General features: G+C 63.7%; 113 protein-coding genes (1 of these 113 cut by a window edge). 63 read left to right on the top strand and 50 right to left on the bottom strand.

Translation table 11 applies throughout. The features are described from left to right. On the bottom strand, positions 1-346 hold the 5' end (the start) of the coding sequence (locus AC51GT_RS07855) for a class I SAM-dependent methyltransferase (protein WP_496328380.1). Its footprint begins 410 nt before the window's first position; the window shows 346 of its 756 coding nt (coding positions 1-346); its start codon is at positions 344-346; the stop codon falls past the left edge of the window. A 152-nt stretch (positions 347-498) separates the two neighbouring features. Further along, positions 499-1,017, bottom strand: coding sequence for a VOC family protein (locus AC51GT_RS07850; protein ID WP_496325713.1), 519 nt, complete (start codon positions 1,015-1,017; stop codon positions 499-501). A 26-nt stretch (positions 1,018-1,043) separates the two neighbouring features. Here AC51GT_RS07850 and AC51GT_RS07845 point away from each other — a divergent pair, with 26 nt between their 5' ends. After that, positions 1,044-1,874 carry a helix-turn-helix domain-containing protein gene (locus AC51GT_RS07845; protein WP_496328379.1) on the top strand — a complete coding sequence of 277 codons (831 nt, stop codon included), beginning with the start codon at positions 1,044-1,046 and terminating at the stop codon, positions 1,872-1,874. Between the two features lie 210 nt (positions 1,875-2,084). Next, the gene (locus AC51GT_RS07840; protein WP_496328378.1) at positions 2,085-3,746 is read left to right on the top strand and encodes an FAD-binding dehydrogenase; all 1,662 of its coding nucleotides are present in this window, start codon (positions 2,085-2,087) and stop codon (positions 3,744-3,746) included. On the opposite strand, the gene AC51GT_RS07835 is transcribed toward AC51GT_RS07840, so the two are convergent. Both AC51GT_RS07835 and AC51GT_RS07830 read right to left on the bottom strand, forming a co-directional pair. Further along, positions 3,659-5,326, bottom strand: a complete 1,668-nt coding sequence (locus tag AC51GT_RS07835) for an HNH endonuclease signature motif containing protein (protein WP_496328377.1) — start codon at positions 5,324-5,326, stop codon at positions 3,659-3,661. The two genes, AC51GT_RS07840 and AC51GT_RS07835, sit on opposite strands and share 88 nt — an antisense overlap. Positions 5,327-5,500: 174 nt before the next feature. Continuing rightward, positions 5,501-6,559: a hypothetical protein gene (locus AC51GT_RS07830; protein ID WP_496328490.1), complete on the bottom strand. Its 1,059-nt coding sequence runs from the start codon at positions 6,557-6,559 to the stop codon at positions 5,501-5,503. A 240-nt stretch (positions 6,560-6,799) separates the two neighbouring features. Here AC51GT_RS07830 and AC51GT_RS07825 point away from each other — a divergent pair, with 240 nt between their 5' ends. The 4 genes from AC51GT_RS07825 to AC51GT_RS07810 all read left to right on the top strand — a co-directional run bounded on the left by AC51GT_RS07825 (position 6,800) and on the right by AC51GT_RS07810 (position 10,577). Further along, entirely contained in the window at positions 6,800-7,261 is a 462-nt protein-coding gene (locus AC51GT_RS07825) for a cupin domain-containing protein (RefSeq protein WP_496328376.1), read from the top strand. Positions 7,262-7,465: 204 nt separating this feature from the next. Beyond that, positions 7,466-8,287, top strand: a complete 822-nt coding sequence (locus AC51GT_RS07820; RefSeq protein ID WP_496328375.1) for an SDR family oxidoreductase — start codon at positions 7,466-7,468, stop codon at positions 8,285-8,287. Positions 8,288-8,325: 38 nt separating this feature from the next. Continuing rightward, the gene (locus AC51GT_RS07815; protein WP_496325707.1) at positions 8,326-9,549 is read left to right on the top strand and encodes an acyl-CoA dehydrogenase family protein; all 1,224 of its coding nucleotides are present in this window, start codon (positions 8,326-8,328) and stop codon (positions 9,547-9,549) included. Continuing rightward, a complete protein-coding gene (locus AC51GT_RS07810) occupies positions 9,546-10,577 on the top strand; it encodes a phosphotransferase family protein (RefSeq protein ID WP_496328374.1) in 1,032 nt (343 codons plus the stop codon). The genes AC51GT_RS07815 and AC51GT_RS07810 overlap by 4 nt, the downstream gene beginning before the upstream one ends. Before the next feature lie 27 nt (positions 10,578-10,604). Here AC51GT_RS07810 and AC51GT_RS07805 read toward each other — a convergent pair whose 3' ends face one another. After that, positions 10,605-11,279 carry a winged helix-turn-helix transcriptional regulator gene (locus AC51GT_RS07805; RefSeq protein ID WP_496325705.1) on the bottom strand — a complete coding sequence of 225 codons (675 nt, stop codon included), beginning with the start codon at positions 11,277-11,279 and terminating at the stop codon, positions 10,605-10,607. 172 nt (positions 11,280-11,451) lie between these two features. Between AC51GT_RS07805 and AC51GT_RS07800 the strand changes: the two genes are divergently transcribed. Continuing rightward, positions 11,452-12,273, top strand: a complete 822-nt coding sequence (locus tag AC51GT_RS07800; RefSeq protein ID WP_496325704.1) for a class I SAM-dependent methyltransferase — start codon at positions 11,452-11,454, stop codon at positions 12,271-12,273. Here the strand turns inward: AC51GT_RS07800 and AC51GT_RS07795 are convergent. Beyond that, on the bottom strand, positions 12,254-12,856 hold the full coding sequence (locus tag AC51GT_RS07795; RefSeq protein ID WP_496325703.1) for a QsdR family transcriptional regulator: 603 nt from the start codon (positions 12,854-12,856) through the stop codon (positions 12,254-12,256). The genes AC51GT_RS07800 and AC51GT_RS07795 overlap by 20 nt on opposite strands. 63 nt (positions 12,857-12,919) lie before the next feature. Here AC51GT_RS07795 and AC51GT_RS07790 point away from each other — a divergent pair, with 63 nt between their 5' ends. Together AC51GT_RS07790 and AC51GT_RS07785 are read left to right on the top strand one after the other, a co-directional pair. Beyond that, on the top strand, positions 12,920-14,152 hold the full coding sequence (locus AC51GT_RS07790) for an acyl-CoA dehydrogenase family protein (RefSeq protein ID WP_496325702.1): 1,233 nt from the start codon (positions 12,920-12,922) through the stop codon (positions 14,150-14,152). Next, positions 14,152-15,300 carry an acyl-CoA dehydrogenase family protein gene (locus AC51GT_RS07785; RefSeq protein ID WP_496325701.1) on the top strand — a complete coding sequence of 383 codons (1,149 nt, stop codon included), beginning with the start codon at positions 14,152-14,154 and terminating at the stop codon, positions 15,298-15,300. The genes AC51GT_RS07790 and AC51GT_RS07785 overlap by 1 nt, the downstream gene beginning before the upstream one ends. Positions 15,301-15,318: 18 nt before the next feature. Here AC51GT_RS07785 and AC51GT_RS07780 read toward each other — a convergent pair whose 3' ends face one another. Then, the gene (locus AC51GT_RS07780; RefSeq protein WP_496325700.1) at positions 15,319-15,603 is read right to left on the bottom strand and encodes a 4a-hydroxytetrahydrobiopterin dehydratase; all 285 of its coding nucleotides are present in this window, start codon (positions 15,601-15,603) and stop codon (positions 15,319-15,321) included. 6 nt (positions 15,604-15,609) lie between these two features. On the opposite strand from AC51GT_RS07780, the gene AC51GT_RS07775 reads away from it, so the two are divergent. From AC51GT_RS07775 to AC51GT_RS07725, 11 genes are all read left to right on the top strand, one after another. Next, the gene (locus AC51GT_RS07775; protein WP_496328373.1) at positions 15,610-15,768 is read left to right on the top strand and encodes a hypothetical protein; all 159 of its coding nucleotides are present in this window, start codon (positions 15,610-15,612) and stop codon (positions 15,766-15,768) included. A 31-nt stretch (positions 15,769-15,799) separates the two neighbouring features. After that, complete coding sequence (locus AC51GT_RS07770) at positions 15,800-16,309, top strand: SRPBCC family protein (RefSeq protein WP_496328372.1); 510 nt, start codon at positions 15,800-15,802, stop codon at positions 16,307-16,309. 274 nt (positions 16,310-16,583) lie between these two features. Next, the gene (locus AC51GT_RS07765) at positions 16,584-18,239 is read left to right on the top strand and encodes an ABC transporter substrate-binding protein (RefSeq protein ID WP_496328371.1); all 1,656 of its coding nucleotides are present in this window, start codon (positions 16,584-16,586) and stop codon (positions 18,237-18,239) included. A gap of 5 nt (positions 18,240-18,244) precedes the next feature. Next, entirely contained in the window at positions 18,245-19,237 is a 993-nt protein-coding gene (locus AC51GT_RS07760; protein WP_496328370.1) for an ABC transporter permease, read from the top strand. Next, entirely contained in the window at positions 19,234-20,964 is a 1,731-nt protein-coding gene (locus AC51GT_RS07755) for a dipeptide/oligopeptide/nickel ABC transporter permease/ATP-binding protein (RefSeq protein ID WP_496328369.1), read from the top strand. The genes AC51GT_RS07760 and AC51GT_RS07755 overlap by 4 nt, the downstream gene beginning before the upstream one ends. Then, on the top strand, positions 20,961-21,740 hold the full coding sequence (locus tag AC51GT_RS07750) for an ABC transporter ATP-binding protein (RefSeq protein ID WP_496328368.1): 780 nt from the start codon (positions 20,961-20,963) through the stop codon (positions 21,738-21,740). The genes AC51GT_RS07755 and AC51GT_RS07750 overlap by 4 nt, the downstream gene beginning before the upstream one ends. Beyond that, positions 21,737-23,080 carry a hypothetical protein gene (locus AC51GT_RS07745; RefSeq protein ID WP_496325693.1) on the top strand — a complete coding sequence of 448 codons (1,344 nt, stop codon included), beginning with the start codon at positions 21,737-21,739 and terminating at the stop codon, positions 23,078-23,080. Before AC51GT_RS07750 ends, AC51GT_RS07745 begins: the two co-directional genes overlap by 4 nt. Beyond that, positions 23,077-23,598: a hypothetical protein gene (locus AC51GT_RS07740; RefSeq protein ID WP_496328367.1), complete on the top strand. Its 522-nt coding sequence runs from the start codon at positions 23,077-23,079 to the stop codon at positions 23,596-23,598. The genes AC51GT_RS07745 and AC51GT_RS07740 overlap by 4 nt, the downstream gene beginning before the upstream one ends. 180 nt (positions 23,599-23,778) lie before the next feature. Beyond that, the gene (locus tag AC51GT_RS07735; protein ID WP_496325691.1) at positions 23,779-24,279 is read left to right on the top strand and encodes a MarR family winged helix-turn-helix transcriptional regulator; all 501 of its coding nucleotides are present in this window, start codon (positions 23,779-23,781) and stop codon (positions 24,277-24,279) included. Positions 24,280-24,316: 37 nt separating this feature from the next. Further along, positions 24,317-25,870, top strand: coding sequence for an MDR family MFS transporter (locus AC51GT_RS07730; RefSeq protein WP_496325887.1), 1,554 nt, complete (start codon positions 24,317-24,319; stop codon positions 25,868-25,870). A gap of 232 nt (positions 25,871-26,102) precedes the next feature. Beyond that, positions 26,103-26,963: an alpha/beta fold hydrolase gene (locus tag AC51GT_RS07725; RefSeq protein ID WP_496325690.1), complete on the top strand. Its 861-nt coding sequence runs from the start codon at positions 26,103-26,105 to the stop codon at positions 26,961-26,963. 2 nt (positions 26,964-26,965) lie between these two features. Here the strand turns inward: AC51GT_RS07725 and AC51GT_RS07720 are convergent, their stop codons facing one another. Further along, positions 26,966-27,409 (bottom strand): MarR family winged helix-turn-helix transcriptional regulator, encoded by a 444-nt coding sequence (locus AC51GT_RS07720; protein WP_496325689.1) that lies wholly within the window; start codon positions 27,407-27,409, stop codon positions 26,966-26,968. Between the two features lie 80 nt (positions 27,410-27,489). Here AC51GT_RS07720 and AC51GT_RS07715 point away from each other — a divergent pair, with 80 nt between their 5' ends. The 3 genes from AC51GT_RS07715 (at position 27,490) to AC51GT_RS07705 (ending at position 31,660) form a co-directional block, all read left to right on the top strand. Further along, the gene (locus tag AC51GT_RS07715) at positions 27,490-27,861 is read left to right on the top strand and encodes a cupin domain-containing protein (protein ID WP_496325688.1); all 372 of its coding nucleotides are present in this window, start codon (positions 27,490-27,492) and stop codon (positions 27,859-27,861) included. A gap of 95 nt (positions 27,862-27,956) precedes the next feature. Next, positions 27,957-29,690 carry an ABC transporter ATP-binding protein gene (locus AC51GT_RS07710; protein ID WP_496328366.1) on the top strand — a complete coding sequence of 578 codons (1,734 nt, stop codon included), beginning with the start codon at positions 27,957-27,959 and terminating at the stop codon, positions 29,688-29,690. After that, positions 29,687-31,660, top strand: a complete 1,974-nt coding sequence (locus AC51GT_RS07705) for an ABC transporter ATP-binding protein (protein WP_496328365.1) — start codon at positions 29,687-29,689, stop codon at positions 31,658-31,660. The genes AC51GT_RS07710 and AC51GT_RS07705 overlap by 4 nt, the downstream gene beginning before the upstream one ends. 37 nt (positions 31,661-31,697) lie before the next feature. Here AC51GT_RS07705 and AC51GT_RS07700 read toward each other — a convergent pair whose 3' ends face one another. From AC51GT_RS07700 to AC51GT_RS07690, 3 genes are all read right to left on the bottom strand, one after another. Next, positions 31,698-32,132, bottom strand: coding sequence for a VOC family protein (locus AC51GT_RS07700; RefSeq protein ID WP_496325685.1), 435 nt, complete (start codon positions 32,130-32,132; stop codon positions 31,698-31,700). A 27-nt stretch (positions 32,133-32,159) separates the two neighbouring features. Further along, positions 32,160-32,594 carry a YybH family protein gene (locus tag AC51GT_RS07695; RefSeq protein ID WP_496328364.1) on the bottom strand — a complete coding sequence of 145 codons (435 nt, stop codon included), beginning with the start codon at positions 32,592-32,594 and terminating at the stop codon, positions 32,160-32,162. A gap of 116 nt (positions 32,595-32,710) precedes the next feature. Further along, the gene (locus tag AC51GT_RS07690; RefSeq protein ID WP_496328363.1) at positions 32,711-33,736 is read right to left on the bottom strand and encodes an LLM class flavin-dependent oxidoreductase; all 1,026 of its coding nucleotides are present in this window, start codon (positions 33,734-33,736) and stop codon (positions 32,711-32,713) included. Positions 33,737-33,921: 185 nt separating this feature from the next. On the opposite strand from AC51GT_RS07690, the gene AC51GT_RS07685 reads away from it, so the two are divergent. Continuing rightward, positions 33,922-35,040 carry a phosphotransferase family protein gene (locus AC51GT_RS07685; protein ID WP_496325886.1) on the top strand — a complete coding sequence of 373 codons (1,119 nt, stop codon included), beginning with the start codon at positions 33,922-33,924 and terminating at the stop codon, positions 35,038-35,040. Beyond that, on the top strand, positions 35,037-36,152 hold the full coding sequence (locus AC51GT_RS07680) for an Rv3169 family protein (RefSeq protein ID WP_496328362.1): 1,116 nt from the start codon (positions 35,037-35,039) through the stop codon (positions 36,150-36,152). The genes AC51GT_RS07685 and AC51GT_RS07680 overlap by 4 nt, the downstream gene beginning before the upstream one ends. A gap of 12 nt (positions 36,153-36,164) precedes the next feature. Here AC51GT_RS07680 and AC51GT_RS07675 read toward each other — a convergent pair whose 3' ends face one another. Beyond that, complete coding sequence (locus AC51GT_RS07675; RefSeq protein ID WP_496325681.1) at positions 36,165-36,635, bottom strand: MarR family winged helix-turn-helix transcriptional regulator; 471 nt, start codon at positions 36,633-36,635, stop codon at positions 36,165-36,167. A 117-nt stretch (positions 36,636-36,752) separates the two neighbouring features. Between AC51GT_RS07675 and AC51GT_RS07670 the strand changes: the two genes are divergently transcribed. The 3 genes from AC51GT_RS07670 to AC51GT_RS07660 are packed head-to-tail and all read left to right on the top strand — an operon-like array spanning position 36,753 to position 38,629. Then, complete coding sequence (locus AC51GT_RS07670; RefSeq protein ID WP_496328361.1) at positions 36,753-37,217, top strand: DoxX family protein; 465 nt, start codon at positions 36,753-36,755, stop codon at positions 37,215-37,217. A 54-nt stretch (positions 37,218-37,271) separates the two neighbouring features. Continuing rightward, entirely contained in the window at positions 37,272-37,751 is a 480-nt protein-coding gene (locus AC51GT_RS07665; RefSeq protein WP_496325679.1) for a nitroreductase/quinone reductase family protein, read from the top strand. 23 nt (positions 37,752-37,774) lie between these two features. Next, complete coding sequence (locus tag AC51GT_RS07660; protein ID WP_496325678.1) at positions 37,775-38,629, top strand: hypothetical protein; 855 nt, start codon at positions 37,775-37,777, stop codon at positions 38,627-38,629. A 34-nt stretch (positions 38,630-38,663) separates the two neighbouring features. Here the strand turns inward: AC51GT_RS07660 and AC51GT_RS07655 are convergent, their stop codons facing one another. The 3 genes from AC51GT_RS07655 to AC51GT_RS07645 all read right to left on the bottom strand — a co-directional run bounded on the left by AC51GT_RS07655 (position 38,664) and on the right by AC51GT_RS07645 (position 41,858). After that, positions 38,664-39,881, bottom strand: coding sequence for a cation:proton antiporter domain-containing protein (locus AC51GT_RS07655; protein WP_496325677.1), 1,218 nt, complete (start codon positions 39,879-39,881; stop codon positions 38,664-38,666). A 142-nt stretch (positions 39,882-40,023) separates the two neighbouring features. Beyond that, positions 40,024-40,413, bottom strand: a complete 390-nt coding sequence (locus tag AC51GT_RS07650) for a DUF732 domain-containing protein (protein ID WP_496325676.1) — start codon at positions 40,411-40,413, stop codon at positions 40,024-40,026. Next, positions 40,410-41,858: a hypothetical protein gene (locus AC51GT_RS07645; protein ID WP_496328489.1), complete on the bottom strand. Its 1,449-nt coding sequence runs from the start codon at positions 41,856-41,858 to the stop codon at positions 40,410-40,412. Before AC51GT_RS07645 ends, AC51GT_RS07650 begins: the two co-directional genes overlap by 4 nt. 161 nt (positions 41,859-42,019) lie before the next feature. Between AC51GT_RS07645 and AC51GT_RS07640 the strand changes: the two genes are divergently transcribed. Then, entirely contained in the window at positions 42,020-42,451 is a 432-nt protein-coding gene (locus AC51GT_RS07640) for a DUF309 domain-containing protein (protein ID WP_496328360.1), read from the top strand. Here the strand turns inward: AC51GT_RS07640 and AC51GT_RS07635 are convergent. Then, positions 42,414-43,952, bottom strand: a complete 1,539-nt coding sequence (locus AC51GT_RS07635; RefSeq protein ID WP_496328359.1) for a flavin-containing monooxygenase — start codon at positions 43,950-43,952, stop codon at positions 42,414-42,416. The two genes, AC51GT_RS07640 and AC51GT_RS07635, sit on opposite strands and share 38 nt — an antisense overlap. Positions 43,953-44,005: 53 nt before the next feature. Then, entirely contained in the window at positions 44,006-44,806 is an 801-nt protein-coding gene (locus AC51GT_RS07630) for a HugZ family pyridoxamine 5'-phosphate oxidase (RefSeq protein WP_496328358.1), read from the bottom strand. A gap of 67 nt (positions 44,807-44,873) precedes the next feature. Between AC51GT_RS07630 and AC51GT_RS07625 the strand changes: the two genes are divergently transcribed. Further along, positions 44,874-45,584: a VOC family protein gene (locus AC51GT_RS07625; protein ID WP_496328357.1), complete on the top strand. Its 711-nt coding sequence runs from the start codon at positions 44,874-44,876 to the stop codon at positions 45,582-45,584. A gap of 89 nt (positions 45,585-45,673) precedes the next feature. On the opposite strand, the gene AC51GT_RS07620 is transcribed toward AC51GT_RS07625, so the two are convergent. The 4 genes from AC51GT_RS07620 to AC51GT_RS07605 all read right to left on the bottom strand — a co-directional run bounded on the left by AC51GT_RS07620 (position 45,674) and on the right by AC51GT_RS07605 (position 50,541). After that, positions 45,674-46,819, bottom strand: coding sequence for a thiolase family protein (locus AC51GT_RS07620; RefSeq protein WP_496325671.1), 1,146 nt, complete (start codon positions 46,817-46,819; stop codon positions 45,674-45,676). Between the two features lie 15 nt (positions 46,820-46,834). Next, positions 46,835-47,266 (bottom strand): Zn-ribbon domain-containing OB-fold protein, encoded by a 432-nt coding sequence (locus AC51GT_RS07615; protein ID WP_496328356.1) that lies wholly within the window; start codon positions 47,264-47,266, stop codon positions 46,835-46,837. Between the two features lie 163 nt (positions 47,267-47,429). Continuing rightward, on the bottom strand, positions 47,430-49,433 hold the full coding sequence (locus tag AC51GT_RS07610; protein ID WP_496328355.1) for an SDR family oxidoreductase: 2,004 nt from the start codon (positions 49,431-49,433) through the stop codon (positions 47,430-47,432). An 85-nt stretch (positions 49,434-49,518) separates the two neighbouring features. After that, the gene (locus AC51GT_RS07605; RefSeq protein WP_496325667.1) at positions 49,519-50,541 is read right to left on the bottom strand and encodes an ABC transporter substrate-binding protein; all 1,023 of its coding nucleotides are present in this window, start codon (positions 50,539-50,541) and stop codon (positions 49,519-49,521) included. Positions 50,542-51,261: 720 nt separating this feature from the next. On the opposite strand from AC51GT_RS07605, the gene AC51GT_RS07600 reads away from it, so the two are divergent. Next, entirely contained in the window at positions 51,262-51,924 is a 663-nt protein-coding gene (locus AC51GT_RS07600; RefSeq protein ID WP_496325666.1) for a nitroreductase family protein, read from the top strand. 37 nt (positions 51,925-51,961) lie between these two features. On the opposite strand, the gene AC51GT_RS07595 is transcribed toward AC51GT_RS07600, so the two are convergent. From AC51GT_RS07595 to AC51GT_RS07580, 4 genes are all read right to left on the bottom strand, one after another. Continuing rightward, on the bottom strand, positions 51,962-53,158 hold the full coding sequence (locus AC51GT_RS07595) for a metallophosphoesterase (protein WP_496328354.1): 1,197 nt from the start codon (positions 53,156-53,158) through the stop codon (positions 51,962-51,964). A 168-nt stretch (positions 53,159-53,326) separates the two neighbouring features. Next, positions 53,327-54,592, bottom strand: a complete 1,266-nt coding sequence (locus AC51GT_RS07590) for an amidohydrolase family protein (protein WP_496328353.1) — start codon at positions 54,590-54,592, stop codon at positions 53,327-53,329. A 114-nt stretch (positions 54,593-54,706) separates the two neighbouring features. Next, entirely contained in the window at positions 54,707-55,525 is an 819-nt protein-coding gene (locus AC51GT_RS07585) for a mycofactocin-coupled SDR family oxidoreductase (protein WP_496325663.1), read from the bottom strand. Positions 55,526-55,628: 103 nt separating this feature from the next. After that, on the bottom strand, positions 55,629-56,309 hold the full coding sequence (locus AC51GT_RS07580; RefSeq protein ID WP_496328352.1) for a TetR/AcrR family transcriptional regulator: 681 nt from the start codon (positions 56,307-56,309) through the stop codon (positions 55,629-55,631). 146 nt (positions 56,310-56,455) lie between these two features. Here AC51GT_RS07580 and AC51GT_RS07575 point away from each other — a divergent pair, with 146 nt between their 5' ends. The 3 genes from AC51GT_RS07575 (at position 56,456) to AC51GT_RS07565 (ending at position 59,773) form a co-directional block, all read left to right on the top strand. Next, complete coding sequence (locus AC51GT_RS07575) at positions 56,456-57,679, top strand: oxygenase MpaB family protein (RefSeq protein WP_496325661.1); 1,224 nt, start codon at positions 56,456-56,458, stop codon at positions 57,677-57,679. 127 nt (positions 57,680-57,806) lie between these two features. After that, a complete protein-coding gene (locus AC51GT_RS07570; RefSeq protein ID WP_496328351.1) occupies positions 57,807-58,244 on the top strand; it encodes a VOC family protein in 438 nt (145 codons plus the stop codon). A 74-nt stretch (positions 58,245-58,318) separates the two neighbouring features. Beyond that, positions 58,319-59,773: a carotenoid oxygenase family protein gene (locus AC51GT_RS07565; RefSeq protein WP_496328350.1), complete on the top strand. Its 1,455-nt coding sequence runs from the start codon at positions 58,319-58,321 to the stop codon at positions 59,771-59,773. A gap of 53 nt (positions 59,774-59,826) precedes the next feature. Here the strand turns inward: AC51GT_RS07565 and AC51GT_RS07560 are convergent, their stop codons facing one another. From AC51GT_RS07560 to AC51GT_RS07545, 4 genes are all read right to left on the bottom strand, one after another. Beyond that, positions 59,827-60,543, bottom strand: coding sequence for a (2Fe-2S)-binding protein (locus AC51GT_RS07560; protein ID WP_496328349.1), 717 nt, complete (start codon positions 60,541-60,543; stop codon positions 59,827-59,829). A gap of 167 nt (positions 60,544-60,710) precedes the next feature. Then, positions 60,711-62,942: a catalase/peroxidase HPI gene (gene katG, locus AC51GT_RS07555; RefSeq protein WP_496328348.1), complete on the bottom strand. Its 2,232-nt coding sequence runs from the start codon at positions 62,940-62,942 to the stop codon at positions 60,711-60,713. Positions 62,943-62,978: 36 nt separating this feature from the next. After that, positions 62,979-63,422: a Fur family transcriptional regulator gene (locus AC51GT_RS07550; protein WP_496325656.1), complete on the bottom strand. Its 444-nt coding sequence runs from the start codon at positions 63,420-63,422 to the stop codon at positions 62,979-62,981. A gap of 77 nt (positions 63,423-63,499) precedes the next feature. Further along, the gene (locus AC51GT_RS07545) at positions 63,500-63,805 is read right to left on the bottom strand and encodes a hypothetical protein (protein WP_496328347.1); all 306 of its coding nucleotides are present in this window, start codon (positions 63,803-63,805) and stop codon (positions 63,500-63,502) included. A 317-nt stretch (positions 63,806-64,122) separates the two neighbouring features. Between AC51GT_RS07545 and AC51GT_RS07540 the strand changes: the two genes are divergently transcribed. From AC51GT_RS07540 to AC51GT_RS07525, 4 genes are all read left to right on the top strand, one after another. Further along, entirely contained in the window at positions 64,123-64,557 is a 435-nt protein-coding gene (locus AC51GT_RS07540) for an ArsI/CadI family heavy metal resistance metalloenzyme (protein ID WP_496325654.1), read from the top strand. 104 nt (positions 64,558-64,661) lie between these two features. Continuing rightward, positions 64,662-65,069 carry an Rv0313 family protein gene (locus AC51GT_RS07535; protein WP_496325653.1) on the top strand — a complete coding sequence of 136 codons (408 nt, stop codon included), beginning with the start codon at positions 64,662-64,664 and terminating at the stop codon, positions 65,067-65,069. A gap of 154 nt (positions 65,070-65,223) precedes the next feature. After that, positions 65,224-66,429 (top strand): lipase family protein, encoded by a 1,206-nt coding sequence (locus tag AC51GT_RS07530; protein WP_496328346.1) that lies wholly within the window; start codon positions 65,224-65,226, stop codon positions 66,427-66,429. 93 nt (positions 66,430-66,522) lie between these two features. Next, positions 66,523-67,497 (top strand): PfkB family carbohydrate kinase, encoded by a 975-nt coding sequence (locus tag AC51GT_RS07525; RefSeq protein WP_496325651.1) that lies wholly within the window; start codon positions 66,523-66,525, stop codon positions 67,495-67,497. Between the two features lie 94 nt (positions 67,498-67,591). On the opposite strand, the gene AC51GT_RS07520 is transcribed toward AC51GT_RS07525, so the two are convergent. From AC51GT_RS07520 to AC51GT_RS07495, 6 genes are all read right to left on the bottom strand, one after another. After that, entirely contained in the window at positions 67,592-69,016 is a 1,425-nt protein-coding gene (locus AC51GT_RS07520; protein ID WP_496325650.1) for an MmgE/PrpD family protein, read from the bottom strand. Continuing rightward, positions 69,013-69,840 carry a cyclase family protein gene (locus AC51GT_RS07515; RefSeq protein WP_496325649.1) on the bottom strand — a complete coding sequence of 276 codons (828 nt, stop codon included), beginning with the start codon at positions 69,838-69,840 and terminating at the stop codon, positions 69,013-69,015. The genes AC51GT_RS07520 and AC51GT_RS07515 overlap by 4 nt, the downstream gene beginning before the upstream one ends. 71 nt (positions 69,841-69,911) lie before the next feature. Then, positions 69,912-70,781, bottom strand: a complete 870-nt coding sequence (locus tag AC51GT_RS07510) for an HpcH/HpaI aldolase/citrate lyase family protein (protein ID WP_496325648.1) — start codon at positions 70,779-70,781, stop codon at positions 69,912-69,914. After that, positions 70,765-71,610 carry an IclR family transcriptional regulator gene (locus tag AC51GT_RS07505; protein ID WP_496325647.1) on the bottom strand — a complete coding sequence of 282 codons (846 nt, stop codon included), beginning with the start codon at positions 71,608-71,610 and terminating at the stop codon, positions 70,765-70,767. The genes AC51GT_RS07510 and AC51GT_RS07505 overlap by 17 nt, the downstream gene beginning before the upstream one ends. A gap of 101 nt (positions 71,611-71,711) precedes the next feature. Beyond that, positions 71,712-71,969 carry a hypothetical protein gene (locus tag AC51GT_RS07500; RefSeq protein ID WP_496325646.1) on the bottom strand — a complete coding sequence of 86 codons (258 nt, stop codon included), beginning with the start codon at positions 71,967-71,969 and terminating at the stop codon, positions 71,712-71,714. Positions 71,970-72,033: 64 nt separating this feature from the next. Next, positions 72,034-73,101, bottom strand: coding sequence for a class I SAM-dependent methyltransferase (locus tag AC51GT_RS07495; RefSeq protein ID WP_496325645.1), 1,068 nt, complete (start codon positions 73,099-73,101; stop codon positions 72,034-72,036). 511 nt (positions 73,102-73,612) lie between these two features. On the opposite strand from AC51GT_RS07495, the gene AC51GT_RS07490 reads away from it, so the two are divergent. From AC51GT_RS07490 to AC51GT_RS07470, 5 genes are all read left to right on the top strand, one after another. Next, complete coding sequence (locus AC51GT_RS07490) at positions 73,613-74,980, top strand: FAD-dependent oxidoreductase (protein WP_496328345.1); 1,368 nt, start codon at positions 73,613-73,615, stop codon at positions 74,978-74,980. 59 nt (positions 74,981-75,039) lie between these two features. Continuing rightward, a complete protein-coding gene (locus AC51GT_RS07485; RefSeq protein ID WP_496325643.1) occupies positions 75,040-76,512 on the top strand; it encodes a dihydroorotase in 1,473 nt (490 codons plus the stop codon). After that, entirely contained in the window at positions 76,509-77,747 is a 1,239-nt protein-coding gene (locus tag AC51GT_RS07480) for a CaiB/BaiF CoA transferase family protein (RefSeq protein WP_496325642.1), read from the top strand. The genes AC51GT_RS07485 and AC51GT_RS07480 overlap by 4 nt, the downstream gene beginning before the upstream one ends. Before the next feature lie 140 nt (positions 77,748-77,887). Next, positions 77,888-78,946, top strand: coding sequence for an alpha/beta hydrolase (locus tag AC51GT_RS07475; RefSeq protein WP_496325641.1), 1,059 nt, complete (start codon positions 77,888-77,890; stop codon positions 78,944-78,946). Positions 78,947-79,334: 388 nt separating this feature from the next. Next, complete coding sequence (locus AC51GT_RS07470; RefSeq protein WP_496328344.1) at positions 79,335-80,639, top strand: GAF domain-containing sensor histidine kinase; 1,305 nt, start codon at positions 79,335-79,337, stop codon at positions 80,637-80,639. Positions 80,640-80,668: 29 nt separating this feature from the next. Here AC51GT_RS07470 and AC51GT_RS07465 read toward each other — a convergent pair whose 3' ends face one another. From AC51GT_RS07465 to AC51GT_RS07455, 3 genes are all read right to left on the bottom strand, one after another. Further along, a complete protein-coding gene (locus tag AC51GT_RS07465) occupies positions 80,669-81,091 on the bottom strand; it encodes an Hsp20/alpha crystallin family protein (RefSeq protein WP_496325639.1) in 423 nt (140 codons plus the stop codon). A gap of 109 nt (positions 81,092-81,200) precedes the next feature. Further along, positions 81,201-81,863 (bottom strand): response regulator, encoded by a 663-nt coding sequence (locus tag AC51GT_RS07460; protein ID WP_496325638.1) that lies wholly within the window; start codon positions 81,861-81,863, stop codon positions 81,201-81,203. A gap of 96 nt (positions 81,864-81,959) precedes the next feature. Continuing rightward, positions 81,960-82,850, bottom strand: a complete 891-nt coding sequence (locus tag AC51GT_RS07455) for a universal stress protein (RefSeq protein WP_496325637.1) — start codon at positions 82,848-82,850, stop codon at positions 81,960-81,962. 552 nt (positions 82,851-83,402) lie between these two features. Between AC51GT_RS07455 and adhP the strand changes: the two genes are divergently transcribed. The 4 genes from adhP to acpM all read left to right on the top strand — a co-directional run bounded on the left by adhP (position 83,403) and on the right by acpM (position 88,227). Further along, positions 83,403-84,431: an alcohol dehydrogenase AdhP gene (gene adhP / locus AC51GT_RS07450; protein WP_496325636.1), complete on the top strand. Its 1,029-nt coding sequence runs from the start codon at positions 83,403-83,405 to the stop codon at positions 84,429-84,431. A gap of 67 nt (positions 84,432-84,498) precedes the next feature. Continuing rightward, entirely contained in the window at positions 84,499-86,988 is a 2,490-nt protein-coding gene (locus tag AC51GT_RS07445; protein WP_496328343.1) for an ATP-dependent Clp protease ATP-binding subunit, read from the top strand. 90 nt (positions 86,989-87,078) lie between these two features. Further along, positions 87,079-87,888, top strand: a complete 810-nt coding sequence (locus tag AC51GT_RS07440; RefSeq protein ID WP_496328342.1) for a hypothetical protein — start codon at positions 87,079-87,081, stop codon at positions 87,886-87,888. 42 nt (positions 87,889-87,930) lie between these two features. Next, positions 87,931-88,227: a meromycolate extension acyl carrier protein AcpM gene (gene acpM / locus AC51GT_RS07435; protein WP_496325633.1), complete on the top strand. Its 297-nt coding sequence runs from the start codon at positions 87,931-87,933 to the stop codon at positions 88,225-88,227. 34 nt (positions 88,228-88,261) lie between these two features. Here acpM and AC51GT_RS07430 read toward each other — a convergent pair whose 3' ends face one another. Next, positions 88,262-88,774 carry a PNPOx family protein gene (locus tag AC51GT_RS07430; protein WP_496328341.1) on the bottom strand — a complete coding sequence of 171 codons (513 nt, stop codon included), beginning with the start codon at positions 88,772-88,774 and terminating at the stop codon, positions 88,262-88,264. 289 nt (positions 88,775-89,063) lie between these two features. Between AC51GT_RS07430 and AC51GT_RS07425 the strand changes: the two genes are divergently transcribed. Continuing rightward, the gene (locus AC51GT_RS07425; RefSeq protein ID WP_496328340.1) at positions 89,064-91,775 is read left to right on the top strand and encodes a cation-translocating P-type ATPase; all 2,712 of its coding nucleotides are present in this window, start codon (positions 89,064-89,066) and stop codon (positions 91,773-91,775) included. A gap of 7 nt (positions 91,776-91,782) precedes the next feature. Here the strand turns inward: AC51GT_RS07425 and AC51GT_RS07420 are convergent, their stop codons facing one another. Next, complete coding sequence (locus tag AC51GT_RS07420) at positions 91,783-92,052, bottom strand: helix-turn-helix domain-containing protein (RefSeq protein WP_496325630.1); 270 nt, start codon at positions 92,050-92,052, stop codon at positions 91,783-91,785. Between the two features lie 97 nt (positions 92,053-92,149). On the opposite strand from AC51GT_RS07420, the gene map reads away from it, so the two are divergent. The 6 genes from map (at position 92,150) to AC51GT_RS07390 (ending at position 96,310) form a co-directional block, all read left to right on the top strand. After that, complete coding sequence (gene map / locus AC51GT_RS07415; RefSeq protein ID WP_496328339.1) at positions 92,150-92,917, top strand: type I methionyl aminopeptidase; 768 nt, start codon at positions 92,150-92,152, stop codon at positions 92,915-92,917. Positions 92,918-93,127: 210 nt separating this feature from the next. After that, positions 93,128-93,622, top strand: a complete 495-nt coding sequence (locus AC51GT_RS07410; protein ID WP_496328338.1) for a carboxymuconolactone decarboxylase family protein — start codon at positions 93,128-93,130, stop codon at positions 93,620-93,622. Next, the gene (locus AC51GT_RS07405) at positions 93,603-93,974 is read left to right on the top strand and encodes a DUF2255 family protein (protein WP_496325627.1); all 372 of its coding nucleotides are present in this window, start codon (positions 93,603-93,605) and stop codon (positions 93,972-93,974) included. Before AC51GT_RS07410 ends, AC51GT_RS07405 begins: the two co-directional genes overlap by 20 nt. A gap of 144 nt (positions 93,975-94,118) precedes the next feature. After that, on the top strand, positions 94,119-94,643 hold the full coding sequence (locus AC51GT_RS07400) for a YceI family protein (RefSeq protein ID WP_496328337.1): 525 nt from the start codon (positions 94,119-94,121) through the stop codon (positions 94,641-94,643). 149 nt (positions 94,644-94,792) lie between these two features. Continuing rightward, on the top strand, positions 94,793-96,031 hold the full coding sequence (locus AC51GT_RS07395) for a low temperature requirement protein A (protein ID WP_496328336.1): 1,239 nt from the start codon (positions 94,793-94,795) through the stop codon (positions 96,029-96,031). 84 nt (positions 96,032-96,115) lie between these two features. Further along, entirely contained in the window at positions 96,116-96,310 is a 195-nt protein-coding gene (locus AC51GT_RS07390) for a hypothetical protein (RefSeq protein WP_496325624.1), read from the top strand. A gap of 108 nt (positions 96,311-96,418) precedes the next feature. Here AC51GT_RS07390 and AC51GT_RS07385 read toward each other — a convergent pair whose 3' ends face one another. Together AC51GT_RS07385 and AC51GT_RS07380 are read right to left on the bottom strand one after the other, a co-directional pair. Next, positions 96,419-98,176, bottom strand: a complete 1,758-nt coding sequence (locus tag AC51GT_RS07385) for a flavin-containing monooxygenase (RefSeq protein WP_496328335.1) — start codon at positions 98,174-98,176, stop codon at positions 96,419-96,421. Positions 98,177-98,383: 207 nt separating this feature from the next. Beyond that, positions 98,384-99,076, bottom strand: coding sequence for an SDR family NAD(P)-dependent oxidoreductase (locus tag AC51GT_RS07380; RefSeq protein WP_496328334.1), 693 nt, complete (start codon positions 99,074-99,076; stop codon positions 98,384-98,386). Positions 99,077-99,214: 138 nt separating this feature from the next. On the opposite strand from AC51GT_RS07380, the gene AC51GT_RS07375 reads away from it, so the two are divergent. After that, entirely contained in the window at positions 99,215-100,072 is an 858-nt protein-coding gene (locus AC51GT_RS07375) for a helix-turn-helix domain-containing protein (RefSeq protein ID WP_496328333.1), read from the top strand. 82 nt (positions 100,073-100,154) lie between these two features. Here AC51GT_RS07375 and AC51GT_RS07370 read toward each other — a convergent pair whose 3' ends face one another. Then, positions 100,155-101,591, bottom strand: coding sequence for a hypothetical protein (locus AC51GT_RS07370; protein WP_496328332.1), 1,437 nt, complete (start codon positions 101,589-101,591; stop codon positions 100,155-100,157). Positions 101,592-102,112: 521 nt separating this feature from the next. On the opposite strand from AC51GT_RS07370, the gene AC51GT_RS07365 reads away from it, so the two are divergent. Beyond that, entirely contained in the window at positions 102,113-102,910 is a 798-nt protein-coding gene (locus AC51GT_RS07365; RefSeq protein ID WP_496325619.1) for an alpha/beta fold hydrolase, read from the top strand. An 18-nt stretch (positions 102,911-102,928) separates the two neighbouring features. On the opposite strand, the gene AC51GT_RS07360 is transcribed toward AC51GT_RS07365, so the two are convergent. Further along, a complete protein-coding gene (locus AC51GT_RS07360; protein WP_496328331.1) occupies positions 102,929-103,723 on the bottom strand; it encodes an alpha/beta fold hydrolase in 795 nt (264 codons plus the stop codon). 43 nt (positions 103,724-103,766) lie between these two features. Next, on the bottom strand, positions 103,767-104,150 hold the full coding sequence (locus tag AC51GT_RS07355; RefSeq protein ID WP_496325617.1) for a VOC family protein: 384 nt from the start codon (positions 104,148-104,150) through the stop codon (positions 103,767-103,769). 59 nt (positions 104,151-104,209) lie between these two features. On the opposite strand from AC51GT_RS07355, the gene AC51GT_RS07350 reads away from it, so the two are divergent. Together AC51GT_RS07350 and AC51GT_RS07345 are read left to right on the top strand one after the other, a co-directional pair. Then, positions 104,210-104,860 carry a TetR/AcrR family transcriptional regulator gene (locus AC51GT_RS07350; protein ID WP_496328330.1) on the top strand — a complete coding sequence of 217 codons (651 nt, stop codon included), beginning with the start codon at positions 104,210-104,212 and terminating at the stop codon, positions 104,858-104,860. A 79-nt stretch (positions 104,861-104,939) separates the two neighbouring features. After that, positions 104,940-105,566 carry a dihydrofolate reductase family protein gene (locus AC51GT_RS07345; protein ID WP_496328329.1) on the top strand — a complete coding sequence of 209 codons (627 nt, stop codon included), beginning with the start codon at positions 104,940-104,942 and terminating at the stop codon, positions 105,564-105,566. 20 nt (positions 105,567-105,586) lie between these two features. Here AC51GT_RS07345 and AC51GT_RS07340 read toward each other — a convergent pair whose 3' ends face one another. Continuing rightward, positions 105,587-106,435, bottom strand: a complete 849-nt coding sequence (locus AC51GT_RS07340; protein ID WP_496328328.1) for an NmrA family NAD(P)-binding protein — start codon at positions 106,433-106,435, stop codon at positions 105,587-105,589. Next, positions 106,432-106,875 carry a nuclear transport factor 2 family protein gene (locus AC51GT_RS07335; protein WP_496328327.1) on the bottom strand — a complete coding sequence of 148 codons (444 nt, stop codon included), beginning with the start codon at positions 106,873-106,875 and terminating at the stop codon, positions 106,432-106,434. Before AC51GT_RS07335 ends, AC51GT_RS07340 begins: the two co-directional genes overlap by 4 nt. A gap of 92 nt (positions 106,876-106,967) precedes the next feature. On the opposite strand from AC51GT_RS07335, the gene AC51GT_RS07330 reads away from it, so the two are divergent. Then, positions 106,968-107,540 carry a TetR/AcrR family transcriptional regulator gene (locus AC51GT_RS07330; protein ID WP_496328326.1) on the top strand — a complete coding sequence of 191 codons (573 nt, stop codon included), beginning with the start codon at positions 106,968-106,970 and terminating at the stop codon, positions 107,538-107,540. Between the two features lie 67 nt (positions 107,541-107,607). Here AC51GT_RS07330 and AC51GT_RS07325 read toward each other — a convergent pair whose 3' ends face one another. Next, positions 107,608-108,333 carry an SDR family NAD(P)-dependent oxidoreductase gene (locus tag AC51GT_RS07325; RefSeq protein WP_496328325.1) on the bottom strand — a complete coding sequence of 242 codons (726 nt, stop codon included), beginning with the start codon at positions 108,331-108,333 and terminating at the stop codon, positions 107,608-107,610. Between AC51GT_RS07325 and AC51GT_RS07320 the strand changes: the two genes are divergently transcribed. Next, positions 108,324-108,782, top strand: coding sequence for a winged helix-turn-helix transcriptional regulator (locus AC51GT_RS07320; RefSeq protein WP_496328324.1), 459 nt, complete (start codon positions 108,324-108,326; stop codon positions 108,780-108,782). The genes AC51GT_RS07325 and AC51GT_RS07320 overlap by 10 nt on opposite strands. 53 nt (positions 108,783-108,835) lie before the next feature. Here the strand turns inward: AC51GT_RS07320 and AC51GT_RS07315 are convergent, their stop codons facing one another. After that, positions 108,836-109,243, bottom strand: coding sequence for a hypothetical protein (locus AC51GT_RS07315; RefSeq protein ID WP_496328323.1), 408 nt, complete (start codon positions 109,241-109,243; stop codon positions 108,836-108,838). A 195-nt stretch (positions 109,244-109,438) separates the two neighbouring features. Between AC51GT_RS07315 and AC51GT_RS07310 the strand changes: the two genes are divergently transcribed. Together AC51GT_RS07310 and AC51GT_RS07305 are read left to right on the top strand one after the other, a co-directional pair. Beyond that, positions 109,439-110,077: an MBL fold metallo-hydrolase gene (locus AC51GT_RS07310; protein ID WP_496328322.1), complete on the top strand. Its 639-nt coding sequence runs from the start codon at positions 109,439-109,441 to the stop codon at positions 110,075-110,077. Between the two features lie 191 nt (positions 110,078-110,268). Continuing rightward, positions 110,269-110,622 (top strand): SRPBCC domain-containing protein, encoded by a 354-nt coding sequence (locus AC51GT_RS07305; protein WP_496328488.1) that lies wholly within the window; start codon positions 110,269-110,271, stop codon positions 110,620-110,622. A gap of 11 nt (positions 110,623-110,633) precedes the next feature. On the opposite strand, the gene AC51GT_RS07300 is transcribed toward AC51GT_RS07305, so the two are convergent. Further along, positions 110,634-111,485, bottom strand: coding sequence for an SDR family NAD(P)-dependent oxidoreductase (locus tag AC51GT_RS07300; protein WP_496328321.1), 852 nt, complete (start codon positions 111,483-111,485; stop codon positions 110,634-110,636). Positions 111,486-111,661: 176 nt separating this feature from the next. Between AC51GT_RS07300 and AC51GT_RS07295 the strand changes: the two genes are divergently transcribed. After that, positions 111,662-112,528, top strand: a complete 867-nt coding sequence (locus AC51GT_RS07295; protein WP_496328320.1) for a helix-turn-helix transcriptional regulator — start codon at positions 111,662-111,664, stop codon at positions 112,526-112,528. The last annotated feature ends 97 nt before the right edge of the window (positions 112,529-112,625 follow it).

Here is a 112,625-nt window from a genome sequence, read left to right as displayed (position 1 = left end):
CTTCCGCCCACACCAGGTCGAAGGAATGATCGGGATAGTCGAGATCTTCCATGGAGACGTTCGCGATCGTCACCTGGCTGCGTAGCCCGGCGGCCTTGGTCTTCGACACCAGCACGTCGAGAAAAGGCTGATGGGTGTCGATGGCGGTGACCTGCGCGCCGAGGCCTGCCAAGACCATCGTGGCGGGCCCGGTGCCGGCGCCGATGTCGAGGATTCGTGGCGGGAGATCCCCACGGGAACCGGTGTGGAGTCCGGCGAGGCGAAACAACAGTTCCGTCGTCGTCTCGGAGCCGGGGGCTTCGCGGGGCAAGCCCTCGTGTGCGGCGAAGAAAAGATCTTCGATCATGAGGCGGATGCTGCCACCTTGCCCGGACCCGGGCAACGCTTTTACGCAGCCACGATCAGCGCTCGACGCGGCCAGGAAACCAATGACCGCGAGGCCGCCGGCGGGCGAGTGCCTCGAGTCGCGCGTAGCCGGGGTCTGATGTCGGGGTTGGTTCAGCCCTGTTCGGCCGCCCATCGGGCCACCCGCGCGGCACTTTCTTCGTCGGAGAGGTCTTCGATCCGCGTCATCACCGACCACCTGATCCCGAATGGATCACGCAGTGATGCGAAGCGGTCGCCGGAGACGAACGTCTGTGCCTGCTCGCGCACGGTCGCGCCCAAGTCGACCGCCCGGGCCACCACTGCGTCGACGTCGGGAACGTAGAGCGAGAGGGAGTAACAGTCGGAATCACCGGACTGTCGGGGGATCAGTCCATACTGGGGATCGGGATCGCCGAGTTGCAGCCGCCCGTTGGCGAAGTCGAGTTCGGCGTGGGCGACGATACGTCCGCCGTCCGGTCCGGGCAACTCGGTGCTCTGGGTGAGTGTGGCAGAGAAGACGTCCTGATAGAACGCGATGGCGTCTTGGGCAGGTGTCACGACGATGAACGGTGTCAGGGAGGTGAACCCATGGGGTACACCGTGTTCGGTGTATTTTCCGTGTGCTGCGGTTGTGGTTGTCATGCGTTTCATGCTGACCGAGGGTGCAGGGGGCGGGCTTGAACAAACGCGACAAGATGGGCCACGTCGGTACCCCACCCCGGGGTCAGCTGGATCCCGGGCGCGACGGCGTGCGACTGCATCGACTGGCGTTGCCGCCCAGCGAGCTGTTACGGCACGTGTGGATCGCGGTCTGGGACCTCGACCTGCCGGTGTTGCAGCCGGTGCTGGAACATCCGGGCGGCAATGTGGTCATCGAACCTGATCGGGCTGCGCTGTATTGCGTGAGCCAGGGGACCAGCGAACAGAAGTTGCAGGGCAGTGGGTGGGCTGCGGGGGTGCTGCTGCGGCCGGCCGCGATCACGGTGATGACCGGTCGGTCGATGGCCCCCGGATCACGATCGGGGCCGGCGTTGCCGATCGGATCGCCCCTGCCCGTCCCCGGTGACAGCAAGCTCACCGGTCGGGTCCGGGCGGCGATGACTGCGTCGGACCGCAGCCCAGAGGATCGATACCAGCAGGTGGCGCAGTTGTACGAGAGGTGGGCACAACAGTGGTCGGTGGATGAGGAGGGAATCCTGATCAATCGGGTGGTCGACCTTGTCGAAGACGACGACGGACCACGCCGGGTGGCCGACCTGGCCACCGCGGTGTCGATGTCGACCCGGGCCCTGCAACGCCTCACGATTCACCGCACCGGACTGAGTCCGAAGTGGCTGATCCAGCGGCGTCGACTCCAGGACGCGGCGATGGCCCTGCGCGGCGGTGCCACGACGATTGCCGACGTCGCGGCGGAACTGGGGTACGCAGATCAGGCCCATCTGGCGCGCGAGTTCAAGGCTGTCATCGGTCGCACGCCCAGCGACTATCTGCGCTCCGCGAGGTCCTGATCTGGTTCAGGCCCGACGGCCCGGGCCCAGCAGACCGCGTGCCATGGATTGGCGGACGAAACCGGTCGCCGCCCGGGCGGCGATCTGGTGCGGCCTGGATTGGACAAAGGATCCGGGTTCGGCGACACACCGCAACTCCTTCCCTATGCTCACAGGAGCGTGGAAGAACTCGAAGCGCGATCAGTGGTGAAGCCAGGCAGGGGTGTGCGGGTGTCCGAGCAATTTGATGTGATCGTGGTCGGTGCGGGTCTGGCAGGGCTGGTCGCGGCTCACGAGTTGGTGAAGGCCGGCAAGAGGGTGGCCATCCTCGACCAGGAGAACGAGCAGAACCTAGGCGGACAGGCGTTCTGGTCGCTCGGCGGCCTGTTCATGGTGAACACGCCGGAGCAGCGTCGACTGGGGATCAAGGACTCGTTGGAACTCGCCCGCGCCGATTGGCTCGGGTCGGCCGGGTTCGATCGCGACCGGGAAGACCACTGGCCTCGTCAGTGGGCCGAGGCGTACGTCGATTTTGCTGCCGGCGAGAAGCGTTCCTACCTGCACGAACTGGGATTGAAGGTGATGCCCACGGTCGGATGGGCCGAACGCGGATCCGGATCGGCGAACGGACATGGCAACTCGGTCCCGCGCTTCCACATCACCTGGGGGACCGGTCCCGAGGTGGTACGGGTGTTCCGGGAGCCCGTCCTGGCCGGCGAGGCCAGGGGTCTGGTCACCTTCAGGTACCGGCACCAGGTCGACGCGATCATCGTCGAGGACGGACGGGCGGTGGGTGTCCGGGGAACGGTGCTGGTTCCGTCGACCGAACCACGAGGGGTGTCGTCGAGTCGGGAACGGGACTCCGACTTCGAGTTGCGCGCCCAGGCGGTGGTTGTCACCTCCGGGGGCATCGGCGGCAACTTCGAACTGGTGAAGAAGAACTGGCCCGTCGATCGATTGGGGCCGGCACCGGAACACATGATCACCGGTGTGCCTGCCCACGTGGATGGCCGGATGTTGCAGATCACCGAAGACGCGGGCGGCAGCGTGGTCAACCGCGATCGAATGTGGCACTACACCGAAGGGATCCAGAACTGGGACCCGATCTGGCCGGATCACGCAATTCGGATCATTCCCGGTCCGTCCTCACTATGGCTCGACGCGACCGGAAAACGATTGCCGGTACCCAACTTTCCCGGGTTCGACTCACTGGGCACGCTCGGCACGATCACGCGGGGTGGCCACGATTTCACGTGGTTCATCCTCACCCAGGCGATCATCGAGAAGGAGTTCGCGCTCTCCGGGTCGGAGCAGAACCCAGACTTCACCGACAAGGACTTCAAGCTACTTCTACAGCGGGTGAAGAAGGGTGCCACCGGTCCGGTCGAAGCGTTCAAGGAGCGCGGTGCCGACTTCGTCGTTCGCGACAATCTGCGCGATCTGGTGGCAGGCATGAACGAGATCACCCCCGGACCGCGGTTGGACTACGACCAGGTGGCTGCCGAGGTGCGTGCCCGCGACAGCCAGATCGACAACAGCTATACCAAAGACATGCAGATCATGGCGATCCGCAATGCGCGTAACTACCTCAGTGACAAGCTGATTCGAGTCGCAGCGCCCCACCGCCTCGAAGACCCGAAATACGGTCCGATGATCGCTGTTCGCCTGCACTTGGTGACGCGCAAGACCCTGGGCGGTCTGGAGACAAACCTCGACTCGCAGGTGATCCGCTCCGATGGCAGTGCCTTCGACGGTTTGTACGCTGCCGGTGAGGTCGCGGGATTCGGTGGCGGCGGGGTGCATGGCTACAACGCTCTGGAGGGAACCTTCCTGGGCGGATGCATCTTCTCCGGTCGCGCGGCCGGACGTGCACTGGCGCGTGACCTCGGGTAGTCGCTAGTCGGTCTGGTCAGGATCATCGACCTCCGGTTCGGCTTCGGGTTCTGGCGCGGATTCGCCGTTGTCGTGATCGCGGGAGAGTTTTTGTCGGTGTTGTGCGAGTGAGTCCTGGCGGTCGGCGAGCACTTTTTGCCAGGCTGCTGCGAGGGTTTCGTTGACATGCTGGGCCCGGTTGACCCGCGTTTTCTTTCCGGATCCACCGACGCCGGCGGTATCCAGCCGACCCGACCCGTGTCGGGGCCTTCGGTGATCATGATTGTTTGCCACTGATGCGGTCCATCACCGATGAGTTTGTGGTGCGGCGGGCAGGCTGATCCCATCATGTCGATGTCGGTCAAACCACCATTGATCCAGGCAAGTAAGTGATGGGCCTCGACCCAGGTCGCCGGATTGGTACAACCAGGATGCGAACAACCGCGATCCCGGACGAACAACGCCAACCGTTGCCCCTTCTGCGCGGTCCGTTTGGTCCGGCCGAGATACAACACCTCAGCGGAGTGGTCAGCAAACACGGCCAGATATTTGTCCGACCGGGCCGCCAAATTCAGGGCCTCGTTGACCGGAATGTCCACTCCCGACGCCGTTCTGGCGATCCCCGCGCACTCGTCAAGCTGCTCTTTGGTCATCGTGATGACCAACTGCGCCGGCAAACCCCGATGCGACTTCCCAAGCAGGTTGCACTCCAAAATCGTCTTCAGGATCGCCTTGAGCGCGTCGTGGAATTGTTCGCCCTTCGAGCGGGTATCCCGCTCAGCGGCAGCCTTGATCAACTCTTGGTCCTGTTTCGGATCATCGGACGCCCCGGTCGGCGAGTTGGGGTCGGCTGGATTGTTCATCCCCGGCGCCGCCCACACATCCATCACCGTCCTCAACAAGGCCAGCGTTTCCGGATCCAGGGTGCCGGTGATCTTGGCCATCAGATCTACCCCCTGATCCCCGATACCCATCGACCGTTTACGGGCCCGATCCGAATCATCAGTCAACCGACCATCGGGGTCGACCCGGGCCAACACCGCGCGACCGGCGGCGGTCAGCTGGGTGGGATCTTGGCCGACGGCCTCTTCGGTCATCCAGTGATCGACCACGTCATAGACAGCCGGATCCGAGGCCGACGGGATCTGCTTGCGCACATCCAACATCACATCCATATGCGCCACCCCGATCAAACCGCGTGACCACGCCTGCTCGGCCGCAGGGCATTTCGGCGCCAACACCTCACCCTGCAACGTATGGAATCGGCCGACCGCCTCCAGGCCCCGGATCCGGGACATGGTTTGCCCTTTGGTCAACCGCAACTCGCTACGGGTGAAACCGAACAACGACGAATACCCGGCTTCGGTAAACGATGACCGATCCGAGACCCGCAACAGGTGACGCAACCCGGTGAACTCAACCTTACGAGCGATCCGTTCATGCACCCGCACAAGCTCATTGACTTCCGCGCCAGACATATCGGAATCAGCGCAGTCCGCGATATCGGCAACGAGCAACTCCAACTCGAGGTACATGCGCACCAGTACCGGAACCGGCGAGGAATCAACCGAAGAGTCAACAGGTGGATCGTCAGACATCATGCCCCCCAGCACATCTGATCAAAACGCTTACGATCAGGATACACCGGAAATCGACTATGTGTCGAATGTTTGTTCGACTAATTTGGGTCCTGGCCGGACCAACCTGGGCGCGAGACAAAGCGTTTGCGTGGGCCAGATGTGATCGGCGCCAGGCGGTTTGCTGTTGCTCGATGATTACGGCCGGCCGACGGGTTCGGGCGATACGGACTTGACCTCGGCGGCATCGTCGGTCGCAGCGACGGCCTCGTCGTGTGCCCGCGGTCTGGCTTGGCGGGCCCGGAGCTCGAGGTGGTAGGAGATGATCGCCAAAGTGAAAAGACCGACGCCCAGGTTGGCCAAAGCGCCGAAACCGTCGGTTGCGAAGTCAACCAGTGCGTTGAGCATCGTGAACGTGAGTGCGGCATAGCGCAGGAGTTGCAGTGGCCATGGTTTGTCCGTCCGCTTCCGGGCCATCATCGCCGGCACCGAAAAGGCCAGCGTGACAACGGCGCTGACCATCAGGATGACCGTGGCGATGTTCCGTCCGCCGAAGTCCAGTTCGACGTGGTTGCTTTCGTAATACGTGTTTCCCAGCGTCACGCCGACGGTGGAGAATGCAAAGGCGACCGTCGCCGAAAAGATCATCAGCCAGGACACGATCGGGAGCCACCGCGGATGCCGGAAGAAGTTCGGCACCAGGCGAGGTGCCCACTGCTGTAACGCATACAGGCGGGCAGACGCGATGGGTGCGCCGATCAAGAGTTCCCGAATACTTCGCGCGGACGCCGGGTCGGCCCCGAGTTCTTCGGCCTGCTCGACCATTCGTAACGCGAGTTCCCTGCGGTGCGCCTGGAGTCCCCGGGCGACTCCGTCGGCCGCGATGGCGGCCGCGGACGCGAGATTTTCGTTGGCGGTGAGCGGCCTGATCTCCCTCATCATTCGACCGATGATGATGACGACCACCACCAAGACATACATGATTTCGGCGGAGGGCCCGTAGAAGTAGTCGTTGTCCTTCGTGACGAACTTGCCCACCTCGTCCAGGAAGAGCCCGAATCCGATCCCGCCGAACAGGACCGTGAGTACGCGCGAACCATAGCCGAGAAACCACCAATTCACCAGTAGTGCAAGCATCATCAGCGCGCCACCGTAAAGCGCGTGGGCGATGTGCAGGGTGCCGCCGCCGACCTGCGGGTAGTCGGTCAACCAGAGATATGCCCGGGTGACCAGGATCGTGGCGATGGCGATGATCATGAACGCTTCGGCGGAGGACGTTCCCACCGCGTTGCGGGTGAACAATCCGAGTCGAGGTGCCTGGCGAGTAGAAGGTGGCACTGCATTCCTCGGCTCTGTGAAAAGTGAACGCGGACAATGTACGTCGGATTATACGGCGCCGCTGGTCTGATATGGCCTATTGGTCGGGACGCGAGAGGGCTTTTGTTCGATTTCCTTCTAGGCCGGGTGAGCTGGGGTGATAGCGCCTATTCTTTGCAGATGATGAAAACTGTCCGTTCGGTGACAACGGTTGCGGCGCTCGCGTGTGCAGCGCTGATGGTTCCGGCCACTGCGGCGAATGCAACTCCTGGCGAGGGTATTTCTGCGGTGACCCTCGCCGATATCGAAATTCCTGCCGATCTCTTGCCCTTCATTCCGGATGGTTTGCATGCGGTGGCCAAGCAGATCACCATCGCCCCTGGCGGAACCACCGGGTGGCACTACCACGACGGCCCTGTTGTGGGAATCGTGCAGGCCGGCACACTGACTCACCCCGGGCCGGACTGTAAACCGGTTATCTACAAAACCGGGCAATTCATCAACGAGCCCGCCGGAGACGACAACGTCCATCAAGGACAAAATCTTGGCAAGGTGCCGGTCATTCTCGATGTCGTCTACCTCGAACCGCTGGGCGCTCCACTGTTTGAAGATGCTCCTGCACCGCCTTGTGCCGCCAAATAGTCCCTGCCAATTCCGCCGACCGTGCCAATAACACCGCCGAGCGTGCCCAACTCACCATCGAACGGGCCGAAATAACAATTAAGCGGAAACAAGCTTTCGGCGCTTGGGACGCCTGACTGCATTATCGGCACGCTCGGCGGTGTTTAGGGCCCGCTCGGCGGCGTTTTGCGCCCGTTCGACGGCGGGGGCTCTAGCATCGGTTGGGTGGAGATCGCAGGGAAAGTTGCCGTTGTCACCGGAGGTGGCGCCGGGATCGGTGCGGCCCTGGCCAAAGCGCTGGCCGCAGCCGGGGTGAGTGTGCTGGTCGCCGACCTCAACGCGCCGGCCGCCGACGCCGTGGCGGAGCAGATCATCGCGACACACCCCGGCCGGGCGATGGCGATGGGTGGTGATGTCTCCGATCCCGAGGTTCTCGAAGCGATGATCGACCACGCCGCTGCTGAGCTCGGACCGGTGGAGATCTTTTTCGCCAACGCCGGGACCACCGCCGGGATGGGCCTGGACACCTCCGATGCCCTGTGGGAGGTGGCAGTGGACGTGAATGTCATGGCGCACGTGCGGGCCGCCCGGATCCTGGTGCCGCGGTGGCTCGAGAGCGGTGGCGGGTACTTCGTGTCCACGGCGTCGGCGGCAGGATTGCTGACCCAGATCGGGTCGGCGACATACTCGGTGACCAAGCATGCGGCGGTCGGGTTCGCCGAATGGTTATCGGTGACTTACGGCGACCGGGGGATCGCGGTGAGTTGTCTGTGCCCGATGGGAGTGGAGACCGCTCTGTTGCGAGAGGGCTTCGAGACAGATGCGCCGGGTGCTTCGGTTGCGGCGCGAGCCGTGACCGAATCGGGGGCGGTGCTGCGCCCGGCGGACGTGGCCGATCAGGTGCTGGCGGCGATGGAAGATGAGAGATTCTTGATTCTGCCGCATCCCGAGGTTCTGGACTTCTACCGTAACAAGGGTTCCGACTACGACCGGTGGATTGCAGGCATGCGGCGCTTCCAACGGCACCTGGCCTCCGACGGGGACTGACCGAATCGCCCGACGACAACGAATGTAGGTATGTGGCAATGGATTTTGGCTACACCGACCGCTGCGCCGACTATCGTGGGCGCCTGCTGGCCTTCATGGACGAACACATTTACCCGGCAGAGGAGATCTATGCCCGGCAGATGCGTGAATCCGGTGACCCGCATTTCGATCCACCGATCATCGAAGAACTCAAAACCGAGGCCAAAACGCGTGGACTGTGGAACCTCTTTCACCCCGACCCACGCTACGGACCGGGTCTGAGCAACGCCGAGTACGCACCACTGGCCGAGATCATGGGCCGTAGCGCAGTGCTGGCGCCCGAGGCCTGTAATTGCTCGGCGCCCGATACCGGCAACATGGAAGTGCTCAGCCTGTTCGGTTCCGACGAGCACAAAGAGAAATGGCTCGCCCCGTTGCTGGACGGGACGATTCGCTCCGCGTTTGCGATGACCGAACCCGGTGTCGCCAGTTCCGATGCCACCAACATCCAGATGAGCATGCAGCAAGACGGCGACCACTGGATCCTCAACGGCCGCAAATGGTGGACGTCGAACGCCTTGCACCCCAATTGCAAGGTTTTGATCGTGATGGGCAAGACCGATCCCTACGCCGCCGTCCATGCGCAGCAGTCGATGATGGTGGTGCCGATCGACGCGCCGGGGGTCACGGTCCTGCGCAATCTCCCGGTTTTCGGCTATCAGGACCGAGAAGGTCATGCCGAGGTGCTCTTCGAGAATGTCCGGGTCCCCGACAAAGACGTGCTGGCGGGGGCCGGGGCCGGGTTCATGATCGGGCAGGCGCGGCTCGGACCAGGCCGTATCCATCACTGCATGCGCGCCATCGGGATGGCCGAACGCGCTCTGGAGCTCATGTGCGCCCGGGCGTCGCTGCGCATTGCGTTCGGGAAACCGCTTGCTGCGCAATCGAATATCCAGGATTGGATTGCCGAGGCCAGGATCGAGATCGAGATGGCGCGTCTGCTCACACTGAAGGCGGCGTGGCTGATGGACACCGTCGGCAACAAGGCGGCGCGCACCGAGATTGCCGCGATCAAGGTGGCCGCACCGAACATGGCTCTCAAGATTGTCGACCGCGCGATCCAGGTGCACGGGGGTGGCGGGGTCTCCGACGACTTCCCGCTGGCCAGCATGTACGCCCACCTGCGGGCGCTGCGCTTGGCGGACGGCCCCGACGAGGTGCACAAGCGGACGATCGCGCGTCAGGAACTCGCCCAGTACCGAAAAATCGGAGCGGAGTCATGAGTGATGTGGTCGGAATCGACGCCGATGCGGTGTCGAAGTGGATCGACGGCCTCGATATCGGCGCCGTCGGGGCGATCACATTCGACCGAGTCGGCAACGGCCAGTCGAATCTGACCTTTCGGGTGCAGGACTCCGCTGGTTCGCGGTGGATCCTGCGTCGGCCGCCGCTGGGCACGCTGCTCGCCTCGGCCCACGACGTACTGCGTGAGCACCGGATCATATCGGCGCTGCACGACACCGCCGTTCCGGTGCCGGAGATGATCGCCTCGACCGCCGACCCCGCGATCACCGAGGCGCCGTTGGTGCTGATGAGTTTCATCGACGGGGCCGTCATCGACAATCCGGCTGTGGCAGAAGAACTGTCCCCGGACCACCGTCGGCAGATCGGTCTCGACCTGCCCCGTGCACTGGGCACGATCCACGCGGTGGACCTCGACGCCACCGGACTGTCCGATCTGGCCAGTCACAAGCCCTACGCGGGCCGTTTGCTGAAGCGCTGGAGCGCACAGTGGGACCACTCGAAGACCAGGGAGGTCGCCGAGATAGCCGACGTGGCCAAAGCTCTGGCGGATCACGCGCCCGAACAGGGGGAGTTGACGCTGGTCCACGGCGATTACCATCTGAGCAACGTCATCACGTCACCGGCAGCCGGCCGCGTGGTCGGGATCGTCGACTGGGAATTGTGCACACTCGGTGAACCGCTGGCCGACCTCGGCAACTTGCTCGCCTTCTGGCCCGAATCCGGTGACCGCGTGACCGGGCCGTCCAGGGTGTCGACCACCCCCGGCTTTCCCACCCGCGCCGAACTGGTCAGTGCGTATGCCGAAGCAACAGGGCGGGATGTCGCCGAGATCGGGTACTGGCACACGATGGCGCTCTGGCGGCTGACGATCATTGCAGAAGGCATCCTGCGGCGGCTGTTGAACGATCCCCGCAACGCCTCCCGTGACGGCGGGCCGACACAGCAGCTGGTCGACGATCTTGTCGAGCTCACCGTGCAGGTGGGCGAAGAGGCGTCGATCCTCTGAATGACACCGGCCGCACCACGGAGAGCCTCACACCGGACGCGGGATCCGGGACATCTGTCCCTGGCCGATCCAGTCCGGTACCTCGTTGCGGATGTTCCGGGCGGCGGTGATCTCGACATCGCCGGATCTCAGGGCGGAGTTCCACGAACGATCACCACGCCAGATCGCGGTGAGATCCCGCAGGGTTGCCTCGACGGTGGCGTCGATGTCGAATCCGGGGTCGTAATCGCAGACATCGACGCCGCCCCCGGAGACCACCAACCACCATCGTGAGGCCTTGGCCGGGACGTCTGCCAGGCGAAACGCGACGACGGTACGGGAGCGCGGCCACTGGTCGACTGGGACGGTACGGCGCATGTCCCACAGCAGCAGGTGGGGATCGAGGTCGGCCTCACCGAGTTCCCCAATCCAGCGCATACCCCACGAATTGAGTGCCTCGACCACCGTGGACAATTCTTTGCCGCTCGGGGTGAGCGTGTATTCGGTTCTGCCGCTGTCGATCTCGCGGTTGATGACCCCCGCGCGCTCGAGTGTTCGCAGTCGCTTGGACAGCAGGGCGGGGGACATCTTGGGGACACCACGACGCAACTCGTTGAAATGATTGCTGCCGGCGAGTAGTTCACGCACCACCAGCAGGGTCCATCGCTCGTCGAGAACCTCCATGGCCTTGGCGACGGGGCAGAACTGACCGTATCCAGACATCGGGACTCCTTGCGTTGTCCCTGCCAGTACACACCCAGTCCGTTCGGCGCACCAGTACAGATTCAGAAGCTGCTGCGGTACAGATCTGGAACTGGAACCCGCCGGGGCCACGTCGCAGGATCGAAGGCGTCAGGAACATCCGCGTTCATTGCGCATACGAAGGAGTTTGGCGATGGCCACACCAACAACAACCCCCGACCCGATCAAGATCAAGCACCGAGCATTGTGGGCGTCCGGTGACTATCCCGCCGTCGCCACGCAGGTGATCGCGAATCTCGGTCCGACGTTGGTCGACGCGGTGGGGATCGGCGAAAATGATCGGGTTCTGGACGTCGCCGCGGGTTCGGGTAACGCCGCCATCCCGGCCGCCGAAATCGGAGCGGTGGTCATCGCGAGTGATCTGACCCCTGAATTGTTCACGGCCGGAAAGCAACTGGCCGCCGAAAGGCAGGTCGAACTCACCTGGCGGGAAGCTGACGCCGAAGCACTTCCATTCGACGACAACACATTCGACGCGGTCATTTCCTGTGTGGGTGCGATGTTCGCGCCACACCACCGGGAGACCGCCGACGAGATCATCCGCGTCTGCCGCCCATTCGGCCGGATCGGATTGATCAACTGGACGCCACGGGGGTTCGTCGGTCAGATGTTCGCGACGATGAAGCCCTACGCGCCGCCACCGCCGCCCGGCGCGCAGCCGCCACCGTTGTGGGGCGACGAGGACCATGTGCGAACACTCTTCGGGGACCGCGTCACCGAGCTCGCGGTGGTCAAGCAGACGCTGAAGGTGGACCGGTTCGAGACACCGGAAGAGTTCCGGGAGTTCTTCAAGGCGACCTACGGTCCGACGATTGCGGTGTACCGGGCCAACGCCGACAATCCGGACGCCATCGCGGCGCTGGACACCGGCCTGGCCGACCTCGCCCGCAAGGCGCTCGCCGACGACGGGGTGATGGAATGGGAGTATCTGCTCGTCACCGCGGTCGTGAGGTGACCGCACCGGCCAACAGTAATTCGACCATTGCGGTTGCCTGTTTTGGTGCGGGTGGTTCACCCGTGATCATGTCGCTCCAGATGAAGGATTCTCCGACGCGCACGATCGCATAGGCAAGAGCCGTGATGTCGACGTGGGATCCGATATCGGGAATCGTTCCAAGCCGCACCGCATTCCATTCGATGAGCCGGCCCTGGACAACGCTGTACCGGGTGCTGAGCACCCGGAGCGCATATTCGGGATCATCGGAGACAAACCGCGAGAGTGGGCGGTAACCGCGCACGGCCGTGGCCATCTCGCCGAAATTGTGCACAAATCGTTCGACTGTCGAGGGGTAACCCTCACGGTCCTCCACGCGACGTAATGCCTCGCCAACGATGCGCCACACGACCTCGCCGATGATGACCTCACGGCCCGAATACCAGCGATAAATTGTCGCGCGGCCGATACCGAGTTCGCGAGACAGCTGTTGGACATCCACTCGGCGTCCATCGCGAAACCAGCTGTGGGCGAGATCGATGACGTCGTCGCGGGTCGCGCGTTGCGATGTTGCACCATGACCGTTGACGGCTCCCTGAGACATAAGTAGATTTTGTCTCCAGCGGCGTCGGTGGTCAATCGAGTCGTGGATACGCGGGGAGCGCAGATGGATTTGGATTGGTCAGAGGCCGACGCAGCCTTCCGGGATGAGGTTGTCGCCTTTCTCGATGAGAAGCTCACGCCCGACCTGCGTGAGGCAGGCCGCCTCATGACGAGCGTCTACTCCGAGCACGAGGCGAGCATGGAGTGGCAACGCATCCTGTACGAGCGTGGCTGGGCGGCGCCGGCCTGGGCGGTCGAACACGGGGGTTGCGACTGGAGTCTGACCCAGCACTACATCTTCAGCCGCGAATCCGTGCTGGCGGGTGCGCCGTCGTTGTCGCCCATGGGTATTCGGATGGTGTCCCATGCCATCGCCGCGTTCGGCACGCAGGAACAGAAAGACTTTTTCCTGCCGGGCATCCTGACGGGCGAGGTGTTCTTCTGCCAAGGGTATTCCGAACCGGAGGCGGGTTCGGATCTGGCGTCGCTGACGATGGCTGCCGTCGACGAGGGTGACGACCTGGTCTGTACGGGAAGCAAGATCTGGACAACCCATGCAGCCGAGGCGAATTGGATGTTCTGCCTGGTCCGGACCTCCAAGCATGAGAAGAAACAGCAGGGCATCACCTTTCTTCTGATCGACATGACATCGCCGGGCATCGAGATCAGGCCGTTGGTGATGACCTCGGGTGAACAGGTGCAGAACCAGGTCTTCTTCGACGGCGTGCGGGTGCCGAAGTCGAATGTCATCGGCAAGATCGACGACGGCTGGACCGTCGCGAAATACCTGCTCGTCTTCGAGCGCGGTGGCGCCGCAGCAGCTCCCGCGCTGCAGGTCATGGCGGAATCAGCAGCCAAGGCGGCAGCGGATGTGCCCGGTCCGGATGGTCGTCCGCTCATCGAGGATCCGGCGTTCTCCGCCAAGCTCGCCGAGGCCGAGATACGGACGAAGGTCCTCGAAATACTGGAGTACCGGACGTTGTCGGCGATGGCGTCGGGTGAGGATCCGGGGCCGGCATCGTCGATGCTGAAGGTTCTCGCGACCGAACTCAGCCAGAAGCTCACCGAGATCACCCTCGAGGCCGCCGGCCCGCGCGGGCGGGTGTATCAGCCGCACGCTGCCCGACCGGGCGGCCCGATCGCGGAGTTCTCCGAACCTGTGGGCGGATATGTCAGCGGTGAGCAGTGGCAGGCGGTGGCGCCTCTGCGGTACTTCAACGACCGAGCCGGTTCGATCTACGCCGGTAGCAACGAAATTCAGCGGAACATTCTCGCCAAAGCAGCATTGGGGCTCTGATGGACTTCAGCCTGACAAAAGAGCAAGAACTCCTTCGTGACGGACTCACCAAGTTCCTGAGCACGCGATACGACCTTCAGAGCAGTCGGGCCGCGGCCAAGATCGGCGCGGGCCGGCAACCGTCGATCTGGGCCGGTTTCGCCGACGAGCTCGGCATCCTCGGCGCCACCTTGCCCGAGGAAGACGGTGGACTCGGCGGCGGTCCCGTAGAGCTCATGATCGTCACCGAGGCTCTCGGATACGCGTTGGTCGTCGAACCGTTTGTCGACACGGTGGTGATCGGGTCCGGGCTGCTCCGGCGGGCCGGCGGTGATCGAGCAGCGAAGATCGTCCAGGACATTGTTGCCGGCACGGCGATCACGGCGTTTGCCGCCACCGAGCCGACGTCGGGCCACACCTACCGCGATGTGACCACCACGGCACGTCGCGACGGTGATGGCTGGGTGATCAACGGGGCCAAGACGGTGGTCACCAGCGCCCCGCTGGCGAACCATCTCCTGGTCACTGCGCGCACCTCCGGATCGCAGCGTGACACCGACGGCATCTCGCTGTTCGTGGTCGACATCGATCCGCACGAGTTGCCCGCCGGCGTCGAGAGCCACGCCTACCGCACGATCGACGACCGCCAGGCCGCCGACCTGACGTTCACCGACCTGCGACTACCCGCCGATGCACTGTTGGGCCCCGAAGGCGGTGCCTGGCCATCGATCGACAAGGCAGTCGACGAGGCCACCGCTGCGGTTGCGTCCGAGGCCGTGGGCCTGATGCGAAAGGTATTGGCGGACACCGTCGAATACGCGAAGCAACGTCGGCAGTTCGGGCAGCCGATCGGCGGTTTCCAGGCGCTGCAGCACCGGATGGTCGACATGTACATGGAGGTCGAGCAGTCCATCGCCGCGGTCTATCTCGCCGTGCTCAATCTCGAGGCCGACCCGGTGGAGCGGTCGCTGGCGGTTTCGGCAGCCAAGGCGACCATCGGACGGTCGGCGCGGTTCATCGGCCAGAATGCGGTGCAGTTGCACGGCGGAATGGGGATGACCGAGGAACTGGCGATCGGGCACTACTTCAAGCGTCTCACCGCGATCGAGTACGAGTTCGGTCCGGCCGACCAGCACATCGCCCGATACGCGGCGCTCTCCGCCCGTTGAGCAGGACGTCCGCGTAGGTCAGGGGGCGAGATCGTCGATCTGGTGGGCGAGCAGGGTGTCCTTGCCGGTGATCCCGCCCTCTGAATGCGTGCTCAGGGTGAATGTGACGTTGCGCCAACGGATATCGATGTCCGGATGGTGGTCGGCTGCTTCAGCCGCCTCGGCAACGTGGTTGACGAACGAGATCGCTGCCGGAAAACTCGGGCATTCGACAGTGCGGGTCAATGAATCGCCGGTACGCGACCAGAACGTCAGGTCGGCGAGGGCCTTGGTGATGTCGGATTCGCTCAGTAGACCAGCCATGACCTGATGCTGCCAGGCCACACGGTACGGGGCAACACCAATGTCGACGTCCTCGATATCACGACTACGGTGCCGACGCGGTACCGCTACCGGGTGATTCGCTTCGACACCGGATCGGGCGAACCGGTCTTCGATCTGGTGGAAGAGTTGAACACGATCGGCTGAGTTTCATGCGCGGGCGTGGCTAGTGTGTTGTATGACTGTTGAACAGACGCAAACCGAACGTATCGAAGCCGAGCGCCTGATCCGCGCGTCCGCAGCCGACATCTTTGCCGTCCTCACCGATCCGCAGGGACATGTGGCGATCGACGCGTCGGGGATGTTGATGGACGCAACCGGTGACCGCGTGAAAGCTGCCGGCGACAAGTTTGTGGTCCACATGGATCGGGAGGCGCTGGGTGACTTCCCGTTGGGGGAGTACGACGTAACGGTCACCATCAAGACCCTGGAACCCGATGTCGAGGTCTCCTGGACGATTCTCGGTCGGCTGCGACCGCAGATCGGGCACGTCTATGGCTATCGTCTGGAGCCGGCCGCTGATGGGGCGACGAAGGTGACCTCGTTCTATGACTGGTCCGACATCCATCCGGAGTGGCGTGAGAAGAACATCTTCCCGGTCATCCACACCAGCTCATTGGCGAGCACGCTCGGCATTCTCGACCGGACGGTACGTCGGGGCTACCCGCATCAGACGGCTCTCACATAGGACTTCCTCTGAACCGAGGGCTATTGAACGGGGGTCTATAGGGATGGTGTGCCGGGGATCCGGTCCCATTGATTGAGGCGGCCGCTTGCTCGACCACTTCGCATTCGCGGCGGAATTCGATCCCCGTTCCTCGTCGATCAGTCGGGCCATGTTGTTGCCCCATGGCCTGGCTACGAGGTTGTCGGCCGGACCGTGGGGGACTCCTGCCATCTCGAATCCGCAGTAAGCTAGGCTAACCTTACAAAGGTTATGCAAGCCTTACCAAAGGATTCAGATGTATTCCCCGACTTCTTCGATGCGGCGCCGCGGCGCCTTGTCGGCGCTTCTCGCTTCCGCGCTTGTTGTGGCGGCCTGTGGTTCAGACGACGACTCCGCGGGCGGCGGCACCCTGACGGGTCCGGCGACGGCAGAGAGTTTGACAATCGCGGTCGACAAAGACTCCGGTCCGGCCAATATTTTTGCCGGACAAACAGATCAGATGACCGAGCTGATCTATGACAAGTTGCTCTCGCCGTCCCCGTACGTGGACGATCCCCAGCCATGGCTGGCCACCTCGGTCGATCAGGTGGACGCGACCACCTGGGAAGTCGCGCTGCGTGACGATGTCAACTGGCACGACGGTGTGCCGTTCACGGCATCGGACGTGGTCTTCAGCTTCCACTACATGCATCAGGCGCCCACCGGTCGCTTCACCCACCACGTCAACGACACCCCCTCGATCTCGACGGTGGAGACCACCGAGGACGGGGGAGTCCGATTCGTCTGCGACTACGCATGTCCCGAACTGGGTACGGTGACGCTCGCCGATCTGCCGGTCCTCCCGGAACACGTGTGGTCTTCGGTCGATCCGGCAAAGGCCAAGGAGTACACCGGACTTCCGGTGGGCACCGGTCCGTACAAGTTGGTCGACCACAGTCCGACCTCCGGATACCGGTTCGAGGCCAACGCCGACTACTTCGCCGGCACTCCAACTGTCGATGAGCTGATCATGCCGGTCATCACCGATTCATCGGCGACGTTCACCGCACTGCGGTCGGGACAGATCGATGCCACCACGAGGTCGCTGACACCCGAGCTCATCGACGAGTTCGGCAATTCGTCGGAGATCTCGGTCATCAAGACCTCCCCGCTGCGATACCCCGAACTCAAGCTCAACTTCCTCGAAAAGCCTTTCAGTGAGCCAAAATTCCGCACCGCGCTGAACATGGCCACCGATCGCGATCAGCTGCTCGAGATCGTGGGACTGGGGCAGGGCCGCCCCGCCACGCAGGGCTACGTCCACCCGGACGCACCGTATTCCAATCCCACCGAGGCGAAATACGACGTCGCGGGTGCGAACGCGATCCTCGACGAACTCGGATACGCGGACAAGAACGGTGACGGAATCCGGGAGAACGAGACCGGGGAGAACCTGACGTACACGATTCACGTCGACGGCGGTCTGGCGCCTGATGTGCGGGCGGCAGAACTGCTGACCGAGGACTTCGGCAAGGTCGGTCTCGACGTCTCGGTGGCCGCGGTCGACACCGGGTCGCTCTCGGACATCTCATCGGACAAGAGCTACGACATGTACATCACGACGAACTCGCCGCACGCGGTCGGCGACTCGACGCAGTTCATCATGTCCCATCGCTCGGGCAACCTCTGGAAGGCGCCGTCGATCCCGTATCCCGAGTTCGATGCGCTGTACGAGAAGTGGAAGGTGACCGAGACCAACGAGGCACGTCTGGCGGTCCTCGACGAAATCCAGGATCTCTACAACGCACAGCCCACCACCATCGGGCTGTACTACCCGGACGAGAACTTCGGCGTCCGTTCGGACAGCTTCGGGGGGTGGGTCGAGACCCCCGGCTACGGCATCGTGCACAAGTGGTCATTCCTGCCTCGAGAGGTCAGTGAGACCGCCAACGCCATCGCGCCGGTTCGCTGACCCCGATGACTCTGCTTCGTCGTATCGGGCAGTACCTGCTGGTCCTCTGGGCAGCGGTCACGCTCAATTTCGCGCTGCCGTATCTGGCGCCGGGAGATCCGGTTCAGTATCTGTACGGCGGCGAGGAGGGGAACCTCGCGCCCGAATACGTCGAGCAGATCCGGCAGAGCTACGGGCTCGACAGGTCTGTCCCCGAGCAGTACCTCTCCTTCTGGGGAGGACTGCTGCGGGGCGACCTGGGAATGTCTGTCGGACACAACCGTCCGGTGTGGGACGTGCTGATGGAGAAGCTGCCCTGGACGCTGGCGCTGGTGGGTACCGCGATGCTCATCGCCGCAGTGCTGGGGACCCTCCTCGGCACCTGGGCCGCGTGGCGTCGCGGTACCAAGCGTGAGACGGCGACCGTGACGGGTGTTCTCGCGATCGACTCGATGCCGGGCTTCTGGGTCGGGATGATCCTGATCGCGATCTTCTCGGTCCAGTTGGGATGGTTCCCGTCGTATGGGGCAGCACCGATCGATGCCACCGGATGGGAATGGTTCACCGCGGTTGCCGTCCGGATGGTGCTGCCGGTGCTAACGCTTGTGATCGCCGGCATCGGTGGGTTCTTCCTGCTGGCGCGGGCGTCCACGGTAGGTGTCCTCGATGAGCCCTACATCCGGCTCGCCCGCGCCAAGGGATTGACCGAGCGCAGGGTCGCACTCGGGCATGCACTTCGCAACGCGTTGCTGCCGGTCTTCACCAGCCTGACACTCGCCGTGGGCACCTTGCTCTCCGGTGCGGTGGTGGTGGAGAGCGTCTTCGCCTATCCCGGTCTGGGACAACTCACTTACGACGCGGTCACGGCTCGCGACTATCCACTGCTTCAGGGTGCATTCCTGCTCGCGACGATCGGCATCGTCGCCGCCAACATCGTCGCCGACCTCACCTATCCGCTCATCGATCCGCGGGTGCGGCGTGAACGCATCTCTCATGAACGGAAAGAGGTCTTTGCATGAGGGGTTCCGACGCGGGCGTCACGACGGCGCTGGGCCGGACGGTCTCGGCCCGATCCAGACGCATGGCGGTGGGCGGGGGATCGATCCTCGCGGTCCTGGTCCTGTGTGCCGTCGCCGCGCCGGTTCTGGCTCCCCATGATCCGGCCGAGCGGGTCACCCGACCGTTCGCCCGGCCGTCCGCCGAGCACTGGCTCGGTGCCGACGATGTGGGGCACGACCTGCTCAGTCAGCTGATCCACGGCGCCCGGATCTCGTTGTTGGTCGGAATCGTCGCTGCCCTGGCCGCGACGGTGATCGGTGCGCTGGTCGGCGTGGTGGCGGGCTACTCCCGGGGCTGGGTCGATGCGGTGTTGATGCGCATCGTCGACGTGATCCTGACCCTTCCGGTCCTGCCGCTGACCATCGTCATCGGTGTCTTCGTCGGACCCGGGATCGGTACCCAGATCCTGGTCATCTCGGCGGTGCTGTGGGCCGGACTGGCCAGGGAACTGCGGTCGCAGGTTCTGTCGCTGCGCGAACGGGACCACATCCAGTCCCTGAAATCCATGGGGGCCGGTTCCGGTTACATTCTGCGCCGGCATGTTTCGCGCGCCGTATTCCCGCTGGTCATCCCGCAGTTCATCCTTGCGGCCAAGACTGCGATCCTGCTCGAGGCCTCCTTGGCATTTCTCGGTCTCGGTGACATATCCTCTGCCAGTTGGGGTTCCATGCTCGCGATGGCAAATGCGCGAAGTGCGTTCCTCACTGATGCCTGGCTCTGGTGGATCATGCCGCCGGGCATCGCAATCGCGTTGACCGTCATGGCGTTTGCCCTCATCGGAAACGCGCTCGAGGAGCGTTCACGGCCGGTACTGGGCAGGCGTGAGAAGCGCGAACGCCGTCGTCCTGTCGATACGAGAGAATCGGCAGCCCGGTGTGAGGATGACGGCCTCGCTCCGCTCCGGATCGAAGACCTGACCGTCTCGTACGGCCCCGGCTGCGCTGGGGTACACACGGTGTCGTTGTCCGTCGCCGCCGGCGAGATCGTGGCGTTGGTGGGCGAGTCGGGGAGTGGCAAGTCGACGGTGGCATCATCGGCTGTCGGACTGCTTCCCCCGGCTGCCGAAATCCTGAACGGCTCGGTCGAGGTCGAGGGGCGCGAGATTACGACGATGTCGGCGGCCGACCTACGGGCCATGCGCGGCAATCGGATTGCTCTCGTCCCGCAGGAAGCGATGAGTGCACTGAACCCGGTGCGTACCGTGGGCGCACAGTTGATCGAAGCGATGATGGCGCACGGGACGTACACGCGACGAGCAGCACGCGTTCGCGCCGCGGAACTGCTGGTCCTCGTCGGGATCGACGCCGCCCGGATCGATGCCTACCCACACCAGCTTTCCGGTGGCATGCGGCAGCGAGTGGTCATCGCCATGGCATTGGTCAACGATCCTGCGGTCCTGATCGCGGACGAGCCGACCAGCGGCCTCGACGTGCTGATGGAGGTCGAGATCTTGTCGTTGCTGACGGACCTGCGAGAGAAACTGAACGTGGGCATGTTGATCGTCTCGCACAACCTGCCCGCGATGGAATCGATCGCGGACCGGATCGCGGTGATGAAGGACGGCGAGATCGTCGAGACCGGTTCGACCGCAAAGATCATCGGGGACGCGGAGCATCCGTACACCCGGAGTCTGATCGACTCCGTCGTCAGGTTGGAGCCGGCGCCGGAACTGGAGGCCGCGCGATGAGTCTGCTCGAGATCACCGGCCTCGGCGTCTCGTTCCACGGACGACCCGCCGTGGCAGATGTGAACCTGAGGGTCGACGCGGGCGAATCCGTAGCCCTCGTCGGTGGTTCCGGCGCCGGAAAGTCGACCGTGGCCCGCGTGGTGGCAGGACTCGAGGTGCCCTGTACCGGTGCGGTGCGGTTCGACGGCACTGACATCGTCGGCACGCGCCGCGCCGTCGCCCGCCGCGTCCGCCGGGACATGCATCTGGTCTTCCAGGACCCGTATGCGTCTTTGCCGCCGACCCTGACCGTTGCCGACATCGTCGCCGAACCCATGGTGATCCACCGGATCGGCAGCCCGGCCGGCCGCAGAGATGCCGTGCTGCGAGCACTGGAGTCGGTCAATCTCGCTCCGGCCGTTCGCTATTCGGGCCGATATGTGCACGAGCTGTCCGGTGGTGAGCGCCAGCGGGTGGCATTCGCCCGCGCGATCGTGACCGGACCCAAGCTCGTCATGGCCGACGAACCGACGAGTGGGCTCGACGCCTCGCTGCGGGTCGAAATCGTCGACTTGATGGAGCGACTGTGCCGCGAGGAGGCAATCGCGATCATCCACATCACCCATGACCTGGCCCTGGCTCAGCGGGGCTCACACCGAATCGCAGTGATGCAGAACGGGCAGGTGGTCGAGAGCGGTTCGGTCGAATCGGTTCTCGGGAGGCCCCGGCATCCGTATACCGCAGCGCTGGTGGCGGCAGCCGGCCATCGGCACGTATCGACAAAGGAGGAAATATGACGCAATTCGCGTTGGTGACAATGCACCCGACCGGGGAACTCTCACCTTTTGCCAGGGGTGAACTCGGCTATGAGGTGACCTCGATCGACTGCTACGACCTCTCCGACGAGTCGCTGGCGCCTCATCGGATTCTGGTGATCGGATCCAACGTCGACCAGGAGCATCTGGCCCGCCATCGCGGCGTGATCCGCCGCTTCCTCGATGCGGGCAAAGTCCTGATCTTCTGCGGACATCTGAACCAGGACTGGCTCCCGGGGGCGCGACACTTCGAGCCGACGCTGCCACGCCGGCGCGCGTCGTATGTGGTGACCGAGGTGGCCGACCATCCGGTGTTCGCCGGAGTCGAACTCGCACACATGACCGAAAGGCGCGGCGTCGCCGGCTTTTTCGCCCGTGGGCACCATCCCGTCCCGGACGGCGCGGAGCCGCTGGTGCATCTGATCGGTGGCCAGCCGGTGACCTATGTCGACCGAGTGTCCACGGCGGGCACGATCTTCGTACATGCAACCGGTGACCTTTTCGGATATGCCGTCGGCATCGAGGACAACACGGCGGCGAGGATCCCCGGACAACTTGCCCGGTGGGCTGCAGACGAGGCGCAATCTTTGCAGGAGCAACCGCTGCGCAGCGGGCGTCCTGTCGACGAGTGGGAACCGGTGCCTGCGAGCCCGTCCACCGCAACCGGCCAGGGCCTCGCGGCGGTCTACGGCGGAAACTCGCATCACCACCGCGCGCTGACCACCGGCAAGTACGCCGAGCACCTCACCGGCGGGCTGCTGTACCTGCCGGAACTGGCCGAGACCGACCTGACCGGATACGACGGCATCATCATCCCCGAACGAATCCACCGCGGATTGCTCGATGCCGCCGCACCTCGCATCATGGAGTTGCTCGATGCCGGTGGAACGGTCGTGTCGTTCAGTGGCGGAGAACCGCTGCCGGGCTTCCTGCCCGGGGTCCGGTGGCAACACCGGCCGACCAATTACTGGTGGTGGCTCGAACCCGGGGCCGACCTCGGGATGAGCACCCCGAATCCGGAGCATTCCTTCTTCACCCATCTCGGCGTGGGGGATTGCACCTGGCACTATCACGGTGCGGTCCAGCCGCCGCCCGGAGCCGACGTCCTGCTCACGCTTCCCGACGGTGACGTGCTCGCCTACGTGGACCAGGTCAGCACCGCCGGAACGATGGTCATCGCGACACTCGATCCGATGTCCCACTACGGCGCCTACTTCATGCCGGCAACCGAACGGTTCCTCGACGGCTTCATGCCATGGATTGCCGAGTTCGCCGGATCTCCCGAGTTCACCCAAAAGAAGAATGTGAGAACTGCACCATGACGAACTCCCTCGAAGTGATCGATCAGGGCACGGCGCTCACGTTCGGATTCGATGACGCGCTGCGCTATCACGGACCGTTGGCGCCGGGAGGTGTCGCACACGCCTACAAGGTTCTCGAACGCGCCTTGCCGGTGCTGGCGCAGGATGGACCCGTCGAACGGCGGGACATCGTGATCACGACCTCTCACGGTGGCCCCGGGGTGCGGGACACCTTCGAACTCGTGACCAGGGCCGTCACCGAGGGGCGGTACACAGTTGACAGCACGTTGAGGCGACCGGAACGCGGAATGACGATGGAGATCTATGTCTTCCAACTCGACTATCGCGGGCAGAGCGTCACGCTGGTGATCCGGGAAGGGTTTGTCGTCGACGAATACATCACCCTCTCGCGCAAGGCCGATCGCAGCGCAGACGAGGGCGCGCGTCTGGTCGTGGTGAAACAGGAGATGGCCGATCGCGTGATGGCTGCCCGGGCCGACGAGGTCTACGACATCGTTCCGAGTGTGCGATCGGTGTGACGATGTCCGGACGAAACTGAATACTGCGTGGTGAGCGGGACCGCGGACCGGGAGGATCGGGCCGCGGTCCCGTGTTCTGTTGAGAGGCGGAATACCTGCGGACCCCACTTAGTTGATGTCTACATGCAACTAACCTATAGTTGCATAACGCAATCAATTATTTGAAGGGGGGAGTCACCCATGGCATTGACCACAGAGGCGGCCCACGCCCTGATCGTGGATCTGCACCTGCTCGGCCGGATGATGCGGCGAGCGCTCGCGACCGACGACAACGCCGAGATCCACCAGGGTGGCCTCGGCGTACTGGCGGCGCTGGCTGCCGGTGAGCCGTGTCGGCAGATGGACCTCGCCACAGACCTGTGTCTGAGTCAGTCCGCACTCAGTCGCCACATCACCGAGCTGGTCAACAGCGGTTATGTCGCCCGGCAATCCGATCCGGAAGACGGCCGCGCGACCCGCGTATCGCTGACCCCGGCGGGGCGGGAGCTGCTGTACCGCAACCGCGATATCCGCGCCCGTGAACTCCAGAAAGTGCTCGCCGACTGGCCTGAAGCCGAGGCCGAAGCCGCACGGGTCACGGTCCAGAAACTCAAACAATCTCTGAACGACCATATGCACCGGACCGGACGACTGGAGACCGCAGCGGATGGCGAAGTAGAAAGCGAGGAAGTCTGTGTCTAGTTCGACGATGGCGGTGGAGAATCACGATCCGCTGGCGATGACCCATCAACAAGTTCTCAAGACGATGATCGGACTCCTCGCGGGCCTGTTCACCGCGCTGCTCAGCACAACGATCGTCGCGACGGCGCTCCCGACGATCATCGGTGATCTGAAGGGCTCACAGACCGCATATGCCTGGGTCATCACCACAGCTCTGCTGGCCAACGCCGCCTCGACCCCGATCTGGGGCAAACTCGCGGACATCTTCAACAAGAAGGTGCTCGTCCAGAGCGCGCTGGTGATCTTCGTTGCCGGCTCGATCATTGCCGGGTTCTCGCACAACGTGCCGATTCTGTTGGCAGCGCGGGTGATCCAGGGTGTCGGTATGGGCGGTTTGACGGCTCTGGTCGTCGCCATCATCGGCAGCATCGTCTCGCCGCGTGAACGTGGACGCTATTCGGGGTACATGGGTGCGGTCATGGCGGTGTCGATGTCCGGTGGCCCGATCCTCGGTGGTGTCATCGTCGACAGCCCACTGGGATGGCGCTGGTGCTTCTTCGTGTGTGTGCCGCTTGCGGTGATCGCGCTGTTCCTGCTGCAGAAGACGCTGCACATCAAGACCGAACGCAGGGAAGACGTCTCGATCGACTGGCTCGGCGCCACGTTGCTGACCGCCGGGATCTCGGTCCTGCTGATCTGGGTCTCCTTCGCGGGCAAGGCCGGCTATTACGATTGGTTCTCCAAGGAATCCGCGCTGTATGTCGGCGCCGGTGTACTGCTCCTGCTGGCAACCGTCATGGTCGAAGCCAAGGTGAAGTCGCCGATCATCCCGCTCAAGATCGTCGTCGAGCGGACCACCGGACTGGCAATCATCGCCTCGATCGCCGTCGGGCTGGGAATGTTCGGCGCCACCACGTTCCTCGGCCAGTACTTCCAGACCGCCCGCGGCTTCTCTCCGACACTGGCGGGCGTCCTGTCCATCCCGATGGTTGCGGGCATGCTGCTCGGATCAGTCGGTTCGGGCCAGCTGATCAGCCGCTTCGGTAAGTGGAAGCCGTACATGCTCGTCGGTTCGACGTTGCTGATCGTCGGATTCGGCCTGCTGGGGACGATCGATCACGCAACCAACCTGTGGCTGGTCGGAGCATTCACGATGGTCGTCGGACTCGGCACCGGCATGCTGATGCAGAACCTGGTCCTCGTCGTTCAGAACACCGTCAGTGTTCGCAACATCGGTGCGGCCTCGAGCAACGTCGCGTTCTTCCGAACATTCGGTGGCGCTGTCGGTGTCTCGGTCCTCGGTTCGGTACTGGCCACCAGGGTTGCCGATCTGTCGGCTTCCGGATTGTCCGAACTGGGCATCTCCGGCGCTTCCGGCGGGGGCAACCTCGACATCGGTGCATTGCCTGATCCGGTTCAGACGGTTGTGCGAGCGGCCTATGGCGATGCCACCAGCGCGATCTTCCTGATCGCGGCGGTCGCAGCGGTGGTCGCGTTGATCGCAGTGGCGTTTCTCCCGAATCGGCCTCTACGCACGACCATCGACATCTCTGCAGATGAGGATCCGATGCGCGAAGGCGGCACGCCGCCGCGGGACCTGGTCGACGCCTGACCTACCGCCCGCGCCGCGAACGATCCGGATATACGAAGACGAGCCAGAATTATGTGGCTCGTCTTCGTGTATCCGCTCGTTTGCAGCTGGGAGACGCGCTGATGACGTGTATTGCGCCCATACTGTTTGGTGACGGTCACGCCCGGGAAAGCTGGAACCGAATCCGGCTCACTCACACGCCGCTGTCGATATGCCCGGTTTCGGGTCACGCGGTAACCCAATGGGAGACGACATGAACGAACTCCACCACATAGACCTGCACGGCGAGCGTGTCGCATATCGAGACGAGGGGAGCGGTGAGGTCCTCCTGCTGATCCACGGGATGGCAGGCAGTTCGACGACCTGGCGCGCGGTGGCGCCGCTGCTGGCCCGCACCCATCGGGTGATCGCACCCGATCTGCCCGGCCACGGCGAGTCCGGGAAGCCACGTGGCGACTACTCACTCGGTTCCTTCGCCGCGACCCTGCGGGATCTGCTGCGCGCACTCGGGATCGACAAGGCCACCGTCATCGGTCAGTCGCTCGGCGGCGGCGTCGCCATGCAATTCACGTACCAGCACCCCGAATACTGCGAGCGCCTTGTCTTGATCGGTAGCGGCGGACTCGGTCCGGACGTCAACTGGACCCTGCGGCTCCTGGCGGCTCCCGGGGCCGAGTTCGTGTTGCCCGTCATCGCGCCGAAGCCGATCCTGGCAGCGGGAAACAAGATCGGGTCGTGGATGGGCTCGCTCGGAATCCAGTCACCGCGCGCGACGGAGACGTGGCGGTCCTATTCGTCGCTCTCCGACCGGGAAACCCGGCAGGCATTCCTGCGGACGCTGCGTTCGGTCGTCGACCATCGCGGCCAGGCGGTCAGTGCGATGAACCGGTTGTACCTGAATTCGGAATTACCCACGCTGCTCATCTGGGGTGATGCCGACAAGATCATCCCGGTCGCGCACGGCTACGCCGCACACGAGGCCATTCCGGGCAGCCGGCTCGAGGTCTTGCCCGGCGTCGGACACTATCCGCATGTCGAGGCGCCGCTGACGGTGGTGGACATCCTGGAGGACTTCCTCGGAGTCGCACCTGCACGGGCGCGTACCACCAGCTGAGGTCACCAGCTCGGACGTAGTCGTCCGGGCCCGGACAAGACATTCAACGACCTGACGAATGTGTCGAAGTCTTTACGCGGCAGCTGTTCGTGCCAGGAATCGACACATTCTTCGGCGGACTCCTGTGCCGCCCGCGTGCACGCCTGTCCGCGTGGGGTGAGGCTGATCAGCTGGATGCGGCGGTCGGTGTCGCTGGCCTCCTTGGTCAGGTAGCCGCGTTCGATGAGGTAAGAGATCAGTTGGGCGGCTGCCTGTTTGGTCACCTGTAACTGCTCGGCGATGTCCGTGGCGGTGGTCGGGCCCGAGGACGCTGCGGCGAAAAGAAACCCGTGAACCGGTCGGACGTCGGTGAAACCGCGTCGGACCATGCCGTCCTGTATCCCGTCGACCAATTGTGCCGACAGTCTCAGGAGGGAAGAGGCAGATTGCCAGTCGGTATCGGTCATGGGACAAGTATGCCATCGACAGACAAGCTCCTTGTCTATATGGTCAAGAGGCTTGTCTATCACCTACCTGGAGGTTTCCCATGCCGATCATCTCGTCCACCGATGCCACGGTTTTCTCCGTGCACGGAAGCACTTTTCGCGCCTATGTGAATCCAACTCGGGGCAGCGAACAACTCTGCGCCTGGCGCCTGGAAGTACCGGCCCGTCAGATCGGCGTCGCCCACCGGCCCGATCGGGAAGAGGTTCTGCTGATCCTGCACGGGGACCTGCAGGTGACTCTCGACGGTGTGCACGCGACAGCGCGGACCGGAGACGTCGTCGTGATCGGCGCGCACAGCGAGGTCAGGATCGATGGCGGCACCGAGGCCGCGGCGGTATGGGTGAGTACCACCGCGGGGTTGACGGCCACGACCTCCGACGGCGACGTCATCGCTCCGCCCTGGGCTCGGTGAACCAGTTGCGCTGGAAACGGACATCGGTGGCCCGCACGATAATCCAGGTGAGAACGGATCTGCCGGCTTGCTAACGTCAAACATGTGACTGCCCCATGCTGACCCGCTTGCTCCGCACCTACATGGGTGCCTATCGGTCCCAGCTGATCTGGGTTGTCGTACTGCAACTGGTGGCAACCGCCGCGATGTTGTACCTGCCCACCCTGAACGCCGACATCATCGATTACGGAGTGGCCAAGGGAGACACCGGCTACATCCTGCGGATCGGCGGCTGGATGTTGGCGGTCTCGCTGGTCCAGGTCTGCGCCTCGATCGCGGCTACATACTTCGGCGCCCGGGCCGCACTCGGGGCCGGCCGCGACATCCGCCACGATCTGCTGCATCGGGTCGACAGCTTTTCGGCCCGCGAGGTCGGCACATTCGGGGCGCCGTCGCTCATCACCCGGACGACCAACGACGTCCAGCAGGTCCAGATGGTCGGAGTGATGGCCTGTTCGATGCTCGTGACGGCACCCATCATGTGTATCGGGGGCATCGTGCTGGGTATCGGCGTCGGCGGCAAGCTGGCCTGGGTTCTGGTGGTGGCAGTGCCCTTCCTCGGCGTGAGCATGGCCTACATCATCTATCGGATGGTGCCGGGCTATCGCGCCATGCAGACCCGCATCGATGTGGTCAACCGGGTCCTGCGCGAGCAGATCACCGGCATCCGGGTGGTTCGCGCCTTCGTCCGGGAACCGCATGAACGCGCCCGCTTCTCCCGGGCCAACGATGACCTCACGAACGCGTCGCTCTATGTCGGCCGGCTGATGGCGCTGATGTTCCCGTCGGTCCTGCTGATCACCAACGTGACCATCGTGGTCATCATCTGGTTCGGTGGACATCTGATCGAGGACGGGAGCGTTCAGATCGGCGCCCTGACCGCGATGATCGCCTACGTCACCCAGATCCTGATGGCCGTCATGATGGCGTCGTTCCTGGCGATGATGGCGCCGCGGGCGGCGGTGTGTGCCGAACGGATCTACGAGGTGCTGGAGACCGAATCGTCGGTTGTTCCGCCGACCCTCCCGACACCCATGCGTGCCGATGCCGGATTCGTCGAAGTGCGTTCGGCGCGTTTCCAGTATCCGGGCGCCGACGAACCGGTGATCCGCGACATCACGTTCACCGCCCGTCCGGGGACGACCACCGCCATCGTCGGGTCGACCGGTTCGGGCAAGACCACCCTGCTGTCGCTGGTGCCGCGCCTGATCGATGTCACCGGAGGCGCGGTGTTCGTAGGCGGCACCGACGTCCGAGACCTCGACCCGGCCGTGCTTCGAGACGAGATCGGATTGGTCCCGCAGCGGCCCTACCTGTTCTCCGGGACCGTCGCGTCCAACCTGAGGTACGGCAAGGAGGACGCCACCGAGGAAGAGATGTGGGAGGCGTTGACCGTCGCCCAGGCGGCCGACTTCGTCCGCGACATGCCCGATCAGCTGGAGACCAAGATCGCCCAGGGGGGCACCACGGTGTCCGGCGGTCAGCGGCAGCGCCTGGCGATCGCCCGTGCACTGATCCGAAAACCGAAGATCTATCTGTTCGACGACTCGTTCTCCGCGCTCGACCTCAGCACCGATGCGCGTCTGCGGGCGGCCCTGCGTCCGGCCACCCGGGAGGCATGCGTGCTCATCGTGGCTCAGCGGATCACCACGATCGCCGACGCAGATCAGATCGTCGTCCTCGATTGCGGTGCCGTCGTGGGGATCGGCACGCACGCCGAATTGCTGGAGACCTGTCCGACCTATGCGGAGATCGTGCAGTCGCAGCTGTCGGTGGAGGGTCGGGCATGACGCGGGCGGGAGGTGGCGGCGGACCGTCGATGGGTGCCGTGCCGGTGGAGAAGCCCAGGTCGTTCGGCCCGTCCGTCAAGCGGGTGTTGCGCATGTTGGTCGTGCGCCGGTTGGCGGTGTCTGTGATGGCGTTCTTCGCGGTCACCTCTGTGGTGCTGACCGCCGTCGGGCCGCTGTTGCTCGGACATGCCACCGACCTGATCTTCGCCGGGGTCATCGGCGATCAGTTGCCCGCCGGCCAGAGCAAGGAGCAGGCGGTCGAGGCACTTCGGGACCGAGGCGACAACACGTTTGCCGACATGGTCTCGTCGATGGACCTCGTCCCGGGTGTGGGTATCGACTTCGGTGATGTTGCGCGGGTCCTGATGCTGGTTCTGGTCCTGTACTTCGTGTCCGCGGTGTTGAGCTGGGGGATGGGCCGGGTGCTCAACGTCCTGACCCAGCGCACGGTCAGTGAGTTACGCGCCGAGGTGGAGGCAAAAATCCATCGGCTGCCGTTGCGGTATTTCGACGGCAATCAGCGCGGCGACATGTTGAGCCGGGTCACCAACGACCTCGACAACGTCTCGCAGAGCCTGCAGCAGACGATCGCCCAGGTCCTCAACTCCGTTCTGACGGTGCTCGCGATCCTGGTGATGATGGTCTGGATCTCGCCGCTGCTCTCGCTCATCGCGATCGTCACGATTCCGTTGGCCGTCCTGGTCACCGCGATGGTGGCCAGGAGGTCCAAGCCGCACTTCATGGCGCAGTGGTCCAACACTGGCCGACTCAACGGCCAAGTGGAAGAGGCCTTCTCTGGCCACGAACTGATCAAGGCATTCGGGCGGCAGGAAGATGTCGAGCGGCGGTTCGACGAACGTAACGAAAAGTTGTACAACGCCAGCTGGAAAGCGCAGTTCATCTCCGGGATCATCATGCCCGCCATCATGTTCCTCGGAAACCTCAACTACGTGGCCATCGCCGTGGTCGGTGGACTACGGGTGGCCGCGGGGTCGCTGAGTCTGGGCGATGTGCAGGCGTTCATCCAGTACTCGCGGCAATTCACCCAACCGCTGACCCAGATCGGGTCGATGGTCAACCTGATGCAGAGCGGGGTGGCCTCGGCGGAACGGATCTTCGACATCCTCGATGCCGAAGAACAGACCCCGGATCCGGTGACTCCCGAGTCCCCGGCGACCAGTAAGGGGCTCATCACTTTCGACGACGTGTCATTCCGGTACGTGCCCGAACGCCCACTGATCGAAAACCTGTCACTGGTGGCCAAACCCGGGCACATGGTGGCCATCGTCGGGCCGACCGGCGCGGGCAAGACCACATTGGTGAACCTGATCATGCGTTTCTACGACGTGGATTCGGGGACGATCAAGCTCGACGGGGTGGACACCTCGCATATGACGCGTGACGATCTGCGGGAGCGGACCGGCATGGTGCTGCAGGACTCGTGGTTGTTCGGCGGATCCATTCGCGACAACATCGCCTACGGTGATCCCGACGCCGACGATGAGGCGATCATGGAGGCCGCCCGCGTCAGCCACGTGGATCACTTCGTGCGGGTTCTGCCCCACGGCTACGACACCGTCATCGATGAAGAGGGCGGCGGCGTCAGCGCGGGTGAGAAGCAGTTGATCACCATCGCCCGGGCGTTCTTGGCGAAGCCGACGTTGCTCATCCTCGATGAGGCGACCAGTTCCGTCGACACCCGCACCGAACTGCTGATCCAGAAGGCAATGGCGGCACTGCGTTCCGATCGTACGAGTTTTGTCATCGCGCACCGCTTGTCGACGGTTCGCGACGCCGACACGATCCTGGTGATGGAGCAGGGCCGGATCGTCGAGCAGGGCTCACACGACGAACTCCTCGTTGCCCAAGGTGCCTACTACCGCTTGTACAACAGCCAGTTCACCGGGCCCATCGAAACCGAAGAAGACGAGGCCGAAGAGTTCGAGACGCCGGAGTTGTCGAAGAGCTGACCGCGCGCCCCCGGGCCAGATGCTGCCGGCGTCGCCGCTACGGGTTGCCGAACTCGACGTCGCCGGTGTAACCGACCATCCACCCGACGCCGTATTTGTCGGTACACATGCCGAAGCGCTCGGCCCATTCGACCTTGTCCAGCGGCATGGACACGTCGCCGCCTGCGGACAGACCGTTGAACAGTCGGTCGGCCTCATCGGCGCTGTCGGCCTCGACCGAGACGAGAAAGTTGGTGCCCGCCGAGACCGTGCCCATCTGCTCGGGGACATCGGATCCCATGAGCACGCTGTCACCGAGGGGCAACGCGACGTGGGCAACGCCGTTCTTCTGCTCCTCGGTCATCTCCATGTTGCCGGGATCCATGTCGCTGAAGCGGGCCAGCATCAATTCACCGCCGAACACGGACTGATAGAACGTGAAGACCTCTTCGGTGTTGCCGTTGAAGTTCAGGTACGGATTGGCTGATTTCATGGGGGGTTCCCTTCTCGCGTGGGGGCGTCATTCGATGTCCAGGGGAAATGAGTGGTGCTCGTGAGTCACCGTCCAGCGCCCGTTCTCTTTGCGTAATCCGATGGTGAGCCGTAGTCGCCGATCGGGGTTCTCGGCGAAGTCGTCAGCGGTACCGCAGCGCAGCAACAGGTGCGCGAACGCGACGTCGTCGCCGGCGGTGATGTTCGCCTCGACGATGTCGAAGGTTGCCCCGCAGGCCTGCCACCGGAAGAACTGTGGCCACGTCTGCCGGTATTCGTCGATGCCCCGAACGCCGTCGTCCGGCGGTGGAACGTCGAACATGACGATGTCGGGCGAGTGGTCGGCGACGACTGCGTCGAGGTCGCCGCTGCGCACAGCCTGCGCCCACCGGTCGATGAGGTCGCGGATCTGCGCAATGTCTGCGGATGCGGTGTCAACGGTCGTTGCGGTGTTCTCGGACATGGTCTGGAAACCTCTCTGACGGTCGCAACCGTCCTCGAGTTTGTGATCCTCACCCTGATCTGACCATCCGCACGCCGAGAAATCATCGGTATGACACGTTCGATGTCAGCGGATCATCACCTCGGTGCCGGTGTCCACCCCAGCTTCGGACCGAGGTGCTCCGCCATGTCGGTGAGGATCTGCAGGTAGTCGGGATCGTCGAAGGAGAACGGCAATGCGAAGGTCGCCTCCTTCGTCCGCTGAAAGCCCGCATGGGAGAACAGCTGATCGGCGATTTCCTCCGAGGTGCCCACGATGTCGGGGGCGAAGAGCATCTTGCGTGGACCTTGCGGGGACAGCGTCCGGTCGAAACGGGCCGCGGCATAGGCCCGATACTTCCGAATCTGATCAGGTGTGGCCGAGTCGGTGGGGATCACCACCAAACCCTGTGAGACACGCGCTTTCTCGGGTTGCTGATGGTGCGCTCGATAGGCATCGATGTGCTGGGCCTGAATGGTTGCGAAATCCAGGGAATCCGATCCTTCGGCGGTGACAACCGAACTCGTCAGATAATTCAGCCCCTGCTGCCCGGCCCAGATCGCCGACGACAGCATCCCGCCGTACCAGAGACGGTCGATCAACCCGGGGGAGTGCGGTTGGACGATGCGTGAGAATTCTTCTATCCCAACGGTTCCCTCGAAAGCGCTCACCGGTACGCCGCGCAGGTTGTCCATGAGCCTGCGGACACGGTCCTTGCTGAAGTTCTCGATCGCGTGTGTCTCGGGGTACAGGCTTGTCTTGAAGTCGTCGTAGCGCATCGGGGTACCGACGGAGACACCGGGATTGAGTCGTCCGCCGGAGAGGAGGTCGACCGTGGCGAGGTCTTCGGCCAGGCGCAGGGGATTCTCGAGACCGAGTGGGATGACGGCGGTGCCGAGATCGATTCGACTGGTCCGCTGGGTGGCGGCGGCAAGGACCGCAACAGGTGACGAGATCCCGAATTGCAGATGTCGATGGCGCAGCCAGACACTGTCGAATCCCAGATCCTCGGCGAGTTCGATGATTCTCAGGGTCGACTCGTGGCCGGCGGCCGGCCGGGCGGGATCGAACCGCCCGATCGTGAGAAAACCGAGTTTTTCCAGGGGTTCACCGGGTGATGGCACCGTTATCGTCCTTCGTGTCGGGATGCTGCGGGCGCGGGGCCGGAGTGCAACAGCAAGTCCTTGTCTTCGGATGGGCACTCTGCTTTCATTACGCAACCAGCCAATCGTAATCTGCGTCACAGTTCGAAGGCGGCGCGCAAGCGTCCGGAGGGGTATCGGTGACACCAGACCAACCACTTGCCGACATGAAGCTGACGCGTTCGAGCCGGGACGCGGCCACGCTTCCGGCTCGTCTCGCCGGATGGCTGTCGACGGTCCTCCCCGGCGGGGCCACCCCTGCGGTTGCCGTCGACAGCGGTATCGACAGCAACGGGATGTCCTCGGAGACAATCGTGCTCACCGCCACCTGGGAACAGGACGGCGCGACCATCGAGCGTCGATATGTGGCGCGGGTGACCCCGGCCGACGAAGACGTGCCCGTCTTTCCGGAGTATCGCCTCGACCACCAATTCGAGGTCATGCGACTGGTGGGGGAGTTGACAGACATCCCGGTTCCGCAAGTGCGCTGGATGGAACCCACCGGTGAGGTGCTCGGCACGCCGTTCTTCCTGATGGACCACGTCGACGGCAGCGTGCCACCGGATGTGATGCCGTATACGTTCGGCGACAACTGGTTCCACGATGCCTCGACTTCACAGCAGCGCGTGGTGCAGGACTCGACGGTGGCCGTCATCGCGGAGTTGCACTCGATTCCGGATCCAGAGAACACCTTCGGCTTCCTGGCTGAGCGCACCGTGGGGGACAGCGCCCTGCGCCGCAACGTGAACTGGTGCAGATCCTGGTATGAGTTCGCTGCCGCCGACATCGGCCGCTCACCGTTGCTGGACCGGGCATTCGACTGGCTCGAAGCGCACTGGCCCACCGAAGCCGCCGAGGCGCAGCCGGTTCTGTTGTGGGGCGACGCGCGACTGGGCAACACGCTGTATCGCGATTTCCGGCCGGTGGCCGTACTCGACTGGGAGATGACGACCCTCGGTCCACGCGAGCTGGATATCGCATGGATGATATTTGCGCACAATGTGTTTCAGCACATCGCCACCACGCTGGGACTTCCCGGGATGCCGGACGCGCTGACCGAACGTGACGTCGTCGCGACGTACACCGAACTGACCGGTGTGGCGGTGGGCGACCTTCACTGGTTCTACGCGTACGCCGCGGTGATCTGGGGGTGTGTGTTCATGCGGACCGGGGCCCGACAGGTTCACTTCGGCGAGATCGAGATGCCCGACGAGATCGATGGACTGTTTCATCATCGGGCACTCCTCGAACAACTCATCAGTGCCGGCAAAGGGGATGTGCAGTGATCGGACCGCTCGACGAGTACCCCATTCATCAGACGCCTCTACCCATCGGACTCGTCGACTCGAGTGATCGAAACTTCTATGACCGCAGCTACTTTAATGCCCACAACCGGACCGGCGACATATTTGTGATCACCGGTGCGGGTTATTACCCGAATCTTGGCACCAAGGATGCTTTTGTGTTGGTGCGGCGAGGTGATGTGCAGACCGCGGTCCACCTCGGTGACGCCATCGACTCCGACCGGCTGAACCAGCAGGTGAACGGCTATCGGATCGAGGTGGTCGAGCCGCTGCGGACGGTGCGCCTGATCCTCGAACCCACCGAGGGCATCGCCATGGACATGACGTGGCAGGGTTCCTTCGACGTTCTGCAGGAGCAACCGCACATCATGCGTACCGGAAGCCGAATCACCTTGCAGGCGCAGCGGTTTGCCCAGGTGGGTACGTGGAGTGGCACGCTGTCGATCGACGGCACCGACATCGTCGTCGATCCGTCGACGTGGGTTGGCACGCGTGACCGGTCCTGGGGTATCCGGCCGGTCGGGGAGTCGGAACCGGCGGGCCGCCCGGCCGATCCGCCTTTTGAAGGTCTGTGGTGGCTCTACGTACCAATGCGCTTCGATGACTTTGCGATCGTTCTGATCATGCAGGAAGAGCCGACCGGATACCGGATTCTCAACGATTGCACCAGGATGTGGTCCGATGGCCGGATCGAGCAACTCGGCTGGCCGCGGGTGACCATCCGATACGCCTCCGGCACGCGGATCCCCACCGGGGCCACCATCGAATGCACCACGCCCGACGGATCGCCGCTGGTCCTCGACATCGAATCGCGGCTGGCAGTCCCGATCCACGTCGGCGGTGGCTATGGTGGTGACCCCGACTGGATCCATGGCACCTGGCACGGGGAGAAGTTCGTCGAACGGGTCAGCTATGACATCAATGACCCCGCGGTTGCCGGTCGAGTGATGTTCGGGGTCATCGACCACGTCGGACGGGCCGTGTGCACCGGCCCCGGGGCTGACGGGGTCGAGGGGTTCGGACTGTTCGAACATGGGGCACTGGGACGGCACGACCCTTCTGGATTCGCCGATTGGCTGACCCTGGCGCCCTGACCGTCTCGCTGGTCAACGCGCCGGTGGTGAACCGGCGTTGATCCGTTTCCCGATCGCCGCGAGCTGGCGGATCTGAGCTCGACTGAGCCGATCGATGACCAGCGAGCGAACGTTGGCGGCGTATCCGGGGGCGGTGTCGACCACCTTGTCCCAACCGGCTTCGGTGAGAACGGCATTGGTGAATCGACCGTCCTCCGGGCAGGGGAAGCGTCTGACCCACTCGCGCTTTTCCAGCCGGGTGACCACATGGGACAACCGGGACAGTGAGCCGTAGGACATCTCGGCCAGCGTGCTCATGCGAAGGGTGCGGTCCGGTGCCTCGGACAAGGCCGAGAGCACCTCGTATTCGAAATGGGTCAGCTGGGCGTCGCGCAGCAACTGCGCGTCGAGCGCATGGGGTAGGCGTGCCAGCGCGATCGCCACCTGAATCCAGGCGTCCATTTCCTCGTCGTCGAGCCAGTTCGGCTCCGGACCGCTGTTCATCGTCGAAGTCTATTACGGCTCGCGATACTTGACGCATCACTTGACGCATCAACTATTTTTTACGTAGCCTTTACTTGATACCTCAAGTTGACCTCGCACATTAAGGCAGTTCAGAGAATGAGTAACCCCATCGTTCGTAGCGCCGGCATGCTCGGTGCCCGCATTGGTCTCGGCATCGTCTTTTTGGCGCATGGACTTCAGAAGTTCCAGCAAAACGGTTGGGCCGGACCGAAAGCCGGCTTCGAGATGATGGATGTGCCGTTCGCCCCGGTGTCGGCCTTTCTGGTGACCTGGCTCGAGATCGTCGGCGGCATCGCCCTGATCGCCGGGGTCCTGACGCCGATCGTCGGTGCGCTGCTGTTCCTCACCATGCTGGGCGCGCTGTTCATCACGCATATCGACAACGGCATCTGGGCATCGGACGGTGGCTACGAGTTGGTCTTGTCGCTCGGGATGGGTGCGCTCCTGCTCGCTGTTGTGGGTGCCGGAAAGTTCAGTGTGGACGCAGTTCTGGGGACAAAGGTGCCGTGGCTTGCCGATGCCGGCAAGCGTTCGAACACCCGGGTCGGTGCAAACGCCTGACCCGGTCGGGGATTGATGCAGTCGTCAGCGCGTTGAGTGGGTAGCCTGTCCCGGGTGGGGATACTGACGCCGCTGGCGGTCAAGATAGGCGCCGTCTCGTGGATGCCGAAAATGCTTCCGTTCATCGAGAAGTCGGACGTGCGTTTACAACGCGCCACGAAGGGGCGCGTGAGCGTGCTCGACATCGCCGGACTTCCGAACATCGTGTTGCGGGTGCCCGGGCGTAAGACCGGCACCATGCGCTCGACACCACTGCTGTGTGCCCTCAAGGACGACGGTTGGCTGATCGCGGGCTCGTACTTCGGGAATCCGGAGATGCCCAGCTGGGTGCTCAACCTCCGGGCCTGCGAGACGGCCGAGATCGTGCACCGCGGAAAAACGTTGAAGGTCAAGTGGCGAGAGGTCACCGGACCCGAGCGTGACGAGGTCTGGAAGATCCTGCTCGACACCTGGCCGAACTTCGCGATCTACGAAGAGCGGACGGAGCGATTGATCCCGGTGTTCTTCCTGAGTAGGGTGACCGCCGACTCGTAGGTCGGTGGGCAGGGGCGATCGCAGTGGACATCAACGAGGTGGCCGACGAACTGTACGGTCTGGAGCCCGGGGATTTTGTCGAGGTCCGCACGGCCCGGGCCAAAGAAGCCCGCGCTGCAGGCGATCGCGCCCTCGCCATCGAGATCACCGGCCTGCGTCGCCCGACCACCGTCGCGTGGATGGTCAACATCCTGTCCCGGGAGAACTCGGAGGATGTCGAGAATCTGCTCGAACTCGGTGAGGCGATGCGGGAGGCCCAACGTCACCTCTCCGGGGACGACCTCCGGATGCTCACCACCCAGCGCCAGCAGGTGGTCCGGGCGTTGTCCCGGAAAGCCGGCGCGCTGGCATCCGATCGTGGACATCAGGCGAGTGAGACCGCGCTCCGTGAGGTCGGTCAATCCCTGCATGCGGCACTGGCCGATCCCGAGATCGGAGAACTCGTCCGGGCCGGTCGGTTGCTCTCCGCGGTCAGCTACAGCGGGATGGGGCCGGCGGGGTTGACCTTGGTGGGCGGCAGCGAAACCAAGCGACCGTCGACCCGCGCGCACAAGAAGGAGACGTCCGACGATGCTCTGGTGGCCGCCCGATCACAGCTCGCCGAGGCCGAAGAAGCCGAGCGCGCCGCGGTGTCGACGGCCAAGGATGCGGCGAAGGACGCCGATCGGGCCCAGGCAGCTGTTGACGACGCCGCGGCTCGAGTGGCGGAACTGCATGAGCAGCTGACCCAGGCCGAACAAGAACTCCAATTCGTCCGACGTGCCGAGCAGGCCGCGGCCGATCACGCCGCGGCGTCAGATCGGGATGCCGAGCAGCAGCGCGAACGGGTGGCAAAGATCCGCAAGAAAGTCGCGTCCCTCGAACCGGACACCAGGTGAGGACCCTCGGCTCCCACCGGATCCGCCCCGTCGGTCAACTGCGCTCGCCGATGTCGACGCGCTGCGCTCGTCGCTCCAGCCACTGAGCGATCACGCTGGAGCCGATGCCGTGGATCACCACGCTGGCCATCACCGTGACCGTCATGGCGTAGAGGGTGTCGTCGGCGATGGTGCCGTCGAGCGCATTGAACGCGAGTAGCCCGAAAACGATGGACGCCGTGCCGCGGGGGCCGAGCATGCCGATCACCAATCGATCGACGCGGCTCAGGTCTGTACCCATCAGCGACAGGTACACCGGCCCGATTCGCAGCACGGTCAGTGCGGCGAGACCGAGAATGATGAGCTGCCAGATGAATCCGAACTCGAACACCAGCACCGATGCGCAGCCGAACACGAACCACATGGTGAGCGCGGCGAGCGCACCCACATCATCGACGAGCGAGAGTTCTTCGTCGCGGGGCCCGTCCTTGCGGGCGGCCCTGTAGGCGATACCGCAGATGAACGCGGCAACAAAGCCATTCCCGTCCACCTGCTGTGCGCAACCGTAGGCGAAGAGCGGAAAGATGACGAGGCTGATCCTGATCGACTGTTCGGTGGCGAAGCCGCGGCCGAGGGACTGGTTGGTCGACCACGCGGCGACGAAGCCGACCGCGGCACCGACGACAACAGCCGTCAGCGCCGCGGGCAAGGCGGTCTCGAGTGCGTCCGCCGGGGACTGCGCGTGCGTGTGGTCACCGGCCAGGGTGAGGGCAAAGATGAAGAGCGGTGCGACGATTCCGTCGTTGTAACCGCTCTCGACATTCAGCAGGTGACGTACCCGAGGTGAGATGCGGTGGTCACGGACGATCGACGACGCCGGTGCCAGGTCGATGGGGATGATGATGCAAGCAATGAGCAGCAGGACGCCGATCGACAGACTCGGCAGCAACGCAACACCCAACAGCAGGGCCGCGGCGATCGACAGCGGCATCGCGATGAGCAACAACCGGAACGAGATTCGGCGTTCGCCGGCGAAGTAGCCGCCCTTGACCTCGGTTGCGTCGACGAACAACAACACCGCCAGGATCAGCTCGACAACACGTTCGGCGACAACGGTATCGAGCGCATTACCGATGTCGTTTCTGGTGGTAAGCCCGATCGCGAATCCGGCCATCACCATCAGGAACGCCCCGGAGATCCGAAATCGCGCCAGGCGGCCGGCGATGAGGGACCAGCTGACGATCACCAGCATGGCGATCAGAATCGACGTCATCGTGTTGCCGGCTGTTCGGCCAATTCCCCGAGCACTCGGTGATCGTATATGCGGCCGCGGCACGCTGCGACCAGACGTGGCCGGTCGCAGCGCGCGCGGTATTGGTTGTGCCGGTGCGCTGTTGGGTGTTCAGCTCATGGACTCAGTTGCCGGCGAGTTTGCCGATGTTGCCCGGGCAGTAGATCGGGACCGCGATGTTGATCATCGTGCGTGCCTTGGAATCGCTGAGCCCGGTGGCATCGGCGGTCGAGGAAATCGTGTCGTTCAGACTTGTCCCGTTGGTCAGCTCATCGCATACGGTCCGGGCAGCGGCGATCTGCTCATCGTTGTCGCCGAATGAGGCATCCTGCGATTTCAGCGCTTCGGCGTACGTCTTGTCCTGGACGTTTCCGCCGACTTCGGATGCACTGTCGATGGCCCGCTCTGCGCTGCTGCGCGCCTGTTGGGTTGCATCCTCGACCTCTTCACTGCTGCAGGCCGAAGCGAACACCAAGCAGCCGGCCAAGGAAACCAGGGCCACAAGCTTTTTCATATCGTCTCCGTTTCGTTGACGCTCTTGGCTGCAACGATATGCGATGAATCCGCCGGCCTGTCATCACCGGCCGGACTTGTCGCCGGGACCTGGCCGGAGCCCTCGGGGCCGGACTCAGGTGGGGTACGGCCGATCGCGGGCCGGGCGAGGAGTTCGACGGCGAGTACTGCCAGGACAGCGATGAGAATCGTCATCATGACCACCAGCCCCGAGGGGTAGTCCCAGAAGACCAGGACGATGATCGCGATCGCGATGATCGCAATGCGCAGTGGCAGGCGGAACTGCGCGGCATAGATCTCGACCCGGTGCGGGACGCGACCATTCCCATGGCCCCGCGTTGCGTTCATCATCGTGCCGAATCCGCGCCGGATCGCAGCTGCCGATGCGGAGGAACCGGTGAGGTAGCCGATCAGGGCGATCGCGATACCCAGGACGGCCACCGCACGCAGACTGGTCCGCAGGGGCACCACCAGCGTGTCGAGGAGGACCGCTGCGGCGTCGTCGGACATCACGTCGGGCGGTACCGCGTCGAGGTAGACGGCCCGCCCGATGCTGATCGAAATGGCCAGCAGGGCCATGGCGATGGCGATCACCACCCCGACCAAGGCGAACGCCCGTCGTCGAGATCCGCTGGGCGCGGCCCAGATGGCGGCGGCGGCAACGAGGAGGGTCACCCACGGCAGAATTGATGCGGCCTTGTCCAGGGCGGAGACGGCATTCTGTGCCTTGACCAGATCGGGCGACTGGAAGATCACAAACGACTTGTCGATGTCGGGGATGTTCGAGGCGAACGCGAATCCGCGGTCGATCAGTGCGGCCCGGACGTTGTCGATGACCGGCTTGAGCTCGATGCTGACGGTGCCGTCATCGTCGATCTGGACTGCCCTGGCATTGTCTCCGGTCAGGACCGCGACCAGATTCTCGTGGGCCCGCCGGTTGGCCGCGGTCCACAGGGTCTGGAACTGGTCTGAGGCGAGCAGCCGCTGCACTGTTTCATCGATGAACGATCGCGCCTGCTGAGTCAGTACCGGAGCCAGACCGGTGACCGCGGGTGGAACATTCGGCGCGTTCTGGGTCAGCGCGTTGAGCGCATCGGTGGTGACCTTCTCGATATTGGCGCGTGTCATGATCTCATCGGTGATCTGGGCGGCCAATTCGTTGTGTAACACGGTGTTTTCCGCCAGGGGCGCCACCGTTTGGAGGTAGCGGTCGGTGTCGAGTACCTCGGCACGCGCATACCGCGCGAGAACTGCCGAGTACGCCAGAATCGCCACGAGCACCAGGAGTATCGCGGCCGCGGTCCAACGCAGGCCCCGGTGTCCGCGCCGGGCCGTTGCGCGACCGGCAGGAGCGTTCGACACCTCGGCGAGTTCGCGGCGCAGCCGCAGGAGTTCAGCGCGTTCGGAGTCGTCGAGTGGTTCGTCGGTGCTGGTCGAGTCCATGATCGCGCCTCATCTCGTGGGTGGCTGCACGGCAGCGCACGCAGATCAGTGCACCGATCATCGACGCGCCGGCCATCAGCGTAAACCCGCTGTCCGGGGCCGGAGTGCGTCACGATGGAAGTTCACCCGTGGGAGGTGAGAACCAGGTGGCGAGGTGATGACAGATGACCGATGACCGGGATCGCGACCCGGCCGGCCGGGCGCGGCAGGCCCGCCCTCGCGATGCACTGGGCCGGCCGTTGCCCTACGGGGCGGTCGGTGTGGAGCCGGTGTCGGAGGAGCCGCTGCCGCCGGCAGAAACCATCGCCGCTGCCACCGCACTCCTTCGTCAGGGCCGGCCGTTCTCGGCGCACGAGGTGTACGAGGTGCGCTGGAAGAGCTGCCCCGAAACCGAAAAGGACCTCTGGCAGGGGCTGGCTCAGCTCTGTGTGGCGCTGACCCACCAGGCCCGAGGTAACCATCGCGGTGCGATGCGACTGCTCGACCGCGCGACCGCACGGCTGTCCGCCTACGCGCGCACCTCCGGACCGACGTATGGCCTCGACCTCGACGAGGAGATCAGCGGAGCACGTCAGCAGATTTCCGGGAGCCGGTGACCTGCGATCTCGGTGTGCCCCGCAGGGTCTTGCCGAGATTGGTCCGCAATGTGGTCGCCGAGTCGAGCAGGTAATTCTGCCGGACCTTCCACGGACTGCGGTCGCCTTGGCGCGGGAACGAATCGATCGATCGCTGGACGTATCCCGAGGCCAGATCGAGCAGGGGGCGCTCCTGGAGCGAAGGGTCAGGTTGGGGGACCACCGCGGCGTAGTCGTTGCGGTCCATGAAGTTCAGCACCTTGCAGACCAGTCGATTGATCAGGTCGGCCCGCAGGGTCCACGACGCATTGGTGTAACCGATGCAGATGGCGAAGTTGGGGATGCCCGTGATCATCGCGCCCTGCCAGACGAACTGCTTCGACAGCTCGACCTGTTGACCGTCGACTCGGAGTTCGAGGCCACCGAAGGCCAGGAGTTCGAGACCGGTGGCGGTGACGATCACATCTGCCGGCAGCGTCCGGCCGGATTCGAGGCGAATGCCTTCGGGGAGAACGGATTCGATGCGGTCGGTGACGATCTCGGCGTCGCCCTTCTTCATCGCCTTGAACAGATCCGCGTTGGGAATGGCGCACAATCGTTGGTCCCACGGGTCGTATGACGGAGTCAGGTGCTCGGCCACCACGTCGGCATCGCCGAGAATTTTCGTGCTCAGCTTGGTCAGCATTGCGCGGGCGGCCTGCGGTCGTCGCTGACAGAATTGGTAGACACCGATACTGAACAGAATGTACTTCGTACGGATCAGTCGATGCGCGGCGTGTGCGGGCAGTAGGGCGCGGAGCCGGTCGGCGATCTTGTCGCGGCTGGGAACGGCGCTGATCCAAGTGGGTGAGCGTTGCAGCATCGTCACGTGCGCGGCAGTCGGGGCCATCGCCGGCACAAGTGTCACCGCGGTGGCCCCGCTGCCGATGATCACGACCTGCTTGTCGGCATAGTCGAGGTCCTCGGGCCAGAACTGAGGGTGGACAACGGATCCGGCGAAGGTGTCGAGACCGGGGATGTCCGGTGAATGTCCGTGGTCATAGTTGTAGTAACCCGCGCAGGAGTACAGGAACCGGCAGCGGATGGTCTGCTCGAGAACCGACCCGTCCGCGCCACGGGTGTGGATGGTCAGTGTCCACAGCGCGTCGGCGGTCGAGAAGTCGGCGGCGACAATCTTTGTGCGGTAACGGATCTTGTCGTCGATGCCGAACTCGGCTGCCGTCTCCCGGATGTATCGCAGGATCGAGGGACCATCGGCGATCGTCTTCGCGTCGCGCCACGGGCGGAACTGGTATCCGAGGGTGAACATGTCGGAGTCCGAACGTACGCCCGGATACCGGAACAGATCCCAGGTACCGCCCATGACATCGCGTGCTTCGAGGATCGCGTACGACAGGTCGGGGCATTCGGTCTGCAGGCGGTACGCTGCCCCGATCCCGGACAACCCGGCTCCCATGATCACGACATCGAGATCCGCTTCTGGTTCGGTGGGAGTGGACTCGCCCTTGCGTGAGATCGACATGTATCCAGTCTCCGTACTACCGCAGCGCGGCATCATTTGATTCTGTGTGACAACTACAGCGCAGATTTCGCCCGCTTGGCCAGATCAACCGTCGCCATCCGCAGGTCGGCCGCTGTGGTGATTGGTTCCGAGTAGCCCACCCGCGTGTAGGCGATTCCGCGAGGTGTGACCACGCGGAGGTCGAGGCCGTAGCGATCGGCGCCGGTGCAGGCGGCCTCGGTGGTGTCGGGGAATCCGCCCAGTCCCTGTGCCATCTCGACCAGGCTCTCGGCGTGATCGTTGTTCAGGTGTTCGATGGCGCGCGCGGCCCCCGGGGTCACCGGATCGGGGGTGGCGGCCAGGTAGGCCTCGGCAGTCGCCGAGTCCATCCGTCCGTATCCGCCGACCCACCGGACGCGCTCGACCCGCAGGATCCAGAGGGCAAAATCGCTGTAGTCCACGTAGTACTTCGCAGCCGGAACCGCTGCCAGATGCGCCTCACGAGCGGCGGCATACTCATCGCCGGTCGGCCGTTCGACATGTCCTGCCAGAGTGATCCGCGCGCTCGCCAGCGGATCCGATGCGGCATTGGGTGCGACGATGGCGATACTTGCGCGCGGGTTGCCCGCCAGATTCCGGCCGTGCTCGGCCATGTTCGACACGCACAGGACCGGCGCGCCACCGAGTAGTCCATAGGTGACAAACGAGGCCCACGGGTCGCCCTCAGCGGTCAGGCTGGCGAGCGTTCCGGCATTGGTCGAGGCGGCAATCGTCTGCGCTTCTTCGGCCGCCGACGGTCGCGTCGAATCGGCGACCTCGGTCAGTGGGGCCGGAACGGAGGGGGCATCGCCGGGGTCGCCGTGATCGAGAGTCATGTGCGAATCCTACGTGGCGCACATCCGGTCGACCGGGCGCTCGAGCCGTCGATGGTAGGAATGGTCGATGAGTTCAGAGCAGTCACCATCCCTGCGGTCGGTCATCGTGGTGACCACCGAGGATGTCGATGCGAGCCGCCGGGCCTACCGACGGCTCCTCGGGGTCGACGAGGGCGCCCCACTGACAGTGGACAACGCACACATCGAATTGCGTGAGGGCAGTCCGAAGAGCAGGCCACATCGGGCGTTGTTCGGCACCGACGACTTCGCTGCCACCACCCGGTTGCTCGGCCGCCGTGGGCTCGCGCTCACCGAGACCGCGCCGGGACGTGCCGAGGCCGCCACCGAATCGTCGGTCGGGGTGATCGAGGCTGCCCGGGGTGTGTCGGCCGCCGGTTCGGAACTATCCGCCGTCGACCACCTCGTGTTCAATGCGGCGGTCCGCGACAGTGCGGTGGCGCTGTTCGGCGCGACCCTCGGCATGGACTTCCGGTTGGAGCAGTCGATCCACGACAGCATTCACCAGCTCTTCTTCCGTGCCTCGAATATGGTCGTGGAAGTCGTTGTCGGACAGGGTGATCCGTCTTCGACGACGACATCTGCCGCGACGACCCTGTGGGGTATCGCCTGGCGTTCAGTCGACATCGAGGTGACGTACCGCAGGCTGGTTGCCGCCGATGTGGACGTGAGCGAGATGCGGGCCGGCCGTAAGCCCGGCACCCGCGTCTTCTCCGTCCGTGATCGCGCGCTGGGCCTGCCGACCCTCGTCATCGACTGACCAGCAAACGCGCAAACGAGCCGGAAATACGAAGACGAGCCACATATTTGTGGCTCGTCTTCGTATTTGTGGCTCGTTTGGAGAGGGGGTTACAGCGAGAGGACCGATGCGGCAGCGGTTCCCGGTGCGCCGTACACCTGGGCGTAGCCGACCTTCGGGTTGCCGGGCACCTGGCGGTCGCCGGCCTGTCCGCGCAGCTGGAGCACGAGTTCGTGCACCTGGCGGATTCCGGAGGCCCCGATCGGTTCACCATTGGCGATCAGTCCGCCGTCGGTGTTGACCGGCATCGATCCGCCGATCTCGGTGGCGCCCTCGGCGATCAATTTCTCCTGATCGCCGTCGGCGCAGAAGCCGTTCTCTGCCATGTGGATGATCTCGGCTCCGGCGTCGGTGTCCTGCAGCTGCATGACGTCGACATCCTCGGGTCCGATGCCGGCCATCTCGTAGGCGGCCTTGGAGGCGTAGACGGTCGGCGAGACATCCTCATCGACCGCGGCCCAGGTGGCGTGCACCTCGTACGCACCATAGGTGCGGGTGCGGATCGCGGTCGACTTCAGGAACACCGGCTTCTGGGTGAAGCGGGCAGCGAGGTCGCCGCGACACATGATGACTGCGGCGGCACCCTCATCGGGGGCGCAGAACATGTAATGCGTCAGCGGGTAGTTGAGCATCTGGGCGCCCAGGATGTCTTCTTCGCTGATCGGCGTGCGGCGGAAGGCCTTTGGGTTGAGCCCACCGTTGCGGTAGTTCTTGGCCGCGACCTTGGCCAGCGTCTCGACGGAGATGTCGTGATCGCGGATGTAGCGGCTGATCTTCATCCCGAAGAACTGCGTGGTGACGAACTGACCGTTCTCGGCGTACCAGGCGGGCAGTCCGAGCATCGCCGGATCCGCGGTGAAGGCGCCGCGCGGGTGCTTGTCGGTACCGACGGCAATGCCGATGTCGTACTTGCCCGAACGGATTCCGTCCGCGGTCTGCTCGATCGCGCTGGCGGAGGTGGCGCAGGCGTTGAACACGTTGGTGAAGGGGATGCCGGTCAGGCCGACGAGCCTGGTGACCGCGTCGGTGTTGTCGACTTCGTAGCTACCGCCGATACCGAACTGGATGTCCTTCCACTCGGCGCCGGCGTCGGCGAGCGCGAGTTGGATTGCGTCCGCGGCCATTTCGATGGCCGACTTGGTACCGAATCGGCCAAATGGGTGAAGACCCACGCCGATGATCGCAACGTCGTTCATGTTCGGTCTCCTCGCTCAGCTGTTCTCTGACACCGGCGCGAACGCCCAGGTGATGATCTCGGTGCCGTCTTCGTCGGTGTAGAAGGGGATGAAGGTGAGTTCGACGTCCGTGATGGCCGCGAGCTTCTCCGGATCCGCTTCGGTCAGACGTGCTTCGACCCGAACCACGTCGTCGAGCTGGATGAGACCGACACCAAAGGTCTCGAACGTTGCGGCTGTCTCGCCACCGGCGTACGGAAGTTTCGGAACAAATCCCTGGGTGGTGAAGGCGATCAACTTGCCGCGCCGGGGCAATAGGAGATCCGACATATCCGGGCCGCTGCAGCGCGGGCAACGATCCTGGCGGGGCCAGGTCGTCGCGGCGCAGGCATCGCATTTGCTGCCGATGAGCTGCGGGTTCTCCGCGGGCCAGGTGGAAACGTCGGGCGCGAGCGCCTTCGTCGTCATGAGCCATCCTCCGAGTTCTGGTGCCCCACGATGAGTCCAGAGGGACCTGCGGCACGTCGTTCACAATAACCGGAAATGCCATTCTCGTAAAGGAAAGGCGCATAATCGCAGGCTGTGTCGCGCGGCGTGTCGCCGTTCGCAGGTAGTCCCTCGATCGATCGACCTACCAGTGAACGCCCCCGAGCACGCGGGCCAGGATCAGTTGCTCGGATTCGCGTCGACCCGCGTCGTCGCCGCGAGCAGCTTCTGAATCAGGGAAGACCTGGTAGGCCAGGTTCAAGACGCGGAACGCGAGCTTGGGGGTCAGGGTGTGTGCGAGTGCACCGAGGTTGCCGATCTTCGTGTTGATCTCGTGTGGCCGCTCGACCAGGGCCGAGATGACCTTGCCGGCCGCCTGGCCCGGGCTGATCGTCGGGAACCGATCGTAGATCTTGGTCGGCGCGATCATGGGTGTCCGGACCAGGGGCATGTGAATGCTGGTGAACGAGATCCCGTCACCGAACAATTCCGATGAGACCACATTGGACCAGGAATCGAGGGCGGCCTTGGAGGCGACGTAGGCGCTGAATCGAGGCGGGTTCGTCTGGACACCGATGGATGAGACGTTGACGATGTGACCTCGGCCCTGTTGACGCATCGTCGGGAGCAACCCGATGACCAGCCTGATGGCGCCGAAGTAGTTGAGTTGCATCGTTCTTTCGAAGTCGTGGAAGCGATCCTCGGACAACTTCAGTGACCGGCGGATCGATCTGCCCGCATTGTTGACGACGAAGTCGATCCGCTCGAAATCCAGGCTCAGCTGTTTGGTGAGGGCGTCGATGGCGTCGAGGTCCGACAGGTCGCAGCCGTATACGTGCGCGGTTCCGCCCTGACTTTCGATGAGATCTCTGGTGGCCTCGAGCTTCTCGACCCCGCGAGCGATCAGAATCGGGATCGCGCCGGCCTTGGCGACTTTGACGGCGGTCACCAGACCGATACCCGATGACGCCCCGGTGATCACCACGGTCCGCCCGGCCAGTGCGTCGACGGTGCGGCGGTCGGAGACGATCGAATCGTCGAGGAATTGCTCCCAGTAGGCCCACAACTCCGACGCATACGAATCGAGTTGAGGCACTGCGATACCGGAACCGGCCAGCGCGTCCATCGTGCGGGCAGAGCTGTACACCGCCGGAAAAGACACGTGGGCCAATACTTCTGGCGGAATCCCGAGCCTCCCGACGGTCCCGCGCAACGCCGACTGGACAACGCCGAGGCGGAGCGCACCGGTGAATATCTCGACCGGCTGCAGCGCTCGGGGCAGCAGCTGGGTCGGGAGCCGATCGGTGACCGACCTGTCGATGGGTAGAGCGAACTGCGGTGCTTTCGCCGCGGCGCTGAAGCTGTTGACCATGCGCACGGTGTTCTGCGGTTCGGGGTTGGTCAAATGGAACGCCTGCCCGTCGAGCTCGGGCACGTGAGCGAGGTGGTCCATGGCGCGGGCGACGTAGTCGACAGGCACCAGGTTGGTGTCTCCGAGGTCGATCGCGAGCAGGGGGACACCGGCGGACAACAGGTCGCGAATCCGTTTGATCGCCGGAAAGAAGTAGTAGGGACCGTCGATCTTGTCCATCTCGCCGGTCTCGGAATGTCCGACCACGATGGACGGCCGGTAGACCCGCCATGGAACGGATGGCTGGTCGCGGACCATTCGCTCCGACTCGAACTTCGTACGGTGGTAGGCAGATGGCAGACCCTGGCCCTCGTCGAACATCGTCTCGTCGAAGATGCCCTTGTGATCTCCGGAGGCCGCGACCGACGAAACATGATGGAAGCAGCCGACTTCGAGTGCATCTGCCAAGGACAGAGCGGCCCCGGTGCCGCCGACGTTGAGCGATTCGTTGGTCTCGTCGGAGGCGGTCATGTCGTAGATGGCCGCGAGGTGGAAGAAGTGGTCGATCGTGCCCCGATGCTCATCGATCCACTCCGCGTCGACACCGAGCCGGGCCTCTTGCAGATCGCCGACCACCGGGATCACCCGGTCGGTGTCCCAGATTCGGATCTGCCGGTCGAGTGTGGCCCGTGATCGTTTGCGTACCAGGACGAAGACGGTCCCGGCACGATTGTCGAGGAGTTGCCCGACAAGATGCCGACCGATGAACCCGGTTGCGCCGGTGACGAAGTAGGCCACGGGACCAGCGTAAGTCCACAAATGGCACACGTCCCCGGGTTGCGCATACGCGAATCCGGGGACGTGTGGAAATGCTGAGGCGTTATTACTGCGCGAGTTGCGGCGCCAGTTGTTCGACGACGTACGGGATGGTGAGCACGGACGGGACCGACATCGCGCCGCCGAGGACCTGGTCGACCCATACGACTCCGCCACGCTTGACGATATCGAGATTCATGAAGGCGGCGTTCTGCTTGAGCTTGTCGTTGGATCCCTGCCAGTCGACGACGACGACCTTGTCGAGCGAGTTCAGCAGGTTCAGGTTCTCGGTCGAGATCGAGCCGTAGAAGCCGCTGGTGATGGTCGGCTCGAGTTCGGCCGGGAACGTCATACCCAGGTCGGCGAGCGTCTGGCCGCGACCGTCGGTATCGGCGTAGATCGCGACGCCACCGTCGGTTCCGTTGGTGATCACCGCGCCCTTTTTGCCAACGATGGTCGGGTACTCGGTTTGGGCGTCGGTGAACACCTGCTCGGTCTCATCGATCAGCTTCTGGGTTTCCTCGGGCATTCCGACGGCCTTGCCGACCTGCGTCGCGGCGGCCTGCCACGGCACCTGCCAGTCCGGGTACTGGGCCTCACGCAGGATCGTCGGCGCGACCTTGCTCAGGGTGTCGTACTGCTCCTTGGTCACCGAGCTGTTCACGGCGACGATCAGGTCGGGATTCGTGGCCAGGATGTTCGGGATCTCCGCGCCTAGATTGGAACTCGCCTCGGCCAGCGCAACCGGGGTGGCGTCGCCGATCAAGTCCTCGTTCCAGGGCTCGGTCACGCGCTTGGCCTCGGGATCGCTGAACGGGCTCATCGTGGTCGGGACGATACCCAGCGCCAGCAGGGTGTCCGCGTCACCGACACCCACCGCGGCAACCCGGGTGGGCTCTTTCTCGATGGTGACCGAACCGAAGTTCTGTTCGATGGTCACCGGCAGGGCGCCGGGCTCCGCGGAGACCGTTGCCGACGTGTCGGTGTCCTCGTCGGGCGAGGAACACGCCGATGCTCCGATGAGCGCAGCCACCGTCGCGGACGCGATGACGATCTTTGATACGGCCGAACGGCGGTTCTTCCAGTGCACTGGGATTCCTCACATCAAGGACTACGGACGGGGCTTAGGGCAGGCTCACCATACAGCGTTCCGCGTTCGATTGGGAGAAGTTGGTGCTTCCGGCTCGAAAGCGCACGTGCGCCGGCAGTATCGGGACGGTGACCAGGCGGTCATGCCTACCGATTCCCGGTCTGGTCCATCCACCGGGTGTTGCAGCCTGGACCGTCCGGCGGGGGGATCTACCGCGGGATACGTGAACCGCACTGACATGGAGAACAGACCGACCCCGCAACATCGGTGAGATGTTGCGGGGTCGGAAGCCTACTGGAGCGGGCAGCGACGCTGGTGCCCGGTCAGCGGTCGATCAGGGCAGTCCGGCGAGGAAGAAACGAAGGATGTCCATCGCCCACGGATTGGTATTGAGGAATACGTCGATGGCGGCGTCAATTGGTGAGTACAAAGAAATCCCAGCTCCTCCAGATATGTCCGCAGCCCTCGTGCGTACGAGGGCTGCGGAGCGCGTGTCAGTTGAACACCTTACTGGACGACTGGTACGTATGAAGATCAGATTTCGGTGTTATTGCTTCTGATCGCGGATTCGGGTCGGATCCACGCAGGTCGTCGCTGTTGGCGTGAGCACGCCTGACGTGACATGAGAGAGTGACCTAGACAAATCACCGAATTGTCGGGTCAGTTCGCAGCGCCGGGCGTGTCCTTCGAGGCCGGTCCGGGATGGGGTAGGAGTGTTGTATGGGTGAGACGACGACGGATGTCTGGGAAGCGATGTCGACCGCTCGCGCGATCCGGAGATTCACCGACGAGCCCGTCGACGACGCCACGTTGGCCCGCTGCCTGCAAGCTGCTTCCTGGGCGCCGTCGGGCGCCAACGCGCAGGCCTGGCGGTTCGTCGTGTTGCGATCCCCGGAGCAACGGGTCGTGGTCGGCAAGGCAGCCAAACATGCGCTCGATGTGATCGAGCCGGTGTATGGGATGTCGCGCCCGGCCGACGACGACAACAGCCGTCGCGCGCGGACGAACCGCGCGACATACGAATTGCATGACCGCGCCGGGGAATTCACCTCGGTCCTCTTCGTCCAGCAGAACTTCGACACCGCGTCCGAGCTGTTGCTCGGCGGATCGATCTTCCCGGCGATGCAGAACTTCCTGCTCGCGGCCCGCTCTCAGGGGTTGGGTGCCTGCCTGACCGGCTGGGCGTCCTACGAGGGCGAGCCGCTCTTCCGGGAGGCGGTCGGTGTCCCGGCGGACTGGATCATCGCCGGACACGTCGTGGTCGGATGGCCACGTGGGCGCCACGGCCCCGTTCGCCGAAAGCCGCTGCGCGACATCGTGTCCCTGGACCGATGGGACGGAGAACCAGGTGCGCTGGCGGATGCGCCGTCCCCGGTGAGCTGATCGGTCAGGGTCGCTATGACGTCGACGCGCTGTCGTGTCAGGCCTTGCGCTGGAGTTCGAGGACGGTGATCTCGGGCGGTGCACCGACCCGCACCGGTGGCCCCCAGGCGCCGGCCCCGCGCGTGGTGTACAGAACCGTGTCACCGACCCGATCGAGTCCGGATACCGAAGGTTGTTGCAGGCCAACGAGGTAATTGAACGGCCACATCTGGCCGCCGTGCGTGTGCCCGGACACCTGCAGGTCGACCCCGAGGTCTGACGCCTCGAACGCCTGGCGTGGTTCATGTGCCACCAGCAACGTGAAGGTGGCGGGATCGTGACCGTCCAGCGCGGCCGGAAGATCCGGTTCGTACGGTTGCGGCGAGGTGTAGTCGTGGATTCCGACGATGTCGATGCTCGCGCCGCCCCGTTCGATCGATACCCGCTCGTTTCGTAAGGTCCGGATTCCCAACCGATCCCACACATCGAGCCAGCGTCCGCCGTCGTCGGCATAGAACTCGTGATTGCCGCTGACGCCGTACACACCCAACGGTGCGGACAGACCGGCCAGCGGCTCGAGGTCGGCGGCAACATTGGTGACCGTACCGTCGATGAGGTCGCCGGCGATGACGATCAGGTCCGGGCGCTGTTCGTTGACCAGCTTCACGACTCGTTCGGTGAACCCGACGCCGCGGGCCGGACCGACGTGCAGATCCGACACGAGCGCGACCCTGAGACCGTTGAATTCTGCCGGAAGGCGGGGGAGTGCCACCGAGACATCGACGACCTTCGGTTGTGCCGCAACGATCACGCCGTAGGTTGTGGTGACCAGCGCTCCGGCGACCACCGCGGCGGTCGCCACGCGCACCACCAACAGTCGCTTGCCCCCGGTTGCCCGCTCATCACTCGACCCGTCGCCGCTGGATTCGTCGGAACCGGTGCGCGATCGGCGCCGGCGCAGTGCTCCGATCAGTCGGGACGATGCAGATCCGATGGCGATCAGGAGCAGCCCGAGGATCAGATAGAAGCCGACCCCGAGCCACACCCATCCGGCGAATCCGAGTGGCCGGGCCCACCGGGTGTCGAATTGGTCGCCACTGCCCATCCCGATGACCGCGAGCACCCACAGGAGGGTGAGGGCACAGTCGACAACGATCGACCACGGTCGTGGAAGTCTGGTCGCCCGGACAAGTCTGCGGTGAAACCAGTAGGTCAACAGCGCGGCCACAACCGCAAAGGCCACCAGACGGATCATCGACCTACCGGATTCGGGAGATGGGGCAAGCTCTGCTCAGTCATATCCCGACCAGGCTAGCGGCGAACGCGTGGAAGGCGGTCACCGCAGGTGCGGTCACCGTCGATCGGTCACATGGGTGTGGCCCACCGGATCAGATCCGATGGGCCACAATCACACAGCGATCTTCTACGTGTTGGCGAGCTCGTAGCGTCGGCGGTACTCCTCTTTCGAGGTCTCGTTGATATCGACATCCTTGGCCCGGGCGCGCAGTGCGCCCACGGTCGCCTGCTCGCGTGGGGTGTGCTCGAACGGATCCCAGTTGAAGAACTTGGCGACGTTTCCGAAGGTGACCTTGTCGATCTCATCGTCGGTCAGGCCGGCAGCGTCCAGTTCGGGCTTCAGCGTCTCCGGTGACAACGGCCAGGTGGAGTCCGAATGCGGGTAGTCGCATTCCCATGCGATGGTGTCGATCCCGATGTGATCACGGTTGTTCAAGCCGCTCGGTTCCGTGATGTAGCAGGCCAGGAAGTTCTTCTTCCACACATCGGTGGGCGACATCCCCTTGGGCGTGAACGACTTACCGGTCCACGACTGGTTGACCACGTGGCGTTCGAGGCGATCGAGCCACGGTGCGACCCAGCCGATGCCACCCTCGCTCATCGCGAACTTGAGCTCGGGGAACTTCAGGAAGACACCGCTGAGCATGACGTCGTTGGCCGCGATCGTGGAGATCAACGGGGTCAGCACCATCATGTCGTCGATGTTGAAGCCCTCGGGCCGCTGGACCAGGCCGAAGCCACCACCGATATGCAGGCTCAGCACGATGCCGTGTTCGACGCAGGCGGCGAAGATCGGGTCCCAGTAGCCGGATTCGAAACTGGGGAAGCCCATGCCGTACGGGGTTTCCGGGATACTGATCGACCGGCATCCCATGGCGGCGAGCCGGTGGACTTCCTTGACCGACTCGTCGACGTCGAAGAACGGAAGGATGCCGAGCGGGATGAACCGTCCGGGATGGGCGCCGGGGACCTCACCGACAACCCAATCGTTGAACGCCTTGCATGCCGCCAGCGACAGTTTCTTGTCGGGCAGGCTTGCCAGGTGCGTTCCGGCAAAGCCGGGGAACGTGGCAAAGAGCGTGGCCGCGAGGGTGCCGTTGGCATCCATGTCACGCACGCGAAGGTCCATATCGTAGACGCCGGGCCGCATCTCGGCGTAGCCGGTCGGGTCCATGCCCCACTCGTTCTTCGGCCAGGACACCACGGCGTTGAGGCCGGAGCTGCCGACCACCTTGTCCTGGAACAGCCAGGCTTGGACCTTTGGGTTGCGCGGATTGGCAGTCAGCTTCGGTGCCTGATCCATGAGGCTCTTGGGGAAGTGCTTTTCAAAGATGTCGGCAGGTTCGACCACGTGATCGTCGATGCTCACCATCACCATGTCGTCAATATTCATCGGAGTCCTCTCGTACTGGGCTGCAGTGCCCCGGGGGCAGGCCTACGAGAATGCTACTCTCATTCGCAGAGAACATGAATCTTTTCAGCTGATTGAATGTTGGATTGTTCCGTCCTACTCGAGCCCGTTCGAGAGGATGAGCGTCTCGCCGGACTTGCATCGCCCGTGATCGGACACCAGGTAGAGCACCGCGTTGGCCACATCTTCGGGTTCCAGCAAGCCGGGACGTGGACGACCCCGCGCGAAGACGGTTTCGACGTCTTTCAAGGTCGGTTCGTCGAGATCCGGTCGGATCATCCGATACGTTGACGGGTTGTGGATCATCGGCGTGTTCACACCTGACGGAAGGACTGCGTTGACCGTGATCCCGCGCTCCGCGACCTCGTAGGCGACCGACTTCACCAGTGCGACAACGCCGGCCTTGGCGGCGGCGTAGTGGCCCGCGTTGGTGGCTCCGGTGCCGGCAACAATCGATGAGGTGGCAACGAGCCGACCGGATCCGGCATCGATCATGTGTGGCAGGGTCGCCCGGAATGTATTGAACACGCCCGTGAGATTCACATCGATCATGGTCTGCCACCGCTGTGCGGACATCGTGGCGATCGGGCCCGAACTCGCGATCCCCGCGTTGGCCACGACGACATCGATCGAGCCGAACATGACGGTCGCGCGGTCGACGAGGTCCTGCAATGACAACAGGTCGCGAACGTCTGCGACAGCGGACAAGCATCTGCGGTCGAGCGCTTCGACCATCCTGACCGTGTCTGCGAGGTCGTCGGGGGTGGGCGCAGGATAGTCGATGTCGTGAACCGGTGCCGCGATGTCGCACAGGACGACGTCGGCTCCTTCGCGGGCCAGGGTCACGGCGTGGGCCCGGCCTTGGCCGCGTGCGGCTCCGGTGACGAATGCGACCTTGCCCTCGAGTGCACCCATGCCGATTCGCCTCTCGTGTGGTCAGATCTCCGACCCCCGGCTCGGGTTGTCCAGGGTGCCGACGATGTAGACCGCAAGGGGCGGCTGAACTCATCGGCGTCTGTCAGTGCGAGTTCTTCGGCGGATCGAGCATGGGTACGAGGAACTGCCAGGCGATTGCTGCCAGTTCGTCGTCGTTGTCCAGGTCGATGACGTGGCTCGGAATGGCCAGGAACGACGCCGAGATCCGGACCATCATCTCGGCAACGAGGTCGGTATCGAGGTCTGTCGAGACGTTGCCCGCACGTTGCTCCTGGCGTAGCTGGGCGGCCAGGAACTGGCGGACGGTGGCGAGCATCAGCCCCTCGTCGCCGATCATGGAACCGGCGACGAGATTCGGTTCGGCAGAGATCAGGCCGCCGATCATCGGATTGCCGCGGATCGCACGGAGTGAACTCACGAAACCCAATACCACCCGGTCAGCGGCGGATTCCGCCTGCTGGATGTCGACGAGGAATCGGTCGAAGTATCGCCGGAACTCCCGGAGCATCACCTGCTCGACCAGTTCGTCTTTGGTGGCGAATCGTCGATAGACGGTGATCCGGGACAAACCGGCCCGACGTGCCACGTCCTCCATCGATGACCGCTGGATGCCCATGCGGCAGAACTGCTCATACGCCGCGTCGAGCAGCCGCGTTCGGGTTCGATCGCCGTTGTCCGCTTGCTCCCGTGCCTGGTGAAAAGCGCGCTCGATCAAGGATCTGGATTCGGGGGATCGAGGGCTGTCGGTCGGCGCAGATGCCACTAGCCCTCCTTGTTCGGCGTCCCTGTCTCGGCACGATCATATTCCAGCTCGGCCTAACTTGTGATGTACGGCACACTCTGATAGGTATGATACAAGGAAACGTTTCCTGTTTCACTGAAACAGAATAGGAATGGGGAAAACGAACGATGGACAATCTCAACAGGCGCAGTTTGTTGAAGGCGGGCGGAATCGCCGGGGCCGCCGGAGCAGCTGCGCTGGTCGCACCCGCGACGCCGTGGACGTGGTCGCCGGCCGGTTCGGTGCCCGGGACGGGAGTCGGCGCCGACCCGCGCGGCGTATGGGATGTCGAGGCCGATCCGGTCGTCGCTGCCCTTTTCGAACGCGGCGAGGTGCAGAAAGTCAATGAACTGCTGCGTCATTGGACCAAGAACGGCCAGCCCCTCCCACAGGGATTGCCCAAGGACCTGCGGGACTTCATCGAATATGCGCGGCAACTCCCGGACTGGAGTGATCAGAAAAAGCTTGCGGACGCGGTGCGGTTCAACCAGAAGCGGGGCACGTACCTCGGCGTGATCTATGGATTTGCCAGCGGCATGATGAGCACCGTCATTCCACGGGAAGCCCGCGCGGTGTATTACTCCAAGGGTGGTGCGGACATGAAGGATCGCATCACCAAGACCGCCAAACTCGGCTACGACATCGGATCGCTCAATGCGTATCAGCCTGATGGCGAGATGGTGGTCACCTGCGTGAAGACGAGGTTGGCGCATGCCGCCGTGCGTCACCTGTTACCGCAGTCCGGCCACTGGGTGAACTCGGCCTCGGAAGAGGTGCCCATCAGTCAGGCCGACATCATGGTCACGTGGCACAGTTTGCCGACCACGGTGATGCGCAACTTCAAACGCTGGGGTGTGCCGATCGCAGCGGACGAATCCGCCGGTTTCTTGCATTCCTGGCAGTTGAGCGCCCACCTGCTCGGTGTGAAGGACGAGTACATCCCGAACTCGTGGGGCACGGCGGAATCGCAGGCCCAGCAGGTGCTCGATCCGATTCTCGCGCCGACACCCGAGGGCATCAAGCTCGCGGACATGCTCCTGGACCTCGGCATGAACCTCGACCTGACGCTGTTGAGCCGGCCGATCCTCGGAGCGTTGACCCGATTCATGCTGGGCGACAAGATCGGTGACTGGCTTCGTCTACCCACCGAACCCGTGTGGACTCCGCTACTGGAGACCGCGTGGGGCCCATACGTCGCCGTTCGTGAGGGCTTGCTCGACGTGGGCGTGCCCAAAGAGGCCTACTGGTTGTTCGATGAGTTCCTCCGTCAGTTCGTGTTGCTCTACATGTCCGAGCTGAGGATGCCGATCAACATCACGATTCCGGTCGGCAACAATCCGCGCTACAAGTAATCGACTCGTCGGGGGATTAAGGACCGAATCTGTCCTGTTGGTGTGCCAGCCTGGGCTCTGAACGGTCAGGCCTCCGGGCCATGTGACCGGGCGGCGACATGCACACCGACACAAAAGGGGCAAGGCGATGAGTCGCGAGTTTCAGGTGACATTTGATTGTGGAGATCCTGCTGCGCTGGCGGAGTTCTGGGCGGACGTGCTGGATTATCAACTGCAGTCCCCGCCGCCGGGCTTCGACTCCTGGGATGCGGCGCTCGAAGCGATGAACATCCCGCCGGAGCGTCGCAACGACGCTTCGGCGTTGGTCGGTTCGGATGGAACCGGCCCCCGGGTGTTCTTTCAGCGCGTCCCGGAGGGCAAGACCGCCAAGAATCGGGTCCACCTCGATGTTCGTGCCGTTCCGGGACTGACCGGTGAGGGGCGAATGGCTGCGTTGGAGAAGGAAGCCGCCCGCTTGGTGGAGTTCGGGGCGACCCGGGTGCAACGTTACGAGCCGGATCCGCCGCTGGGCACCGGCCACATCGTCATGACCGATCCGGAAGGGAACGAGTTCTGTCTCGACTGATCAGGTGAGGCCGACGGCTGGGGGCTCATTGAGACACTATTGATGATTCGTCTCAGCTGTGCGACGCTGCTTGGATGGGTGTTTCTGCGACGGGCCGTGCGACTGATACGACGGCCGAGGTGGGCCGCTCCCCGTGGGATTCTCAGCACGTCGAGTTCGCCTATCGGGTCGATGATGTCGAGGGGCGGATCCCCGACAATCTCAACGGTGTTCTCTACCGCATCGGACCGGGACGTCTGGATGTCGGCGGACATCCGGTGCACCACATCTTCGATGGCGACGGAATGGTCTCCAGGATCGAAATCCATTCCGGGGACGTGCATTACCGGAGCCGGTACGTGCGGACCCGGGCGTATGCGCGCGCCAACAACGCATCCCGGCCGCCGCGCGGCATCGGGACCCAGCGTGTCGGCGGGGTCTTGGCGAATGCTCTGCGTGGCCCGGCCAACATGTCCAACACAAATGTGCTGCTGCACAACAACAAGCTGTATTCGCTGTGGGAGGGTGGTCGGCCCCACCGGCTCGACCCGGAGACCCTGGCGACCATCGGCCTCGACAGCTTCAACGGAGGATTGAAGCGCCTCGGTGCCTTCTCGGCTCACCCGAAAACCGATCCGGCAACCGGGGAGACATTCAACTTCGGGCTCGACTTCTTTCCCCGGCCGATGATCCGTTGCTACCGTCTCGCGCCGGGCGGCAGCTTTGCCGAGATCCAGAGGATCCCGATATCCAGGCTGGGTTTCATCCACGACTTCGCCCTCACCCGGCGGTACCTCGTGTTCATCATCGATCCGATCGTGGTCAAGAACCCGGTCCCGGCCGTTCTCGGGCTGCGGCCGATGGACGATGCTCTGACCTTCGAGCCGGACCGCGGGACCCGCATCGTCCTGGTGCCCAGGTCCGGCGGTGCACCGATCAGCATCGATCACGAGGCGCTGTTCCATTTCCACGTCAACAACGCCTACGACGGCGATGCCGAGACCGTCGTCGAACTCGTTGCGCATGATCAGAAGTGGGGTTGGGAAGGATGGAACGAGCATCTGCACAACTTCCGGGACAACCCCGGGCCGGCGTTCGGTGGCACCTTGAAACGGCTCACCATCAACCGTGACACCCGCAAGGTCACCGAGGAGCAACTCAACGATGCCGGGTGTGAGTTCCCTCAACTCGATCAGCGAAAGACCACTGTGCCGCATCGGTTCTCGTACCTCGCCGAGGCGTCGATCGCCGGTGGCAACCCGGATACCATCACCACCATCGACCACAGTAGCGGGACGCAGCGCAGGTATGTCGCCGCTGCCGGGGGCACGATCTGTGAGCCGCTCTTCGCTCCGGACGACACCTCAGGCGCCGAAGGAGATGGTTGGCTGTTGACCCTGGAACATCAACCCGCATCGCAAAGGTCCCGGGTGGTTGTCCTGCCGGCGCGCGATCCAGATCGGGGACCGGTTGCCTCGATCAATCTGCGCCACCACGTCCCCATGACCTTTCACGGAGCCTTCCTCCCCGCCGCGGGCCGACCTGGGTGATCGACCCCGCAGCGGTGGGTGGGGGATCAGCGTCCCTTACTCATTGCCGGCGGTCACGATATCTCCGTTGCTGGGCCGGTCGTGGGCGGCGAGGGGAACGGGCAGTCTCCGCAGACACCTCCGGTGGGCGTGCGGTAGAAGAGGCAGCAGCTGCGTCGCCGATGGCTGAGCGGCTCGACGGTGAGTTGGAGGCGGGGATCATCGAGGAGGGCGGACACCCAGCGGGAGTGGCTGTCGCCGGTTATCCGGGCGGCGCCCAGTAGTGCCGAAGTGGTGTTGCCCCAAAGCAATCCGGGCGCCACGATGTCTCGCCACGCTTCGACGCAGGGGTCGAGTTGCTGGTCGAGGACCTCGACCCGGGCCGATCGCCCCATCCGTGGGTCCTCGATATGAAGCTGCAGTGATCCGTTGACACTGCGCCACAACAGTTCGTCTGGTCCCAGGTGTACGCAGCGGCCGTCGTCCTGACGGGTGCCCGCCGTGACCGACCACAACCGGGCCGCATATCCGAAGAACAACGTGGATGCGGCGACGCGGTCTTCGTCGACGTTCAGCGCGGCGGAGACTTCCCCCACGACTCGGTTCCGGACGGAACGTTCTCGGAGCGCGGCGGTGGGCTGCCAATCGCCTGCCGGCACCGGGCCGGCGCCGACGGTGAAATACGGACCCTTCTGCGCCAGCCGGGCGAGCATGGCTGTGACGTCGAAGGTGTCCTGACCGAAGGTGTGGGCGTCATGCATGGTGTGCTCCGATTTGATGTCGAACACCATCGTATGTGCCCCCGCAGGTCATGTACCTCCGGCACCGCGCCGGCTTCTCACCGGCTTCCTCTTGCGTTGTCGCTGGGACCGGCTGAATGCAACACAACGACTGCACCCCGCCTGCCAGAAGGCAAGCGGGGTGCGATCGTTCAGTTCGAACTCAGGACGGTCCGAATTCAGCGCAGGTCGAACCGGTCGTTGTTCATGACCTTGACCCACGCCGAGACGAAGTCGTTCACAAACTTTTCATCGGCATCGGCCTGTGCGTAGACCTCGGCCAGAGCACGCAGCTGTGAATGTGAACCGAACACCAGATCTGCCGGGGTGGCGGTCCACTTGGCGTCGCCGGTGGCCCGGTCCGTGCCCTGGTAGACATTCTCGTCGTTTTCCGATGGCTTCCACTCGGTACTGCCGTCGAGAAGGTTGACGAAGAAGTCGTTCGTCAAGGTTCCCAGACGGTCGGTGAAGACACCATGCGTGTTACCGGCGTGATTGCTGCCGAGGGACCGCAGGCCGCCCACGAGCACCGTTGCCTCCGGAGCGGTCAGATCGAGCATGTACGCCCGATCGAGGAACAGCGTTTCCAAATTGATCTTCTCGCCACTGCGTGAATAGTTCCGGAATCCGTCCGCGCGAGGTTCGAGGACCGAGAACGAGTCCACATCGGTGCTCTCTTGCGAAGCATCGGTCCGGCCCGGCGCGAAGGGCACCGTGACGGTGTGACCGGCTGCCTTGGCCGCTTTTTCGATACCCGCCGAACCCGCCAGCACGATCAGGTCGGCCAACGAGATCTTCTTGCCGCCCGACGCCGAATCGTTGAAGTCCTGCTGGATCTGTTCGAGGACGGGGAAGATCTTGGCCAATTCGGCGGGTTCGTTGATATCCCAGTCCTTTTGCGGCTCAAGACGGATACGTGCACCATTGGCGCCGCCACGCTTGTCCGTGCTGCGGAAGCTGCTCGCCGACGACCACGCCACATTGACCAACTGGGAGACCGACAGTCCGGAGTCTGCCAGTTTGCCCTTCAGCGCAGAAACGTCCTGGTCATCGACCAACGGATGGTCGACCGCCGGAACCGGGTCCTGCCACAGTTGCGGCTCGGGAATCCAAGGACCCAGGTAACGCGAGAGCGGACCCATGTCGCGGTGCAGCAACTTGTACCAAGCCTTCGCGAAGGCCTCGGCGAGTTGTTCCGGATTCTTCAACCAGCGCTGCGTGATCTCGGCGTAAATCGGGTCTTCGCGCAGTGCAACGTCGGTGACCAGCATCGTCGGTGCTCGTCCCGGTCCGCCGAACGGGTCGGGGATCGTGCCTGCACCGGCGCCGTCCTTGGCTGTGAACTGCCACGCGTCGGCCGGACTCTTCGTCAGCTCCCATTCGTAGCCGTAAAGGATCTCCAGGAAGCCGTTGCCCCACTGAGTAGGTGTCGATGTCCAGACGACCTCGAGTCCGCTGGTGATGGCATCTTCGGCTTTCCCCTTGCCGTAGCCGTTCTTCCAACCCAGACCTTGCTGCTCGATCGGTGCGGCCTCGGGTTCGGGTCCGATCCGATCTGCCGGGTGGGCCCCGTGGGTCTTCCCGAAACTGTGTCCGCCAACGATCAAGGCCGCGGTTTCTTCGTCGTTCATCGCCATGCGGCTGAACGTCTCGCGAATGTCTTGGGCCGCGGCGATGGGATCCGGTTTACCCTCTGGGCCTTCGGGATTCACGTAGATGAGTCCCATGGTGGTGGCGCCGAGCGGCTGGGAGAGCTCACGCTCGCCCTGGTAGCGCTTGTCGGTGCCGAGCCACTCATCTTCTGGCCCCCAGAACACCTCTTCGGGTTCCCAGATGTCCGGTCGTCCGAATCCGAAGCCGAACGTCTGGAATCCCATTGATTCCAATGCGGTGTTGCCGGCGAACACCAATAGGTCGGCCCAGGAGATCTTGTTGCCGTATTTCTGTTTGACCGGCCAGAGCAGTCGGCGCGCCTTGTCGAGATTGGCATTGTCCGGCCAACTGTTGAGGGGGGCAAAACGCTGGGCACCCTGGCCGCCACCGCCGCGACCGTCGAAGATTCGGTACGTGCCTGCGGAGTGCCAGCTCATCCGGATGAACAGGCCCCCGTAGTGGCCGTAATCAGCAGGCCAGAAGTCCTGCGAATCGGTCATCAATGCGATGAGGTCCGCCTTGAGCGCGTCGACATCGAGCTTGGCGAACTCCTTTGCATAGTCGAAGTCGGCACCGAGCGGATTCGATTTCGACGTATGGGAGTGCAGGATCGACAGGTCGATCTGCTCCGGCCACCAGTCTTTGTTCGTCAGTGGCGCATGCGCCTTGGGCTTCGGCGACGGAATCGCCGGATTCTCGCTCTCACTGGTGCTCCTTGTCCCGGTATCGGCATTGGGGGGACGGCTGTCAGAGGTCACAGGATTCCTTTCAGGCGGTGGTGAACTGGGCGGTGATCACGGATGTGACCGGTTCATGGCGGGTTCGGTGCAATCCGGACATCGACCCCAGTAGATGACCTCGGCCTCGTCGAGAACAAAGCCGTGATCGTCGGAGGCTGTGAGACAAGGGCGTTCGCCGATGGCGCAGTCCGCATCGGCGATCACCCCACAGATACGACACACCACGTGATGGTGGTTGTCACCCACCCGACTTTCGTAGCGTGCGATGTGGCCGGCCGGCTGAATGCGCCGAAGCAGCCCCGCCGTGGTCAACGTATTGAGAACGTCGTATACGGCTTGGCGCGACACGGTCGGCAGAACCACCCGCACGGCAGCGAAGATCGTTTCGGTATCGGAGTGGGGGTGGTGGTGGACAGTGTCCATCACCGCTATTCGCGGCCGGGTGACCCGAAGATCTGAACCGCGTAGCCGATCCGCGTTGTCCGGTGTGGGGGCCACGACTCCACGATAGGCACCATGGTTGTCGTCAGTGTGCGTTTTCTGGAATCAGTAAAAATTGAGTGTGGCGAGATCGGCTAGGCGTTGATGGTCATTCGTGGCCAGGGTGGCTGTTTGAGCACGGCGGCCGAGGCGAGTGTCGCCGCGATGAGGCCGGTGAGAACTCCGATCAGCGCGACTCTTGCTCCATCGATCGCAGGAGTCCAGGTGGTTTCGCCGTTGACTATCGTGTACAACCCCAACGGGACGGTTCCGCCTCGTATTGACCGACGGAACACCGGGATAACGGTCGTCTGGTCATCGATCCTGACCGGCTCGCCGTATTGGTGTCGCGGTTCTGTGCGAATCTGCGGTGCGTTGTCATCATGCTGATTCGAGTTCATCATCTGCCTGCTCTGGTGGTCAGGTGTGTACCGATCTCGCGGGCTGCCCCGTGCTCGCCGGTGGCGCCGACGAGCACGCATGTTGCTCCTCGTCGACGCGATGCTACCGCCATGGACTGATTTCCTCCATGTCAGCGCAAGGGGTGCGGTGGGCACTGTGCTGATACAAGGTTGGCCTATCCGCGAGGCGGAGACCGCCGGTGATAGTGGCCAGAAGTGCACATGGAGGGGCCCGCGCCAGTTCTTGACATATGTCGAAAAGGTGGCACTCTGGGCAGGAGTAATTAGATGTATGTCATACAGGTGGAGGTGGTGTCATGTCCCGTGTTCAGCTCGCCCTCAATGTCGATGATCTCGACGCGGCGGTCACGTTCTATTCGAAGTTGTTCAACGTCGAGCCTGCGAAGCGCAAGCCGGGCTATGCCAATTTTGCCGTCGTCGAACCGCCGCTGAAACTAGTCCTGATCGAGAATCCGGGCAAGGGTGGCTTGCTCAATCATCTGGGCGTCGAGGTGGATTCAAGCGAAAAAGTTCACGCCGAGATCGCGCGACTTGGCGACGAGGGCTTGTTCACCGCCGAAGAGATCGGCACCACCTGTTGTTTCGCCACCCAGGACAAGGTGTGGGTCACCGGGCCGGCAAACGAGAAGTGGGAGGTTTATACGGTTCTCGCCGATTCGGAGACATTCGGTACGTCGCCGCAGCTTCTGGCCGAAGACGGCGCTTCTGGTGGACCCTGCTGCGTGGGTTGACGGTTACGGGCCGGCCTCCTCGGTTGTCGGCCACGACCTGCATCGGACCCGGACAACGCTTCGTGCGTGCACACTGGAGTGGACCACTACAAGGAGTGAGAGCTATGAGCACCAACGGACCGTTCGGTTTCGATCCCGAAGACATCGACCGCATCGCCCGCGAAGCCGGCGACGGGCTACGCGACCTGTTCGGCCAGGTCGCCAAGGGTATGTCGCAATCAGGCGGCGAGCAGCCCCTCGTGGCGTTCTTCAGTGAGTCGATGTTCGGCAACTCCGCCGCAAAGGCCAAGCCCGCGGCGCCAACTCCGGAAACCGCCGGTGACACCGGTGACGGCGTGTGGGCCATCTACACGGTGGACGAGGATGGAACAGCGCGCATCGACCAGGTGTTCGCGTCTGAACTCGACGCTCTGCGTTCGCACAAGGACAACGTCGATCCGCGACGCAAGGTCCGGTTCTTGCCGTATGGGGTGTCGGTGGGTGTTCTCGATGACACCGGCGCCCAGGGGTGACAGTGGTACCGCGTGACAGCGCGGGATCGGTGAGGTGCGGGTAGGCGGTCGCCGGTAGGGGGCACCGGTCGCTCGTGTCAGCACTTCACGCGGCCGCCGTCAGGTTGATGGCTGATATCGCGGTATCGACGTCTGACGCGGCTAGCATGACGGCATGTGGAGGCGGACGGTCGGCGCGATGGTGGCACTGACCTGGATCCTGCTCATCGCTGCAATCTCGCCCCCGGCATTCGCTGAGGGGGAACCCGGTTTCGCGGCCCCGCGGTGGTCCGGCCTTGATGCGCGTGACCGTCCGGCTCCGGTGGGGTCGGGTCCTGGTGTGCTCGTTGCTCAGACGGAACTCGATCCGGCCCTGACATTGACCGAGGCATCAATCGCGCATCGATTCCTTTACACCACAAGGCGTTCCGCCGATGCAGAGGTCACAACGAGTACCGCCGCCGTGTTCATTCCGGTAGGACCGGTTCCCGACGGGGGTTGGCCCGTTGTCGCCTGGGCTCACGGCACCACCGGACTCGGCGACGACTGCACACCGTCGGCTCTTCCTCGGCCCGAACAAGACGCGGCATACCTTGGTCACTGGCTGCGGCAGGGATACGCCATCGTCGCCACCGACTACGCCGGACTCGGGACGCCCGGACTCATGCAGTATCTCGGTACGGAGGCGGCGGCGCGCAGTGTCGTGGATTCGGTCATCGCAGCGCGGTCCGTCGATGTGCCGCTGGCCACGAGGTGGGCCATCGTCGGCCAGTCCCAGGGCGCAGGTGCGGCGCTCGGCGCTGCCCAGCGAGCGACAGCGCTGTCTGCCGGAACCGGGCTCGACTATCGCGGCGTGGTCGCCACCGGCACGCCCGCCTACATCGAATATCCGGGAAGCCTGTTCGGACCGGTGTTCCCGCCGATCGCCCTGCCGTCCGGACTGACCACCTACATGTTGTACATCCTGGCCGGCTTTCTCGACGCCCGCCCCGACATCGACACACGTTCGGCGTTGACGCCGCGGGCCGAACAACTCGTGGACCAGGCCCGGACACTGTGCGTCCCGGCGATGTCCGAGATCACAAACGGTCTGGACTCGCGAACAGTGTTCAGCAGGCCGCTGGCCGAGGTGCCCGGCCTGGCCGTCGCCCTGCGGGAGTACATGGCCACGCCCGATCGCGGTTATGACCGCCCGATCTTCCTCGGGCAGGGACTGCTGGACAGCGATGTGCCGGCTCCGTTCGCACTGACCTTGGCCGGCGCGCTCGCCGCCAATGGGCAACCGGTGACCTTGCGTGTCTACCCGACCGACCACGGCGGCACGGTCAGCGCCTCAACCGCCGACTCGACGCCCTGGCTGGCGACGGTGATGGCCCCGTGAATCCCTGCCGCCCGTGGAGCTCGTCGCGGCGTACGTTCCGTACTGTTTTGGCAGAAGCAGATTCAGTCGGCAAGACCCGGTGAAGGTGCCGTGATGCCGGCGGGTGAACGGAGGGAAGAAGTGACCCCACGTGTTCTGGTGGTCGGAGCGGTCAACGTCGACCTCGTGGTGGCGACCGACCGCTTGCCCGGCCCCGGGGAGACAGTTGTCGGTCCACGGGTCGAGCGCCATGGGGGCGGAAAGGGAGCCAACGCGGCCGTCGCGGCTGCACGGGCGGGCGCAGAGGTTCGCTATTGCGGGGCCGTCGGGTCCGACGATACCGGGTCAGGTGCATTGGCCGAGCTTCGCGCGGAAGGCATCGATGTCTCAGATGTGGCTGTGCTCGAAGGGGTTTCGACGGGCATGGCGCTGATCGTGGTCGACGCCGCAGGGGAGAATCAGATCGCGGTCGGCGCCGGGGCGAACGCGGTTGTCGACGCCTCATCGGTGCGGGCAGCAGTGCAGCGAGCAGCGACGTGGGCAACCTGTGTCCTGGTCAGCACCGAGATCACGCCGGACGCAGTGGCTGCCGCGGTTGAATCCGCAGCCGTTCACGGGATTCGATGTGTGCTCAATCCGGCCCCCGTGACGCCGGGCCTGTTGGATCTCTTGCGCTTTGCGCCCCTGGTCACTCCCAATGGATCCGAATTGGGTGACTTGTACCGCTTGCTCGGAGGTGACGGCGACGTCTCGGTCGAGAAGATGGCAGTGCAGGTTGCTGACCGCACCAAGGCTCCGGTCGTGGTGACCCTGGGCGGGAATGGCGTCCTGGTCGTCGAACCCGAAGGGGAGGCGACGCCGTTGCCTGCCCGATCAGACGTCACCGTTCGGGATACCACCGGCGCCGGAGACACTTTCAACGGTGTCTTCGTGACCGCCCTGGCAGCCGGAGTTCCCGTTCGGGATGCGAGCTCGCGTGGCATGACCGCGGCCACGCTCTCGGTGGGTCACGTCGGTGCGCGGGCGGGGATGCCGCGGGCGGACGCGATTGATGCCGCGTCGACATCATCTCGGCGAGGGGTCGAGTAGTCAGGCCGACACCATGCTCGGTGGCTACGACGGACCACGGCCACATACCGCTCACCGCGCAGCTCCGACCGGGCCTGCGCGGTGAGGGAGCGGATCAATCGATGAGCGCGCTCATCAGATCACTCACGGTGCCACCGTGTGCCAGGCCGAGGGCGAGTTCTCCGACGAGCTGGGTCGACTGGCCCAACGTGTTGGTTGCGTTCAGTCCGAACTTGGTCATCAGTTCCTCTGAGGACAACGGGTTCCCGGGTCCTCCGCGGTTGACGCTGATCCGGGCTTCGTGCCGGGTGCCGTCGGTGGTGACCACTGCCAGCACCGCCGGGAACTGGTTCGGGTAGATCCGGTTGCACTCCTCGTCCTCGACGCAGGTCACCTTCGCCGCGAGCGCGAGCCGGTTCTCGTCGCCGGCGCTCGCGTCGGTGAAGTCGCTGTGCCCAACACCGAGTCCACTGCCGCCGAGCAGCGCGGCTGCCACGGTGTACGGACCCGAGAACGCCGCGTGATAGCCGGACTTCGGCCGTGCCTTGTCCTCGACTGGTTGGGCAATCGTGCGCAGCACCGGACCCGAGACGCCGAGTTCGATTGACTTGATGTCGGACGGATCCACGCCGCGTTCCCGAATGGCCAGGGCGGCATCGATTCCGGCGTGCGTGAAGTGGTTGCACGGGTACGGCTTGAAGAAGATGCCCGGGAGTTCCCAGTGCTCGCCGAGCCGGTCGACGACGGCCGAGGCATCTGCCCGGTCGCCGCAGTAGGCGTTGAGGAATCCGAATCTTCCCTCGATGACGGTGGGTGGTCCGGTGAGCCCGTTCATCGCCAGTTCGGCTGCGGTCACACCGGCGTGCGCGGCCCACCCGCAATGGGCACGCTTGACGGTTCCGCCGGTGCGGTTGGCCTCGATGAGTCCGGCGCCCATGCTGGCGGCGATACCGACCGCGTGCGCGATCTTGGACTCGTCGAGCCGGTACACCATCGCGGCGGCGACGGCAGCACCGATGGCACCACAGATTGACGTCGCATGCAGGCCTCGCTCGAAGAACTCCGAGTTGCCCAAAGTTTCGTCGTAGCCGCCCATTCCGAGTCGGACGGCCACCTCGATACCGACACCGGCTGCGTCGAGCATGGTGACCGCGTCGACGCCCTCGGCCTCGGCCACGGCAAGGGCAGCCGGGATCACCGATGCGGAGGGATGCAGAACCGACGGCAGATGGGTGTCGTCGGAGTCCATCGAATGGGCGAGGGTTCCGTTGATCAGGGCTGCGGTGGCTGCCGGGAATCGCATTCCGGTGCCGATACCGGTTGCCGCCTCACGGCCACCCCAGTTCTTCGCAACCGCGATCACGGCCGCGGCCGGGGTCTCATGGCGGGCGGCAACGCTGTTGCCGACCAGATCGAGGACCCGCCGGGCCACGTCACCGCGGAGGTCGTCGGCCAGACCGTCCCGGGTGACGGTGTACGCCAATGCCGCCAGTTGCTGGACGACGGTGAGCTGGGGGGAGTCCGGTGTAACCGCGCTCATGCCGACACCACTGCCACCGGGCGAACGGGGGATCCGGTGCCGCCGACGATGCGCAGCGGCGCCATCACAAACGTGAACTCGGTGAGCTTCTGCGCCGCAGCATCTTCCAGGTTCAGGTGTTCGATGATATGGATTCCGTTCTGCACGAGCAGGATTCGGTGCACCGGCAAGACGCTGTGCCCCTTGCCTGCCGGAATGTTCTCGTAGGCGGTGGTGTCGGAACCGGTGGCGACGATGCCGAAGTCGGCCAGCCATTGCGCCGCCTCTTCGTTGGGGCCGGGTACGCCGTCGGTCTGGCCGAGGTACACGTCCTGGTTCTCGAAGTGCCGTGCCCAGCCGCTGCGGACCAGAACCACGTCCCCGCGACGCGGTGTCACTCCGGCGAGTTCCGCCGCGTTCTGCAGGTCGGTGGCGGTGATCGCGTACCCCGCAGGCAGGGTGTCCACACCGTGCAGGCCGGCGATGTCGAGGAGGATCCCCCGGGTCATCATGAAGGGGATCTGTTCAGCGCCTTTGTCTTTGAAGCGGCCGCCGGCCTGGGCCTCGTAGGCGTCGACATCCCCGTTGAGCTTGCCGCAGTCGCTGACGTGTGACAGTGCGTCCACGTGGGTACCCACATGACCGCCGGTGACGATGATCTCGTTCGCTGCCGACCCGCCGTCGGGTCGAACCATGTCGCCGTGCCGCCGGATCAGTGTCATCCGGAATCCGGGATGGTTGGGGGAGCAGGGCATCCCGGTGAAATACGGGTGGCCGAGTTCGACGTGGCGCACGCCGGCGGCGACCGCCGACATCAGTGGATCCACCGCAGTTGTTGAGGTCATCAGATACTCCTGTCGTTCGCACCGCCGGGATCTCCGGCGGCACCGTGATTAGTTGGGGGCGATGCTGCGCGTCAGGCGCCGGTGCTCGCCGAAGACGGTGTGGTTCGGGCGCGGGCGAGTACGGCACGCGCCTGCTCCACGACCGCGTTGTCGATGAAACGACCATGTTTGTCGATGAACGCGGCAGTGCCTTCGGACTGCGCCTGTGCGGCAGCGTCCACGGTCTCCTGAGCCCGATCGATCTCGGCTGCCGCCGGAGTGAAGACCTCGTGCACGACGCCTATCTGCCGAGGGTGGATCACCGACCGTCCGAAAAACCCGGTATCGCGGCCGCATTCGCTGTCGGCCCGCAGTCCGTCGAGGTCCGAGACCTTGGTGTAGACACTCTGGATCGGTGACTCGAGCCCGGCCGCCCGGACCGAGGCGACCAGCCAACCACGCGCCCAGGTGAGCCCCGATGCAGGTACCCGCAGGTCGGCGGCAAGGTCGGCCTCGCCGGCGCTGATGCCGGTGACCAGGGGATGTGCCGCGGCGAGCGCGGCAACGCCGAGAAGACCACGCGCAGATTCGACCAAGAGCTGCATCCGGATACCGGTCTGATCTCCGATGGCCTGGATCAACTCGGGCGCTTCGGCTTTCGGTATCCGGATTCCGCCGCTGGAGCTACCGACCAGGCTTGTATTCGCCAGCGCGTCGATGTCGGCGCGATGCCACGGGCTCGCCGTGTCGTTCACGCGCACCCAGATCTGGGGTGCATCCGGTGCATCCGCCCATTGCTCGATCGTCGCCACAGCCGCAGAACGGGCCTGCGCCTTGGCATCCGGCGGAACCGCGTCTTCGAGATCGATGACGACGGCATCGGCACCGCTGGCGATCGCCTTGCCGATCCGTGTCCCGGAGTGGCCGGGAACGTACAACCAGGTCCTAGGCGTCATCTGCATGCGTTTCGTCCGTTCGATCATCGGTCGGCAGACCGCCTCGCCATCCGAGTGTTCGGGACACCTGGTCGGCAGCCGCGGTCACAATTGGCACATAGCCGAGAAGAACTTCGTTGGTCATCCGGTGGATCGGCCCGCAGACCGAGAGCGCTCCTACGGCCAGGCCATCGAGATCGAAAACCGGAGCAGCGATCGATGAGGCGCCCTCCTGCCGCTCACCGCTGGAGACGCACCAACCCTTTTCCCTGATCTCCTGCAGACTCGCCCGGAGGGCGTCCGGGTCGGTGATCGTTGCGGGGGTGAGGCGGTCGAGGGGCTCGGCCAGCACGGCGTCGTTCAGCGCCCGCGTCTGGAAAGCCAGGATTGCGCGTCCGGAACTTCCGGTGTGCAGCGGGAACCGACGTCCTAGTTCCACTGTCATCTTGATTTCGTTGCGGCTCTCGACCTGGTCGAGATAGATCCGGCCGCGGCCGGCCATCGCTGTCACAGTTGCCGTCTCGCCGGTTTGCTGTTGCAGGTCGGTGAGCAGCGGCCGGGCTACCTCTCGCAACGGAGACGAACGCAGAGCGGAGGCGCCCAGAGCCGCGGCCGCAGGCCCGAGTGCATACTCGCGGTCCGGACTCGTGATGACCAGCAGTCCACGGTCGACGAATGTGGTCAGGACGCGGTGGACCACTGCCTTCGACAGATTCAGTTCCCGGGCCACACGCGACACGCCGAGCGGTCCGTTGGTGAAGTGCAGGAGGATGTCTGCGGCCCGGGCGGCCGAGGTGGTGGTGTTGTTCACCGAGCCGGCCTTGCTCGCTGATTCGTCATTCGACTGGGTTGCCATCGACCACTCCTCGGTATTGCCGGTGCGGGGCCCACCCCGCTCGGGTATGGCCATTGTGAACATTCAAAGTCATTGCACTGGTGAGCATCGCAACGCGGCTGTCATCGCCGGACGCCGACGGGTGCGCCGAGAACCTTGCGGATGATTCGCCGGCGCTCGGTGGCAAGACGAGCAGAAAGGGCTTCGCCGGGTTCGTGGAGATCGACGGCTTCCACGGTGACGACATCCTTGTCTTCGAGGACCTGTTCGAGGGTCATCACGCGGTCCCGCAGAATCCACAGTTCCTGGGTCAGTGTCGTGACCATGCGCGCCAGTTCGTCATTGGTCGCGTTCTCCAAGTAGGAGGGACTGCTACTCATGTTCGTCTCGATTCGTTTTTGCAACAGCCGGTTCGGGGTCCGCCAGCAATGGATGGCAAGGGGGTCAGGCCTGAGGTTTGACGCCGCGCGCGACCCAGGGGTAGTTGCCGGGGCCGACACCGTATTCCTCGACATCGACGAAGCCGGCGTCCCGAAGCAAAGCGGTACGGTCCAGCAGCAGTGCGCCACGCCAGAACGGTTCGTTGCGGTTTTCGGTCTCCCAGTCGAGTACCACACACCGGAACAGCGAATCCTGCTCCGCGTACGGTGCCACATCGCCGATGATGACCTCGCCGCCGGGTCGGCAGACCCGGAAGGCCTCGGCCGCGATGGTACGAGCCGCCGGGACCGGGATCTCGTGAAGCAGGATGAACGCGGTCACCATGTCAAAGCTGTTGTCCGCGTAGGGCGTCGCCTCGCACGCCGCCTGGCGCAGATCCCATTCCCAGCCGTTGCGGGCTGCGATGAGTTTGGCGTGCTCCAGCTCGGTGCGTCCGAGGTCGACACCCGAGACCTTGGCGTCGGGCCAGGCCCGCTGCAGAGCCGAGGCGTATCGCCCGGTGCCGATGCCCAACTCCAGGATCGACTCGTAGGAACCGAGGCGGCCTTCTTGCGCGACGAGTAGGCGTTGATCGGCGAATGACTCACCGGGTTTGACCGCGCCGATGCCGCCGGTGGCGAAGAGCAGGTCGTAGACGTAGTCATGGATCATGAAGCCCATTCGTTCATGACCTTCCCATCCGCCGGGTGCGAGATGGAACTCGGTGTCCGACCAATACTTCGGTGCTTCGACCGCCGGGTCCAGAACCAGGGTTCCACCCTTGTCCGTGTTGGCCTCGTACTCGGCTTCGACTGCGAGGCTGCCGTCGTCGTAGGCTTCGCGTGCTGCCGCGAACTGCTGTTCTCCCGAGAATCGGGTGTAGAACCGGTCCCATGTGTAGTTCTGGGACTGCTCCAGAAGATTTGCGGCAAACCTGATCTGGGCTTGCAGGCCCTCGGGCAGTTGCGCACCCTCGGTCAGGGTGTCGAGGTCCTTGGACGCCGCCGCCTGCAGTTCCTTACCGCTCCACGCGGCCAGATCTGCGAGGAAGTTGAAATTGGCACGACCACGCTGCCGAAGCCCGGTTGTCAAAGGAGTTCCTCTCGCTGTGTGAGATCAGTTGTCGAATCAGAGTCGTGCCGAGATGGTCGACCGTGCCGAAGCCGCATGTTGACGTCCGTTCGTTAACGAGACTTGATTCTGTCCACTGATTCGAGCTGTTCCGTCCAGCGGACCTGCTGGTGCCAGGTAGGCGCTTGCATGAGGGATATTAAACACCATCGTGTGACAAAAAGGTGTCTAATTGTAACGAAGACGTTTCTTGACCACGTGTTTCTTCATACAGTGGACGAATCCGCTTAGGGCAACTAACGTTCCGGTTAACGAAACGACGGCGATTCAGATGGCCTCAGGGCTGAGTAATGATCGAACATGTTCCGGTGCCGCGGCCCCGCCGGCGACGACGGATCGTGAACTATCCTTCGCTCGCCACTGCCGGGCCCTTCGCGATCAGCACATCGACGTCCGCCCGTCCCCACAACGCCGACCACTGACGACCACCACCAACCGATTCGAACGAAAGACCAGGAACTGTGAGGCATTCATGAGTGAGAACGGACCCGACCTTGTAGTGGCCGGTGCCGGTGGCGGCCTGATCGCGGCGCTGCGCGCAGCACAGGGCGGTCTCGACGTGCTGGTGGTGGAGGCGAGCGAGCATTTCCGGCGTGGCAACAACACATCCATGTCGACGGCGATGGTGCCCGGCGCCGGTTCGCGTTGGCAGGCAGCTGCCGGCATCGACGACTCGCCCGAGCGGTTCATCGAGGACATGGTCCGCAAGACCAAGGGTGCGGTCGACATGGCGCTGGCCCGCGCGCTCGCCGAGGTCAGTGCTCCTCTCGTGGAATGGATGGCCGATGACCTCGAGCTGCCACTCGATCTGGTCACCGACTTCCCGTACCCCGGGCACTCGGCACTGCGCTGCCACACCATCGAGGGTCGGCACGGCAGTGCCCTGATCGATCACCTGATCCGCCTGGTGGCGGCGCATCCCCGAATCGATCTGATGGTCCCGGCCAAGCTCAGCGACGTCACGCTGGACGACGCCGGTGCGGTGTGTTCGGTGACGATCAAATCGCCCGATGGGGCTACCGAGGAGATCGAGACGACCGCCGTCCTGTTGGCCACCAACGGATTCGGTGCCAACAGTGCGATGGTCTCCGAATTGTTGCCCGAGATCGCTTCTGCCGTCTACCACGGCAGCGAGTATTCGACCGGCGATGCGCTGGACATCGGCCGGCGTCTCGGTGCCGACACGGCCTTCTTGGACGGCTACCAGGGTCATGCGGCGCTGTCCAAGAAGGCGACCACTCTGGTGGGCTGGGCGACGATCATGCATGGGGGAGTGGTCCTCAACGTCGAAGGCAAGCGATTCGGCGACGAGACCACCGGCTATTCCGAATATGCCGCGATCCTTGCCGCACAGCCTGCTTCGTCCGGCTGGATCGTCATCGACAAAGAGATCTACGAGCGGTGCCTGCTGTTCACCGATTTTCGGCAGACCGTCGACTCGGGTGCCGTGGTGTGGGCCGACTCGGCCCAGCGGCTGGCCGAAGCGACCGGACTGCCGCAGGCGCAGGTGGCTGACGAACTCGCCCGCGTTGCCGAGTACTCGAACGGTTCCGACGCCGACCCCTTCGGGCGGTCGAACTTCGGCCACACCCTCGAAGCCCCTTATGCCGCAGTGGAAATCGTTCCGGCCCTCTTCCACACCCAGGGCGGCCTGCGGGTCGATCGTCGGGCTCGGGTGCTTGCCGCCGAAGGCGCACCCATACCCGGACTCTATGCCTCGGGCGGTGCGGCCATGGGTATCTCGGGCCACGGTGCATCCGGATACCTGGCCGGAAACGGTCTTCTGCCCGCGTTGGGTCTGTCCTACCTGGCTGCGAACTCGGTCCTCGCCGCTCTTTGAAACCAGCCGAGAACGACTCTCGGCCGAATCACGATCCTCCCCAGTTGAAAGGAACCACCATGGCGAGTCCATCGCTGCTGATCAAGAATGCAAGGGTCGTTCAGACCGGACCGGAACATCCGGAAGAGGGCGAGTTCCTCGACATCCTGATCACCGACGGCAAGTTCTCCCGCATCGAGGCATCGATCCCCGTCGACCCCACTTATGAGGTCATCGATGCTGCCGGACGCATCGCGTTCCCCGGTGTCGTCGACGCGCACCAGCACTGGGGCATCTACAACCCGCTCGGCGAAGACGCCGAGATCGAGTCACGGGCATCTGTGCAGGGCGGTGTCACCACAGCGCTCTCGTACATGCGGACCGGGCAGTACTACCTCAACAAGGGTGGCGCTTACGGTGATGTGTTCCCCGAGGTGCTCGAGCAGACCGAGGGCAAGCCCTTCGTCGACTACGCCTACCACCTGGCGCCGATGTCGAAAGAGCACATCGCCGAGATCCCCTCGCTGATCGAGGATCACGGTGTCACCTCGTTCAAGATCTTCATGTTCTACGGAAGTCACGGACTGCATGGTCGCTCCACCGACCAGAGTGAGTTCCTGATGATCCCGAAGGACGAGCGGTACGACATCGCGCACTTCGAGTTCGTCATGCGCGGTATCCAGAAGGCGCGCGAGCAGTTGGCCGACAAGGCCGACCACGTCTCGCTGTCTCTGCACTGCGAGACCGCCGAGATCATGAGCGCCTACACCAAGTTGGTCGAAGAAGAGGGGACGTTGACCGGCCTCGCCGCGTACAGTGCCTCGCGCCCGCAGCACTCGGAGGGCCTGGCGGTCACCATCGCGTCGTTCCTCGCCGACGAGACGCAGATGCCCAACATCAACCTACTTCACCTGAGTTCGGCCAAGGCGTTCGTCGCCGCGATGCGGATGGCAAAAGCATTCCCGCACGTGAACTTCCGGCGTGAGGTCACCATCGGACATCTCCTCGCCGATATCGACACCGCGTACGGCCTCGGTGGAAAGGTCAACCCGCCGCTGCGCCCCCGTGACGACGTCGAGGCGCTGTGGGAGCACGTCATCGCCGGCAACGTCGACTGGGTTGTCAGCGATCACGCCTGCTGCAAGGACGAGAAGAAGTTCGCCGAAGACCGGGGCGACATCTTCGCCGCGAAGTCCGGATTCGGTGGCGCCGAGTACCTTCTGCCCGGACTGGTCAGCGAGGGCCGCAAGCGTGGCCTGAGCTGGCAGCGGATCGCCCGGCTCACCGCAACCAATCCGGCCGAGCGCTATGGACTCCCGGGCAAGGGCGCCATCGCGGTCGGCATGGACGCCGACCTGGCGCTCGTCGACCCCGACCACAACTGGACGGTCAGCCCGGAAGATTCGGAGTCCGCGCAGGAATACACCCCGTTCGAAGGATTTGAGCTGGCGGCCAAGGTCACCGACACCTTCGTCCGTGGGCAGCGTGTGCTGACCGACGGCGCTGTGTCCGGGACGCCGGCCGGTCGCTACCTGCACCGTCCGTACAAATGAGTGATCCGGTGACCACCGATTCCACGGAGGTCAGCAGCGGGCCGGTTCCGACCGGCCCGCTGGCCGGCATTCGGGTTCTCGACGTGTCGACCATCCTGGCCGGACCGTTGGCTGCGCAGATTCTGGGTGACTTCGGGGCAGATGTGATCAAGATCGAGCATCCCACCCGCCCGGACGGGATGCGAGGTCATGGACTGGAAAAGGACGGTCAACCACTGTGGTGGAAGATGGTCTCGCGCAACAAGCGCACGCTGTCGCTGTATTTGGGCAGCGACGAAGGCGCAGCGATCTTCCGGCGCCTGGTCGCCGAGGCAGACGTGGTGATCGAGAACTTCCGGCCGGGAACGTTCGAGAAGTGGGGCCTGGGCTACGACGTGCTGTCCGAGGTCAATCCAGGGCTGATCATGCTGCGCGTGACCGGCTTCGGTCAGACCGGGCCGTACTCCACCCGGCCTGCGTTCGGCACGCTGGTCGAATCGATGAGCGGCTTCGCCCATCTCACCGGTGCCGCCGATGGACCGCCCACCCTGCCGGCTTTCGGCCTCGCGGACTCGATCGCCGGTATCGCCGGAACCTCGGCTGTGTCGATGGCGCTCTTTCATCGGGAACGCACAGGCAAGGGGCAGGTCATCGATCTGGACCTGCTCAGTCCGATCATGACCGCTGTCGGTCCGGGCATCATCTATGCGGACCAACTCGGCATCGACCAGAAGCGGAGCGGGAACCGATCGAGCAACAACGCTCCTCGGAACCTGTACCGCACCATGGACGATCACTGGCTCGCGATCTCCACCAGTGCGAACTCCATCGCCGAACGGGTGTTGCGGCTCGTCGGGCATCCCGAGGTCGTCGACGAACCGTGGTTCGCCACCGGCCGTCAGCGTGCAGCCCATGCAGATCTCCTCGACGGCTATGTCGGTTCCTGGATCGCCGAACGGACGCGCGACGAAGTGATTGATGCGTTCGAGTCCGCAGGGGCGGCAGTGGCACCGGTGTACAAGCCGAGTGACCTGCTCAAGGATCCACAGGTCCAGCACATCGGCATGACAACAACGGTCCACGATGCCGATCTGGGTCCCATGCGGATGCAGAACGTGATGTGGCGGATGAGTGAGACACCGGGAAACATTCGGCACACCGGACGCCCACACGGCTCCGATACCGATGTGATCCTGAGCGAAATCGGTTGTGATCCAGCTGATATCGCGGAGTTCCGCGAACGCGGGACGGTGTGACCCGCGGTCAACATTTGATCGCAGGTTGAATGCATCGGTGGCCGGACCGACATCCGGCCACCGATGCGCCGGTCCGTTGTCATCGTCCGAAGTCTTGGTGGCAAACTCACTCGTCGAGTGAACGCAGTACGCTCACCAGCGTGAGTCAGGCCACCGAACCGTCATTGTCACCCCGCGTCAGAACTCAGCGTTGCCTCATGCAGGCCGCCGCGCGTATTCCCGAAGCCGTGTTGCGGGTGGCGGGCCGCCGAAGCCGCGTGAATGCGGACGGTGACCGGCTGGCTGTCGAGATGGCCGTGACGGGTTTTGTCGCGGCGCATCTGAAGTCGTTTGACATCGCCGGAAAGTCGGTCGCCCAGGCGCGTGCGGACCTACGGGACAACGCTGTTGCCATGGCCGAGAAACTCCCGGCGATGGCCGTCGAAGAGGATCTGTTGGTTCAGGGCCCCGGCGGCCTGCTCCCGATCACCCGGTACCGGGCCCAGGTGGGCTCGACGGGCATTGTGGTCTTCTTCCACGGTGGTGGATGGGTGATCGGCGATCGGGTCAGTCACGACAATCTGGTGCGCAGGCTGGCCGTTGCATCGGGTGCCGACGTTCTGTCCGTGGACTATCGGCTTGCTCCCGAGCATCCTTTTCCGGCCGCCGTCGACGATGCGGTCGCCGCGTGGCGGTACGCAGTGTCCTCCGCCCCGCACTGGGGGGTTTCCACGTCACGGATTGCGGTCGCCGGGGACAGTGCCGGCGGTAATCTGAGTGCTGTTGTGGCACAACAGGTACGGGGCGAGGCAGTGACCCCTTGCCTGCAATTGTTGATCTACCCGGGGACGGACGCTTCAACCCGGCGGGACTCGCGCCGGGAGTTCGCGACCGGGATGTATCTGACCGACGAGCGCATCGACTGGTTCCTCGACCACTACGTGCCCGACCATGCCACGCGCAGCGACCCTCGAGTGTCCCCTCTGCTGGCACAAGATCTTTCGGGTCTCCCGCCGGCTCATGTTGTCGTTGCCGGATTCGATCCACTTCGGGACGAGGGGATTGCCTACGCGAAGCGACTCACTGCAGCGGGCGTTCCTGTCACGTTGGATCGTGCGGGGAGTCTGATTCACGGATTCGCGAACATGACCTTGATCAGCGCCGACGCCCGTGCGGCAGTCGACCGGATGGGCGCAGCACTGGCCGTCGCGCTTCGCTGAGAAGTGGTGGAATTCTTCGGGTTGTGATGATCTCTTTCACGAAAATCGCGTTGTGGCGTTGCAATACAAGCGATCCCGGAATCAGGCAGTTCAGACAAGTCGTGTTTCAAACTTCTGTAACGGAATTGTGATTGAACCGTTATGCGCTGGGCGAACGTCGGTTGCATTGACGGGTCACCACAATTCGGAATGTCGTGAATCATGTTGTGTCGCATATGTGAATATTGCACACGGACGTGGGTGACGCCCGATAAGCAGGCATGTTCGCATTTCAAGGCGATATTCCGAAACGCCGGATCCAATTTGATCAAACGGAAGTCCGCGGGAGCACATTGCCACTAGCGTGGGTGACGTAATACTGCATGAACACCCGATCTACGGGGGACCTATGGAACTGACGTCCGCCGCTTCACAGCAACTGCGAGGTGACTCGTCCCTCCTGCGCGTGCGTGACCTTTTCGGCGAAGTCCACGACCAGATCGCGCATCTGGATGTACCGGATACGCACACAGACGAACTCATCGAGGCACTGGCTTCTGCAGCAGCCGTGGTGGTCGGCAGTGCCGGGCTCTACGACGAGTCGCAGTCGAGATTGGGATGGATCGAGGCGATCAGCGACGTTCGTGCCGAGTTGCTCTCGGGCGCCGATATCGACGGGGTCGTAGAGATGGCAGCCCGCAGGGCAATGGATCTCACGAGCGGCGATGTCGTATTCGTCCTGCGGCCGCGAGATCCGGAGCAACCGCGCGAGTCGGTCCGCGAACTCGCCGTGACCGTTGCCGACGGTGAGCGCGTTTCGCAATCGGTCGGATGCGCCGTCCCGGTCGCAGGAACGACCGTCGGCGTGGCCTTTTCCGAACAGACGCCGGTCTTGAGCGAGACATTGGACGATCAGCTCACGGGCCTCACCGCGGGGTCGGCAGGGCCGGCGGTGGTCGTTCCCTTCAGTGGCGGGGCCACGATCAGTGGCGTATTGGTCGTCGCGCGTCGCACCGGAAAGCGACCGTTCGGCGATGACGTGCTGAAGCTGGTCACGGACTTCGCAGACCAGACGGCATCGGACCTGGCGATGGCGGCGGCCATACGGCGAAGCCACGAACTACAGGTGTTGGCAGATCGGGACCGAATCGCGCGCGACCTGCACGACCACGTCATCCAGCGGGTTTTCGCCGCGGGAATGAATCTGCAGGGCACCCTGCAGCGGTCACAGTCCCCAGATGTGCGGCGGCGGCTCACCGGCACGATCGACGATCTGCAGGACGTGGTCCAAGAGATACGCACGACCATCTTCGATCTGCAGGATGAGGGGACCCCATCCACGCAGCTGCGTCAGCGAATACACGAGGTCATCGACAACCAGGCGGGGGACACCAGCGTCAGGACCTACCTGCGATTGAGTGGTCCGTTGTCCGTGGTGGGACCGGACATGGGCGACCATGTCGTTGCGGTGGTCAGGGAAGCGGTCAGCAACGGTGTTCGTCACGCCGCAGCAGAAACGATCACCGTGACGATTTCCGTCGGCAACGACCTCACGGTCGAGGTCGTCGACGACGGAATCGGCATGCCGGCCACCGTGAGTCCCAGCGGGCTGGGCAATCTGCGATCCCGGGCGCGTGAACTCGGCGGGGACCTGACGCTGGGCGGCCCGGCTTCGGGGACCGGTCTGGTGTTGTCGTGGCGCGTCCCGATGTGACTGTGTGCCTTCTCAGATGGCCGAGCGGCTCACTTGGTCTCGACGGTGATCTGCTTGCCCTGTGACTTGGATTCCGACAGCGGAACCGTGACGGTGAGAATGCCCTTGTCGTAGTCGGCCTTGACCTTGTCCTCTTCGAAACCGTTGGGCAGCGGCATCGAGCGGATGAATGACCCGTAGGTGAACTCGGATCGGGTGTCGGACTTCTCCTCGACGGTGCGCTCTGCCTTGAGGGTCAGCATGCCGTCCCGGACTGTGACCTCGACGTCCTTTTTCGGGTCGATACCCGGCAATTCGGCACGCACAACGTACTTGTCGTCGCTCAACTCGTCTTCGATCCGGATCAGATTCGAACTCGGCCGCATGGAGCCGAGTGCGGGGAACCCGGCGAAGAAATCTGACACGTCCGGGAGCAGTGACTGGATCGGATGGCGGGTCGCAGGCTTGTTCATCGGAGGGCCTCTCGGTTGGTAACGGTCTACCTATTGCACCCGACTTCGACACGTCGGCGGGAGGGCAGAAAGACCCTGCTGTGGCGGCCGAACGAAAGGGCCGACAACCTCAGTGGCCCGGGTTCTTCGGATGTCCCTCGAGCTTGGCGGCATACACCGCCGCCTGCGTGCGGCGCTCCATTCCGAGCTTCGCCAGCAGCCGGGAGACGTAGTTCTTCACAGTCTTTTCCGAGAGGTGCATCCGGCCGGCGATCTGGCGATTCGTCAGACTTTCGCCGAGCAGGGCGAGAAGTGTCTGTTCCTGCTCTGTGAGCGCGTCGAGGGGACCGGCCGCCCCTTGCGTGCGGAGTTGATCCATGAGCGCTGCGGCCGCGGTGTTGTCCAGCAGCGACTTACCTGCCCCAACGTCTTTGATCGCTTTGGCCAGGTCCATTCCGGCGATGTTCTTGACGACATACCCGCTGGCTCCGGCGAGGATGGCATCGAGCATGGCCTGGTCCTCGGTGAATGACGTCAGCATCAGACACCGGAGGGAGTCGAGTTTCGTGCGTAACTCCCGGCACAGTTCGATGCCGCTGCCATCAGGCAACCGAACGTCGAGAACAGCCACATCGGGTTTCAATGCCGGTATCCGGGCAAGGGCCTGAGCGTAGGTGCCGGCTTCCCCGATGACGGTGAGTTCAGGGTCGGACCCGATGATCTCGACGAGCCCTCGGCGAACCACCTCGTGGTCATCGACCAAGAACACCGAGGTCACAGATCCACTTCCCATATGTCGTGCTCCTCAGATGGTGATGGCGGACCCAGCTGCCACTGCATCGATTGTAGGCGCCGGCGCCTGCTCCACCGACCGCGTTGAGCACCCGGGTCAGGGACGGGCGATGAGCACCGGACACGAGGCGGTGTTCAGCAGCACACGGCTGGTCGACCCGAGAACCCGGGCGATGAAGTTGCTCCGCCCTCGTGAACCGATGACCAGCAGGGCGGCGTCAGCCGATGCATCCTGGAGTGCGCCGACGGGGTCGCTGGCGGGTACCAATGGTGACACCTCGACGTCTGGATACTTCTCGCGGTATCCGGCAAGCGCTTCGGCGAGAAGCGCCTCTTCGGCGGTGTGGGCGTCATCCCAGGACAGGCCCGAGTGTTCGGCCTTGAACAGCGGGTGAAGTTTCGTGACGTTCCAGGCGTGAACGGCCACGAGTCGAACGTTGCGCAAGGCTGCTTCCTCATAGGCCTGACGCACCGCCAGCTCGCCGGATCTCGATCCGTCCACGCCGACGACCACTGCGTCGGGCGTCGTGTCCCGCGCCGGCCCGGGATGGTCGCGAACCACCACCACGGGGCACGCCGCGTGGGAGGTCAGCGCATCGGCGACCCGCCCGAGAACGCCGGGGACCCGGGGGGTTTGCCCTTCAGCGCCGACGACCAGCAGTTCCGCGCTCTCTGACATGCGCTGCAGGCCCAGCCGCGGTTCGATCAGAAGACGTCTCGTGTCGATGACGATGTCGGTCCCCGCGTCGGCGACCTCGGACGCCGCCAGCGCCTTCGCCTCGGTGAGGTCTTTGTCTGCACGGTCGTTGAGGAGATCGAAGTATGCGTCGGGTACCGGATAGTCGCTGAGGGTGATCAGGTCGTCATCGACACAGCAGAGAAGCAGTAGTCGGGTCGATCTGATCACGGCTTCGCGAGCTCCCCATCGCACTGCGCCGTAAGACGCCGCCGAGCCGTCGACACCGACCACAATCGGTTTGTTCTCCATGTTCGCTCCTGACATCGAGCACGGCCCATACCGTAACCACGGTCCCACCTTTCGGTCCGATTCGATAGGGCCGCAGGGCACCACATGCCATGCCGAAGGGCACCTGGGGCCCACGCGGGTCAGTTCGGTGTGCAACCAACCGGAACGATGTCCGAATTGGTCGGACACTCTCTACGAGTGGATTTCGGAGTCCGGCAGGGTTGATCCCACCGCGAGGATCGTGCCGCCGGCACGCCGGGGTAGGGGTGCTCGATCGATAAACGGCAGTGCGGCACAAGGGATTCGGCTGCCAACAGCGGACGCTCTGTGTGCCGCAGGTCTGCGGCCAACACCCAGAGGGGCCGGCCGGCCGAGTGCGAACGAGCCGGACGAACCTGATGACGAAGGTCCACAGGTCGGCCCGCCTTGCGATGACCGTTGGCATTCGTTCGATGACTTTGTGCCCGAGCGGCAGTGAGACCAACCGTGATGCACTGGGATTCGTGGCGTGATCGGCGGTTGCCGCCCGGACGTCAGGGACCGTGAACTTCGGACAGAAGGGTCAACACAGCGATGGACATGATGAGAGCAGCGGTCGTGCAGAGCTTCACCGATCCACTGTTCATCGAAGACGCTCCGATCCCATCCCCGGGACCTTTCGAGGCCCTGGTGAGAGTCCAGTACTCCGGTGTCTGCCACACCGATCTGCATGCGGCTCGGGGCGATTGGCCGGTCAAGCCGCAAGTCCCGTTCGTTCCTGGCCACGAAGGCGTGGGGAAGGTCATCGCCGCGGGCGAGAACGTGACGCGTCTCGCCATCGGGGACACCGTCGGCAACGCCTGGTTGTGGAGTGCCTGCGGCGAATGCGAATATTGCGAGACCGGATGGGAAACATTGTGCCCCAACCAGATCAACGGCGGATACAGCGTGGACGGATCATTCGCGACGCATATGCTCGTCGACTCGAGGTACGCACCGATCATTCCCGACAACGTCGACCTGGGTGCCGTCGGACCCATCCTGTGTGCCGGCGTCACCGTGTACAAGGGTCTGAAGGTCACCGATACCCAGCCCGGTGACTGGGTGCTGATCTCAGGTATCGGCGGACTCGGGCATATCGCCGTCCAGTACGCACGTGCGATGGGGCGGCGGGTGATCGCGGTCGATGTCGACGACTCCAAGCTTGCCCTGGCCGAGCAACACGGTGCAGAGATCGGCGTCAACGCTGCCAAGGTCTCCGATGCGGCCGCGGTCATCGTCGAGGCGACGGGCGGCGGGGCGCATGGAGCGTTGGTCACCGCAGTCAATGCCCGTGCCTTTCCGCAGGCGGTGGCGGGTCTTCGCCGCGGCGGTACCGTCTCCCTGGTCGGCCTGCCACCGGAGGCGTTTCCGCTCGACATCTTCACCACGGTGCTCTTCGGTCTGACCGTGCGAGGCTCGATCGTCGGCACTCGAAAGGACATGGCGGAAGCGCTCGACTTCTTCGCGCGTGGACTCATCAAGCCCACATACACGGTGCGGCAGCTACCGGAGATAAATGACATCTTCACGGCCATGACCGATGGCGAGATAAATGGGCGGATTGTTCTCGATCTCGGATGAACCACGTTGGCGCGGCAATGTCGCCGAGTGGTGAGGCCGCCGCACTGGAGAGAGAAAGGCACGGCTCATGACCAATCCCTGGATGGATCAAAGCCCGTTCGACGACATGTTCAACCGATTCTTCGGCACCGAACGGCCCCGTCCGCAGGTCCAACGCGTCGACTTGGGGCGGCTGCTCAACGATGAGGCCAAATTGCTGGTGGCAACGGCTCGCGAAGCCGCAAAGCAGTGGGACAGTGGTGAGCTCACACCGGAACACCTGCTCTATGCGGCAGCGCAGGTCGAAACCTCGCAGACCATCCTGAAAGAGTTGGGGATCGACCCCGAGGAGCTCGCCAACCAGATGTACGAGCGCATCACCGCGGTGCCCTCGGAACCCCGCAGCGGTGACCTACCGCTCAGTCCCGCCACCAAGCTCGCGCTTCGTACGGCCCAGCAGCAGGCCTATCAGGCCGGCGCCAGCTATGTCGGACCCGAGCACATACTGCTGGGTATCGCGTCGAGCGCCGAGACGCCTGCGGCACAGGCCCTGGCAGGCAATCTGAAAACCGATGGAGCGCAATCGGGGTCGGGCGGCGGTAACAGTGAAACGCCCGCCCTGGAGGAATACGGACGTGATCTGACCGCGGAGGCGCGTGCCGGGAACATCGATCCGGTGGTGGGTCGTGCGGACGAGATCGAACAAACCGTGGAGATCCTCTCCCGACGCCGCAAGAACAACCCGGTCCTCATCGGCGATCCGGGGGTCGGCAAAACCGCGATAGTCGAAGGGTTGGCGCAGCGCATCGTCAACGGTGATGTTCCGTCCACCCTCGCGGACCGCCGGGTGATCGCTCTGGACATCGGTCAGGTGGTGGCGGGCAGCAAGTATCGAGGCGAGTTCGAAGAACGACTGACGAAGATCCTCGATGAGATCCGGGCACATACGGATGAGCTGGTGATCTTCATCGACGAGCTACACACCATCGTTGGCGCGGGCTCGAGTGGTGAAGGTTCGATGGACGCGGGAAACCTCCTCAAGCCGGCTCTGGCCCGCGGCGAACTCCACACCATCGGCGCCACCACCATCGACGAGTACCGCAAGTACATCGAGAAGGACGCCGCCCTCGAGCGTCGCTTTCAGCCGATCCTGGTGGCGGAACCATCGGTCGATGACACGATCGAGATCCTGCGGGGGCTTGCCGACACCTACGAGGCGCACCATCAGGTCCACTACACCGATGAGGCGCTCGTCGCCGCTGCCGAACTCTCCGACCGCTACATCACCGATCGGTTCATGCCGGACAAGGCGATCGATCTGATCGACCAGGCCGGAGCGCGGGTGCGGTTGCGTACCAAGACGCCTGACACCGACGCCAAAGCCGTCGAAGAAGAATTGGCTCGGTTGGAGCGGGAGAAGGACTCGGCCGTCGCCTCGGAGAACTACGATCGTGCCGCTGAATTGAAGGCCGAGATCGCGGCGCAAAAGGAAACCCTCGGAGACTCATCCGACGTGCGCACCCAAGATGTCACCATCGTGGACATCGCGGAGGTCGTCTCCCGGCAAACGGGTGTACCCGTTTCGGAGCTGACCACCGAGGAACGGGCAAAGCTCCTCGGCTTGGAGGACGTGCTGCATTCCCGTGTCGTGGGCCAGGACCAGGCCGTCGCCGTCATCGCCGAGGCGGTTCGACGCGCCCGGGCCGGGCTGGCCGATCCCAGACGACCCATCGGTTCGTTCCTCTTTCTGGGGCCGACCGGTGTCGGCAAGACCGAACTCGCAAAAGCGCTGGCGGAAGCCGTTTTCGGAGACGAGGATCGCCTGATTCGCTTCGACATGAGCGAGTTCCAGGAGAAACACACCGTCTCCCGTCTGGTCGGTGCTCCTCCCGGCTACGTCGGATATGAAGAGGCCGGCCAGTTGACCGACAAAGTGCGCAGGCAGCCGTATTCGGTGATCCTCTTCGACGAGGTCGAGAAGGCACATGCGGACGTCTTCAATGTGCTGCTGCAGCTACTCGACGATGGTCGTGTCACCGACGCGCAGGGCCGCACAGTCGATTTCAAGAACACCATCGTGATCCTGACCAGTAACCTGGGGTCCGACCTGATCCTCACCACACCTGACGCCGACACGATCGCGGTGCAACTCATGGAACGCCTGCATTCGCATTTCCGGCCGGAGTTCCTCAATCGCATCGATGAAATCGTGACATTCCAGCGTCTCGACGAGGTGCAGCTGCGACAGATTGTCGAGCTGACACTGGACAGCACTCGACGTCGACTCCACGCCCAGGACATCGAACTCGAGGTGAGTACTGCGGCCCAGGACTGGTTGGCGCGCACCGGATACCAGCCGGAGTTCGGTGCGCGGCCTCTGCGTCGGACGGTGCAGCGAGAACTCGACAACAAACTGTCGCGTTACCTGCTCAATGGAGCACTCGTGCCGGGTGACACCGTCAACGTCGACGCGGGCGATGACGGGCTGAAAATCACGGTGGCCGCAGCCGAAGACAAAGAAGGTGACGCCGGCGGCGCAGTCAGTACCGAGAAAGAATCATCAAAACACCCGGTCTGACGTCACACTCTTGAGAGAGGTGCGAACACTTCAAATGCCAACTGTCCAAACCTATGGACACTTGGCAACCGGGCGTGTCACACTCGGTTGGTGCCTTCCTCACATTCGTATCGCATCGACGTAGCGGCGGCAGCGGTGGAGACCGCTCGTACGCGTTCTTCGGACGCTGACCTGGCGCAACGTCATGTGATCGCGGGCGCCATTGCGTTGATGCGGGCCGAGGGTCTCAGTGATCGGAAGATCGCCGGCGAGATCGGCTTATCGAAATCTTCGATTCGTGCCATGTCGCTCGAGCCGACTGTCCATTCCGATCAGCAGCGCGAAGTCGTACGACTGGCGCATCAGGTGTGGGTGGACGTCGCCGATCTCGCCGGTGAGAGGTTCGTGGTCGAGGGGGACGACATCCCGAGTTTCGAACGAATGGCCGCGCATGGAATCGAGCTCGCATTCCCGGCTTCGCTGGGACGCGCGGACACGATGTCGCGTGAATATGTTCAGATGGCCACGGGGGAGCGGATACTCGTGTTCTCCCAGTCGCGATGGAATGGTTTTCCTGACCAATCGACGGCATTGGGCTGGGACCACCGCGGTAGCTATATCGTCCATCGCTGCCCAGGCCTTCACGCTGATGGGTGTGCCGGTTCACATACCGTCATACCGCCGAGCGAACTCGGCCTCGACGATGGTGTCGAGGTCTACGGGTCGGGGTGGGAGGACCGCAAACCCACGGCGCACCAGGTGTGGAAGCTGCTCACTGCGGCGATCGAAGAATGCTTCGAAGTGTTCGATCCCATGTACCCGGAATTGGAATTGCGAAGGCGGCCGGGCACAACACCGCGATACCCGACTCGAACCACGAATGATGTCGCCGAGACAAAGGCCGGCCGATCTCCCAGCTGACATTCAACGCTGTAACCCCCTCCTAGAGAAGGACGTCCACGCATGGCCACTGAACAAGAACTGATCGCCGGCATAGCTGAAATCATCGAAGAGGTCACCGGCATCGAGCCAGAAGAGATCACCATCGAGAAATCATTCGTCGACGACCTCGATATCGACTCATTGTCGATGGTTGAAATAGCAGTGCAAACCGAAGATAAGTATGGCGTCAAAATCCCTGATGAAGATCTCGCTGCGCTGCGTACAGTTGGCGACGCCGTCGCCTATATACAAAAACTGGAGTCAGAGAACGCCGACACCGCCGCTGCGATCCGGGCACGCATCAATGATCAAGACTGAATCGTGACGGTTTCTCCCTCTGAATCGTAGGCAGTCAGCCGGGAGCGTCGGGGTGTTGTTCGATTCTGAATACGGGATATGATGCTGCGACACTCTGGAATTCGGTGATCGGCGCGGTGCGGGGGACCGGGATGTGCGGCCTGGCTCCCGGCGCCACCTTCAGATAAAGACGCAAAATGGGTGCTCGTTCGTCGACGGGGATTTCGACGAGACGCACCGGTTGCGCACCGAGCGTGGCCACGCCGGCCGCAGCGCGCACATTGCGTACCCAGTTGGCGTCGTCGCCGAGCATCGACACCAGGTAGCGCGCTCCTTCGAAATCGGCGACCACCACCGGCACCGAGATGGGCGCGCCGCTGCGTCGGCCTCGAACCACCAGCGTCGCGGCCCGCCCCGCCGTCAACCAGCCGCAATCGTACATCCATGCCGAGAGCGAGTTCATCGCCCGGGCGAGCGCATGAGGGTGACCGCCCCGGTACATCCACCGCTTGGGGGCATACCACCACGGTCCGCTCCGCCGTACCTTCCTGCGGCTGTCCTCGGTCATCGGTGGCCTCTCCAAAAGCTGGTCGTCACAACATGAACTCACTTTCACCCGCGTGCGTCAACCCGCACGCAGGGGAGCGATGGCTGCGATAATGTCGGAACCGCCGCATGGTCGATTCACTGTCGACTTCGACCCGCAGAGGTGATGGGCCCGAGCGTGGACCGCTTGGGCCGAGCGACCGGTGCAGTGCCGCCCGTCTGGATCGGTCCTTTCGGACGTATGCGCGGATCGGCCTGTGCGCCAGAGGTTATTCTGAGCAATCTCTGGCGAGCCCAGTAAGGAGCGCCAGATGACCGAGCAGCTACCAAGCGTTGTCCACACCGCGAGTGTGGAGACGATCGTCGGGGATCTCGACGTCGATGTCGAGCAGGGTCTGTCAAGTGAGGACCAGCGCCGACGCCTCGAGGTCCATGGCGAGAACAGCCTGGACGAAGCCGCCCGTATCCCGGCATGGCGCAGAATCCTCGGGTTACTCGCCGACAAGATGACGGTGGTGCTCATCATCGCCGCAGCGGTCAGCGCAGCGGTCTCCCATGAATGGGAGACGCCCGTGGTCATCCTGGCGGTGATCACTCTCAACACGGTGCTGAATTACGTCCAGGAGACCAAGGCCGAAGGCAATCTGCAGGCTCTTCGCGATATGTCTGTGGCGGTCTCGCGGGTGCGCCGAGACGGTCGTGTGCAGAACGTGCCCCGCACCGAGATAGTGCCGGGCGATGTGGTCTTGTTGGAGGCGGGCGACGTCATACCCGCCGATGGCCGGGTGGTCGAGGCCGCGCGCTTGCAGGTGGCCGAGTCGGCGTTGACGGGGGAGTCGCACCCGGTGGACAAGAGCATCGCTGTCCTCGACGATCCTGATCTGCCCATCGGTGATCGGACGAACACGCTGTTCATGAACACCGAGGTCACCCGCGGACGAGCCACCATGGTCGTGACCGGCACCGGGATGAACACTCAGTTCGGCACCATCGCCGCGCTTCTGCATACTGCGGGTGCCGCCAAGACCCCCCTGCAGCGCCGCATCGATCAACTCGCCACGTTGTTGACCGGCGTTGCGTTTGTGGTGGTTCTGATCGTGTTCGTACTCGGCCTGATTCGAGGTGAGTCATGGTCGGACATGCTGCTGACGGCGGTTTCGCTTGCGGTGGCAACGATTCCGGAAGGGTTGACCGCAGTTGTCGCTTTCACGCTGGCGATGGGAGCCTCGCGGCTCGCCAAACGCGGGGCCATCATCAAACAGCTTGCGGCTGTCGAGACCCTGGGCAGCACAACGCAGATCGCCACGGACAAGACGGGCACACTGACACTCAACGAGATGACGGTCCGGCGACTCGAGGCAGCGGGCCAAACCTTCCGGGTAACCGGCTCTGGATACTCCACCGAGGGCAAGATCCTGTCCGATGGAGAGCAACCCCTGCCCGATTTTCGGCGCGCGTTCCTGGCGATGGCACTGTGCAACGACGCCGCTGTGTCCGATGGCGTGTTGGTCGGCGATCCCACCGAGGGAGCGCTCGGGGTCCTTGCCGAGAAGGGTGGCGTGGACGTACTCGGCGCCCGCCGAACCTATCCGCGCGTGGCCGAGGTCCCGTTCGATTCCGAATACAAGTTCATGGCCACGTTCCACGTCCACCAGAGTCCCGACACCGCCGGCGTGCGTTGTTACGCCAAAGGCGCACCGGGACCACTGCTGGAGCGTGCGAGCCGGGTGCGTGACATCGATGGGGATCGCGATCTCACCGATGATGACCGGGCGAGGTTGGCCGCGGTCGTCGACGACCTGGCACGAGAAGGTCTGCGCACCCTGATGATTGCCGGCAAGACGCTCGACAACGTGCCGGACGACGCAGAAGGGCTGTTCGACGCGGTCGACGGTTTGACCGTCTATGCCGTGGTCGGCATCCTCGACCCACCGCGTTCGGAAGCGCGCGAAGCCATCGAGACCGCCAAGGATGCCGGTATCGCGGTACACATGATCACCGGTGACCATCTCACCACGGCGTCGACGATTGCCGGTGACCTCGGGATTGTCGGTGAAGCCGTGTCGGGGACTGATCTCGATACGATCGACGACGGCGAATTACGGGATCGTGCAGCAAGATTCGGTGTTCTGGCGCGCGTGGCACCCGAACACAAGATCCGGTACGTCAGGGCATTGCAAGAGGCCGGCGAGGTGGTGGCCATGACCGGTGACGGAGTCAACGACGCACCCGCCCTCAAGCAAGCCGACATCGGAATCGCGATGGGTATCACCGGAACCGACGTGTCCAAGGGCGCGGCGAAAATGATTCTCACCGATGACAATTTCGCGACGATCATTGCGGCCGTCCGAGAAGGGCGCGGCATTTACGCCAACATCATCAAGTTCGTGAAGTTTCAGCTCACGACCGCGTGGGGTTTTGTCTTGATCTTTCTCACCGCGGGTGTCGCCGGGATCGCCGGTGGATCACCGTTTACTGCGATCCAGATCCTCTGGGTCAACATCATCATGGACGGGCCACCCGCGCTCGCGCTCGGTGTCGACCCGACCGAGCCCGACATCATGCGGCAGAAGCCACGCTCGCCGACCGAACGTCTTCTCACCCGCAATCGGCTGCTTCGTATTCTTGCGCTGGGAGTGGTGATGGCCACCGGAACGATTCTCGTCATCGCCGGCGCCGATGAGATCTTCCCGGATAACGCCGACGATCCGCTCCTCGACACCACGCTGGGATTCACGACGTTCGTCTTCTATCAGGTGTTCAACCTGCTCAACGTGCGCTCTGACCGGACATCCGTGTTCTCACTGCAGACCTTCACGAACCAGGCGATCTGGTTCTCGCTCGTGGCGATCATCGTGCTGCACATCGGGGTCATCAATATCGGTGCGCTTCAAGACCTTTTCGACACCACGTCACTGACCGGCACCCAGTGGTTCTTCGCCATCGCCGTCGCCTCATCAGTGCTGTGGATCGAAGAGATCCGTAAAGCGGTGGTGAGGAAGGTCTGGCCGATAGACCGGTGAGCTCGCGTCAGCCACTTTTCCGAAGGTCGGTGTCAGGAGCCACACAGATGTCCGCCAGGTCGTCGAGTGGCAGGGCGAGGGCACGGGCCAGTGCCGCGATGGTTGTGAATGCCGGGGTCGGCATCCGGCCGGTCTCGATCTTCCGCAGGGTTTCGGGCGAGATCGCCGCGGCCTGTGCCACTTCGGCGAGAGTGCGATCGCCGCGTCCTTGACGCAGATACGCGCCGAGGCGCTGACCGGTCGCGAGTTGAGCAGGAGTGAGCGGGAGACGAACCATGTCGCCAGCCTACTCCAGGCCGGTATGAAAATACCGGATTCGCGGGCTAAGCTGGTATTTAAATACCGGCCAGCTGGGCCGGTTGGAGAGGAACTCCGTGCTCGAACTGAAGACACCTCGCGAGATCGAAGCGATGCGCGTCACCGGCGCATTCATCGCCGAATTGCTCGACGACCTGACCGCCCGGGCGAAACCGGGTGTGAACTTGCTCGACCTCGAACATCGCGCCCGCCATCTGATCTCCCAGCGCGGTGCTGAGTCGTGCTATTGGGATTACGCTCCCTCGTTTGGACGAGGTCCGTTCCGAAACGTCATCTGCCTGTCGGTCAATGATGCTGTGCTGCACGGGCTACCGCATGACTATGTACTACGTGACGGTGACCTCCTGACCATGGATATTGCGGTCTCGATCGATGGGTGGGTCGCCGACAGCGCGCGCAGTGTGATCGTCGGCGTTCCCCGGCCCGAGGACGAGCGCCTCATCGAAGCCACCGAAGTCGCTCTGGAGGCGGGGATCGCGGCAGCATTGCCCGGCAACCGCCTGGGTGACATCTCAGCCGCCATCGGCGCTGTGGCCGCCGACTACGGGTACCCGGTCAACACCGAGTTCGGAGGCCACGGACTCGGGCGCACCATGCACGAAGACCCACACGTCCCGAATGTCGGCCGCGCCGGACGAGGTCTCAAACTGCGTCCCGGATTGACTCTCGCACTCGAGCCCTGGCTCGCCCGCACCACTGAGAAGATCATCTACGACGACGACGGCTGGACCATCCGCTCCGCCGACGGATCGCGTACCGCTCACAGCGAACACACCATCGCCGTCACCGACGGGGCGCCACTGGTACTGACGAGTCGTGAATGACATCACGGGAGCCAAACGGTGGACCGGGCTGTTCTGGTCTTCCGCGCGGTCGGACATGAATCCGCGGGTGATGCACCATTTGTCGAGATCGACCGTCCGGTTCGCGAACGGGGTACTGATAGGCCCTCCCGCGATCAAGACAGCGGACATACATTCAAAACGTCGGGCTCTGTCGAGTTGAAGGTGTGGCCGCGATGAGGAGGGCAAAGGATGGTGGTGAATGCCCGGGCGCAGAAAAGTCGCGATGAGCTGTTTCCGGATCATGCATCTGCGTTGGCGCAGACCGATCCCGGGTTGATCGATTACTTCGACGACTTTGCTTTCGACGAGGTGCTCGGGGACAGCCGCCTCGACGCCAGGACCCGACCCATGGTGCAACTGGCCTCGATGATCGCCGTCCAGGCGGTGCGCGAATACCGGGTCACGCTCGGGGCGGCATTGACGGTCGGGGTGACACCGATCGAGGTGGAAGAGGTTGTGTACCAAGCGGTGCCGTATGTGGGCATGTCGAAGGCGTTGGATTTCCTCCACGCGACCAACGAGGTGCCGGCCGAACACGGTATCGAGTTACTGCTGCCGGACCAGCCCACGACCACACCGGACAATCGCATGGCGGAGGGCCTGGCCGTGCAGAAAGAAATCGTCGGGTGTGATCCGCAGGTCAAGGCCGAACCGAGGGGCACCGATGAAGACATGGAATATTGAGGACGCCGCCGTACTCACCGCGCCGCAGGAGGTGCAGGTGATCACCTACCGGCGGGACGGGAGCGCCCGCGGGCCGACGACCATCTGGATCGTCCGCGACGGCGCCGACGTGTTCGTCCGCTCGGCCAACGGGCCCACCGCAGCCTGGTTCCGCGCCGCGATCGCCACTCGTAACGGTCAGATAGTGGCGCGCCAGAACACCTTTGACGTCACCTTCACCGACGCTGCGGACCAGGACCTCGTGCGGGTGGACGCCGCCTATCGGGCCAAGTACGGCCAGTACGCCTCGATCGTGGACCACCTCGAAGAAGAAGGCCCGCGGTCGGCGACCCTGCAGGTTCATCCGGCCTGAGTCGCTGCTCAAAATGTTGTGGCTGAGCGCGAAGGTCGTCGGCTTTGTCGCGTGGGTAGCGTTGCTCGACCTCGTTACACTGGCGATCCTGCTGCCGGACCCGATGGTTCGCCGGCCTCGGATCCCGACTACCGGAGGTTGACCATGACATCGCGGATCGATTCTCTCTCTGATCTACGGGCGCTGGCCGGGCCGTGGGCGCTGGTCCCTGGCCGCACCTCGATCACCTTCTCCGCCAAGGGCTTATGGGTGTTCACCGTGTCCGGTACTTTCGAGGTCGCCGAAGGTGCCGGCACGGTCGGTGACGACGGGAGCGTAACTGGAAAGCTGGTCGTGGACGCCACGTCCTTGAACACCAATAACCGTCAGCGTGATGAGCACCTGCGCTCGGCGGACTTCTTCGACGTCCGGACATACCCCACCATCACCTTTGCGGCGAAACAGGTGCGAGCCGACGACTCGGGACAGGTAGATGTCGTCGGCGACCTGACCGTTCACGGTCACACACGACCCGTGACCGTCCCAGCCCAGGTCGTCGTGGTGGATGGCGTCGCGACGGTCACCGCGGACATCCACCTCGATCGCAGCGACTGGGGACTGCGCTACACGAAGAAGGGTTCCCGGCCGGCCACCCACCTGCTGATCGAGGCCGCATTCGTCAAATCGTGAGCGTGGTCGCCCGCCTGACGGCGGGCGCCGGATAGTGGCTGATACCGGGCGGTTTGCGGGCGTTCACCTGTGGGTATCGGGGAATGACGTGATTGTGTCGTTCCTGGCTCAATGCACACCGGCGGGCCTACAGTAAGGACAACTCACAGATGGGTGAGCGCATCATGAGCCAGTCCGGCGATCAGACCGCTGACGACGACGACACCGGTGGCGGTCAGCGCACCCCGCTCATCGAACCGCCACGACTGCGGACCAAAGATGACCGTGCGGCAACCAGACTCGAGCTTTTCTTCGACCTTGCGTATGTGCTGGTCATCCATCAGCTCGCGCTCGCCCTGAAAGATGATCTCGGGTGGCACGGTGCGGCCGTCTTCACGGGTTTGTTCGTGGTCACGTGGTGGTCCTGGGTGACCACCACGCTGTACGCAAACCGGTTCGATACCAATGACGTTGTCTATCGCGTGGTGAAATTGGCCGCCACCTTCGCGATTGCGGTGATGGCGGCCAGTGCGGCCACCGCCGTCGGAGGCGACGGGACCGTGGCGTTCGGTGTCGGTTACATCGCTACCCGCGTGATCCTCGCCGGGCTGTATCTGCGCGCGTGGCGTCATATCGCCGAAGTACGGGTCACGATCAACCTGTATTTCGCGGCCACGGTCATCAGTGTGGTCATCTGGACCGTATCCTTGTTCACTCCGTCGCCGATCACGTACATCCTGTGGGCGGTCGGCATTGCGATCGAGGCGATGGCGCCATTCGCGGCCACCCGATGGGGCCCCAACGTGCCACTGCACCTCGAACATCTGCCGGAGCGCTTCGGGCTCTTTGTCATTCTGGTGCTGGGTGAATCCATCTCGGCGATCGTGCTCGGAATGCACGAAACCCACTGGGCGTGGTCGTCCTCATTGGTGGCGGCGCTCGGCTTCACCATTGCCGCGGCGGTGTGGTGGATGTATTTCGACATCGGTGGTGCCGAGGCGAAGACCGAGATACAGGACGATGACCGTGCGGTCGGCAGTGGACGCGCCGATGGGTATATCTACGGCCACCTACCACTCACGTTGGGGGCGGCTCTCCTCGGCGTCGGAATCGAGCAGTATGTGTTGCATCCGGTCGGCGAATTGACCGCAGCAGGCCGCTGGGTCCTCTGCGGCGGGCTGGCACTGTTCATTGCCGGGATCTGCGCCATCCTGGGCTGGAGTTCGGGCAATTGGCGGATGACCATCCCGTGGCCGGCTCTGGCGATTCCGGTGGTCCTCATCATCGGACTCATCGACAATCTCCTTCCGTTCGCATCGGCGGTCATCCTCGCCGTCGGCTCGATCCTTGCGGTGGTCACCGGCATCGTCCGGCGGCGCAGGAGTCCGGTGGAGACGACCGAGACCTGACCGATGTGTAGGCACGCGAACTGTCGGGTACCCGACGGACGACCCGCGGAGAGTCGTGGGAACGCAGTTCGACGAGAGGGAGACATGGCGGAATATCGAGTGCTCAACCCTGACGAAGACGTTATCGACGAGGTCGAGTTCAACAATGCCGAAGATGCCTACGAATGGTTCAAGAACCGTGAGGTTCCTTCCGGGCAGCTGGGTTTCCGTATGGAAGTCAATGCGGACGGCGACTGGCGATTCTTTTCCCAGACCGATGGGACCAATTCTCGAGAATGAACTGCTGACGCGTAGGTGATCACCAAGCTGCATCCAACGGCATTGCTGTTGGATGCAGCAGTATCTACATAGGTGACCGTCCGCGAATTTCGGCCCAGGGTTTGGCCGTCACATCAACTCGAGTCCCGTCAAAAGATCGTCTGCACGCCACTTCTGCAGAATGCTGTAGTACTCATTGGCGCCACGGCCGAAGTTCGGGGACGCCCCCGCCCGGACATTGCCCTCGTTGTTGAAATATCCCGGGGTGCAATCCCTCCGGTAATCGACCAGCGCCGAGGGGGTCTGGCCGAGCACACCGAGCCAGTACTCCTCGGCATCTGTGGTGGCGTCCACGCGCTGCACGTTCCTGGCTCGGGCCGTGGCGATCACATAGGTGATGTGCCGGCCCATCTCGATCACGCTGCTCGTCCAGTTGTAGGCCGGAGCGACCTGGCCGGGACCGTGTAGGAAAAGATTCGGGAAACCGTGCACCTGCATACCGTGGAGCGTCCGGACGCCCTTGCCCCAGTACTCGGTCATCCGTATTCCGTTCACGCCGACCGGATCAACGCCCCAGGCTTTCAATAGCCCGCGGCCGATGTCGAAGCCGGTCGCCAGGATCAGACAGTCGAGTTCATAATCACGGCCGTCGGCAACCACGCCGGTCGGGGTGGCTTTCTGCACACCGGCGCCTTTGGTGTCGACCAGGGCCACATTGGGCCGGTTGAACGACTCCAGGTAGTCGTCGTGGAACGAGGTCCGTTTGCAGAGCATCCGGAAGTTCGGCATCAGGGCGGCGGCGGTCTCGGGATCTTTGACGATCGAGGCAATCCGGGCGCGGGCGACGTTCATCGCGGCGAGGTCGTCGACCTCGGCCTGCTCGAGTAACTCGCCGGCCCCGAACATGGCCCGATTGTGGCTTGCCATCACCGGAAACACGGTGTGACTCCACGCGTCGTCGATGAGGTCTTCGGCGGCTCCGTCCACGGTCTGCTCGTTGAACGAGAACATATGGCGGTCTTGCCAACCCGGTTCCAGTGTCGCGGCCCAGGTCGGATCCGTGGGCCGGTTGTCCCGCGGGAGAACGACAACCGGCGTTCGCTGAAAGACCGACAGATGCTGCGCAGCCCGGGCCAACGGCGATACCAGTTGCAGCCCGGTGGCGCCGGTGCCGATCAAGCCGACGCGCTTGTCCGCCAACTCCGGAAGCCCGCCACCTGTGGGCCCCGGCGCTCCGCCTGTGTAGGCGTAGTCCCAGCGGCTCGAGTGGAACAAAGCGCCACCGAAGGTCTCGAGTCCGGGAATGTCCGGCAGCTTGGGTCGTTGCAGGGCGCCTCCCGCCATCACCACGAACTGCGCTTCGATGACATCGCCGCGATTGGTGGTAACCGTCCACCGTGCATTCGATTCGTTCCAGGTCGCATCTACGACCTCGGTCTGGAAGTAGGCGTCACGGTAGAGGTCATACTTCTGGGCGATCGACCGGCAATATTCCAGAATCTCCGGTTGGTAGGCGTACCTTTCGGTCGGGATGTAGCCCATTTCCTCCAGGAGTGGCAGATAGATGTACGACTGCACGTCGCACTGTGCTGCCGGATATCGATTCCAATACCAGGTACCGCCCACGTCGCCCGCGTTGTCGATCATGCGGATCCGATCGACACCCTCGGTTCGCAGCATCGCCCCCAACACGAGTCCCGACAGACCCGCACCCATCACCACCACATCGACCTCATCGTGCACCGCGTCCCGGACGATCGGTGTTGCCCATGGATCGACCGAGTCCTCGACGTAGTGATACTGGCCGGTTCCCTGCGCTCGCACTCGCCGCTGCCGCTCGTCGGCATAAAGTTTCCGGATGTGGTCAAGGTCCGTCGGCTCAGGCAATTCGAACTCCTCGGTCAGTAAAACCGGATCCCGTTCGGGACACGGGCTATCGCACCAATGTCAACAAAACTGCGAGGACAAGTGGTGGACGACCGATGGGCCACGACACCCCTTGACCGTGATGTGAGTCACTCAATAACTATACCCAAAGGCAAGTTACTGTCCAAGTGAGCATCACGGCAAGGGAGGATCGGTGAAAATGCTCGGCTACCAACCAAGTTCGCCGGCTTCGTCCCGGAGAGTTCCGGAAGGGCCGTCGGAGCCCAGCGTGGCCAGGCGGACGGCGGTCCTGGCGCTTTCCTCAACCGATCGTCCGCCGCTCATCCCCAGTGCTGCCGTCATATCGGTATCGGTGAAGCCGGGTTCGAGTGCGTTGAACTTGATGCCGGGCTCGGCCTTGGCGTACTGGACCATGAGCATGGTCGCGGCAGATTTGGAGGCGGCATAGAGCGGCGCCGCCAGCCCGAACTCCGGGCGGTCGGGATTGTTGACCGCCCAGAACGACCCGGCGCTACTGGAGATGGTGACCACGATCGGATTCTGCGACGTGCGGAGCAGGGGCAGCGCCGCCTCTGTGACACGGACGATTCCGACCGCGTTGGTATCGAATACCCGCAGAGCGGTTGGGCCGTCGACGATCCCGTCGCCGGAGATTCCTGCGTTGTTCACCAGCACGTCCAAGTGGCCTTGTTCCGAGTCGATTGTGGCCAGTGCTGCGATCACGGACGCATCGTCGGTCACGTCTAGTTGTACGAAGCGCGCCCCGAGGTCGGCTGCAGCCTTCGCGCCTCGGTCGGCGTCGCGTGCCCCGATGTAGACGGTGTGACCGAGATTCGTGAGCTGCCTGGCAGTTTCGAACCCGATTCCTTTGTTGGCTCCGGTGATCAGTGTGACGGTCATGGCGCTTCCTTCCGATACGTGCCCCTGGTGGGCCGAAAATGACGTTAGGTACGACCGCCCGCCGGCGGCAGTGCCCCGTTGATCCCTGGGTGTGGCAGGGCCCCCTCTCGGTCGCCGCGGAAGTTCTACGCTGATGTCATGACGAACCGGCCAAATACGTTGGGCGAGTATCTCCGCGCACGCCGTGGACTCGTGACGCCGCAGCAGGTGGGCATACCCGACGTGGGCGTGCGCAGAGTGCCAGGCCTGCGACGCGAAGAAGTCGCCATGCTGGCCGGTATCAGTGCCGACTACTACCTACGCCTCGAGCGTGGCCGCGATCGCAATCCGTCGACGCAGGTCCTCGAATCGATCGCTCGCGTACTGCATCTCGACGCGGATCACGTTGCATACCTCATGTCGCTGGTCTCGGAAAAGCCCCGACCGAGCCGACGGCGGCCACGCAAGGAGACGGTGCCCGCCGGCATGGTCGAGCTCGTGGCCTCGATGGCGCAGCCTGCCTACATCGAGGGACGGTATTTCGACATCCTGGCCTCGAACGCACTGGCAGTTGCTCTTTCGCCTCGGTTGGCCGTCGGTGGCAATCAGCTCAAAGATCTGTTCCTCGATCCGGCCGAGCAGGCCCTGTATCCCGATTGGAAGGACTCCACGCAGTGCCTCATCGCAAATCTGCGGCAGTCCGTGGGCACCGATATCGACGATCCACGTTTCATCGAACTCGCCGGCGAGCTCTCACTCGCGAGCCCTCGGTTCCGTGAGCTCTGGGCCCGGCACGACGTCAAAGGGCAGTTCGGCGCGCCCATGCATTTCGATCATCCGCAGGTCGGCGAGATGACCCTCAACCGGGAGAGGCTCAGCATCGGTGGTGCCGAGCACCTCAAACTTGTTGTCTATCACCCCGACCCGGGGTCCGCGGACGCTGACAAACTTGCCCTCCTGGCTTCCGCTGCACTGCCTGCATCAGACAACCACCATCGTCAACCATCAGAGACCTGACACCGGCACCTGACGCTGACACAGCAAATTCGGAACTCGAGACCGGTTCGGGTTCGACACCGTCGACAACAGCCTCCAGGAGCTACTTGGTGGCGAACTCGGCCAGGTTGGACGATATGGGGTCCGCGGTTCCGTTGTTTTGCCGGGCTGCGGCCGTCAGGACGTCGAGGTGGTGGTAGCCGGGGGCGATGACGGTCCGGCCACGTGGAAGATCTTCCGGTGTGGTCATCACGCCGGCGGTGATTCCACTCCCACCGAGGAGATTCAAGATCGGGTGGGCGGTGAGTCCCGCTGGGTGGCGAAGGTGGTTGGTGATCGCGGGCGTGGTGGGTCCCAGGACACTCTCGACCAACAGCCTCATCGGAAAGTACTGCTCAGTGAAATCCAAGGGATGGTCCGCGAGACTCCTGGCGAGGTCGTTGATGTCGGTGACTTCGTGGGCGGGGGTGGTGTAGGGGCGCCCGTATTGGTCGAGAGGCGTACTGCTGGTGACCTCGTCGAAGTTTTGCCACGTGTAGAGCGGTCCCCGTGCGACTGCAGGTATGACAAGGGGATCGGGTCCGAGCATTCCCGCGGTGATTCGGCGGTTCGCGACATTGAGGTCGTGTGACAGGGGGAAGTTCTTGTCGGCCAGCAATCCGCCATCGAACATGCCGACGGAGGTTTGCAGAAAGGCCAATGGTTGGGAGTTGTTGTCCATCAACCCGCCGAGGAGGGCCGTGTTGGTGAGGCGAAATTCTCTGAGCGGCGTCGTGTCGGTGGCGAGGCCCGCGGCGTCTCGGGAAAAGAGTAGCCGTAACGAATTGTCAATATTGTTGTTGCGCACACTCTTCAGGAAGTGCGTTTCACTGTTGGGATCGATGTGGGCGGCGGCGCCGACAAGGCCGAGTAGGTTCATGGTCTCGGGGTTGATCAGTGCTGGAAGGTTCGCCGATCGTGGGAGCAGTCCACGGGTGGTCAGTGCGTCCAGAGCGTCCATTCCGAGAGACGTCTGGGGGAGCAGCGCGCTGAGTGTCGACATGTCCCCGAGTGGCAACGTCGTATCGATCGTGGTGTCGAGTGCGAAGTAGCCGGAACACTGTTGGTAACCAGGTCGGCCATCGAAGTCCCATTGGACGAAATAGGCGGTCAGTGAGCCACCGAGCGAATGACCACCGCAGAGCACCTTGTTTTTCCGAAACGCCGGGTCTGGCAGTTCGGCGCTCAGCAGATCGTATTGATCGACGACGGTCTGCTCGATTCCGATGTGCGAGAGCCACCCCAGATCGGTATCGGGTACGAATCCCTCGAATCGCCGTCCATCGACTGCTCCTTGCCCGTAGTAGTAATCGATGGCAACGCTGATGTCTTGGTTGGCGACCGCTGCGTCGATTCCGGTGTGGTCCTCCAAGCAATTCGAGCGCCGGTCCAGAGCCCAGAACTCGATATGCCGGCCGTCGGCCGCGGCGGCGGCCACCGTATTGCGCGCGACGCTGTCGAACGCGCCGGCGCCTTCCAGAACGCCAGGCTGAGCAATCAATATTTTGTCTGCGTTCGCGGGGGCTGTTGGCCCGTCGGCGGCGCGATACCGTTGGTACGAAAGCCAATCGCAGGCAGTGGGATGTGCGCCTACCGAACTGGGAAGCGGAATATTGACGCGAACAACTGATTCGACGACCGAGGTGATCGGGGATGAGGTCTGCACGATTGATTCGGTGCGCTGACGTGACGGTGCAGAGTATGCGACGGGGGTTTGCACTGCCACCAGAGCGGTTGTGGCCAGTAGGATTCCCACCACCAATGCGCCCGTAGCCCGACTGATCTTCACGTGTGCCCCCCGACTCAACAACGCTCTGTCGAACGCTGTTCGCCAAAATCGTAGTGACCGTCGAGGCGAATATCAGGGAGATGCGCTTTTCGGTTGCCGGGCTCCGAGTATTTCGTGTGCGTTGGGGTCGATTCTTTTGATGAACGTTGCGCCAGAATCGCCGTAACCCTTGCTCGGCATCGTCAATCGGGGCAATCTGGGTGTCGAGCACTTCCGACGCTGGGGGGCGAGTCATGGACAGGGTCGAGGTTGCGGGACTACGGATCGGATACGAACGGGCCGGGCACGGACCCCCGCTCGTCCTCGTCCACGGATACGTCGGTGACGGCCCGCGAACGTGGCAGCCGCAACTGGACGGGCTTGCCGACGACTTCACGGTGGTGGCCTGGGACGCGCCCGGCGCCGGGTCTTCTTCGGATCCTCCAGCCGGCACCGGCGTAGGGGAGTATGCCGACTATCTTGCGGAGTTCATCAACCACCTCGGGCTCGACAACCCACACGTTGTCGGGCTCTCCTTCGGTGGTGCGCTGGCCTTGGATTTCAATCGGCGCCACCCGGGCATTGCACGTTCTCTGACGTTGGTATCGGCCTACGCGGGGTGGCGAGGGTCATTGCCTTCCGAGGTGGCCGACCAGCGGCTACGGCAGGCCTTGGAATTGGCCGACCTCTCGTCGGGGGAACTCGTCGACACACTGCTCCCGACGATGTTCTGCGGTACGACTCCCTGGGATGTGGTCGGAGCGTTCGGGGCGAGTCTCCTGCAGGTTCGCCCCGTCGGATTCCGCGCCATGGCGCGAGCCTCCGATGTAGACCTGCGAGACACACTGCCCGGCATCGAGATTCCGGCGCTTGTGGTCTGCGGCGATCAGGATGTCCGGGCTCCGCTGTCCGTGGCGCAGTCTCTCCATTCCGCCATCAGTGACTCGGAATTGGTTGTGCTCAAGGGAACTGGGCACCTCTGCAACCTGGAAGCCCCGGACGAGTTCAACGAAGCGCTGCGCACCTTCCTTCTCGGCGTACCGGAGCGCTGACGACGAGAACTGTTGCGGTCAGACAGTGACGACCGGGTTCCGGACCAGCTCGGCCAGCAGGGCTGGGGCGGTGAGGGGGAGCAGGTGGTTGTGCCCGGGGACGACGGTGGTACAGGCGTCGGGCAACATCGCGGCGACGTAGTCGACCAGCCGATGCGTGAAGACTGGACTGTCGCCACCGGCGACGAGCTGGACCGGCTGGGTGATCTGGCGTGCCAGTTCTTTGTCGAAGTCCCACGCGCTGAGCGCGGGCACCTCGCCGGTGAAGCAGTAGCCGCAGTCCCGTTCGGCGCGTTCGAGGCGGGCTTGGCCGAGGGCGTTTGCTATGACGCTTCGGTACGCCGGTCCGCACAGGGCAGCCAGGAAGGTGTCGAAGGCGGTGGGCAGGTCACCCTGGGCCGCGGCGCCCATCGCTGCACCCAGAGCCGGGCCGATGGCGGCGGCGACGGCCGCCCGATCCTCCGGTGGCAAAAGCGGGTCGATCAGCGGCGGTTCGACCAGGACGAGCTCACCGACCACCTCCGGGTGATCCAGCGCCAGCTGTAGTGCGACCGCGCTGCCGGAGGAGTGCGCGAGCACGCGGGCCCGCTCGATCCCCAGGCTACGGAGCAGTTCGGCGCACTCCGCGGCGTGGTCGGCGACCGACAGCGGTTCGGCGGGTGCGGGGTCGGCGTATCCGGTGCGGGTGACGCGGATCCGGCGCAGGTCGGCGACGGCCGGCTCGCGGTCGAGTGGGACGAACCAGTCTGCGAATGCGGCCGCATGGACGAGGACCAGCGGCTCGCCGGTTCCTCCGGAATCGTGATATTTCATGGCGTTCTCCTCTTCTCGGTGCATTTTCGGTTTGTGGGTTGGGTCAGTCCGCGTAGAGACGGATCTCTATGCCGTCGGGGTCGTGCAGCCCGATGAGGACGGCGCCGCCGTGGTGGCCGGTGACGATCCCACCGTGCTGCTGACTGACTGTGGCCAGGTGTTCGACCCATGCGTGGACACCATCGCGGGTCGGGACGCGGAGTGCGACGAGGTCGAAGCCGGACAGGGCAGCGGCGCGAACGGGATCGTGCCGGAGCGCGATCTGGGTGGTGCCGTCAGGGGTCTTGAGGGCGACGCCACGCAGCTCGTCATCTTCGGTGAACTCGATGGCCACTTCCAGCCCGAGCACCCGCCGGTACCAGTCGATGCTGGCGTGAACGTCGCTGACCGGGATCTTCACGTGATGGATCGGGGCGAGGTCGGGCATGATCTCCTCCATTTCCGTTGTAGTGAACTCTAGTGAGTCACTAGAGTAGTCTCTAACAAATGATCAATTCCGTCAACAACGAACCGGCACCGACTGTCAGCCGCGCCGAGAAGACCCGGCTGACCAGGCGCAGGATCATCACCGCAGCTGCAGACCTGTTCCTTGACAAGGGTTACGGCTCAACAACTCTCGATCAGGTCGCGACGCGCGCGGCCGTCGCGACGCAGACGGTCTACTTCCATTTCGGAAACAAGGCGACGCTGCTCAAGGAGGCACTCGACATCGCGGCAGTCGGCGACGATGAGCCGGTGCCTCTGCTCGACCGTCCGTGGTTCCAAGAGTTGATGGCCGAATCCGACCCGGTCCGGATCATCGAGCTCTGGATGGCCGGTGGCCGCGAGATCTTGCAGCGGGTGGCTCCGCTGCTCGCCGTCGTCCGCGGCACCGTCGGCACCGATCCCGACCTTGCGACCCAGTGGGATGTCAATGAGGGCCAACGCCGCACCGCGTACCGCGCCCTCGCAGACCTACTGGCCGATCGCGGCGCGCTACGTAGTGGACTCACTGTCGAGGACGCCGCCGATCTCGCCTTCCTGATCGCCAGCGTCGAGAACTACTTCGTCGCCATAATTACTCTCGGCTGGACGCCGGAGCACTGGCAACGCACCACGACCGCGTTTCTGGTCGCAGCCTTGCTCAGCGAACAGTAGCCCCACTGCGCCGATGACTTCTCCTGCGTTCGCTGGTCTATCTCTGGACATAGGTAACCAACGCATAGGGGAGCTGACCATGGGCCTGATCGACATTGAGCTGTTCGCAACCCTCGACCTCGTCGGGCAGGCGCCTGGCGGCCCCGACGAAGATCCAGAGGGATTCCCGTTCGGTGGTTGGCAGGCGCCTCTTTTCGACGACGCCACCGGTGCGCAGGTACACGCTGCGTACGAGGGCACGGACGCGCTGCTGCTCGGCCGGCGGACGTACGACATCTTCGCTGCTTATTGGCCGCATCAGGAGGGAGGCGAGGACAACGAGATTGCCACGCTCTTCAATGGCGTCCCGAAGTATGTCGCCTCCCGTGGCAGGCCTGAGCTGTCGTGGGCGGGGTCGAGGCAACTCGGCCCAGATCTGGCCGAGGCCGTGCGCGAGATTCGCGACCGGCACGAACACATCAAGGTGGTCGGCAGCCTGAATCTGGTGCAGACCCTGCTGCGCGAGAAGCTCTTCGACCGGCTCGACCTCTGGGTGCATCCGATCGTGCTCGGTGTGGGGAAGGGGGTGTTCGACGGTGGGGCTGTGCCGACCAATCTCAAGCTTCTCGAACCCCCGGTGGCTGGTTCGAGAGGCGCGGTATACCTGCGCTATGGCTTGGTTGATGGGACACCCGAGACGGGGGACATGAGCGTCGATCCGACCTGAACGCCGACGTCAACCTCAGATCACCTGTTGAGCTTGTGCGCGTGCAACTCTGCGTACTCGCGGAAGCTACGTGGGGGTCGACCGGTCACGCGCTCCACCTCCTCGGTCGTGCGATCCTCGGACCCCTCGGCAATCGATTCATCCATGACCGCGAGCATCTCGGCGAACGCGGGCGGGACGACCTGCGCCATCCGGACCCGGAGTGCAGTTCCTGAAAGCTGTTTGTGCGTAATCGCTCTCCCGGTGGTCGCCGACAAGACCTCGGCGATCTGGTCGTAGGACGCCGCTTCTGGACCGGTGAGGATGAGGTCTTCGTTTCGGGGTTGCGTCTCGAGCAGGGCTTCGGCCGCAACACGGGCGATGTCGTCGGCGTCGATGAAGCCAACACGTGCTGTTCCGGTGGCCGTCCAGATCGTGTCGTCGCTACGCACCGAGTCTGCGTGAAGGTGGTTGTCGGTGAAGTTCTGCATGAACCACGACGGTCGCAGCACCGCCCATTCGTCGATGATCCGTGGCAGCTGGGCGTGGACTGCGCCGACACCGGGCCCCCCGACGGGAATCGCCGACGAGCTGAGCAGCACCACACGGCGCACGCCCTGATGGGCAGCCAGACGAAGAAACGGAATCACTACTCGGCTCGGCTCGGGATCACCGACCGGCGGGACGACATACATGCGATCCACACCGATCAAAGCCGACGCGTGCGTGGAGTTGTCGTACCAATCAAAGATTGCCGACGCTGCCCCCGGGATTGCCGTGCCTTGACGGCCGGCGGCCACCACGGACTGCTGGCGTTCGACCAGGTGATGTACCACCCTGCTGCCGGTGTTGCCCGAGGCGCCGATGACGAGAGTCGAAGATGTACTCATGCGGTTGGTATTCCATCCTGGTGGGTCTTGGCATCGCTGAAAGACTGGGGAATGCCGAGTGGATTCCAGTAGTCGCGGTAGTGGGTCATGAGGCCGTTTCGGACGGTGACGATGACGACGTACGACATCGAATACGGCGTGTTGGTCGCCACCACGCGGCCCGCGCCGCTCCACTCGGCAACAACGCGGCCCCCGTGATTTGTCGGATGAGTTTCCAGAGCTGTGATCCGTTGCAGGTCAACGAGGTCGGTGTAGTCCCTCATGTATTCCGCCACCGCGGCCTTGCCGTTCAACTGGCTGGGGTAGTCCTCGGGGGCGAACGGGAAATCGATCACCATGTCGTCCGCACATAGTGTGAGCCATGCGGTGATGTCCTTGGCCAGCAGCAGAGCGAGACTGCGGCGAAAGACCTGGTCCGCAGTCGGCGGCGGATTCGTCATGGCGTTCCCCTCGGTTACGATGTGGACTGTCAGTCCGAATATGAACATACGGACCGGCGGTCCGTATAGCAAGGTGGCAGGAAGGTACCCCCGTGACGCAACCGAAGGAGCGCGCCGATGCGCGCCGCAATCGCGAGTCCATCCTTGCCGCAGCGGATCGTCTCTTCGCCTCCGCGGCCAGTTCCCGCGACGTGTCGATGGATGATGTGGCCACCGCGGCCGGCGTTGGCAAGGGAACCCTGTTTCGGCGGTTCGGAGATCGCGATGGGCTGCTGCAAAGCCTGATAGCCGAAAAGCAGCAGTCGCTGCAGGAGCGCGTTCTCGACGGCGCGCCACCCCTCGGCCCGGGAGGCCCCGGCTCCGAAAGAGTTCGCGCCATAGTGGAGGCGCTCGCGACATTCAAACTCGAGAACCGTTATCTGATGCTGGCGTTCGAGGGGGTCAACGACCCCTATAGCAGTGCGCAATATGCGTTGTGGCACAACGCGATCAGTGACGCTCTCGCTGATGCAGGTGCGGGTGAGCGCGCCTCCTTCCAGGCACACGCGCTGCTCGCCGCGCTGCGTTCAGATCTCATCGAGTACCTACTGAAGTCTGGTCTGACAGCGCAACAAGTGAAGACAGAATTGCGGGCACTCGTCGACACTGTCGTCCCGACTATTTGACGCTCTTGGCACAGGTGGTGGGCGTGGGCGGATTGGGGCAGGGCAACGCCAGTGGACGCGAGGGCGGTCAGAGTTTCGCGACCATCCGCTCGAGCGACCTTGGGGCGATCCGCAACATCGCCGGCATCAACTTTGTCTGGCCAGGCAGTGCCATGGGGTGGCGGCGCTCCAGCGCCTTCAGTGTGGCCGCGGCCACCTCGGCGGGCGGCAACTTTGGCCCCGCAAAATCTGCATTCATGGGTGTATCTGTAGTCGGGGGAAGGACTTCGAGCACATGGGTGCCCCGCGGGGCCAGCTGGCGACGCAGTCCTTCGGCGAATCCGTGCAAACCGGCCTTCACCGCGCCGTAAGTTGGTGCACGGGTAGGGGATACCAGGGCGAACCCGGACGTGACAAAAACGAGCGCGTCGAGGTCTGGCCAACGTTGCAACGACTCGCCCGTAAGTCGTATGGGCGCAGTCAGGTTCAACTCGATCTCTTGTGCGAGATCGTGTGTAGCGGCGGGATTCGCGCTGAAGTCGCGCTCAACGAAGGTACCTGCGTTGTTGACCAGGACGTCAAGTCGACCGAACCGGCTGGCGATAGCGTCCAGCATGGCGGCCCGTTCTTCCGGAACCGTCACATCGGCTCGGACGGCCAGCATCTCCGGGTGGGCGTGGGCAAACCGGTCCAGAGCGTCTTGGGTTCGACCACACACGGCGACGGCTGCGCCCTGCGCGACGAAGGCCTCCGCGAGGCTCAGGCCGATTCCCGAAGTGCCGCCAGTGATTAGGACGACTTGTTGTGTGTGCATGCAGGCTCCCAGTACTCAAGTATCATTTAGTTACTTACTGTAGATCGCGTACTTTCTATCCGCTAGGAGGCACTATTTTGGAACTAGGTAACTTGAGTGAGACTGGAAATTGCCGGCGCGTCACCGAAGCACTGGCAAGAGTTGGCGACAAGTGGTCGGTACTGATTCTCATGCAGGTGGAATCGGAGCCGAAGCGCTTCAATGAGCTACGCCGCCAGATCAGTGGCATCTCGCCAAAGATGTTGACGTTGACCCTGCGGGGCCTTGAGCGCGAAGGCTTCATATCCCGGACCGTGTACCCGACAACACCGCCCAGTGTCGAGTACGCGCTAACCGACCTAGGCCGAGAGATGGCGGTGCCAGTAAGAGCACTCGGCATGTGGGTACTCGGCAACCTTCATCGCATGGAGGAAGCACGCGACCGATTTGATGCTGACGTCCGGAGCTAGATTGCCGCACCAGACGATTGCCCACATCTCATGGTGACGCGGACTCCAACCTTTCACGAGAGCGGAGCCACCACCAGCCTTTGCACTGTGCCGGCAACGTTCCACAGCGCATCCGGATTATGTTGGGCTGCAATGAAGACATCCTTTGCCTGCAGTCCGGTGAGCTGACCTATCTCGCCCGTGGGCGGGTTCGGCTTGAGGAACTCGGTGGGGTCCGGTCCGGGCCACACGGGTAGGTCGGCGGTGGATCGAGCGATGTCCACGAATCCTGGTCGGTGCACGGTCACCTGAGCGGGAACCGAATCGGGACTGTCGGGCGAGCTGCTCGCGTGTGCGAAAACGCTCGCGGTCGCTGTGGCGTCGGGCCCCTCGGCGACTCCGCTGTCCTCGATACCGCAAGCCACCACTGCAAGAACAAGACCTGTGGCTACCAAACCCACCATCAGTGGACGTCCGCGCATCTGCGCTCCTCTCCAGACACCTTCAGGAGTTCACCATCTCACCAATCTCTCATCGCTCGTGCCTTCTGAAGAAAGTCGCAATTCGTTGGTGGTGGTCGCAGTACGGCGAGACGTTGACGACCCTTGACTTCAACTGCGCATGAGGTTGCAGCATGGGGCGTGGATCAAAACCCGACGTCCATGAGGAGAATCGTGATGCGACAAGTCCTACCTGATGTGTGGGAGACACGGAAAGACAACCCGTTCCCGGGCCTGACCACGCATGCCTATCTGTGGTCCGGGAACAGCAACGCGTTGTTTTACTCGGTTGCCGGCAATGCGGATTTTGACGAGTTGGATCGTCACGGCGGTATCGACGACCACTATCTGTCCCATGTGGATGAGGCCGGCCCGATGTTGAGTCGCATTGCCGAGCGATTCGGGTCCAGGTTGCACGCTCCGGCGGCAGAGGCCGACGCTATCGGCAAGTATGCCCGAATCGATATTCCCCTGGCGGACCGTCACATCGACGAGAACGGGGTAGAGGTCATCCCCACGCCGGGGCACACCGTGGGTAGCACGAGTTACCTGGTGCCGGGCGCCGACGGCACCCGGTACCTGTTCACCGGTGACGTGCTTTTCATGAACGCGGCGGGTGCCTGGACCGGCGGCTACCTCGCCGCCTTCAGCGATGCCCGCGCGTTGGTCGACAGTCTGCAGCTGCTGGCATCGCTGGAACCGGATGTGGTGATTTCGAGTGCCTTTGGCGGCGCGTCGGCAGTCCACCGGGTGCAGCGGAGGGAATGGCCCGAGCACATCGAACAAGCGCTGGCCGGGTTGTCTGCGGTGACGTAGCCAGAACGGGGATTCGTACGCCATTCCTACGCTGCACCGTCCAATCGCTGCGTGGGCGGTGCGGGGAGTGGTTAGGGTTTGAGTATGGGTAGAACGGATCGCGCCAGCCTCCTCATCCACGTTGACAGCGCCGCGGTGTTCGCAGCTCTGGCGAGTCCGGATGCGTTGCTTGCGTGGTTACCCCCAGAGGGATGCATGGCCGGTTCGAGCGATTCGATATGCGCGAGGGAGGTTCGTATCGCCTCGTGCTGACGTTCGACGATGCTTCCGACGCTCATGGAAAGACATCGGCTGATTCGGACGTCACGGAAGTTCAGATCTCGCGGATCGTCCCGGGCGAGCAAATTGTGCAGGAGATCGACTTCGAGTCCGACGACCGAGCGTTCCAGGAGACGATGCAGATGGAGTGGAATCTGCGCAGCGCGGACGAGGGCACGGACGTCGAGGTGGTGGCACGGAACGTCCCAGTCGGGATTCGGGCCCGTGACCATGCCGAAGGGATCACCTCGTCGTTGACGAACCTTGCCACCTACCTTGAGCCGTAGAGAGTGACTGCTTACGCCTGCGGGAAGTCGGTCGAGTGAGCGAGTTGCTTGCCGGACTCAAAATCGGTGCTCAGTGCACCGACTTTGGTCATGGCGTAGGCGTAGGCATCTGAGCCGAGGAGTTGACGCAGGGATCCGTCCGCCGATGCTGCGATCGAGATGATCGCCGCCGCGCCCTTGGCTGGGTCGCCAAGCTGACTGCCTTGCAGATTGAGGTGGTTTCGCGTCATCTCGCGGATTGATTGGTAACCCTCCGCGGTCGATTCGGGCAGCGCCAGAGAATCGGTTGTCAGGAAGTCCGTTCGGAAGTAGCCCGGTTCCACGATGGTGACCCTGCCTCCGAACTCTGAAACCTCGGCTGCCAGTGACTCACTGAGGCCTTCGAGCGCGAACTTTCCGGCGCAGTACAGACCCCAGCCCGGCATCGCGGTCAGCCCGAGCACGGACGAGATGTTGATGATGTGGCCGTACTGCTGGGAACGGATGATCGGGAGGACGGACCGCAGCACGTTCCATAGCCCGAAGATCTGGACGTCGAACATCTGGCGGGCCGCGGCGTCGGTGGTCTCCTCCACCGCCGCGAGGTAGCCGTAGCCGGCGTTGTTCACCACGGTGTCGAGCCCGCCGAAACGATCGGTGGTTTGGTGAACGGCCTCATCGACGGCGTCCGCGTCGGTGAGGTCGACCGCTAGTGCCAGCAGTTGGGAGGTATCGACACCGTCCAACGCGGCGAGAAGTCGGGAGGTCGACCGGGTCGTCGCGGTGACGTTGTCGCCGCGTTCGAGTAGTTGTTTGACCAACTCCAGTCCGAGGCCGCGAGAGGTGCCGGTCACAAACCAGGTCGTGGGGGTAGTGCGGGACATGTCGATTCACTCCTTGGGTGGGATGCCGGGTCGGTGTGCTGTTCGGCGGGCTCTTTCAGTCTCGAGGACCCGACTGCGGTGAAAAGGCGCATATCTGGCCCTGACCGACCCGGGATCGGCGAACCTAGGACTACGTGACCCAGGTGGCGATCGTTGCTCTGCGCCATGATGAACGGGTGAGTGGAACCAATCGCGAACTCGCTGACTTTCTGCGGCGGGCGAGGAGTCAGGTCGACCCGTCGCGGGCCGGGCTTCCCGCTGACGGGCGGGTGCGCCGGGTGCCGGGGTTGCGTCGCGAGGAGGTCGCATTGCTGGCAGGGGTGTCCACCGACTACTACACGCGACTCGAGCAGGGCAGGCGCATCACGCCGTCGTCAGGTGTTGTCGACGCGATCGCGCGGGCACTCGCCCTCGATGCCGCCGGTCGCGCTCACCTGGCGAATCTGATCGGACCCAGGTCGGCCGCCGCTGCACGCCGTGGCGCACCTGTGCAGCGCGTTCGTCCGGGCCTTTATCAATTTCTCGATGCGCTCGACGGCCAGCCGGCTCTGATCCTCGGACGGCGTTCGGACGTGCTCGCCACCAACCGGATGTCTCGCGCGTTGTTCGCCGACTTCGATCAATTCCTGCCGCGCGAGCGCAACTATGCCCGGTGGATGTTTCTTGGCACAGAACCGCGCAACCTGTTCGTCGATTGGGAAATACAGGCCCGGGCTGCGGTGGAGAGCCTTCGGCTCGACGTCGGAAACGATCCCGACGATCGAGCCACCCGAACCCTCGTTGACGAGTTGACGGACCGCAGCGAGGAGTTCCGTCAGTGGTGGTCAGAGCACCGGGTGTATCAGCGAACCCATGGCTCCAAACGCCTGGACCATCCGGTGGTGGGCGAACTGACGGTCGATTACGAGACACTCACCCTCCCGGATGATCCCGAGCAGACCCTGTTCGTGTACACAACCGAACCCGGTAGTACCTCCCGGCAGGCGATCAATGTCCTTGCCAGCTGGGCAGTCTCGGGAGCGCGGCCGGCGGCCGAGCGGTGAGACGTGACCAGTCAAGAAAACCCGAACTGGACACAAGGGGAGGGGCAGACAGAACCTGTCGAGATTTTAGCTCCGGCTCCGTCTCCATATCGAATGG

This window comes from Williamsia sp. z34, from assembly GCF_059553395.1.
The sequence above is the reverse complement of the archived record's forward strand: the minus strand, read 5'-3'. Positions and strand labels throughout refer to the sequence as shown.

Excerpts from the sequence above, each read along its gene's own strand:
- AC51GT_RS07850 (WP_496325713.1), bottom strand. The coding sequence starts at position 1,017 with ATGAAACGCATGACAACCACAACCGCAGCACACGGAAAATACACCGAA.
- AC51GT_RS07835 (WP_496328377.1), bottom strand. The coding sequence starts at position 5,326 with ATGATGTCTGACGATCCACCTGTTGACTCTTCGGTTGATTCCTCGCCG.
- AC51GT_RS07830 (WP_496328490.1), bottom strand. The coding sequence starts at position 6,559 with ATGATCATCGCCATCGCCACGATCCTGGTCACCCGGGCATATCTCTGG.
- AC51GT_RS07825 (WP_496328376.1), top strand. The coding sequence starts at position 6,800 with ATGATGAAAACTGTCCGTTCGGTGACAACGGTTGCGGCGCTCGCGTGT.
- AC51GT_RS07815 (WP_496325707.1), top strand. The coding sequence starts at position 8,326 with ATGGATTTTGGCTACACCGACCGCTGCGCCGACTATCGTGGGCGCCTG.
- AC51GT_RS07810 (WP_496328374.1), top strand. The coding sequence starts at position 9,546 with ATGAGTGATGTGGTCGGAATCGACGCCGATGCGGTGTCGAAGTGGATC.
- AC51GT_RS07805 (WP_496325705.1), bottom strand. The coding sequence starts at position 11,279 with ATGTCTGGATACGGTCAGTTCTGCCCCGTCGCCAAGGCCATGGAGGTT.
- AC51GT_RS07800 (WP_496325704.1), top strand. The coding sequence starts at position 11,452 with ATGGCCACACCAACAACAACCCCCGACCCGATCAAGATCAAGCACCGA.
- AC51GT_RS07795 (WP_496325703.1), bottom strand. The coding sequence starts at position 12,856 with ATGTCTCAGGGAGCCGTCAACGGTCATGGTGCAACATCGCAACGCGCG.
- AC51GT_RS07790 (WP_496325702.1), top strand. The coding sequence starts at position 12,920 with ATGGATTTGGATTGGTCAGAGGCCGACGCAGCCTTCCGGGATGAGGTT.
- AC51GT_RS07785 (WP_496325701.1), top strand. The coding sequence starts at position 14,152 with ATGGACTTCAGCCTGACAAAAGAGCAAGAACTCCTTCGTGACGGACTC.
- AC51GT_RS07780 (WP_496325700.1), bottom strand. The coding sequence starts at position 15,603 with ATGGCTGGTCTACTGAGCGAATCCGACATCACCAAGGCCCTCGCCGAC.
- AC51GT_RS07775 (WP_496328373.1), top strand. The coding sequence starts at position 15,610 with ATGCTGCCAGGCCACACGGTACGGGGCAACACCAATGTCGACGTCCTC.
- AC51GT_RS07770 (WP_496328372.1), top strand. The coding sequence starts at position 15,800 with ATGACTGTTGAACAGACGCAAACCGAACGTATCGAAGCCGAGCGCCTG.
- AC51GT_RS07765 (WP_496328371.1), top strand. The coding sequence starts at position 16,584 with ATGTATTCCCCGACTTCTTCGATGCGGCGCCGCGGCGCCTTGTCGGCG.
- AC51GT_RS07760 (WP_496328370.1), top strand. The coding sequence starts at position 18,245 with ATGACTCTGCTTCGTCGTATCGGGCAGTACCTGCTGGTCCTCTGGGCA.
- AC51GT_RS07755 (WP_496328369.1), top strand. The coding sequence starts at position 19,234 with ATGAGGGGTTCCGACGCGGGCGTCACGACGGCGCTGGGCCGGACGGTC.
- AC51GT_RS07750 (WP_496328368.1), top strand. The coding sequence starts at position 20,961 with ATGAGTCTGCTCGAGATCACCGGCCTCGGCGTCTCGTTCCACGGACGA.
- AC51GT_RS07745 (WP_496325693.1), top strand. The coding sequence starts at position 21,737 with ATGACGCAATTCGCGTTGGTGACAATGCACCCGACCGGGGAACTCTCA.
- AC51GT_RS07740 (WP_496328367.1), top strand. The coding sequence starts at position 23,077 with ATGACGAACTCCCTCGAAGTGATCGATCAGGGCACGGCGCTCACGTTC.
- AC51GT_RS07735 (WP_496325691.1), top strand. The coding sequence starts at position 23,779 with ATGGCATTGACCACAGAGGCGGCCCACGCCCTGATCGTGGATCTGCAC.
- AC51GT_RS07730 (WP_496325887.1), top strand. The coding sequence starts at position 24,317 with ATGACCCATCAACAAGTTCTCAAGACGATGATCGGACTCCTCGCGGGC.
- AC51GT_RS07725 (WP_496325690.1), top strand. The coding sequence starts at position 26,103 with ATGAACGAACTCCACCACATAGACCTGCACGGCGAGCGTGTCGCATAT.
- AC51GT_RS07720 (WP_496325689.1), bottom strand. The coding sequence starts at position 27,409 with ATGACCGATACCGACTGGCAATCTGCCTCTTCCCTCCTGAGACTGTCG.
- AC51GT_RS07715 (WP_496325688.1), top strand. The coding sequence starts at position 27,490 with ATGCCGATCATCTCGTCCACCGATGCCACGGTTTTCTCCGTGCACGGA.
- AC51GT_RS07710 (WP_496328366.1), top strand. The coding sequence starts at position 27,957 with ATGCTGACCCGCTTGCTCCGCACCTACATGGGTGCCTATCGGTCCCAG.
- AC51GT_RS07705 (WP_496328365.1), top strand. The coding sequence starts at position 29,687 with ATGACGCGGGCGGGAGGTGGCGGCGGACCGTCGATGGGTGCCGTGCCG.
- AC51GT_RS07700 (WP_496325685.1), bottom strand. The coding sequence starts at position 32,132 with ATGAAATCAGCCAATCCGTACCTGAACTTCAACGGCAACACCGAAGAG.
- AC51GT_RS07695 (WP_496328364.1), bottom strand. The coding sequence starts at position 32,594 with ATGTCCGAGAACACCGCAACGACCGTTGACACCGCATCCGCAGACATT.
- AC51GT_RS07685 (WP_496325886.1), top strand. The coding sequence starts at position 33,922 with ATGAAGCTGACGCGTTCGAGCCGGGACGCGGCCACGCTTCCGGCTCGT.
- AC51GT_RS07675 (WP_496325681.1), bottom strand. The coding sequence starts at position 36,635 with ATGAACAGCGGTCCGGAGCCGAACTGGCTCGACGACGAGGAAATGGAC.
- AC51GT_RS07670 (WP_496328361.1), top strand. The coding sequence starts at position 36,753 with ATGAGTAACCCCATCGTTCGTAGCGCCGGCATGCTCGGTGCCCGCATT.
- AC51GT_RS07655 (WP_496325677.1), bottom strand. The coding sequence starts at position 39,881 with ATGACGTCGATTCTGATCGCCATGCTGGTGATCGTCAGCTGGTCCCTC.
- AC51GT_RS07650 (WP_496325676.1), bottom strand. The coding sequence starts at position 40,413 with ATGAAAAAGCTTGTGGCCCTGGTTTCCTTGGCCGGCTGCTTGGTGTTC.
- AC51GT_RS07640 (WP_496328360.1), top strand. The coding sequence starts at position 42,020 with ATGACCGATGACCGGGATCGCGACCCGGCCGGCCGGGCGCGGCAGGCC.
- AC51GT_RS07635 (WP_496328359.1), bottom strand. The coding sequence starts at position 43,952 with ATGTCGATCTCACGCAAGGGCGAGTCCACTCCCACCGAACCAGAAGCG.
- AC51GT_RS07630 (WP_496328358.1), bottom strand. The coding sequence starts at position 44,806 with ATGACTCTCGATCACGGCGACCCCGGCGATGCCCCCTCCGTTCCGGCC.
- AC51GT_RS07625 (WP_496328357.1), top strand. The coding sequence starts at position 44,874 with ATGAGTTCAGAGCAGTCACCATCCCTGCGGTCGGTCATCGTGGTGACC.
- AC51GT_RS07620 (WP_496325671.1), bottom strand. The coding sequence starts at position 46,819 with ATGAACGACGTTGCGATCATCGGCGTGGGTCTTCACCCATTTGGCCGA.
- AC51GT_RS07615 (WP_496328356.1), bottom strand. The coding sequence starts at position 47,266 with ATGACGACGAAGGCGCTCGCGCCCGACGTTTCCACCTGGCCCGCGGAG.
- AC51GT_RS07600 (WP_496325666.1), top strand. The coding sequence starts at position 51,262 with ATGGGTGAGACGACGACGGATGTCTGGGAAGCGATGTCGACCGCTCGC.
- AC51GT_RS07595 (WP_496328354.1), bottom strand. The coding sequence starts at position 53,158 with ATGATCCGTCTGGTGGCCTTTGCGGTTGTGGCCGCGCTGTTGACCTAC.
- AC51GT_RS07590 (WP_496328353.1), bottom strand. The coding sequence starts at position 54,592 with ATGAATATTGACGACATGGTGATGGTGAGCATCGACGATCACGTGGTC.
- AC51GT_RS07585 (WP_496325663.1), bottom strand. The coding sequence starts at position 55,525 with ATGGGTGCACTCGAGGGCAAGGTCGCATTCGTCACCGGAGCCGCACGC.
- AC51GT_RS07575 (WP_496325661.1), top strand. The coding sequence starts at position 56,456 with ATGGACAATCTCAACAGGCGCAGTTTGTTGAAGGCGGGCGGAATCGCC.
- AC51GT_RS07570 (WP_496328351.1), top strand. The coding sequence starts at position 57,807 with ATGAGTCGCGAGTTTCAGGTGACATTTGATTGTGGAGATCCTGCTGCG.
- AC51GT_RS07565 (WP_496328350.1), top strand. The coding sequence starts at position 58,319 with ATGGGTGTTTCTGCGACGGGCCGTGCGACTGATACGACGGCCGAGGTG.
- AC51GT_RS07560 (WP_496328349.1), bottom strand. The coding sequence starts at position 60,543 with ATGGTGTTCGACATCAAATCGGAGCACACCATGCATGACGCCCACACC.
- AC51GT_RS07545 (WP_496328347.1), bottom strand. The coding sequence starts at position 63,805 with ATGAACTCGAATCAGCATGATGACAACGCACCGCAGATTCGCACAGAA.
- AC51GT_RS07540 (WP_496325654.1), top strand. The coding sequence starts at position 64,123 with ATGTCCCGTGTTCAGCTCGCCCTCAATGTCGATGATCTCGACGCGGCG.
- AC51GT_RS07535 (WP_496325653.1), top strand. The coding sequence starts at position 64,662 with ATGAGCACCAACGGACCGTTCGGTTTCGATCCCGAAGACATCGACCGC.
- AC51GT_RS07530 (WP_496328346.1), top strand. The coding sequence starts at position 65,224 with ATGTGGAGGCGGACGGTCGGCGCGATGGTGGCACTGACCTGGATCCTG.
- AC51GT_RS07525 (WP_496325651.1), top strand. The coding sequence starts at position 66,523 with ATGCCGGCGGGTGAACGGAGGGAAGAAGTGACCCCACGTGTTCTGGTG.
- AC51GT_RS07520 (WP_496325650.1), bottom strand. The coding sequence starts at position 69,016 with ATGAGCGCGGTTACACCGGACTCCCCCCAGCTCACCGTCGTCCAGCAA.
- AC51GT_RS07515 (WP_496325649.1), bottom strand. The coding sequence starts at position 69,840 with ATGACCTCAACAACTGCGGTGGATCCACTGATGTCGGCGGTCGCCGCC.
- AC51GT_RS07510 (WP_496325648.1), bottom strand. The coding sequence starts at position 70,781 with ATGCAGATGACGCCTAGGACCTGGTTGTACGTTCCCGGCCACTCCGGG.
- AC51GT_RS07505 (WP_496325647.1), bottom strand. The coding sequence starts at position 71,610 with ATGGCAACCCAGTCGAATGACGAATCAGCGAGCAAGGCCGGCTCGGTG.
- AC51GT_RS07500 (WP_496325646.1), bottom strand. The coding sequence starts at position 71,969 with ATGAGTAGCAGTCCCTCCTACTTGGAGAACGCGACCAATGACGAACTG.
- AC51GT_RS07490 (WP_496328345.1), top strand. The coding sequence starts at position 73,613 with ATGAGTGAGAACGGACCCGACCTTGTAGTGGCCGGTGCCGGTGGCGGC.
- AC51GT_RS07485 (WP_496325643.1), top strand. The coding sequence starts at position 75,040 with ATGGCGAGTCCATCGCTGCTGATCAAGAATGCAAGGGTCGTTCAGACC.
- AC51GT_RS07480 (WP_496325642.1), top strand. The coding sequence starts at position 76,509 with ATGAGTGATCCGGTGACCACCGATTCCACGGAGGTCAGCAGCGGGCCG.
- AC51GT_RS07470 (WP_496328344.1), top strand. The coding sequence starts at position 79,335 with ATGGAACTGACGTCCGCCGCTTCACAGCAACTGCGAGGTGACTCGTCC.
- AC51GT_RS07465 (WP_496325639.1), bottom strand. The coding sequence starts at position 81,091 with ATGAACAAGCCTGCGACCCGCCATCCGATCCAGTCACTGCTCCCGGAC.
- AC51GT_RS07460 (WP_496325638.1), bottom strand. The coding sequence starts at position 81,863 with ATGGGAAGTGGATCTGTGACCTCGGTGTTCTTGGTCGATGACCACGAG.
- AC51GT_RS07455 (WP_496325637.1), bottom strand. The coding sequence starts at position 82,850 with ATGGAGAACAAACCGATTGTGGTCGGTGTCGACGGCTCGGCGGCGTCT.
- adhP (WP_496325636.1), top strand. The coding sequence starts at position 83,403 with ATGGACATGATGAGAGCAGCGGTCGTGCAGAGCTTCACCGATCCACTG.
- AC51GT_RS07445 (WP_496328343.1), top strand. The coding sequence starts at position 84,499 with ATGACCAATCCCTGGATGGATCAAAGCCCGTTCGACGACATGTTCAAC.
- acpM (WP_496325633.1), top strand. The coding sequence starts at position 87,931 with ATGGCCACTGAACAAGAACTGATCGCCGGCATAGCTGAAATCATCGAA.
- AC51GT_RS07430 (WP_496328341.1), bottom strand. The coding sequence starts at position 88,774 with ATGACCGAGGACAGCCGCAGGAAGGTACGGCGGAGCGGACCGTGGTGG.
- AC51GT_RS07425 (WP_496328340.1), top strand. The coding sequence starts at position 89,064 with ATGACCGAGCAGCTACCAAGCGTTGTCCACACCGCGAGTGTGGAGACG.
- AC51GT_RS07420 (WP_496325630.1), bottom strand. The coding sequence starts at position 92,052 with ATGGTTCGTCTCCCGCTCACTCCTGCTCAACTCGCGACCGGTCAGCGC.
- AC51GT_RS07410 (WP_496328338.1), top strand. The coding sequence starts at position 93,128 with ATGGTGGTGAATGCCCGGGCGCAGAAAAGTCGCGATGAGCTGTTTCCG.
- AC51GT_RS07405 (WP_496325627.1), top strand. The coding sequence starts at position 93,603 with ATGAAGACATGGAATATTGAGGACGCCGCCGTACTCACCGCGCCGCAG.
- AC51GT_RS07400 (WP_496328337.1), top strand. The coding sequence starts at position 94,119 with ATGACATCGCGGATCGATTCTCTCTCTGATCTACGGGCGCTGGCCGGG.
- AC51GT_RS07395 (WP_496328336.1), top strand. The coding sequence starts at position 94,793 with ATGGGTGAGCGCATCATGAGCCAGTCCGGCGATCAGACCGCTGACGAC.
- AC51GT_RS07390 (WP_496325624.1), top strand. The coding sequence starts at position 96,116 with ATGGCGGAATATCGAGTGCTCAACCCTGACGAAGACGTTATCGACGAG.
- AC51GT_RS07380 (WP_496328334.1), bottom strand. The coding sequence starts at position 99,076 with ATGACCGTCACACTGATCACCGGAGCCAACAAAGGAATCGGGTTCGAA.
- AC51GT_RS07375 (WP_496328333.1), top strand. The coding sequence starts at position 99,215 with ATGACGAACCGGCCAAATACGTTGGGCGAGTATCTCCGCGCACGCCGT.
- AC51GT_RS07365 (WP_496325619.1), top strand. The coding sequence starts at position 102,113 with ATGGACAGGGTCGAGGTTGCGGGACTACGGATCGGATACGAACGGGCC.
- AC51GT_RS07360 (WP_496328331.1), bottom strand. The coding sequence starts at position 103,723 with ATGAAATATCACGATTCCGGAGGAACCGGCGAGCCGCTGGTCCTCGTC.
- AC51GT_RS07355 (WP_496325617.1), bottom strand. The coding sequence starts at position 104,150 with ATGCCCGACCTCGCCCCGATCCATCACGTGAAGATCCCGGTCAGCGAC.
- AC51GT_RS07350 (WP_496328330.1), top strand. The coding sequence starts at position 104,210 with ATGATCAATTCCGTCAACAACGAACCGGCACCGACTGTCAGCCGCGCC.
- AC51GT_RS07345 (WP_496328329.1), top strand. The coding sequence starts at position 104,940 with ATGGGCCTGATCGACATTGAGCTGTTCGCAACCCTCGACCTCGTCGGG.
- AC51GT_RS07340 (WP_496328328.1), bottom strand. The coding sequence starts at position 106,435 with ATGAGTACATCTTCGACTCTCGTCATCGGCGCCTCGGGCAACACCGGC.
- AC51GT_RS07335 (WP_496328327.1), bottom strand. The coding sequence starts at position 106,875 with ATGACGAATCCGCCGCCGACTGCGGACCAGGTCTTTCGCCGCAGTCTC.
- AC51GT_RS07325 (WP_496328325.1), bottom strand. The coding sequence starts at position 108,333 with ATGCACACACAACAAGTCGTCCTAATCACTGGCGGCACTTCGGGAATC.
- AC51GT_RS07315 (WP_496328323.1), bottom strand. The coding sequence starts at position 109,243 with ATGCGCGGACGTCCACTGATGGTGGGTTTGGTAGCCACAGGTCTTGTT.
- AC51GT_RS07310 (WP_496328322.1), top strand. The coding sequence starts at position 109,439 with ATGCGACAAGTCCTACCTGATGTGTGGGAGACACGGAAAGACAACCCG.
- AC51GT_RS07305 (WP_496328488.1), top strand. The coding sequence starts at position 110,269 with ATGCATGGCCGGTTCGAGCGATTCGATATGCGCGAGGGAGGTTCGTAT.
- AC51GT_RS07300 (WP_496328321.1), bottom strand. The coding sequence starts at position 111,485 with ATGTCCCGCACTACCCCCACGACCTGGTTTGTGACCGGCACCTCTCGC.